Source organism: Pseudomonas jessenii, from assembly GCF_002236115.1.
GTDB classification, from domain to species: Bacteria; Pseudomonadota; Gammaproteobacteria; order Pseudomonadales; family Pseudomonadaceae; genus Aquipseudomonas; species Aquipseudomonas jessenii.
Genome location: NZ_NIWT01000008.1, coordinates 1 through 115,343, shown reverse-complemented (window position 1 = coordinate 115,343; position 115,343 = coordinate 1). Strand labels below are relative to the sequence as shown.

94 protein-coding genes and 1 tRNA gene (1 of these 95 running past the window's edge) are annotated in these 115,343 nt (G+C 60.4%); 49 read left to right on the top strand and 46 right to left on the bottom strand.

What is annotated here, in order from left to right; translation table 11 throughout:
- From PSJE_RS31965 to PSJE_RS25505, 8 genes are all read left to right on the top strand, one after another.
- A protein-coding gene (locus tag PSJE_RS31965) for a winged helix-turn-helix domain-containing protein (RefSeq protein WP_159439180.1) crosses the window boundary here: on the top strand, positions 1 to 814 show its 3' portion. The gene continues 1,904 nt to the left of window position 1, outside the view; only the last 814 of its 2,718 coding nucleotides appear in the window; its start codon lies beyond the left edge, outside the window; its stop codon occupies positions 812 to 814.
- Between the two features lie 156 nt (positions 815 to 970).
- The gene (locus tag PSJE_RS25535; protein WP_208601458.1) at positions 971 to 1,357 is read left to right on the top strand and encodes a RidA family protein; all 387 of its coding nucleotides are present in this window, start codon (positions 971 to 973) and stop codon (positions 1,355 to 1,357) included.
- A 13-nt stretch (positions 1,358 to 1,370) separates the two neighbouring features.
- On the top strand, positions 1,371 to 2,447 hold the full coding sequence (locus PSJE_RS25530) for a cupin domain-containing protein (protein ID WP_090454889.1): 1,077 nt from the start codon (positions 1,371 to 1,373) through the stop codon (positions 2,445 to 2,447).
- Positions 2,448 to 2,616: 169 nt separating this feature from the next.
- On the top strand, positions 2,617 to 4,443 hold the full coding sequence (locus PSJE_RS25525; protein WP_090454890.1) for a DUF1302 domain-containing protein: 1,827 nt from the start codon (positions 2,617 to 2,619) through the stop codon (positions 4,441 to 4,443).
- Positions 4,444 to 4,475: 32 nt separating this feature from the next.
- Positions 4,476 to 5,837, top strand: a complete 1,362-nt coding sequence (locus PSJE_RS25520) for a DUF1329 domain-containing protein (protein WP_090454891.1) — start codon at positions 4,476 to 4,478, stop codon at positions 5,835 to 5,837.
- 137 nt (positions 5,838 to 5,974) lie between these two features.
- Positions 5,975 to 7,051, top strand: coding sequence for a WD40/YVTN/BNR-like repeat-containing protein (locus PSJE_RS25515; RefSeq protein WP_090454892.1), 1,077 nt, complete (start codon positions 5,975 to 5,977; stop codon positions 7,049 to 7,051).
- A gap of 36 nt (positions 7,052 to 7,087) precedes the next feature.
- On the top strand, positions 7,088 to 9,652 hold the full coding sequence (locus PSJE_RS25510) for an efflux RND transporter permease subunit (protein ID WP_090454893.1): 2,565 nt from the start codon (positions 7,088 to 7,090) through the stop codon (positions 9,650 to 9,652).
- Complete coding sequence (locus PSJE_RS25505; protein WP_090454894.1) at positions 9,645 to 11,423, top strand: acyl-CoA dehydrogenase C-terminal domain-containing protein; 1,779 nt, start codon at positions 9,645 to 9,647, stop codon at positions 11,421 to 11,423. Before PSJE_RS25510 ends, PSJE_RS25505 begins: the two co-directional genes overlap by 8 nt.
- 144 nt (positions 11,424 to 11,567) lie before the next feature.
- Here the strand turns inward: PSJE_RS25505 and PSJE_RS25500 are convergent, their stop codons facing one another.
- A complete protein-coding gene (locus PSJE_RS25500) occupies positions 11,568 to 12,023 on the bottom strand; it encodes a VOC family protein (RefSeq protein WP_057715305.1) in 456 nt (151 codons plus the stop codon).
- A gap of 186 nt (positions 12,024 to 12,209) precedes the next feature.
- On the opposite strand from PSJE_RS25500, the gene arsN2 reads away from it, so the two are divergent.
- The 3 genes from arsN2 (at position 12,210) to PSJE_RS25485 (ending at position 13,948) form a co-directional block, all read left to right on the top strand.
- Entirely contained in the window at positions 12,210 to 12,659 is a 450-nt protein-coding gene (gene arsN2 / locus PSJE_RS25495; protein WP_090454895.1) for an arsenic resistance N-acetyltransferase ArsN2, read from the top strand.
- Between the two features lie 150 nt (positions 12,660 to 12,809).
- Complete coding sequence (locus PSJE_RS25490) at positions 12,810 to 13,583, top strand: ParA family protein (RefSeq protein ID WP_090454896.1); 774 nt, start codon at positions 12,810 to 12,812, stop codon at positions 13,581 to 13,583.
- 149 nt (positions 13,584 to 13,732) lie between these two features.
- On the top strand, positions 13,733 to 13,948 hold the full coding sequence (locus PSJE_RS25485) for a hypothetical protein (protein ID WP_057715303.1): 216 nt from the start codon (positions 13,733 to 13,735) through the stop codon (positions 13,946 to 13,948).
- A gap of 201 nt (positions 13,949 to 14,149) precedes the next feature.
- Here the strand turns inward: PSJE_RS25485 and puuE are convergent, their stop codons facing one another.
- Together puuE and PSJE_RS25475 are read right to left on the bottom strand one after the other, a co-directional pair.
- Positions 14,150 to 15,043 (bottom strand): allantoinase PuuE, encoded by an 894-nt coding sequence (puuE, locus tag PSJE_RS25480; RefSeq protein ID WP_057715302.1) that lies wholly within the window; start codon positions 15,041 to 15,043, stop codon positions 14,150 to 14,152.
- Complete coding sequence (locus PSJE_RS25475) at positions 15,043 to 15,915, bottom strand: GNAT family N-acetyltransferase (protein ID WP_090454897.1); 873 nt, start codon at positions 15,913 to 15,915, stop codon at positions 15,043 to 15,045. Before PSJE_RS25475 ends, puuE begins: the two co-directional genes overlap by 1 nt.
- Before the next feature lie 422 nt (positions 15,916 to 16,337).
- Here PSJE_RS25475 and PSJE_RS25470 point away from each other — a divergent pair, with 422 nt between their 5' ends.
- On the top strand, positions 16,338 to 18,200 hold the full coding sequence (locus tag PSJE_RS25470) for an ABC transporter ATP-binding protein (protein ID WP_090454898.1): 1,863 nt from the start codon (positions 16,338 to 16,340) through the stop codon (positions 18,198 to 18,200).
- A 119-nt stretch (positions 18,201 to 18,319) separates the two neighbouring features.
- Here PSJE_RS25470 and PSJE_RS25465 read toward each other — a convergent pair whose 3' ends face one another.
- The 4 genes from PSJE_RS25465 to PSJE_RS25450 all read right to left on the bottom strand — a co-directional run bounded on the left by PSJE_RS25465 (position 18,320) and on the right by PSJE_RS25450 (position 22,454).
- Entirely contained in the window at positions 18,320 to 18,751 is a 432-nt protein-coding gene (locus PSJE_RS25465) for a bleomycin resistance protein (RefSeq protein WP_090454899.1), read from the bottom strand.
- A 160-nt stretch (positions 18,752 to 18,911) separates the two neighbouring features.
- Positions 18,912 to 20,264, bottom strand: coding sequence for an SLC13 family permease (locus PSJE_RS25460; protein WP_057715298.1), 1,353 nt, complete (start codon positions 20,262 to 20,264; stop codon positions 18,912 to 18,914).
- Positions 20,265 to 20,433: 169 nt separating this feature from the next.
- On the bottom strand, positions 20,434 to 21,228 hold the full coding sequence (scpB, locus tag PSJE_RS25455; protein ID WP_090454900.1) for a methylmalonyl-CoA decarboxylase: 795 nt from the start codon (positions 21,226 to 21,228) through the stop codon (positions 20,434 to 20,436).
- Entirely contained in the window at positions 21,225 to 22,454 is a 1,230-nt protein-coding gene (locus tag PSJE_RS25450) for a CaiB/BaiF CoA transferase family protein (RefSeq protein ID WP_090454901.1), read from the bottom strand. Before PSJE_RS25450 ends, scpB begins: the two co-directional genes overlap by 4 nt.
- 180 nt (positions 22,455 to 22,634) lie before the next feature.
- Between PSJE_RS25450 and PSJE_RS25445 the strand changes: the two genes are divergently transcribed.
- Entirely contained in the window at positions 22,635 to 23,579 is a 945-nt protein-coding gene (locus tag PSJE_RS25445) for a LysR substrate-binding domain-containing protein (protein WP_090454902.1), read from the top strand.
- An 827-nt stretch (positions 23,580 to 24,406) separates the two neighbouring features.
- The gene (locus PSJE_RS25440) at positions 24,407 to 24,628 is read left to right on the top strand and encodes a hypothetical protein (protein ID WP_057715294.1); all 222 of its coding nucleotides are present in this window, start codon (positions 24,407 to 24,409) and stop codon (positions 24,626 to 24,628) included.
- Between the two features lie 220 nt (positions 24,629 to 24,848).
- Here PSJE_RS25440 and PSJE_RS25435 read toward each other — a convergent pair whose 3' ends face one another.
- A complete protein-coding gene (locus PSJE_RS25435; protein ID WP_090454903.1) occupies positions 24,849 to 25,760 on the bottom strand; it encodes a LysR family transcriptional regulator in 912 nt (303 codons plus the stop codon).
- Positions 25,761 to 25,869: 109 nt separating this feature from the next.
- On the opposite strand from PSJE_RS25435, the gene PSJE_RS25430 reads away from it, so the two are divergent.
- The 4 genes from PSJE_RS25430 (at position 25,870) to PSJE_RS25415 (ending at position 29,537) form a co-directional block, all read left to right on the top strand.
- Entirely contained in the window at positions 25,870 to 26,709 is an 840-nt protein-coding gene (locus PSJE_RS25430; protein WP_090454904.1) for a HalD/BesD family halogenase, read from the top strand.
- Between the two features lie 154 nt (positions 26,710 to 26,863).
- On the top strand, positions 26,864 to 27,832 hold the full coding sequence (locus PSJE_RS25425; RefSeq protein WP_090454905.1) for an ABC transporter substrate-binding protein: 969 nt from the start codon (positions 26,864 to 26,866) through the stop codon (positions 27,830 to 27,832).
- A gap of 109 nt (positions 27,833 to 27,941) precedes the next feature.
- Positions 27,942 to 29,060: an S-(hydroxymethyl)glutathione dehydrogenase/class III alcohol dehydrogenase gene (locus PSJE_RS25420; RefSeq protein ID WP_090454906.1), complete on the top strand. Its 1,119-nt coding sequence runs from the start codon at positions 27,942 to 27,944 to the stop codon at positions 29,058 to 29,060.
- A gap of 93 nt (positions 29,061 to 29,153) precedes the next feature.
- Entirely contained in the window at positions 29,154 to 29,537 is a 384-nt protein-coding gene (locus tag PSJE_RS25415) for a VOC family protein (protein ID WP_057715289.1), read from the top strand.
- Between the two features lie 189 nt (positions 29,538 to 29,726).
- Here the strand turns inward: PSJE_RS25415 and PSJE_RS25410 are convergent, their stop codons facing one another.
- Positions 29,727 to 30,563, bottom strand: coding sequence for an MliC family protein (locus PSJE_RS25410; RefSeq protein WP_167362860.1), 837 nt, complete (start codon positions 30,561 to 30,563; stop codon positions 29,727 to 29,729).
- A 407-nt stretch (positions 30,564 to 30,970) separates the two neighbouring features.
- Here PSJE_RS25410 and PSJE_RS25405 point away from each other — a divergent pair, with 407 nt between their 5' ends.
- Both PSJE_RS25405 and PSJE_RS25400 read left to right on the top strand, forming a co-directional pair.
- Complete coding sequence (locus PSJE_RS25405; protein ID WP_057715287.1) at positions 30,971 to 31,321, top strand: BON domain-containing protein; 351 nt, start codon at positions 30,971 to 30,973, stop codon at positions 31,319 to 31,321.
- A gap of 203 nt (positions 31,322 to 31,524) precedes the next feature.
- Positions 31,525 to 32,898 (top strand): transposase, encoded by a 1,374-nt coding sequence (locus PSJE_RS25400; RefSeq protein ID WP_090454877.1) that lies wholly within the window; start codon positions 31,525 to 31,527, stop codon positions 32,896 to 32,898.
- A 288-nt stretch (positions 32,899 to 33,186) separates the two neighbouring features.
- On the opposite strand, the gene PSJE_RS31770 is transcribed toward PSJE_RS25400, so the two are convergent.
- The 4 genes from PSJE_RS31770 to PSJE_RS25380 form a co-directional block, all read right to left on the bottom strand.
- A complete protein-coding gene (locus tag PSJE_RS31770; RefSeq protein ID WP_224795392.1) occupies positions 33,187 to 34,140 on the bottom strand; it encodes a hypothetical protein in 954 nt (317 codons plus the stop codon).
- A 286-nt stretch (positions 34,141 to 34,426) separates the two neighbouring features.
- Complete coding sequence (locus tag PSJE_RS25390) at positions 34,427 to 36,859, bottom strand: spermine/spermidine synthase domain-containing protein (RefSeq protein WP_090454907.1); 2,433 nt, start codon at positions 36,857 to 36,859, stop codon at positions 34,427 to 34,429.
- A gap of 2 nt (positions 36,860 to 36,861) precedes the next feature.
- Complete coding sequence (locus PSJE_RS25385) at positions 36,862 to 37,605, bottom strand: protein-L-isoaspartate(D-aspartate) O-methyltransferase (RefSeq protein ID WP_224795391.1); 744 nt, start codon at positions 37,603 to 37,605, stop codon at positions 36,862 to 36,864.
- Positions 37,606 to 37,841: 236 nt separating this feature from the next.
- Positions 37,842 to 38,459 (bottom strand): LysE family translocator, encoded by a 618-nt coding sequence (locus tag PSJE_RS25380; protein ID WP_090454908.1) that lies wholly within the window; start codon positions 38,457 to 38,459, stop codon positions 37,842 to 37,844.
- A gap of 274 nt (positions 38,460 to 38,733) precedes the next feature.
- Here PSJE_RS25380 and PSJE_RS25375 point away from each other — a divergent pair, with 274 nt between their 5' ends.
- Complete coding sequence (locus PSJE_RS25375) at positions 38,734 to 39,630, top strand: LysR substrate-binding domain-containing protein (RefSeq protein ID WP_057715284.1); 897 nt, start codon at positions 38,734 to 38,736, stop codon at positions 39,628 to 39,630.
- 292 nt (positions 39,631 to 39,922) lie between these two features.
- Here PSJE_RS25375 and PSJE_RS25370 read toward each other — a convergent pair whose 3' ends face one another.
- A complete protein-coding gene (locus tag PSJE_RS25370; protein WP_090454909.1) occupies positions 39,923 to 41,347 on the bottom strand; it encodes an amidase in 1,425 nt (474 codons plus the stop codon).
- Positions 41,348 to 41,349: 2 nt separating this feature from the next.
- The gene (gene betI / locus PSJE_RS25365; protein ID WP_057715282.1) at positions 41,350 to 41,940 is read right to left on the bottom strand and encodes a transcriptional regulator BetI; all 591 of its coding nucleotides are present in this window, start codon (positions 41,938 to 41,940) and stop codon (positions 41,350 to 41,352) included.
- A gap of 89 nt (positions 41,941 to 42,029) precedes the next feature.
- Between betI and choX the strand changes: the two genes are divergently transcribed.
- The 3 genes from choX (at position 42,030) to PSJE_RS25350 (ending at position 45,062) form a co-directional block, all read left to right on the top strand.
- Positions 42,030 to 42,971: a choline ABC transporter substrate-binding protein gene (gene choX / locus PSJE_RS25360; protein WP_090454910.1), complete on the top strand. Its 942-nt coding sequence runs from the start codon at positions 42,030 to 42,032 to the stop codon at positions 42,969 to 42,971.
- A 313-nt stretch (positions 42,972 to 43,284) separates the two neighbouring features.
- A complete protein-coding gene (locus PSJE_RS25355; RefSeq protein WP_090454911.1) occupies positions 43,285 to 44,418 on the top strand; it encodes an aminotransferase class V-fold PLP-dependent enzyme in 1,134 nt (377 codons plus the stop codon).
- Between the two features lie 89 nt (positions 44,419 to 44,507).
- A complete protein-coding gene (locus tag PSJE_RS25350; protein WP_090454912.1) occupies positions 44,508 to 45,062 on the top strand; it encodes a YdeI/OmpD-associated family protein in 555 nt (184 codons plus the stop codon).
- A gap of 112 nt (positions 45,063 to 45,174) precedes the next feature.
- On the opposite strand, the gene PSJE_RS25345 is transcribed toward PSJE_RS25350, so the two are convergent.
- A complete protein-coding gene (locus PSJE_RS25345; RefSeq protein ID WP_090454913.1) occupies positions 45,175 to 46,059 on the bottom strand; it encodes a serine hydrolase domain-containing protein in 885 nt (294 codons plus the stop codon).
- Between the two features lie 316 nt (positions 46,060 to 46,375).
- Here PSJE_RS25345 and PSJE_RS25340 point away from each other — a divergent pair, with 316 nt between their 5' ends.
- Positions 46,376 to 47,140: a tetratricopeptide repeat protein gene (locus tag PSJE_RS25340; RefSeq protein WP_090454914.1), complete on the top strand. Its 765-nt coding sequence runs from the start codon at positions 46,376 to 46,378 to the stop codon at positions 47,138 to 47,140.
- A 14-nt stretch (positions 47,141 to 47,154) separates the two neighbouring features.
- Here the strand turns inward: PSJE_RS25340 and PSJE_RS25335 are convergent, their stop codons facing one another.
- From PSJE_RS25335 to PSJE_RS25320, 4 genes are all read right to left on the bottom strand, one after another.
- On the bottom strand, positions 47,155 to 48,327 hold the full coding sequence (locus PSJE_RS25335; RefSeq protein ID WP_090454915.1) for a helix-turn-helix transcriptional regulator: 1,173 nt from the start codon (positions 48,325 to 48,327) through the stop codon (positions 47,155 to 47,157).
- A gap of 129 nt (positions 48,328 to 48,456) precedes the next feature.
- Positions 48,457 to 50,349 (bottom strand): sulfate adenylyltransferase subunit CysN, encoded by a 1,893-nt coding sequence (gene cysN / locus PSJE_RS25330; RefSeq protein WP_057715276.1) that lies wholly within the window; start codon positions 50,347 to 50,349, stop codon positions 48,457 to 48,459.
- On the bottom strand, positions 50,349 to 51,416 hold the full coding sequence (cysD, locus tag PSJE_RS25325) for a sulfate adenylyltransferase subunit CysD (protein ID WP_256353645.1): 1,068 nt from the start codon (positions 51,414 to 51,416) through the stop codon (positions 50,349 to 50,351). Before cysD ends, cysN begins: the two co-directional genes overlap by 1 nt.
- A complete protein-coding gene (locus PSJE_RS25320) occupies positions 51,358 to 51,828 on the bottom strand; it encodes an SRPBCC domain-containing protein (protein ID WP_057715274.1) in 471 nt (156 codons plus the stop codon). The genes cysD and PSJE_RS25320 overlap by 59 nt, the downstream gene beginning before the upstream one ends.
- Positions 51,829 to 52,037: 209 nt before the next feature.
- Between PSJE_RS25320 and PSJE_RS25315 the strand changes: the two genes are divergently transcribed.
- The 7 genes from PSJE_RS25315 (at position 52,038) to PSJE_RS25285 (ending at position 59,391) form a co-directional block, all read left to right on the top strand.
- The gene (locus PSJE_RS25315; protein ID WP_090454916.1) at positions 52,038 to 53,153 is read left to right on the top strand and encodes a DUF1214 domain-containing protein; all 1,116 of its coding nucleotides are present in this window, start codon (positions 52,038 to 52,040) and stop codon (positions 53,151 to 53,153) included.
- On the top strand, positions 53,150 to 54,319 hold the full coding sequence (locus PSJE_RS25310; RefSeq protein ID WP_090454917.1) for a sulfotransferase family protein: 1,170 nt from the start codon (positions 53,150 to 53,152) through the stop codon (positions 54,317 to 54,319). Before PSJE_RS25315 ends, PSJE_RS25310 begins: the two co-directional genes overlap by 4 nt.
- A 32-nt stretch (positions 54,320 to 54,351) precedes the next feature.
- Positions 54,352 to 55,140: an SDR family oxidoreductase gene (locus PSJE_RS25305; RefSeq protein ID WP_090454918.1), complete on the top strand. Its 789-nt coding sequence runs from the start codon at positions 54,352 to 54,354 to the stop codon at positions 55,138 to 55,140.
- Positions 55,141 to 55,152: 12 nt separating this feature from the next.
- Entirely contained in the window at positions 55,153 to 56,121 is a 969-nt protein-coding gene (locus PSJE_RS25300; protein ID WP_090454919.1) for a DHH family phosphoesterase, read from the top strand.
- 189 nt (positions 56,122 to 56,310) lie between these two features.
- A complete protein-coding gene (locus tag PSJE_RS25295) occupies positions 56,311 to 57,132 on the top strand; it encodes an ABC transporter substrate-binding protein (RefSeq protein ID WP_090454920.1) in 822 nt (273 codons plus the stop codon).
- Positions 57,129 to 57,974, top strand: coding sequence for an amino acid ABC transporter permease (locus PSJE_RS25290; RefSeq protein ID WP_090454921.1), 846 nt, complete (start codon positions 57,129 to 57,131; stop codon positions 57,972 to 57,974). Before PSJE_RS25295 ends, PSJE_RS25290 begins: the two co-directional genes overlap by 4 nt.
- Positions 57,975 to 58,008: 34 nt before the next feature.
- Complete coding sequence (locus PSJE_RS25285; protein WP_057715267.1) at positions 58,009 to 59,391, top strand: LLM class flavin-dependent oxidoreductase; 1,383 nt, start codon at positions 58,009 to 58,011, stop codon at positions 59,389 to 59,391.
- Positions 59,392 to 60,102: 711 nt separating this feature from the next.
- On the opposite strand, the gene PSJE_RS25265 is transcribed toward PSJE_RS25285, so the two are convergent.
- The 7 genes from PSJE_RS25265 to PSJE_RS25235 all read right to left on the bottom strand — a co-directional run bounded on the left by PSJE_RS25265 (position 60,103) and on the right by PSJE_RS25235 (position 68,411).
- On the bottom strand, positions 60,103 to 61,575 hold the full coding sequence (locus PSJE_RS25265; protein ID WP_090454923.1) for an aldehyde dehydrogenase family protein: 1,473 nt from the start codon (positions 61,573 to 61,575) through the stop codon (positions 60,103 to 60,105).
- Entirely contained in the window at positions 61,568 to 62,395 is an 828-nt protein-coding gene (locus tag PSJE_RS25260; RefSeq protein ID WP_015095519.1) for an ABC transporter permease, read from the bottom strand. The genes PSJE_RS25265 and PSJE_RS25260 overlap by 8 nt, the downstream gene beginning before the upstream one ends.
- 1 nt (position 62,396) lies before the next feature.
- Positions 62,397 to 63,314 carry an ABC transporter permease gene (locus tag PSJE_RS25255; RefSeq protein ID WP_090454924.1) on the bottom strand — a complete coding sequence of 306 codons (918 nt, stop codon included), beginning with the start codon at positions 63,312 to 63,314 and terminating at the stop codon, positions 62,397 to 62,399.
- 31 nt (positions 63,315 to 63,345) lie between these two features.
- On the bottom strand, positions 63,346 to 64,488 hold the full coding sequence (locus tag PSJE_RS25250; protein WP_057715263.1) for an ABC transporter substrate-binding protein: 1,143 nt from the start codon (positions 64,486 to 64,488) through the stop codon (positions 63,346 to 63,348).
- 39 nt (positions 64,489 to 64,527) lie between these two features.
- Entirely contained in the window at positions 64,528 to 65,643 is a 1,116-nt protein-coding gene (locus PSJE_RS25245; RefSeq protein WP_090454925.1) for an ABC transporter ATP-binding protein, read from the bottom strand.
- 551 nt (positions 65,644 to 66,194) lie between these two features.
- On the bottom strand, positions 66,195 to 67,019 hold the full coding sequence (locus PSJE_RS25240; protein WP_090454926.1) for a response regulator transcription factor: 825 nt from the start codon (positions 67,017 to 67,019) through the stop codon (positions 66,195 to 66,197).
- A gap of 171 nt (positions 67,020 to 67,190) precedes the next feature.
- On the bottom strand, positions 67,191 to 68,411 hold the full coding sequence (locus tag PSJE_RS25235) for an MFS transporter (protein ID WP_090454927.1): 1,221 nt from the start codon (positions 68,409 to 68,411) through the stop codon (positions 67,191 to 67,193).
- Positions 68,412 to 68,544: 133 nt separating this feature from the next.
- Here PSJE_RS25235 and PSJE_RS25230 point away from each other — a divergent pair, with 133 nt between their 5' ends.
- On the top strand, positions 68,545 to 69,318 hold the full coding sequence (locus tag PSJE_RS25230; protein WP_057715259.1) for an AraC family transcriptional regulator: 774 nt from the start codon (positions 68,545 to 68,547) through the stop codon (positions 69,316 to 69,318).
- Between the two features lie 53 nt (positions 69,319 to 69,371).
- Here PSJE_RS25230 and PSJE_RS25225 read toward each other — a convergent pair whose 3' ends face one another.
- Positions 69,372 to 70,718, bottom strand: a complete 1,347-nt coding sequence (locus PSJE_RS25225) for a 2-hydroxycarboxylate transporter family protein (protein WP_057715258.1) — start codon at positions 70,716 to 70,718, stop codon at positions 69,372 to 69,374.
- 128 nt (positions 70,719 to 70,846) lie between these two features.
- Here PSJE_RS25225 and PSJE_RS25220 point away from each other — a divergent pair, with 128 nt between their 5' ends.
- Positions 70,847 to 71,764, top strand: a complete 918-nt coding sequence (locus PSJE_RS25220; protein ID WP_057715257.1) for a LysR substrate-binding domain-containing protein — start codon at positions 70,847 to 70,849, stop codon at positions 71,762 to 71,764.
- 144 nt (positions 71,765 to 71,908) lie between these two features.
- On the opposite strand, the gene leuD is transcribed toward PSJE_RS25220, so the two are convergent.
- Together leuD and leuC are read right to left on the bottom strand one after the other, a co-directional pair.
- A complete protein-coding gene (gene leuD / locus PSJE_RS25215) occupies positions 71,909 to 72,517 on the bottom strand; it encodes a 3-isopropylmalate dehydratase small subunit (RefSeq protein ID WP_090454928.1) in 609 nt (202 codons plus the stop codon).
- 3 nt (positions 72,518 to 72,520) lie between these two features.
- A complete protein-coding gene (leuC, locus tag PSJE_RS25210) occupies positions 72,521 to 73,942 on the bottom strand; it encodes a 3-isopropylmalate dehydratase large subunit (RefSeq protein ID WP_090454929.1) in 1,422 nt (473 codons plus the stop codon).
- A gap of 250 nt (positions 73,943 to 74,192) precedes the next feature.
- On the opposite strand from leuC, the gene PSJE_RS25205 reads away from it, so the two are divergent.
- Positions 74,193 to 74,816: an NIPSNAP family protein gene (locus PSJE_RS25205; RefSeq protein WP_090454930.1), complete on the top strand. Its 624-nt coding sequence runs from the start codon at positions 74,193 to 74,195 to the stop codon at positions 74,814 to 74,816.
- A gap of 25 nt (positions 74,817 to 74,841) precedes the next feature.
- Here the strand turns inward: PSJE_RS25205 and PSJE_RS25200 are convergent, their stop codons facing one another.
- The 5 genes from PSJE_RS25200 to PSJE_RS25180 all read right to left on the bottom strand — a co-directional run bounded on the left by PSJE_RS25200 (position 74,842) and on the right by PSJE_RS25180 (position 81,439).
- A complete protein-coding gene (locus PSJE_RS25200) occupies positions 74,842 to 76,128 on the bottom strand; it encodes an FAD-dependent oxidoreductase (RefSeq protein WP_090454931.1) in 1,287 nt (428 codons plus the stop codon).
- A 3-nt stretch (positions 76,129 to 76,131) separates the two neighbouring features.
- Positions 76,132 to 77,709 (bottom strand): aldehyde dehydrogenase (NADP(+)), encoded by a 1,578-nt coding sequence (locus PSJE_RS25195; protein WP_090454932.1) that lies wholly within the window; start codon positions 77,707 to 77,709, stop codon positions 76,132 to 76,134.
- 106 nt (positions 77,710 to 77,815) lie between these two features.
- On the bottom strand, positions 77,816 to 78,763 hold the full coding sequence (locus PSJE_RS25190; protein ID WP_090454933.1) for a dihydrodipicolinate synthase family protein: 948 nt from the start codon (positions 78,761 to 78,763) through the stop codon (positions 77,816 to 77,818).
- Between the two features lie 57 nt (positions 78,764 to 78,820).
- Positions 78,821 to 79,747, bottom strand: a complete 927-nt coding sequence (locus PSJE_RS25185) for a 4-hydroxyproline epimerase (RefSeq protein ID WP_090454934.1) — start codon at positions 79,745 to 79,747, stop codon at positions 78,821 to 78,823.
- Between the two features lie 45 nt (positions 79,748 to 79,792).
- Entirely contained in the window at positions 79,793 to 81,439 is a 1,647-nt protein-coding gene (locus tag PSJE_RS25180; protein ID WP_057715246.1) for an APC family permease, read from the bottom strand.
- Positions 81,440 to 81,626: 187 nt separating this feature from the next.
- Here PSJE_RS25180 and PSJE_RS25175 point away from each other — a divergent pair, with 187 nt between their 5' ends.
- From PSJE_RS25175 to PSJE_RS25165, 3 genes are all read left to right on the top strand, one after another.
- A complete protein-coding gene (locus PSJE_RS25175) occupies positions 81,627 to 82,421 on the top strand; it encodes an AraC family transcriptional regulator (protein ID WP_090454935.1) in 795 nt (264 codons plus the stop codon).
- A 76-nt stretch (positions 82,422 to 82,497) separates the two neighbouring features.
- Positions 82,498 to 82,878, top strand: a complete 381-nt coding sequence (locus tag PSJE_RS25170; protein ID WP_008021538.1) for a RidA family protein — start codon at positions 82,498 to 82,500, stop codon at positions 82,876 to 82,878.
- A 228-nt stretch (positions 82,879 to 83,106) separates the two neighbouring features.
- Positions 83,107 to 85,095, top strand: a complete 1,989-nt coding sequence (locus tag PSJE_RS25165; RefSeq protein ID WP_090454936.1) for a peptidase U32 family protein — start codon at positions 83,107 to 83,109, stop codon at positions 85,093 to 85,095.
- Between the two features lie 104 nt (positions 85,096 to 85,199).
- Here PSJE_RS25165 and PSJE_RS25160 read toward each other — a convergent pair whose 3' ends face one another.
- The gene (locus PSJE_RS25160; RefSeq protein ID WP_057715243.1) at positions 85,200 to 85,628 is read right to left on the bottom strand and encodes a hypothetical protein; all 429 of its coding nucleotides are present in this window, start codon (positions 85,626 to 85,628) and stop codon (positions 85,200 to 85,202) included.
- 321 nt (positions 85,629 to 85,949) lie between these two features.
- Between PSJE_RS25160 and PSJE_RS25155 the strand changes: the two genes are divergently transcribed.
- Positions 85,950 to 86,024 (top strand) — tRNA-Gln (locus PSJE_RS25155).
- 106 nt (positions 86,025 to 86,130) lie between these two features.
- Here PSJE_RS25155 and PSJE_RS25150 read toward each other — a convergent pair.
- The gene (locus tag PSJE_RS25150; RefSeq protein WP_090454937.1) at positions 86,131 to 86,793 is read right to left on the bottom strand and encodes a glutathione S-transferase family protein; all 663 of its coding nucleotides are present in this window, start codon (positions 86,791 to 86,793) and stop codon (positions 86,131 to 86,133) included.
- A 158-nt stretch (positions 86,794 to 86,951) separates the two neighbouring features.
- Between PSJE_RS25150 and PSJE_RS25145 the strand changes: the two genes are divergently transcribed.
- A complete protein-coding gene (locus tag PSJE_RS25145; protein WP_057715241.1) occupies positions 86,952 to 87,884 on the top strand; it encodes a GlxA family transcriptional regulator in 933 nt (310 codons plus the stop codon).
- A gap of 101 nt (positions 87,885 to 87,985) precedes the next feature.
- Positions 87,986 to 88,960 (top strand): nitrilase-related carbon-nitrogen hydrolase, encoded by a 975-nt coding sequence (locus PSJE_RS25140; RefSeq protein WP_057715240.1) that lies wholly within the window; start codon positions 87,986 to 87,988, stop codon positions 88,958 to 88,960.
- A 69-nt stretch (positions 88,961 to 89,029) separates the two neighbouring features.
- On the opposite strand, the gene PSJE_RS25135 is transcribed toward PSJE_RS25140, so the two are convergent.
- Complete coding sequence (locus PSJE_RS25135) at positions 89,030 to 89,536, bottom strand: HvfX family Cu-binding RiPP maturation protein (protein WP_090454938.1); 507 nt, start codon at positions 89,534 to 89,536, stop codon at positions 89,030 to 89,032.
- Positions 89,537 to 89,925: 389 nt separating this feature from the next.
- On the opposite strand from PSJE_RS25135, the gene PSJE_RS25130 reads away from it, so the two are divergent.
- Complete coding sequence (locus PSJE_RS25130; RefSeq protein WP_090454939.1) at positions 89,926 to 91,428, top strand: aldehyde dehydrogenase family protein; 1,503 nt, start codon at positions 89,926 to 89,928, stop codon at positions 91,426 to 91,428.
- A gap of 125 nt (positions 91,429 to 91,553) precedes the next feature.
- On the opposite strand, the gene PSJE_RS25125 is transcribed toward PSJE_RS25130, so the two are convergent.
- From PSJE_RS25125 to PSJE_RS25115, 3 genes are all read right to left on the bottom strand, one after another.
- Positions 91,554 to 91,883: a hypothetical protein gene (locus PSJE_RS25125; RefSeq protein ID WP_032829393.1), complete on the bottom strand. Its 330-nt coding sequence runs from the start codon at positions 91,881 to 91,883 to the stop codon at positions 91,554 to 91,556.
- Positions 91,884 to 92,406: 523 nt separating this feature from the next.
- Positions 92,407 to 92,910, bottom strand: coding sequence for a GNAT family N-acetyltransferase (locus tag PSJE_RS25120; RefSeq protein ID WP_090454940.1), 504 nt, complete (start codon positions 92,908 to 92,910; stop codon positions 92,407 to 92,409).
- 72 nt (positions 92,911 to 92,982) lie between these two features.
- Positions 92,983 to 94,929: a DNA topoisomerase III gene (locus PSJE_RS25115; protein WP_057716625.1), complete on the bottom strand. Its 1,947-nt coding sequence runs from the start codon at positions 94,927 to 94,929 to the stop codon at positions 92,983 to 92,985.
- Between the two features lie 256 nt (positions 94,930 to 95,185).
- Between PSJE_RS25115 and PSJE_RS25110 the strand changes: the two genes are divergently transcribed.
- From PSJE_RS25110 to PSJE_RS25095, 4 genes are all read left to right on the top strand, one after another.
- Positions 95,186 to 95,554: a DUF427 domain-containing protein gene (locus PSJE_RS25110; protein WP_090454941.1), complete on the top strand. Its 369-nt coding sequence runs from the start codon at positions 95,186 to 95,188 to the stop codon at positions 95,552 to 95,554.
- A 178-nt stretch (positions 95,555 to 95,732) separates the two neighbouring features.
- A complete protein-coding gene (locus PSJE_RS25105; protein ID WP_057715235.1) occupies positions 95,733 to 96,254 on the top strand; it encodes a sigma-70 family RNA polymerase sigma factor in 522 nt (173 codons plus the stop codon).
- Complete coding sequence (locus tag PSJE_RS25100) at positions 96,251 to 97,201, top strand: FecR domain-containing protein (protein ID WP_090454942.1); 951 nt, start codon at positions 96,251 to 96,253, stop codon at positions 97,199 to 97,201. The genes PSJE_RS25105 and PSJE_RS25100 overlap by 4 nt, the downstream gene beginning before the upstream one ends.
- Positions 97,202 to 97,306: 105 nt before the next feature.
- Positions 97,307 to 99,787 (top strand): TonB-dependent siderophore receptor, encoded by a 2,481-nt coding sequence (locus PSJE_RS25095; protein ID WP_090454943.1) that lies wholly within the window; start codon positions 97,307 to 97,309, stop codon positions 99,785 to 99,787.
- A gap of 127 nt (positions 99,788 to 99,914) precedes the next feature.
- Here PSJE_RS25095 and PSJE_RS25090 read toward each other — a convergent pair whose 3' ends face one another.
- Positions 99,915 to 101,537: an MFS transporter gene (locus tag PSJE_RS25090; RefSeq protein ID WP_090454944.1), complete on the bottom strand. Its 1,623-nt coding sequence runs from the start codon at positions 101,535 to 101,537 to the stop codon at positions 99,915 to 99,917.
- Positions 101,538 to 101,752: 215 nt separating this feature from the next.
- The gene (locus tag PSJE_RS25085; protein WP_090454945.1) at positions 101,753 to 103,399 is read right to left on the bottom strand and encodes a GMC family oxidoreductase; all 1,647 of its coding nucleotides are present in this window, start codon (positions 103,397 to 103,399) and stop codon (positions 101,753 to 101,755) included.
- Positions 103,400 to 103,531: 132 nt separating this feature from the next.
- Between PSJE_RS25085 and PSJE_RS25080 the strand changes: the two genes are divergently transcribed.
- Positions 103,532 to 104,434, top strand: coding sequence for a LysR family transcriptional regulator (locus PSJE_RS25080; protein WP_090454946.1), 903 nt, complete (start codon positions 103,532 to 103,534; stop codon positions 104,432 to 104,434).
- A 132-nt stretch (positions 104,435 to 104,566) separates the two neighbouring features.
- On the opposite strand, the gene PSJE_RS25075 is transcribed toward PSJE_RS25080, so the two are convergent.
- The 3 genes from PSJE_RS25075 to PSJE_RS25065 form a co-directional block, all read right to left on the bottom strand.
- Positions 104,567 to 105,664: a DNA alkylation repair protein gene (locus PSJE_RS25075; protein ID WP_090454947.1), complete on the bottom strand. Its 1,098-nt coding sequence runs from the start codon at positions 105,662 to 105,664 to the stop codon at positions 104,567 to 104,569.
- A 161-nt stretch (positions 105,665 to 105,825) separates the two neighbouring features.
- Entirely contained in the window at positions 105,826 to 107,634 is a 1,809-nt protein-coding gene (locus PSJE_RS25070) for a monovalent cation:proton antiporter-2 (CPA2) family protein (RefSeq protein WP_090454948.1), read from the bottom strand.
- Positions 107,635 to 107,804: 170 nt separating this feature from the next.
- Positions 107,805 to 108,470, bottom strand: a complete 666-nt coding sequence (locus tag PSJE_RS25065) for a LuxR C-terminal-related transcriptional regulator (RefSeq protein ID WP_057715227.1) — start codon at positions 108,468 to 108,470, stop codon at positions 107,805 to 107,807.
- 203 nt (positions 108,471 to 108,673) lie between these two features.
- Here PSJE_RS25065 and PSJE_RS25060 point away from each other — a divergent pair, with 203 nt between their 5' ends.
- Together PSJE_RS25060 and PSJE_RS25055 are read left to right on the top strand one after the other, a co-directional pair.
- Positions 108,674 to 108,961, top strand: coding sequence for a PilZ domain-containing protein (locus PSJE_RS25060; protein WP_057715226.1), 288 nt, complete (start codon positions 108,674 to 108,676; stop codon positions 108,959 to 108,961).
- An 89-nt stretch (positions 108,962 to 109,050) separates the two neighbouring features.
- Positions 109,051 to 115,343, top strand: a 6,293-nt coding sequence (locus PSJE_RS25055) for a VCBS domain-containing protein (protein WP_141201489.1), incomplete at its 3' end; no start/stop codon positions are given.

Below are 115,343 nucleotides of genomic sequence, written 5' to 3'. Positions count from 1 at the left end.
CCAGATGGACGGCGAGCCGGAACGCGCTATCGAACTGCTCAACGAGCTGGAATCGCTTGGCGAGCAGCGCAATCTGCCACGAGTGGTTGCCAGCGCCTGGCTGGAGCGTGCACGCCAGGCTCTTCTGGCCGGCAACAGCACCGCCGCTCGTCGTCACCTGGAAATGGCCGATCAGGCCGGGTGTTGGGGTAAAGCGGAGTTTCTTAATACCTTCGCCAACGATGTGGAAACTCCGCAGATCGGTAAGCTGCGTTGCCGGATTGCAGAAGGCGATGGCAGTGCTGCAGGCGAACTGCAGCGCTTGCTCGACCAAGCGCTACAGGACAGTCGTCTGATACGCGCACTGACATTGCGCATTCTACTGGCGCAGGCGTTGTGGGTTGGGCAGCGCGAAACGCAGGCTGTGGCGCAGATGCAGCAGGCACTGGCCGATGCCGTCGGCGAGCGACTGGTGCAACCTTTCGTCGACGAACCCTGGGCCTTGGCTGCACCGTTAAATGCGGCGCTGGCCACTCCCGGTAACCTGCCTGCGCGCTTTCTTGACGAACTGCGCGGCGCCTGCAAACTGGATGCCGACGGGCAATCTCCGTCTTCAGCCGGGGAGTCAGCTGCCAGCCGCGGCATACTTAGCTGCCGTGAAGTGGAAGTGCTGGAAATGATCGCTGCCGGCATGAGCAACAAGGAAATTGCCCGCAAGCTGTTCCGCTCCGAGGCCACCGTGGCCACCCATCTGCGCAATATCTACTCCAAGCTTGAAGCCAATGGACGCATACAGGCGATCCTGACGGCGCGCCAGCGCGGTTTGCTCGACTGATTCGGCAGACTGCTCCGCTGATCGACTCATCCGAATAGATGAGTCTCCCTCCAGAAAATCGTCAATCAGAAGGATAGGGCTGCTCCTCCCCAGCCTCCATTCTTGCTCTATCGCGTCGCCAAGCAGATGCGCATTCAGCCTCAATGGGAGTCTCAAATGAAAATAATCAACCCCACTACCGTGATGCCGCCGCAGGGCGGTTACTCACAGGGCATCCAGGCTGCCAACCTGGTGTTTGTCGCCGGCCAGGTCGGCGTTGATGCGCAGGGCAAACTGACCGGCGATGCCGCAATGGCCGAGCAGACTCGCCAGACCATCGCCAACGTCGCTGCGGTGCTGGCCGAGTCCGGGGCCCGCCTGACCGATGTCGTCAGTGCCACGGTTTATGTGAAGAGCTTTGCCGAATACAAGGTATTCGATCAGGTCTGGCAGGAATGCTTTGGCGAGCATAAACCGGCACGCGCCACGGTCCAGGCCGAGCTGGTGCTGCCGCAACTGCTGGTGGAGATCCAGGCCATCGCCGTCATTGCGCAGTCCGCTTGATCAGGAGCACACCATGAGTAGTGAAGAACGACAGCTGGGGTGGGACAAAGGGCCGACCGGTCTGCTCGGCGACGAGGAGGGCGAGTCCTGGTGGATGCCGCAACCGATGGGTGGCTATGTCACTTTGAAGTATGTGCCGGCGACCTTCCCGAACAACATGATCGCCAACGGTTTCCAGGTCTTGCCTGCAGGAGGTGAGATTCCGCAGCAAGCCCATCGTGCCTGCGACAAGTTGTGGTACGTGATGGCCGGCAGTGGCGAGGCCACGGTCGATGGCAAGGTACAGCGCGTCAGCCAGGGCAGCCTGGTCGCCGGTGGGCGCAACGTGAGCATGGGGATGCGCAACGACGGCCAGGAAGATCTGAAGATCTTCTTCACAGTGTGGCCGCCGGGACTCGAAGAGGCCTATGCCGCCATCGGGCGCCCGCGCACTCCTGGGGACGCAGCTCCCGATCCCTTCGAGGCTCCGGCGAACTGGAAAGAACTGATGCGCCCCGCACGCTGGGCCGACGATGAGTCAGCGCGCGGTGCCGGGTTGAAGAAGGGCGGGGCCCTGGTCGTCGGACCGGACGAGAGTGACGACTTCTGGCAGCCGCCGCCGGGTGGCTATATCTATCTCAAGCTCAGTCCGAAGAACTATCCCTCCAACTACATGATTGTAGGCGGCCAGGTACTGCCCCCGGGCGGCTTCATACCCAGCCATGCGCACACTGCCAACGAGGAGGTGCTGCTGGTGGTCAAGGGCAGCGGTTATGTGGTGGTGGACGAACAGCGCCTTGCGGTCGGGCCGGGTTCGTTGGCTTACGTCGACCGCTGGGTGCGGCACAGCTTCGTCAACACGGGCGACGAGGACATGCTGATTTTGGTCACCTTCCACCCGCCAGGGCTCGAGAAGCTGCTCAGCTCGATGGGCCCGCGCCGGCAGAAGCACGAACAGGCTCCGGACCCGGCCCTGTTCCCGCCAATGGATCCGGCAGTCATGGCCCAGGTCCTGCGCGGCGCCACCCTGTGCATGCCGGATAAGGCAATGGAGCGCGAGCAAGTGCTGATACCACCGAAGCTCGACGGCAGCATCGACTACGGCGACTGAGTCACGCCACCACGACAGCCTGCTTTGGCGTCTTGCCAGCGCAGGCTGCCTCAGAAAGTAGACAGTCCGCGACTCGCCGGATTGCCCGACAGACCTGCGAAATGGCTGGGGCGAGGGCCGAAGGCATCGACGTGGGCGAATGAATCATAGAAAAAGGTGAGTCCGTTAGATGAACAACAATAAGAACTGCCGTGCAAACCTGCGTCGAGGGCTTCTGGCTTGCGCGACCCTGACCGGCTTGGGCATCGCGCCCGTGCAAGCCGTGGAAATCGGTACGGGCAATGAAGACTGGACCGTACGTTTCGACAACACCTTCAAGTTCAACTACGCCCAGCGCGTCGAAAGCCCCAACTCGAAACTGGCCAACTCGTGGAATAACAACGACGGTAATCGCAACTTCTCATCGGGCAGTGCAGTGTCCCAGCGCCTGGACGTGCTCTCCGAACTGGACGTGACCTACCAACAGAAAGCCGGTTTTCGCGTCAGTGCCAACAGTTGGTATGACCATGCCTACGACGATGTCGGCAGCGACAATGCGGCGACCAATCAGCTCAATAGTGGTCGGCCGGACTCCCGACACGTGAGCGGTTATGTCGATCGCTACTACAACGGCCCATCGGCCGAAATCCTCGATGCCTTCGTCTTTGGCAGCACGGAAATCGGCGAAGAGTCGCTGCTCAGCGCCAAGCTCGGCAAGCACACCCAGTACTGGGGTGAAAGCATCCTGGCCTTTGCCCACGGCAACAGTTTCGGCCAATCCGGCCTGGACCTTTCCAAGGCGCTGGCAGTGCCAGGCACCGAAGCCAAGGAGCTGTTCATCCCGCGTAACCAGCTGTCCACCAGTTTGACGGTCAGCCCGGAGCTGACCCTGGGGGCACAGTACTTTCTCGACTGGGACGCTTCGCGGGTGCCGGAGTCCGGCACGTATCTGGGCTTCAACGATGGCCTGCAGAATGGCGGGCACAACCTGTCGCTGATCGGTGGTCTCAACCCGCTCTTCGGCGTGCCCGGGCCGATTGGCGCCAACCAGTTCCTGCGCCTGAGCAATGGCCATACCTTCACCCCGGACAAGCACGGCGACTTCGGTCTGATGGCCAAGTGGAGCCCGGAGTGGCTGGACGGCACCCTGGGTTTCTACTACCGCAACACCTCTGACATCTTGCCCAACCTGGCCCTGCAACCGACCGCCATCGGCCCGGCGCAGCTGATCTCGGGTAATGCTGGCAGCTACAACCAGTTCTATGTCGATGACATCGATATCTATGGCATCAGCCTGTCGAAAAGCATCGCCGGGGTCAGCGTCGGTTTCGACCTGAACTACCGCGAAAACATGCCGCTGGCCAGCGTCCCCGCGACCGTCAATCCGGCTGCGGCCGCCCGCGGCGTGCCCGGTTTCATCGGCAGCTTCAACGGCGAAAACGGCGTGGCTCGCGGCAACACCGTGCACGCGGTGCTCAACGGCCTGACCACCTTTGCCGACACACCGGTCTGGGACAGCGCTTCGTTGCTGGTCGAACTCGGTTACAGCCGCTGGCTGGACGTGACCGACAACAAACAATTGTTTAAGGGCGAAGACTGGTACCACGGTACCGACAAGGTCTCCAAGGACAACTACATCGTCGGCGTCAACTTCAACCCGACCTGGTACCAGGTGTTCCCCGGCATCGATATGTACCTGCCGATGACTTACAACGTCGGCCTTAACGGCAACTCCGCCGTCCAGCTCGGCGGTAACGAGGACTCCGGCAGCTACTCGGTCGGCGTCGGCATGGACGTGCGCAACCAGTACCGTTTTGACCTGAAGTACGTGGACAACTTCGGTCCGTTCGATACCTGCGATTCACCTGGCAGTGCAGTCAATCCAGGCGCTGGCGCGGCACCGGGTGCCAACGGGCAGTACAACTGCGTGCCCGGACAAACCACCGCCTTTGGCGGTACACCGGCCCAGCTCAAGGATCGCGGCATGGTCACTTTCACTTTCAAAACGACTATTTGATCGAACCGTTGCCTTGCAACAGGAGACATCCCATGAAATTCGTCAAATCTTTACTGGCCACCACCCTGGCGCTGGCCGTCGCCGGCACCGCCCATGCGGCCGTATCCCCGGATCAGGCGGCCAGGCTCGGTATCACCTTGACCGGCGTCGGTGCCGAGAAGGCGGGTAACGCCGACGGCAGTATCCCGGCTTACACCGGCGGGCTGACCACACCACCCGCTTCGTTTCAGAAGGGCAGCTCCATGCGTCCCGACCCCTTCGAGGCGGAAAAGCCGAGGGTGGTGATCACCGGGAAAAATGCCGCGCAATTTGCAGACAAGCTGACCGTCTCGACCCAGGAATTGCTCAAGCGCTTCCCGTCGTTTCGAGTCGATGTCTATCCGACCCACCGTACCGTGGCCTTGCCGCAACGACTGCTGGACAACACTGCGAAAAATGCCGTCGGCACCAAATCCCTCGAGGGTGGAGTCGCTCTGGAGAATGCCTTGCCGGGCGTGCCGTTCCCGATCCCCAACGATGGCAATGAAGCCATGTGGAATCACCTGTTGCGCTACCAGGGGCATGCCATCAATACCAAGTTCGACTCGTGGAACGTCGACTCGTCCGGGCACGCGAGCCTGGCTACCTCCGGCAACGTCTACCTCGAATATCCGCTGTACGACCCGGCCCGTACCACGGCGGCCAATGAGAGCGATATCTTCTTCAAGACCAAGTTCTACTACCAGGGGCCGGCCCGTCGCGCCGGTGAAGCGATCCTGTTGCAGGATGCCGTCAACCCATTGAAGCAGCCCCGTCGCGCTTGGCAATATTTGCCCGGGCAACGCCGGGTGAAACTGGCGCCGGACATTGCTTATGACACACCGAATCCAGGCTCGGCCGGTGGCTCGACCTATGACGATTCCTGGGTGTTCGCCGGTGCCATGGACCGCTTCGACTTCAAACTGGTCGGCAAGAAGGAGATGGTCGTTCCATACAATACCTACAAGCTCAACTATCACGAGAAAGCGGCCGACATCACCACACCGAACCACATCAACCCTGACCTGGCGCGCTGGGAACTCCACCGGGTATGGGTCGTCGAGGCGACGTTGAAGCCTGGCAAGCGGCATATCTACAACAAACGCACCTTCTACCTCGACGAGGATAGCTGGATCGCTCTGGCCTCCGACGAGTATGACGCCCGTGGTCAGCTCTATCGCGGTGCCTTCGCGCACATGGCCTACAGCTATGACGTGCAAGCGCCGAACGCTGACAACCACATGTTCTATGACTTCGTTTCCGGCAGCTACACCATCCTTGGTCTGTACGGCCCGTACGGCGGTATCAAATACATCGAGCCGCTTTCCAAGGCCCAATGGGCACCGGAATCTCTGGCCGGTACCGGCATCCGCTGACACACCGATTCCCTCTGTGGGAGCGAGCCTGCTCGCGAATCGGTCTGACAGTCGACCTCTGCGTTGAATGTGTTGGCCTCATCGCGAGCAGGCTCGCTCCCACAAGGGCGCGGTGGTGTGCATTCGAGATAACAATAATGACGATGATCAAGTGGTTTTTGCTTGCGGCGTTGGCGGCTGCCTTGGCCGTGCCATTTATCCGCCCGGTGATCGCCGGCGGGTTTACCGATGTGCTCGACACCCCGGCACAGCCGAGTGAACTGGCTGCCCGGTCGATGTTCACCGGGCTGGCCCGGGCCGGGGAGCGCCTGATTGCGGTGGGCCAACGCGGGCACATTGTGTATTCCGATGATGCTGGCGGGCACTGGCAACAGGCTCAGGTCCCGGTCAGCTCTGATCTGGTCGCCGTGCATTTCCCCAGTCCGTCCCAGGGCTGGGCGGTGGGGCACGACGGTGTGGTGCTGCACAGCAGCGACGCCGGCGAAACCTGGATCCGCCAGTTCGACGGCCGCGAGGTCGGACCGACCTTGCTCGCCTATTACCAAAAACAGGCCGCCGCGCAGCCGGACAATGAGGTGCTCGCCACCCGGCTGATCGAAGCCCGGCGCATGGCCGACGAGGGCGCCGACAAGCCATTCCTCGATGTCTGGTTCGAGAACGATCATGTCGGCTACATCATTGGCGCCTTCAACCTGATTTTCCGAACCGACGACGGTGGTCTGACCTGGACGCCGTGGCTTGATCGCACGGACAACCCGAGTGCGCTGAACCTGTATGCGCTGCATTCGGTCGGCAATCAGCTGTTCATCGTCGGCGAACAGGGCCTGGTGCTCAAACTCGACCCGACGGTCGAACGTTTCCACGCCATCCCGACCCCTTACAACGGCACCTACTTCGGCATTACCGGCAAACCCGGTGCGGTGCTGGTGTTTGGCTTGCGTGGCAATGCGTATCGCAGCGTCGATGGGGGTGCCAGCTGGAGCAAGGTCGAGTTGGGGCTACCCGTGAGCATCACGGCCAGTACGGTGACCGTCGATGGGCGAATCATCCTGCTGAGCCAGGCTGGCCATGTACTGGTGAGCGTCGATGACGGCATCAGTTTCAAACTGCAGCCACAAAACGGCCTGGCGCCGGTGGCCGGCGCACTGGTATCCGCAACCGGATCGCTGGTGCTCGCGGGTGCTCGTGGCTTGCGTCAATTACCTCTCGAATAAGCCCACTGCCGTACAACAAAAGAGACAAAAAACGTTATGGCTAATTACGAACTCGATACGATGCCGGTGATCCGGGAACTCAAGGTCTTCGATGCACGCTCCGGCAACCTGCTCGAACGGTTGATCTTCAATAATCGGTTGCTGGTGGTGGTGACCTGCCTGGCCATGACCGTCCTGCTCGGTTACTTCGCGGTCACTCGACTGACACTCACCGCCAGCTTCGAGAAGATGCTCCCGCAGAGCCAGCCGTTCATCCAGAACTACCTGGACAACCGTCAGTCCCTGCGTGGGTTGGGCAATGCGGTGCGGGTGGTGGTGGAAAATAGCGAAGGCGATATTTACGATCCGCATTACCTCGAGGTGCTCAAGCAGGTCAACGACACGCTGTTCGTTACCCCGGGGGTGGATCGTGCCTGGATGAAGTCGCTCTGGACCCCGGCAGTACGCTGGACTGAAGTGACCGAGGAGGGCTTCCGCGGTGGGCCGGTGATGCCGGACGTCTATGACGGCTCGGCCAAGAGCGTCGAGCAGTTGCGTCAGAACATTGCCCGGTCCGGTATCGTCGGTAGCCTGGTCGGCAACAATTTCAAGTCGAGCATGATCTTCGTGCCGTTGCTGGAGAAAGACCCGGTCACCGGCAAGGCCATCGACTACCACCAGTTCTCGAAGACTCTGGAAGAGCAACTGCGAACCCGGTACGAATTCGCTGGCAGCGTTCGCGTGGCGGGCGAGGAGGGCAAAGGGCCGATCAAGATCCGTGTGATTGGTTTCGCCAAGCTGGTCGGCGACCTGCTGGATGGCCTGGTCCAGATGATGATGTATTTCGCCGCCGCCGCGCTGATCGCCACCGCCATCATTTTTTTCTTCACCCGCTGTGTGCGCAGCACAGCATTGGTCATTCTCTGTTCAGTGGTTGCCGTGGCCTGGCAGCTTGGGCTGGTAACACTGCTGGGTTATGCGCTTGATCCGTTCTCGATCCTGGTGCCATTCCTGGTGTTTGCCATCGGCGTGTCCCATGGCGCCCAGAAGATGAACGGCATCATGCAGGACGTCGGACGCGGCACCCACCAACTGGTGGCTGCGCGCTACACCTTTCGCCGCTTGTTCCTCGCTGGCCTCACCGCACTGTTGGCCGATGCCGTGGGCTTCGCCGTGCTGTTGCTGATCGACATTCCGGTGATCCAGGACCTGGCGGTCACCGCCAGCATTGGCGTAGCCGTACTGATCTTCACCAACCTGGTGCTGTTGCCGGTGCTGCTGTCCTATTGCGGAGTCAGTCGCAAGGCAGCCGCCCGTACCCTGCGCCAGGAAAACAAGGAACTGCATGGCAAGGGGCTGGGCAATCTCTGGCGTTTCCTCGATCGCTTTACCGAACGCCGTTGGGCAACCGGTGCAGTCGTGGTGGCGGGCCTGCTGGCGGTAGGCGGTTTCATGGTCAGCACCCAATTGAAGATCGGTGACCTCGACCCGGGCGCCCCCGAGCTGCGGGCGGACTCGCGTTACAACCGCGACAATGCCTACATCACCGCCAACTACTCACTGTCGAGCGACCAGTTCGCGGTGATGATTAAGACCGCTAAGGAAGGGTGCCTGAAGTACGAAACCCTGGTGGAAGCCGATCGTATGGGCTGGCTGTTGCAGCAGCAACCCGGCGTGCAAACCACCGTGTCGCTGGTTAACGCGGTGCGGCAAATCACGGCGGGCTCTTACGAGGGCAACCCGAAGATGCTGACCATCGCACGTAATCAGGATGTGCTCAATTACGGCGCGCAGCAGGCCTCGGTGAATAACCCCGAGCTGTTCAATAACGATTGTTCGATGATGCCGGTGGTGGCCTATCTTGCCGACCACAAGGCCGAGACCCTCGACAACGTGGTAAAGGTCGCCGATGCCTTTGCCCGTGAACACAGCACCGATGATCGTCAATTCATGCTGGCGGCCGGCAGCGCCGGAATTGAAGCTGCGACCAACATCGTCGTGCGCGAAGCCAACCGCACCATGCTGTTCTACGTGTATGGCGCGGTGATCATGCTCTGCTTCATCACCTTCCGCAGTTGGCGCGCGGTGGTGGTGGCGGTGGTACCGTTGATGCTGACCTCGATTCTCTGCGAGGCCCTGATGGTCTGGCTGGGTATGGGCGTGAAGGTTGCCACGTTGCCGGTGATTGCCTTGGGTGTGGGCATCGGCGTGGACTACGCGCTGTACCTCCTCAGCGTCCAGTTGGCTCAGCAACGTGCCGGTCTGTCTTTGACCGAGGCCTACAAGAACTCGGTCGCCTTTACCGGAAAAGTCGTGGCCCTGGTGGGTATCACGCTGGCGGCGGGCGTGATCACCTGGGCCTGGTCGCCGATCAAGTTCCAGGCCGACATGGGCATCCTGCTGACGTTCATGTTTGTCTGGAACATGGTCGGCGCATTGGTGCTGATACCGGCGCTGTCGCATTTCGTGCTTTGCAGTCCAGGACATGTCTTGCCCAGGTCCCGAACCACAGCAGTGGAAACTGTTCGAAGCGAGCCCATGACGCAATCCGCAGAGAATGTTCCTATCAATCAGGGCGTGGCCAATGCCCCAACCATTCGAGAGCAATTCCATCATGGCTGACTACAAAGCGCCCCTGCGCGATATGCGCTTCGTCCTCAATGAAGTTTTCGAGGTCGCCAAACTCTGGGCCGAACTGCCTGCACTGGCCGAGACTGTGGATGCAGAAACCGTCGAAGCCATCCTGGAAGAAGCCGGCAAATTCACCAGCAAAAGCATCGCACCGCTGAGCCGTGCCGCTGACGAAGAAGGTTGTCATTGGGCGGACGGTGCCGTCACCACGCCGGCAGGTTTCCCACAGGCCTATCAGACCTACGCTGAAGGCGGCTGGGTCGGTGTCGGTGGTGATCCGTCCTATGGCGGCATGGGCATGCCCAAAGCCGTTTCGGCCCAAGTCGAGGAAATGGTCAACTCCGCCAGCCTGTCGTTCGGCCTGTACCCGATGCTGACCGCCGGTGCTTGCCTGTCGATCAACGCCCACGCCAGCGAAGAACTGAAAGCCGCGTACCTGCCGAACATGTACGCCGGCGTCTGGGCCGGTTCCATGTGCCTGACCGAGCCGCACGCCGGTACCGACCTGGGGATCATCCGCACCAAGGCCGAGCCTCAGGCCGACGGTTCCTACAAGGTCAGCGGCACCAAGATCTTCATCACCGGTGGCGAACACGACCTGACCGAAAACATCATCCACCTGGTGCTGGCCAAGCTGCCGGATGCGCCGGCGGGGCCGAAAGGCATTTCGCTGTTCCTGGTGCCGAAGTTCATGGTCAATGCCGATGGCAGCCTGGGCGCGCGCAACCCGGCCAACTGCGGTTCGATCGAACACAAGATGGGCATCCAGGCGTCCGCCACCTGCGTGATGAACTTTGATGAAGCCGTGGGTTACCTGGTCGGCGAGCCGAACAAAGGCCTGGCGGCGATGTTCACCATGATGAACTACGAGCGTCTGGGCGTCGGTATCCAGGGCCTGGCCACGGGCGAGCGCTCGTACCAGAACGCCGTCGAATACGCCCGCGATCGTCTGCAAAGCCGTTCGCCGACCGGCGCGCAGAACAAGGACAAGGTGGCTGACCCGATCATCGTCCACCCGGACGTGCGTCGCATGCTGCTGACCATGAAAGCCTCGAACGAAGGTGGCCGTGCGTTCTCCACCTACGTGGCGATGCAACTGGACACCGCCAAGTTCAGCGAAGACGCCGCCACCCGCAAGCGTGCGGAAGACCTGGTGGCGTTGCTGACCCCGGTGGCCAAGGCGTTCCTGACCGATCTGGGGCTGGAAACCACTGTACACGGCCAGCAGATCTTCGGCGGCCACGGCTATATCCGTGAGTGGGGCCAGGAACAGCTGGTGCGTGACGTGCGCATCACCCAGATCTACGAAGGCACCAACGGCATCCAGGCGCTGGACCTGGTCGGGCGCAAGATCGTCGGTAGCGGCGGGGCGTTCTACAACCTGTTCGCCGATGAGATCCGCCACTTCACAGCGACCGCCAGCGCGGACCTCGCCGAGTTCACCAAGCCGCTGAACGACGCCGTGACCTCCCTCGATGAACTGACTGCGTGGTTGCTGGACCGGGCGAAGAGCAATCCGAACGAAATCGGCGCGGCGTCGGTCGAGTATCTGCAGGTGTTCGGCTACGTGGCCTACGCCTACATGTGGGCCCTGATGGCCAAGGCGGCTATTGGTAAAGAGGCGCAGGACGATTTCTACGCGAGCAAATTGGGCACGGCGCAGTTTTATTTTGCCCGCTTGTTGCCGCGCATTCACTCGTTGAGTGCGTCGGTGAAGGCCGGTAGCGAGTCACTGTATCTGATGGATGCCGCACAGTTCTGATTGGAGAATCAGCAATAGAAAACCCCGCGTTCGCGGGGTTTTTTGGTGAGGGTGAGTGATTTGCCTCACCCCGCTGAACGATTTAGTCAATCTGTTGCTTCGACCGTTGAATCCACAGCAAGCAGACGTTTATCGCCGCATCACTCAGGCAAATGCAGCTTCTACAAATGCCTCTAGCGCCTTGTCTTCCAGGATTTCGATAGAGAAGTGCCCGAAGCGCTTGGGCAACCAGATAATGCGTGTCCCGGACGGGGATTGCAGGTTCGCGCGGGCCAATGGCTTTCCGTTTTCGTCTTCTGGCTGAACACCGGCGACCATCAGTTCGTCATAGGCCTTCTCGATGTCCGGCGTCGAATAGCAGTGGCGATAAATCATCCCTTCACCCGAGGAGTCCAATAGCTCCCTCAGGTTCCCGGCCAACGGCTGTACTAACATGAAACGCTCTTGACCGATCAGCGCAATCGCGTAGCGCACGTGCAGACCACCTCGCTCCCAGACGAGCGTTTTGGAGATCCTGGCGTTCAGTATCTGTACGTAGTAAGCACAGGCTTCGTCGAGATTCTTGACCAATACATCGATGTGACTGAACTTCAGTTCCATTGCATGCCTCCTGCCGACCCTGCGTCCTATTGACCATGGATGAGAAATGGGTACCGATCTTGAGAGTGCTCAATCACAGACCGAGGTCAGCATGCCATTAACCGCTCTCTTGCGTTGCAGTGATCTTGTCGACACCGGTAATTACTACCGTGAAACTCAGTGAGTCAGAAGCAAGGGTGGGTGACAATGCAGGCAAGAAAAGTAGGGCCGAGTGATCTGGATCATTTGTGTAAGTCATTAAGCCAGGCAGGGCTGCCCTTCAGTGATGTCAGTGAACCAGATCGACAGTTTTACCGGTTCGAAGTGGATGGGGAGTGGGTGGCTTATGGGGGGCTCGAGGGTGCGGGTTCCGATCTGTTGCTTCGCTCAATAGTCGTTTGTGAGACGCATCGTGGAGAGGGGCTGGGTAAAGCGGTGTTGTCTGAACTGGAACGCTATGCGGTCTCTCAAGGCGCAGTCCGATTGCACCTGTTGACTCAAGGCGCTGCTGGTTTTTTCTCTGCCAATGGATACGAACTGCTTGGCAGGGACGAGGCGCCTGCGGCTATCACCCAGACAGTTCAATTCAAGCATTTGTGCCCTGCATCGGCGAAGTATCTGCGCAAGTTGCTTAACGGTCCCCCTTGTACTGATTAGTCATTGATGTGCATCAGCACTCCGAGTGATTGAAGCTGGCCTGATGGACGGGCTGTCGTAAAACTGTAATGTTGCGGTCATAGAATTGAAATGACTACTTAGATTTTCCTTCAGTTGGCCTTAGGCCACTTTCATGGATGAGCAAGCCCGATGCGTCGTGTCGTATTCAATCAGAAAGGTGGTGTTGGAAAATCCAGCATTGCCTGCAATCTTGCCGCTGTAAGTGCTGCCGAAGGTTACCGAACGCTGCTGGTTGACCTCGATCCCCAGGCAAACTCGACTCACTACCTCACGGGACTACTCAACGAGCGCATTCCCGCAGGCATAGCCGATTTCTTCAAACAGACACTGTCCAGCGGCTTCGAAGGCAGAAGGAATCGAGTGGCCATAACCGAGACCCTTTACGACAACCTTCACCTGGTGGCTGCCAGCCCTGAACTCTCAGACATTCAGGCAAAACTTGAGAGCAAGTTCAAGATCAACAAGCTACGCAAGTTATTGGTTGAGCTGTCCGGGGATTATGAACGCATCTATATCGACACACCTGCGTCGCTGAATTTCTACACATTCAGTGCACTGGTGGCTGCCGATCGAATACTGATTCCATTCGATTGCGACAGCTTTTCTCGTCAGGCGCTGTATCGCGTTCTCGCGCAGGTAGAAGATCTACGTTGTGATCACAACGAATCACTGGAAGTGGAAGGGGTGGTGGTTAACCAGTTCACTGAGCGCACTGGCATGCACCAAGGTCTCATTGATGAGCTGTTGGCAGAGGGGTTACCTCTGCTACCGGTTTACCTGAGCAGCTCCGTCAAGATGCGTGAATCTCACGAAGTTTCAGTCCCTCTCGTCCATTTGGCTCCTCGCCACAGGCTTTCGCTGGAGTTTGTTGGCTTGCTGGATGCCCTGGAGCGGGCCGCTTAGCTTCATCACTGATGGATTGAAGCGTAATCGCCCCCCGGCTAGCGTCGACTCAGCCGGAGTCGGCGATTCAGAACCCGTTCGTGCAGCTGAAACACTGGCGAAACATTCCAGCCTTATGATTCGCGTCACTGAAACCTGGGGGGTTGGAGATGAATCGGCCATCAAGAAGCATGCGCAAACTGCTCGACTCCGTCGCAACCAATAATGAGGTAGCGGCGCTTGATGTGATGCGCGCAGCAGAACAGCTCCAGGACGAGGTGCTTCGTCAGCGGTTGCTCAACATGATTCACCAGCTCAACCGCGATGCCAATGACTTGCGGATGGCGCGCGACGATATCCAGGGCGGCACCATAAAGCTCGCATGAGCAGTCATCTCTTCTGGATTCAGCCGGTGGATCCCGCCACCACCGCAGCGAAGTTGTTCATTGTGGATTAGCGGATTGAGGTGTTGAACCGCATAGCGCGCCCACCCGATTTGTTTGTAGCCAGCACGGTCGCGTACTGGGGGTCGAAACATATTGCCGCATCATTGAGCGTGGCTCAGGCCGTCCCGAGCCACTTATCACTCAGGCGGGGAATTGGGCAATCCAGTGCCTGGCAATCTCTTCACGCCTACAGATCCACACCGCGTCGTGGCCTTGCACGTAATCCAGAAAACGCGCCAGCGCCATCGCACGACCAGGATGGCCACTGATCCGCCCATGCAGGCCGACGCTCATCATCTTCGGGTGGTGCGCGCCCTCCTGCCACAGCAGGTCGAAAGCATCCTTGAGCAGCCGGAAGAAGTCTTCACCGCAGGCGAAACCATTCGCCAGCAGATAGCGGGCGTCGTTGTTGACCAGCGTGTAAGGGATCACCAGGTGGGCGGGCGAGCCCGGGAGCCAATAGGGCAGGTCATCGTTGTAAGCGTCCGAGCTATAGAGAAACCCACCTTCCTCACGCAACAGGCGGCGGGTGTTCTGGCTGACCCTTCCTGTGTACCAACCTGTGGGGCGTTTACCGCAGATCTGCTCGATCACGTCGAGGGTGAGGCGGATATGGCGCCGCTCCTGGTCTTCAGGCATGTCGCGATAGTCCAGCCAACGGTAGCCATGCCCGGCAATCTCATGTCCGGCAGCGCAGAGCGCATGGCCAATCGCCGGGGTGAGTTCCAGTGCCCGGCCGACGGCGAACGCGGTCAGCGGCAAGCCTCGGGCGCTGAACAGCTCCAGAATGCGCCACACACCTGCGCGCGATCCGTATTCGTACATGCCCTCTACGCTCAAGTCCGGTTCCCCCACACGCGGCGGACGGCCCGGTAGCTCGTGAAGCCAGGCCTCCGACTGTGCATCGCCATTGAGGATGCATGACTCCGCGCCCTCTTCGATGTTGAGTACGAACTGGACCGCGACGCGCGCCTCACCGGGCCAGCGCGGGTGGGGTGGGCAGCCGCCATAACCGATGAGGTCGCGAGCGGACATCAGCCCAGCTCGAAAGTCGTGACGCCGAACACACGTTCGTGCGCGATCGCCGGAGGAGGGCCGAGGTACATGCGTGCGCAGCCGAAAACTTCGATCATGCCCTGTTGGTGCACGAGCGCCATCGCGGCGGGGTTATTCTGCGGGGCATCGAGAAACAGCGGGCCACCTTGCGCAAATTCCGCCAGGCGCGCGTAGAGGGCATTGGCTGCCAGGGCGTCATCGGCGAACAAGGGGCCGATCTTGCAGCCTTCCCGGCAGCGCCTGACTACGCCATAGCCGCTTAGCCTGCCGTCGCGCCGGCAACCCACGGCGAGTGCATCGGCTTGGGCTATCCACCCGCTCAGGAAGGTTGCGCGCGCGGCGGGGAAGCAGGTGCGGTCGTAATCGACAACCTGATCGAGCGGGAAAGTGGCCAGCGGGACGATGTCCTGGTCGTCTATTTGCGAGGTCGCCGGGCGTTCGGTGATCTCGGCACGAAAACGCATGTTGCGATGGGAGAAGACGAAACCACCCTTGGCGTAGTAGTCCTGCATCGCGAAGACGCCGTCCATGCCGATGCTCGCGCCTGGGCGCAGGCGGGCGAGGAGTCGCTCGCGGCGTGCGTGCCAGAGGGTATTGCCCAGACCTTGACCGCGATATTCAGGCCGGACGATGAAAAAGCCCATGAAACCGAATTCGCCATCGTAGGAGGTGATGGCACCGCCGCCGATCAATTCGCCGCCCCGGGACGCCGCGATGAAGGCGGCAGGGTCCGTCGCCCAGAACAGCTCGGCATCGTGAAGACCGGGATTCCAACCCTCACGGGCAGCCCAATCGACGAGCTCGTCCAGCTCGGGACGGGCCATGTTGCGTATGGCCAGCTGATTCGACACCGCGAAGTTCTCCTCAGTCGCTAATCGAGCGTGTGGTCCATCCCCACTCTGAACCCTTTCGGTATAGCTTCAACCCGAGTTTTGATCCAGTTCGTCACGTCATCTGCAGAATATGTTCGGTCCCATTGAATTGTCCTGAGCGCGAGGCCCGGTTGTTTTCTGCTGCGGAAACCATGGTCGACTGTTTTCAACCGAGTCGGCCGAAAGCGGTCCTTGGATGAACGTCCGGTCTTGGCCGGTTCCCTTCGATACCGGCCGATCTATCCCTGCCGACCGGGTCTCTGGCAACGTTTGATAGCCCGCACCCGGCAACCCAATCCTGGGAGCGACCTGCCAACAGCGCCACACCTCAACTTCGCAAAACCCTCAAAGCAACCGTTCAATGGCAGAATCCCCTCAACTTGATCGTTTTGGAGAACACCATGCTTCGTGCGTTTGAACGAAGGCTCGACCCCTTTCCTCCTGACGAGGTACCACCGCCACCCGATGGCCTGGCTCGCTTTCTGTGGGCCTGTACGCGGGGCGCCCGCGGTTACATCCTTGCACTTGCGCTACTAAGTGCCGGTGTGTCGATTTACGAAGCCTGGCTGTTTTCCTTCCTCGGGCAGGTCGTGGACCTGCTCTCGACCTGGCAGGCAGGCGGTGAAGCGGCTGCGCAGGAAAGTCGCGTGTTGTGGGGCATGGGCATCGTAATGGTGACCAGTGTCGGGCTGGTGGCGTTGCGCACCATGGTGCAGCACCAGATATTGGCGATTAACTTGCCGTTGCGGCTGCGCTGGGACTTCCATCGCCTGATGCTGCGACAAAGCCTTTCTTTTTTTTCCGATGAGTTTTCCGGCCGAGTCACTACCAAGGTGATGCAGACTGCGCTAGCGGTGCGCGACGTGCTATTCACCCTTATCGAGATCGCACCCGGGATCGGGGTGTATTTCATTGCGATCATCGCACTGGCCGGTGGCTTCGCTTTGAAACTGATGCTGCCTTTCGTTGCCTGGGTCGTGTTGTTCGGCCTGGCCATGCTGTACTTCGTGCCCCGTCTGGGGAAAGTCGGGCAGGAACAGGCTAATGCGCGGTCGATGATGACCGGGCGTATCTCTGACGCCTACACGAACATCACTACGGTGAAGCTGTTCTCCCACTCCAATCGTGAAGCGCACTTCGCGCGCGCAGCAATGGAGGACTTCAAGCACACCGGCTTTCGCCAGATGCGCCTGGTAAGCCAGTTCGAAATCGTCAACCAGGCATTGGTGGTGGCGTTGATCATGGCAGCGGGTGGTTATGCCCTGTGGCTATGGCACCAGGGTGAGGTCGGCGCAGGTGCCGTGGCGGCAATCACCGCCATGGCGTTGCGTATCAATGGCATGTCGAACTGGATCATGTGGCAAATGACCTCGCTGTTCGAGAGCATCGGCACCGTGCAGGATGGCATGGCAACGCTGACCCAGGGCACCAAGGTGCAGGACGCGCCGGGTGCCGGCGTGCTGGTGACCTCCGGCGGCGCGGTAACCTTCGATAAGGTGAGCTTCAATTACAATGGTGAACGCCAGGTGCTCGATGGCCTGAGCCTGAGCATCCGCCCGGGCGAAAAAATCGGCTTGGTTGGCCGCTCTGGCGCCGGCAAGTCCACGCTTATCAACTTGCTGCTGCGTTTCTATGACGTCGACAGCGGGGAGATTCGCATCGACGGCCAAAACATCGCACAAGTGACGCAAGACAGCCTGCGCGGCTGCATCGGTATGGTCACGCAGGATACCTCCCTGCTGCACCGTTCCATTCGCGACAACATCGCCTACGGCCGTCCCGATGCGACCGACGCGCAAATCCGCAGCGCCGCGGCCAATGCCCAGGCCGATGAATTCATAAGTCAATTGAGCGACCGGCAAGGCCATACCGGTTACGACACCCTTGTGGGTGAGCGCGGCATCAAGCTGTCGGGCGGCCAGCGCCAACGTGTCGCGATTGCCCGGGTGATGCTCAAGAACGCCCCGATCCTGCTTCTTGACGAGGCCACCAGCGCGCTGGACTCGGAAGTCGAAGTGGCCATTCAGGAAAGCCTCGATGAAATGATGCAGGGCAAGACGGTGATCGCCATCGCCCATCGGCTGTCCACGATTGCAGCCATGGATCGGCTCATCGTCATGGATGACGGACGCATCATCGAACAGGGCACCCACACCGAATTGCTCGGGAAGAACGGCGTCTATGCGCGGCTTTGGCAGCATCAAAGCGGCGGGTTCCTGGGGGAGGATAAGGGCGTGGTAGAAGAGGCTATGGATCAGGCGTGAGTGTGAAGGGTGCGCAGCAGGGGGAGGGGCGCCGACTGGCCGATAGCTGCCTGACGCGATGGGCATCTACCGACCGGTTGAGTCCACAACACAAAGCTGACGGTCGGCTTGGCTCAGATTCAGATTGAGCAAGCCGGTCTCTCACCCAACCGCTCTACTAACCTTACGAGATAACCGTCGGGATCCTGGACGATGAATTCGCGCTGGCCTACTTCTACATTGTCCGCCCGATACCAGGTGTCTTTGCATTCTCGATAGAGAGGGAATCCAACCTGATCAAGTTTTTGGATGATGGGTGCTACAGCCTCAACATCAATCTGTAGGTTGATGCCTCTTCCAAACGGCTTAGTCAACGGCGCAGTCAGCCATTGACCCGCGTCCGAATCAACCTGTTCAAGCATTACTTGAGCACCATTCAAATCAAGGTATGCAAATCCATCTTCCGGGCGTTGATAAGCTACTTTGAACTCCAGGCAAGAAACCCAAAAAGCCAGGCTGCTATCCAGGTTGCTTACCATTAACTCCGGAACCAGTTTGTTACGTTCGAACATGAGATGACTTCCATTTCAAAAGGCTCATTTTTGCGGGCGGGCAGGTTCTGCACTTATGGCTTCGATTCTTCCCTTCCGAAAATCGTGCAGGAATTTACCCCTTGTGGCAGGTGACGGAAAAATTGAGTCCATCAGGTTGATCAGGGCCTGACCCGAAGGCTCAGAGCACCCCGGGCACCACCAGGGTCAACCAGGCAACACAGGGTCCCACCAGGGCAACCACCGCGCTATAGATCAGCAGACTGCGCAACACTTTTTCTCGCTCCAGCGGGGGGGTATTGGCAACCACCAGCGCACCATTGGTGGAGAACGGGCTGGTGTCGACGATGGTGGTGGAAATGGCGATAGCCGCGACCACGCCGACCGCACTGATGTGGCCCTGGCTCAAGAATGGCACGGCCAGGGGAATGATCACCCCTAGCAACGCCGTGGACGAAGCGAAGGACGAGATAATTGCGGCAGTGAAGCACAGCAGCAAAGCGACCAGCAGCGGTTCACCCAAGCCGGAGATGCCATGGGCGACATAGTCGATGGTACCGATGGTCTGCATCACTCCGATGTAAGTGATGATCCCGGTGATCAGCAGAACAGTCGACCAACTGACCTTGTCAATGGCCGCCTTCTGCGCCTTAGGTGCGAACATGGCCAGGACTACCGCGACCGTCATGGCCACCAACCCGATATTGAACTTGAACACTAATGCCGAGATCGCCAGGGCCAACAGCCCGACCAGCGTCGACAGCTTGGCCCCGTCCAGGCCGCTGAGGGTATGTAGCGGCGCACCGGCACCCGTCAGGTCAGTACGATGATAAGCAGGGGACGCCGGCGTACCACCGTGGCCAAGAATGGCCAGCGATGCACCGGCAGCATGCAATTCGGGACCGGACGGGACCACCACCAATGACAGGCGAGCGCTACGTAAACCACCGAAGACTACGAATACCACCATGGCAATCCCCAGGTTGAACAGCAGGCTGGCGATGAACAGAGTGAACGGTGCATAAGGCAGCCCGGAGGACGCAACGATCTGATTGGTTATGCCACCGAAAATACTCACAGGGGAAAAACTGCCGCCTTGAGCGCCGTGAATCACCATCAGTCCCATGAGCACGGGGTTGATGCGGTACTGCACGGCGAAGTTGAGAGCAATAGGCGCGAGGATCGCTGCCACCGCAGGGCTCAGCGCACCGAAACCGGTGAGCAGCGCCGCCACCACGAACATCACCCAGGGTATCCAGGCGACATGGCCACGCACCATCAACACTGCCCGTTCGATCAGCCAGTCGATGGTGCCGTTGTTCTGGGCGATGCCGAATAAATAGGTGACACCGACCAAAGTCAGGAACAGGTCACTGGGAAAGCCGGCGAAGATGGTCGCCGGTGTCATGTCCATTATCACCGAACCGACGATAAAGACCGCCGCGAACGCCAGCGCGCCCATATTGATGGGCAACACGCTGGCGATACCGAAAATGACCACTAGCACTAAAATCGACAGAATTTCATTATTCATTTCAATCTGACTCCCCGCATTCGGACGGTCCCGCAGGTACCGTCCTTGTTGTTATTGTCTCGGGATGTTTAGCAATCGACTCGCGTCGGGCCGAGCGTGACGAAACGAGGAAGCGTGGCTTGCCTGCGAAGTCGATCGTACAAACACAGAAGCTTTCAACGCTGTCGTGCTAATTGCCATTAAATGCTGCTGGCCGGCGCTCGGCAAAGGCTGCCAGTCCTTCGCCAAAGTCAGCGCTTTCGCAGGCTTGTCGGCGCAGTTCGGCAATCTGCTCCATCGCCTGCACCGGAATCGGTTGCAGGTCTTCGAGGATACGCAGCTGTTCCTTGACCGCCGCAACGGCTAGCGGCGCTTTGCAGGCGATGCCGTGTGCCAGTTCCAGCGCGGTCGCTTCCAGCACATCAGTGTCGACCAGTCGGTTGACCAGACCAAACCGTTCCGCCCGCACCGCATCGAGCTTTTGTGCAGTGAAAAACATTTCCTTCAACACGTGAATCGGCAAATTGTTGAAGAAGCGCAGCAATCCACTGGTGGTGTAGGGCAATCCAATGTTCACCGGAGTCATGGCAAAGCTTGCGCTGCGGTCCGCGACGACCATGTCGCAGCTCATTACCAGATCCACCGCGCCGCCCCACACCGAGCCGGACACCAGGGCAACCACCACGCCGGGATAGGCGCGGATGCGGCGCAATACCTGTTCGAGCGGTTTGCCATAGGCAATCGGGTCGCGGTCGTGTTGCAGTTCGCGGATATCGTGGCCGGCACTCCACACGGATTGGCCGACTTCGCTGCCGAGGATCACCACCGGGATGCGTTGTGACGCCAGTGCGATGAGACTTTCGTCGAGCGCCGTCAGCAGTTGCGCGCTGAGTGCATTGCGGTGTGTGGGGTTGCTGAAGACCAGCCGCGCGATGCGTTCATCGACCCGGTTGACGGTCACTGTTGTGGAAGAGGCTGAATTCATTGTGCGGCTCCTGTCGATTGCACGCCGGTCATGTCATCGGCGTTCTGGAACACTATTTTAGCGGCGAGCAGTGCGTTGATTGATGCAGCGTCGAAACCGGCTTCGCGCAATACTTCGACGGTGTGTTCGCCAAGCAGCGGCGGTGGGCGGCTGACAACGCTGTCATTGGCGCAGAACACCGGGGTCACTACCTGACGCAGTGCACCAAGGGTCGGGTGCGTGAGTGTCTCGGTCAGTTGGCTGTGCAGCACCTGCGGGTCGTCGAAGACCTCATCGAGAGTGTTGATCGGGCCGGCGGGTAATCCTGCATCGACGAACAGCGAGGTCCACTCGCGTTTGCTGCGGGTTTTCAAACGACTTTCCAGAATCTCTCTCAATTCTTCACGACGTTCGACCCTCGCTTCATTGGTGGCGAAGCGCGAATCATCCGGCAGCTCGGGCAAATCGAGCAGTATGCACAAACGCCCCCACATGGCCGAGGTGATCGGCGCCAGATTGAGCGGGCCATCCTTTGTCTGGAACACGCCGTAAGGTGCAATCACCGAATGGGCGTTACCGGTGCGGCGCGGCACATCCCCCAGGCTGAGGTAGCGTTGGCCGTGCACACTCAGCAACCCGACCAGACTGGCCAGCAGCGACGTGCTGACATGTTGGCCACGCCCGGTGCGCTCGCGCTCGAGCAGCGCGGCCAGCACCGCTGTCACCAGCCACATGCCCGAAGTCAAATCGCCGATGGCGGTGCCGGTGCGTGTCGGGTCGCCATCGACGAAACCGGTCAGGCTCATCAGTCCCGAGTAGCCTTGGGCGATCTGGTCGAAACCCGGCCAACTGCTCATCGGCCCGTCGGCGCCAAAGGCGTTAATGCTGCCCAATACCAGTCGCGGATTGCGGGCGCTGAGCACCTCATAACCGAGGCCCATGCTTTCCAGCGTGCCAGGTTTGAAGTTCTCGATGACGACATCGGCGTCATCGATCAACTGCTGGATAGTGGTCAACCCTTCGGGGGTGCGCAAGTCAATGCACATGCCGCGCTTGTTGCGGTTACACGATAAGTAGTAGGTGCTCACGCCACGGTCGAAGGGCCCCCAGGTGCGGCTCATATCACCAGTCGGGCCGGGCTCGATCTTGATCACATCGGCACCGAGGTCTGCCAGCACCATGGTGCAGAACGGCCCGGACAGTGCGCGACTCAGGTCGACGATTTTCACGCCTTGCAAAGCTTGCATAGGGTTCTCCATTGAAGGGTTGAATACCGGCCATTGCACTAAGGCCTTTGAAGCGCCATTCGCCTGTGACGACCGTTAGCGCTTCGTGTTGTGAGACGAGTCTAGGCGCCGTATCTCATAACCTTCAAATATGATATTTCTCTACAGTCATCGGAAAATCATATGGCTTGGGAGGTACACATGGACCTGCGCCAGTTGCGGTATTTCATCAAGGTGGTCGAGTGCGGGAACATCACCCGCGCCAGTGAAACGCTGCATATCGCGCAGCCAGCCATCAGCCAGCAGATGCGCAACCTGGAACAGGACATGGGCATGCAACTGCTCGAGCGCAGCGTGCATGGCGTTGTTCCCACGGCGGCTGGGCAAACGCTTTATCGGCATGCTATCGAACTGCTGCGCCAGGCCGACGGCACCCACGAACTGCTGCGCCAGGACGCCGAATTCCCGCAAGGCAAAGTCTCGGTCGGCATGCCGTCGAGTACGGCGCGCATGCTGGCAATTCCGCTCGCACGCACGATTCGCAGCCGTTATCCGGGTATCAAGTTGGAATTGATTGATTCTCCGAGCGCCGAACTCGGACGTCTGATCACGGTAGGGCGAGTGGCACTGGCGGTGAATGTCGATGTGGTCGAAACCCGGGGCATGGCTTTCCGGCGGCTGTTAACCGAAACGCTGTACTTGGTGGCGTGGCCGGAATTTTCATTATCGGATGAACCGGTGTCGATTGAGGCATTGGCGAAGATGCCGCTGGTGCTGCCCTGTGATCCGAACACTATTCGCAGTCGGGTCGAATTTGCACTGCAGGAGGCCGGCCTGAAATGCGAGGTTGAATTCGAAGCCAATTCCACCGACCTGTTGTTCTCAGCCGTCAAGGCGCAGCTCGGTGTCACGATCCTGCCGTGGGCCGCAGCCCATGTGGAGCTTGTGCAACACAGGCTCAAGCTGGCCAGGATCGATCATCGACTGTTCAAGCGGGATCTTTCGCTGTGCTGGCATGACACGGTTGTAGAGAGCAATGCCGTGCAGAAGGTCAAGTCGACCATTTTCGAGCTGTTCGAGGCGTTCAAGCGGCAGCCGGGGTGGGCAGATGAACCTGTCAAAGGAAGGAACCTCCAAGATTACTGACAGGCTATATTGGGTCGGAAGTAGTCGTTCGTGAGTGGCTGCTTTTTGCCGATTGCTGCCTGCCACGCAGGGCAGCAAATGACCATAGCGGACATGCTGAACGGCCATTACGGTGTCGGCAATCCTAGTCGATGTGCTTCTTCGCTCACATTCATCCTTGCGCCCTCCTGAAGGGGCCTCAAAATTCTATTAGCGCCCGGCTAGGGAACAACTCGAAGCCCAGGTTCAGGCAAAAGCTTAAGGTGCGGGTAAACCGGAATTTGAATGTCGGATTCTCTGAACGTTTCGCTCAGGACGGTGTAGTGGGCAAGCTCAGCGTCTTTGCTTCGAGCATTTACCCACCTGTCGCATCTTTTGCCACCTCGTCACTCAGAGAAGTTTGCACAGGAGCAAATTGAGCTTCGTTGTTGTCGATTGAACAGCGGGCAAGGTTTAGTGATAACAAAAGCACACCTTCGCCGCGCAATTTCATTCAGGTTGAGAGGTGAAAATCATGAACAGCATCATCTACATTGTCGGATTAGTAGTGGTGGTCGCGGTTGTCCTGTCGTTCCTGGGATTTGCATAACTTGTGCGTTAATCCCTCAACGTTATGTCCATTTTTTGTCGTGGACGTTCACCTCATTATGCTTTCCGTTGATGAATGGGCGTCCCGTCTTAGGTCCCATTTGCGCAACCGAAAGACCTGGCTATGGCACGCCGGTCTGTATGTTGTTCGTGGGTGTCATCATCAATCTTTCTGACTGGGAAATGCCACACGTCGTCCTTGGTGAACATTCCGCTGCTCGCATGGCTCTATCGCAACAAGGGCTTTGGGAGTCGTAATCATGTACGAAGACCGAAAAGCGCAAGCGCTTGAGACATGGCAATCAATGCTGGCTATGCCCGAAATTCGAGCGACTGCTCAAGAGCAATACGAAGAATTACTTCGGCTTGCCGAGGACTATTCAATCAAAGGTTTCATCAATCGTGACGAGCGAAAGGGCTTGGTTATGGAGGCCACGAAGCGATATGCCCATTCGGTGGAAGATGTCCATAAAGGAGCATGAAGGCTAAAAATTTTCGCCTCGTCGTAATAGCTTCTGGTCGAGCACGCCCGGTTCTCAATTGTCAACTTTTGGCCAATTGATGCCTATCACGAGGGGCAGAGTACATCCCAAGCCACCAAGCGATTAGCAGCCGATCATGAAGGGCTGCTTCTGGCCGATTGCTGCCCGTCGCGAAGGGCTGCCATCGACCAAAAAACCATTTTTACGCATCAACCAGCGATTAGCTGAGTTCAGGTTTTCCTGCGTTTTTTATCCAGGTATCAAGCTCCGTAACCATTTTACTGACCTCGCTATCTTCCCGTTCCGAGGGGCGAACGATTGCGTTCCAGGCGATATCCAGGCCGTCATTCAGGGCCGCCCACGCAAGCTCCCCACGCTCCAGGCTGGGGGTTACCAAATCCCGTTGCAATATGCTGATTCCGTATCCTGAGCGGACCAGTTCAACGATGGCTTCGATCAACTCCACCGTGATCATGCGGCGCGGCAAGATGCTGGCGGGGGCGAAGAAACGGTCATACTCCCAGCCACTGGCGCGATCGGTCGAATACGTCACCAGGTTGTAAGTCTTGAAGTCTTCCGCATAGATATTTTTCCTTCCCGCAAGGGGATGATCGGTTGCCATGATTGCAATCAAATCGTCCCGAAAAAGTGGCAACTTCGCGACACCGCTAGGCACCATGCCGTCATCGATAATGGACACATCCAGTCTGCCTTGCATCAGGCTCGCGTAAACGTCGTTACGGGGCACGGTCACCAGTGTGATTTCGATGTCCGGCCGAAGACTTGAGTAGTGCTTGATGAATTTTGGAATCCAGCGAAATGGGCCGTAGGAGGTGACACCCATACGGACAAACGCTGTGACGCCACCAGCCATGGACCGGGCCTCGGACTCAGCCTCATTGAGTATGGCGATGATGTCTTTGGCGGCCCGTTCCAGGCGCACGCCGGCAGGGCTGAGTCTGAGCTTTCCTCCTGATCTTTCCGTCAGGCTCACGCCTAGCCGCCGCTCCGCTTCGCGTATGCGGTGACTGACGGCTGAAGGTGTCAGCCATAAACGTTCGGCCACCGCGGTGATCGAATCGACTTCCGACAAGGTTTGCAACATCACCAAGTGATCCAGCGTCAGTCTCATGGGTATACGACCTGAAAATAATTCACAAAATTGCGTAAAATTATGAGCGTGACTTGTTTTTGGTGCCGATGCAATCTGAATCCAGCAGAGCCAACGGAGACCAACAACAATGACTACCCTGCCTTTCACACCTGCGCTAACCCTGGGCGATCTCGTCGATCTCGAGCGTTACCCAATCACCGATCGCACCAGCCCCGCTTATCTCGCACTGGTCACTCACAGTCAGTCGTTGCTGGCACAAGAGGGCGTTGCGATCTTTCCGGGTTTTGTTCGCAATCCATCGGTTGTCGCGATGGCGCAGCAGACACTTGCACTGCACTCGCGCATGTTTCATTTTCGGGAAAGCCACACGGTTTATTTCAAACCTCAGGACGAAAGCGTTGATCCGGAACACCCGCTACGACGCTTGATGAACACGGCAAAAGACACTGTTGCCTATGCCGATATTCCTGCCGACCATTTGATCCGGCAGATCTATGGATCGGACGAAGTCCTTGCTTTCATCAAAGATGTTTTGGCTCTGGACACGCTCTATCGTCATGCCGATCCATTGGCCGCCCTTAACTTGCAGGGCTTCACGGCAGGGCAGGAGTTGGGGTGGCACTTTGATCGTTCCGACTTCAGCGTCACGCTGTCGCTTCAGGCTGCAAGCGCCGGTGGGGATTTCGAGTATGTGCGGATGCTGCGCAATGAAAGCGACGATTGCTATGACGCGGTCAGGCAATTCCTCGATGACTCGCAAACACAGCAGGTAGAGGTTCTGCCTCAAGTGCCAGGCACCCTGACATTGTTCCGCGGCCGCTATTCATTGCACCGGGTCACGCCGGTGGAAGGGGACAGGCTGAGGCTCAACGCGGTGTTTGCGTACGTGGACCAGCCCGATGTCGAGTTCAGTGCCTATGCGCGCCAGTTGTTCTACGGGCGTACTTCTGTTGATCCATTAGCTTGAGCTTCGCCAATAACAATAAATGCAATTGATTCACGCCTTTGTTTCACGTGTTTGCGCACGCACTTGTCCATGCTAAATCTGATGGACTCGTTTGCTCCTGTGTCGCACACAACAGTTCGCTGCCCCCAATAATAATGATTCGGAGCGTCTGATCATGAAAAACAGGAAGAGTTTGTTGGCCTCTTTGCTCACCCTTGGCTTGCTTGTCGGTAGTGCTTCAAGCCAGGCCTCAGGGTGGTGTGAATCGGGCAAGTCGGTGAAATTTGCCGGATTGAACTGGGAGAGCGGGATGCTCCTCACCGACATCATGATGATCGTGCTCAAGGATGGTTATGGCTGTACAACGGATCAGTTGGTGGGTAACACCATCATTCTCGAGACCGCACTGGCCGGCAACGACATTCAGGTGTTTGGCGAAGAGTGGATGGAGCGCAGCGAAGTCTGGAAAAAGGCGGTGGCGGCCGGAAAGGTTGTCGGGGTTGGCGCTCCGATCATTGGTGCGACTCAGGGCTGGTATGTGCCGCGTTACGTCGTTGAAGGGGACGCCAAACGTAACCGGCCAGCGCAGGCGCCCGACCTCAGGACAGTCGCGGACCTGAGCAAGTACGCGAGTGTTTTTCGCGATTCGGAAGAACCGTCCAAAGGCCGTTTCTACAACTGTCCTGCGGGTTGGATCTGTGAGCAGGACAATACCGAGATGTTGAAAGAGTATGGTCTTGAAAACACGTTCACAAACTTTCGTCCAGGTACCGGTGCGGCATTGGATGCGGCTGTCCTGTCCAGTTACAAACGCGGTGAGCCGGTGCTGTTCTACTACTGGTCACCGACGCCGCTGATGGGGCAGATCGATGCGATAAGGCTGGAGGAAAAGACCGGCGCCAACAAAGACGTCATCACCATGGTGGGACTCTCCAAGGCATTTCATGAACAGGCTCCTGAACTGGTCGCAGTACTTGAGAAGGTCAACATTCCGATCGACTTGTTGAATCAGAACCTGGCGAGGATGACCCGGGAACGCATCGAATCGCCGAAGCTGGCCAGGATGTTCCTCAAGGAACACCCGGAAATCTGGCATGCCTGGGTCGACGAAGCCGCAGCAAAGAAGATCGAGGCATCGCTCTAATCTGTCTCAAGGGCAAGGACGCCCGTCCTCTGTAACACCCCTCTGAACACAATCTCTTGACTGTTTCTACACAGGAACGGCGCCTCTTTGCGTCCGGGAAATCACGAACATGATCAAATCACGAGCGGCCGTCGCCTTCGCGGCGAACCAGCCTCTGCAAATTGTCGAAGTCGATGTAGCGCCGCCGCAAGCCGGTGAGGTGCTGGTACGCATTGTTGCGACAGGTGTCTGCCATACCGATGCGTTTACGTTATCCGGCGCCGATCCCGAAGGGATCTTCCCCGTTATTCTTGGCCACGAAGGTGGCGGTATCGTCGAAGCGGTTGGCGAGGGGGTAACTTCACTGGCGGTGGGCGACCATGTGATCCCGCTCTACACCCCGGAATGTGGCGAGTGCAAATTCTGCACCTCCGGCAAGACCAATCTTTGTCAGAAAATCCGTGCCACTCAAGGCAAAGGTTTGATGCCAGATGGCACCAGCCGATTCTCTTACGAAGGGCAGCCTGTCTTTCACTACATGGGCACCTCGACGTTCTCCGAATACACCGTGCTTCCCGAAATTTCCCTGGCCAAAATCCCCAAGGATGCGCCACTGGAGAAGGTCTGCCTGCTCGGTTGCGGTGTGACCACCGGCATTGGCGCGGTGATCAATACGGCCAAGGTGGAGGAGGGAGCCAGCGTGGCAATCTTCGGTCTGGGTGGCATCGGGCTGGCAGCCATTATCGGTGCGACCATGGCCAAGGCCGGCCGGATCATCGCGATCGATATCAACCCGGCCAAGTTCGAGATTGCCAGGCAACTGGGCGCTACCGACTTCATCAACCCCAAGGATTATGACAGGCCGATCCAGGACGTGATCATCGAGATGACCGAGGGCGGTGTGGACTATTCCTTCGAATGCATTGGCAACGTCCATCTGATGCGCGCCGCCCTGGAGTGCTGCCACAAGGGCTGGGGTGAGTCGGTGATCATTGGCGTCGCTGGCGCCGGTCAGGAAATCAGTACCCGTCCTTTCCAACTGGTGACCGGGCGCATCTGGCGCGGCTCGGCATTTGGCGGTGTGAAAGGACGTAGCGAGCTACCCAGCTATGTCGAGAACGCGCAAAAGGGCGACATTCCGCTGGACAGTTTCATTACCCACACCATGGGGCTGGAGGAGATCAACAGAGCCTTCGACCTGATGCGCCAAGGCGAAAGCATCCGCACCGTTATCCATTTCGATCGCTGACTCAACAGGTTTGGCGAAACCCGTCAGGGCCAGTCAAAGGCGCGAAAACCTGCAACATCAACCCAGCATATCTACACCAAAGAGAGCACAAAGATGACCATTTTCACTCATGTGACCGTCGGTACCAACGACCTGCAAAAAGCGCGCAGCTTCTATGACAATGTCCTGGGTACCCTGGGCCAAAAACGCATCGCTGATCTGGACGACAAGGGGTCGATCTGGGGTGAGAGCGCTCCATCCTTCTTCGTGCTGAAACCGGCGAACGGCGCCCCGGCCAGTGTGGGTAACGGTGTCACCATCAGCTTCGAGGCGCCGAATCGTGCCGCCATTGACGCTTTCCACGCCGCGGCGCTGGCCAGTGGCGGCACCGACGAAGGTGCACCGGGTCCGCGAGGCTGGGCACCTGACGCCTATGCGGCTTACGCGCGGGATCTCGATGGGAACAAGCTGGCCGCGTACTGTTTCAAGCCAGCCTAAGCTTCAAGACGAGGCATCATTAGATGCTTCGTCATTAGCCCTTACTCGCAAGGATTAGTAATCCGTAAGGTTGCAATGGTGGCTTGAACAAGCCCGTTTAACCTTGGTGTTCGAACGACAGCTTCTGGCCGATTTCTGCCTGTCACGAGGGGCAGCAATATGCAATTACCCAGCTGATTGAATCGTTGCTCAAGGCTTTCTTTTGCAATGCGACTTGGGCGCACCGTATCCCCAAGTGATTATGGTCTCGGCCTGATGCTCCCAAAGCGTTTCATTGCGCCCAAGGTACTTTATGCCACTGCCACTTGGCTGCTGGTACATCAGCGATACGCTGTCGCCACGCTCGGCGATTAATGTCGGCGGATCGGTTTTGAAGAACATGACAGTCACCTCTCTAGCAGGGTTGCCGTCGCATTCGTAATAGACAGGCCCAGTGCCCGAGACCAGTCGGTAGCGTGCTTGCAACTCGGCGATGCGGCGCTGGTATTCCATGCGCAAGCATGCACTGACGTCATCACTCTTCCAGCAGTCGTCGCGTCCCTTGATCCATCCACGTTGTTCTGCTTTTAGCCGGGGAGGATGCTCGTTGCCGGCCTTAATACTCGCACTGGCATAAACTGCCGACAGATTGCGATCGAATGCGGATAACGCCTTGTCCTCACATATCATCGCTTCGATACCGCCAGGCTCCACTCTGGCGCAATCGTATGAAGGGCCAGGTGTCACATTGGCAGTCGACGATTTTTCCGTGCCGCCCCCAGTCGGCTGCATTGCATTGATATGCTGATCAATGTACTGGCACCACTGTTCGGAGCTTCGTTCAGGGACGTTTGCTCCATCGCGAACCCCTAACTTGAATTCGATCACCGATTTCCATTCGTCGGAGCCTATATCTGGCCCGTGCCCTTGCGCATCGGATGTGTGCAGTATCTTATCGATCGATTGATACCACGGGTAAGTGCATATGGATTGCGCCTGAGCAACGCCTGTGGCGCCAGCCAATAACAAAACCAAATATTTGCTCATGCGCGGTCCCTTTTGATTTATGCAGTCGCCAAGCACCGACTTAAGCCTGATTCATCCGCCAGCGATCGGTGAATCACGCCCGATTTATCTTAGACCCCAGGGGCAGTTCTTGGCCGGTATCTCCCCGCCGCGAAGGGCAGCTAAGGGTTGATCAGGGCTGATCGCAATAAGGACTGTTTGGAGTGCTCTGTAGGTGTTGCGCCTGGCACAGAGCGACCAAGGCGGACGTTCACGGGGACAGCGCTCTGACCGCAGGCAACGGCCGTACTATAATTAATTTCTGTCAATGTTTGCGTGACGAGCGCTCCAAAGCGAATCAGGTATCCATAGCGTTCACCTGACAGGCAGAGGGCGACACAGCAAATGGGATGGACGGTACGTCTGATTACGCGACAGAGGGTTCAGCCATGAAAATTCACTCCTTCCAGCATTACTCCCATGGTCTGGAAATGGCCGTTCACGATGCATGGATTACCGCCAAGGTGAAGTCGGCCCTGGCATTTTCCGATCCGACCCTTAGCCTGCATATCAATGTCAAAACCCATGCAGGCATAGTGGGGTTAAGCGGCCGCGTCAACACTCATAGACAGTGTGAGCAGGCCATTGTTCTGGCCCGTTCGGTTCATGGTGTCGCCGAAGTCGATGCCAGCGACTTGCAGACCCATGTGTTCACGCCAGGGAGTTTTCCAGAAGCGCCCAACGCCGAAGAGAGCACTGAGCGCCGGCCACAATCGTCAACAAAGATGGACGACAAATGATAATGGCAACATTGTAGGCGCCGCGCTCCCGGTCGGGAACCGAGGGCGGAGGGAAGCTGAATGCCAATGTGCCCCAGAGTGAATCGCCCATGGTTTCGTGGACATTTCCGACTGGCTGCTTTTGGCCGATTCTGTTGAAAAAGTAGCTCCCCTGTCTGGCCTGCGGCAAAATTGCTTCATTGGCCGGCGGGGGATCACACAGCATGATGGGACAGTTATCGAGTGGGCAGGAGCGACTGTTTTACTCGTTCAACCTTGACGATCACATCCCAGCCAATCACCTTCTGCGCAGCATTGATCGGTGTCTCGATCTGAGTGATTTGCGCCATCACCTCGCCGACTTCTACAGCCCGATTGGGCGCCCGTCGATTGATCCTGAATTGATGATCCGCATGTTGATCGTGGGCTATTGCTACGGCATACGCTCAGAGCGGCGGTTGTGCGAAGAGGCCCATTTGAACTTGGCGTATCGCTGGTTCTGCCGATTGAGCCTTGAAGATGAAGTCCCCAATCACTCGACCTTTTCCAAAAACCGACACGGCCGTTTTCGGGACAGCGATCTGTTTCGCTGGCTGTTCAATGAAGTGCTGCGTCGTTGCATGGACGCCGGTCTGGTCAAGGGCGAAGGCTTTGCCGTGGACGCCAGCATCATCAAAGCGGATGCGAGTCGGCAGCGCGGTGTACCGGGTGATGAACCGGTCAACTGGAGCGATCCGGCCCTGAGCACCCGCGCCGTGCGTGAGTATCTTGAGGCACTCGATGAAGAGGCTCTGGCCGAAACGCTACCGAAGCGTCTATCGCTGACTGATCCTCAAGCCCGCTGGACCGCAGCTCCAGGTGGCCCAGCGTTCTACGCTTACTCCACGAATTATCTGATCGATACCGAGCACGGCGTGATCATGGATGTGGAACCCACACCGGCTCATCGAACCGCAGAAGTCGAGAGCACCAAGACGATGATCGATCGCGTTGAGGCGCAGTTCGACATCAAGCCGGAACGCCTCATTGGCGATACCGCTTACGGTACCGCGCCGATGCTGGCCTGGATGGTGGAGGAAAAAGACATCGAGCCGCATGTGCCGGTGTGGGACAAAACCGAACGCAAGAACGACAGTTTTTCGAGCAACGATTTCCGCTGGAATGAAGAGACTGAGGAATACTGCTGCCCGGCTGGCAATGCATTACGTAGCGAATGGCGAGCCTTCAAGAACGAGCGTTCGCACATCACCAAAGCCAACACCATCATCTTCCGATCCAGACAGACTGACTGCGCGACGTGTCCGATGAAAGCCAAGTGCTGCCCGAACACGTCGTTTCGCAAGATCGCTCGCAGCGTTCATGAAGCCGCTCGTGACGTGGCTCGACGCATCGCGGCGACGCCGGAGTACGTGCGCTCTCGCCACGAACGTAAGAAGGTCGAAATGTTGTTCGCCCACCTCAAGCGCATCCTGAAATTGGATCGCTTGAGACTACGTGGCATGAGCGGCGCGACCGATGAGTTCACACTGGCGGCTGCGGTACAGAACCTGCGTCGACTGGCCAAATTTACATCTCAAGGTCCGCCTGCCCCGGGATAGGTGCGCCTGCACTAAGCCAAAAACCTCAAATTAACCCAATAACAAAGCAACAATGGTCAACGAAGGGCCGAGAAACCACTCAATGTGGTGAGTAGGTTCTCTGGTGGTGGCCGTGCCTGAGTTCAGGTGATCTGAAAATCCGACTTTTTCAACAGAATCGGCCGATTGCTGACTGTCGCGAAGGACTGAAAATGACCCTTAGCGGTCATCGCATTTTGCTGTAACCGTGTTTTCCAGTTCGATGAGAAAACAGTGACGGCAGCTCGAACCTGTTGTTGGGCCATACGTTCATTGCGGATACGGATACTTTGGATCTTGGCAGTAGTCGTAATCAGCGAGTGCCTTGAAATCTCCAACGGCCTCGAGCACGTGGCACATTTGTTTCGGGTTCAGATCGACTAAGCCAAACATCGTCGCGTTGCTTTTGACCTTTCTGGTCATGAGGGTCTTGACCGGGCCGACATGAGCAATAGCGCGAGTGCCGGCATAGGTAAACGTGTATGCCAGCTCGTATAGGCGATTGCGCTCGTCTATTGAAAGAGTGCGCTCTTGCGGTGTGGACGCTAGCCTTTGGCTCATCAGCATTTCAACCCTTCTCAGGTCGGAGTCGTCGCCCGCAGCGCCAACAATCTGTGAGGCGCTCGTTCCAAGCGAGTCTTCGTCCGACATTTGAGCTCGTGCTACCTCAAGGTACTTCAGGGCGTGCTTACCGTAGTTTGCGAGGACGCTTCTTGCGACCGGTCGGATATCTCGATAGGGCCACTCCCTTTCAGTATGTGGCTTTTGCGAAAACGCTACTTCTCCGACCCTATCTACGATGTAGGGCGAGGGGGCTGGAATGCTTGCCGCGAGTTCGAGTTGGTACCGTTCAATATGACCATTGAGCCCGCGACGTTGAGTAATGACTTTACCTGCTCTGGAATAGATGCTCTGCGGTGCGCATACCGGTATCGACAGCCCCTTGTCTGTCGCCCGATAGAAGCCATGAGCAAGGAACTTCTCAACCCCAATGTCTAGCCAGAGCCCCTCAGTACGCAGATTTTGTTCCAAAACGTCCGCAGCCAGCGAAAACGTCTCGCCCTCTTCTGACGTAGGCTCAGCACACGGCCGGATGCTCTTGTATAGCCATGCATGCTCCAACTCGGGTGTGTGTCCTTTTTTTCCATTGCCTTGTGAAGATAGCCATGCGCCGAGCGCTATCCCCACGCCAACTAGAAGGAATGCTTGAAGAAATCGCTTCACGTTTTTTCGGCCCACCTACTATTTATTAGGCGACATGCCATGTCGCGTTTCTTGTCGCAGTAAGCGCGAGATCTATCGAAGGGTAACGCGATAGGGGTGACAGCATGCCCGACTAGGTAAAGAGGGTAGCAGGGTGGTATCTATTTGCCACTAGTCTGTCCACCGACAGCTTTTGGCCGGTTTCTGCCGGTCACCACCGGCGAGACGTGTGGACTGGTCAAGCGGCGTTCCAACAGACCATTCGTCTCACCAGGGTCTGTTGACGTTTTGCTGCGAACCGCCGCGATCAGGGAAACATGACTGCCGCCACGAGGTACAGCAGCAACGCCAGCAGCAACACCACGGTGAAACCCAGGTGGATCGCCAGCAGGGTCGCCAGCACGGCCGCCACCACCGATACGCTGGCGTTGACGCCCCAGGCGATCGGCACCAGTGCTTCGGCGCGCGCGGAGACGCGCCCGAGTCCGAGCGGAAACGGCATGCCCATGGCGAACGCCAGCGGCGCTACCAGCGCGGCGCAGATGCCGAACCTGGCGAGGGTCCCCACCGGCGCCAGCAGCTGGAACAACGGGGGCAGGGCGATCAGGTAGAGCAGGGCGATCGCGCAGATCGCCAGGACTGGCCGCGCGAGCGGATGACGGGGCCCCACACCAGCTCCAATGCCCCCCCGCCGCCGGCCGGAGTAACGGCTGCCGAGGCCAGCGAAGATCAGGAACGCGCTGAGCGTGACCGCCACCGAATACAACGGGTGGCTGAGGAACAGGGTGAACTTCTGGATGAAGGCGATTTCCACGAACATGAAGGCAAAGCCGATGGCGGCGAAGTAGGACACGACCCGAAGTTCGAACCTGGCCAAAGCCGCATTCCGAGAGCGTCGCTGGCGCCGCCGCGCCCCCCATAACGGCGCCAGGATCAGCAGCACGGCGGCCACGCTGGACTGCAGCAGCGTGGCGATCAGCACCGGATAGCCCCACTCCAACATTGACAGGCCGCCCTGCGCCTTCAGCGCCAACAGTTCCGGCAGCGAGCGCCACTTGAAGAAGTGGAAGAAATACGGCCGATCATCCGTAGTCGGACGCACGTCGAACTTGTAGCGCGCCAGGAACTCCGCGCGCTCGCCGGACAGCAGGGCCTGCGCCGCTTCGAAGAACCAGGGCCGGTCGAGCAGGTTGTAGCGGTTCGCCTCGGCCACGGTCATCCCGGGGTAGTAGGCCAGGTCGAAGGAGCGCGCCCGGCAGAACTCCCGCAGCACAGCGATGCCGGCGTCGTCGAAATCCCTGTTGCTGACCAGCAGCGTCGCGGTCTTCCAGCCGCGGATCATGACAATGCGGCGCGCCGCGCTGGCCTGCCCGTCGCGCTCGATGGCCGCGGCCGCGGTGGCCAGCAGCCTGGGAACATCGCGCGGCGGCAGGGCGACCCAGCGGGTGATGGCCAGCAGGCCGCCGGGCGCGAGATGGCGCAGGTACTCGGCGAAGGCATCCACCGTGTACAGGTAGTTCTCGGACAGCGCATGCAGGCCGCCCGAGGCAGTGCCGAAGGAGTCCAGCAGGGCGATCTGGATCAGGTCGTAAGGCTCGCCGCGCGAAGCCACCAGGCCGCGCGCCTCGCCGATCAGCACACGGACGTTGGGCGCGCTGTACGGCTTGCCGGAGAAGTCGGCGAAGCGGCGCTGGACCAGATCGATCACCTGCGGGTTCAGTTCGATGGCATCCACCGCGCTGGCGTTGTGGTAGATCGCCTGCAGCACATCGGCGCCGGCGCCGCTGCCCAGCACCAGCACGCGGGGTTGGCGCAGCAAGTGATAGGGCAGAGCTGAGGTCAGGTAGTCCAGGTAGGCGAGCGGCTCGCGGCGCCCGTCATAGCGGTTCAGCACGGAAAGGCCGTCGCCGTCGGTAAAGATGGCCAGTTGTGCGGGCGGTTCCTGTGTCGCGTTGAGGCTTAGGCCAGGCGCGTAGCGCAGGGGAATGGTCGGGCTGTCGACGACCGTGAGCAGACCCAGCGGACTCCAGGTCTGGGCGATTGCGCGCGCATCCTTGATACGCAGCGTCTGGCTCAGTTCCTTGTACTCGGAGGGCGACAGGGCGATCCAGCGCCCGGGCACGCCGGCCGGCACCGCGACTGCCGCCGCCAGCAGCAACGGCGCGAGCCAGCGCCTATGCCCGGTGCAAGCCATTCCGGCCAGCGCCCCGGCGGCGATGCCGGTGCCGCCCAGCAGCCGCAGCGCATCGACGGGCGTCAGGGCGAACAGCGCGGCGACGACCGCCAGGCTGCCCACGCCGGCGCCGAGAATGTCGAAGGCGTAGATCCGGTGAATCTGTTCCTGAAAGCAGGTGAAGGTCAGGCAGATGCACACCGCCGCGCAGAAGAACGGCACGAACAGCAGCAGGTAGATCATCAGCAGGCGTGCCGACTGCCGCGCGTCCCAGAGGATCTCGAGGGGATTGAACGGAACCTGCTGGGCCAGGCTGAAGCAGGCGATAGCGCTCAGCCCGAACAACACCGCGCCGCCGATGAACACGCCGTGGAAGCGCGGCGCCAGCACAGGCCGTGCCAGCGCCACAGCGGTGCCGGCAGCGCCGTAGCCGAGCAGCGCGACGCTGATCATCATGTAGGCGAAATGGTGCCACTGGATGATCGAAAGCAGTCGCAGCAGCAGCACCTCATAGCCGAGTGCGGAGGCAGACAGCAGTGCCAAGGCGAGCAAGGGCGGCGAATGCATGCTCAACCGCCTCCGACCAGCGGCACGAAGCTCACAGGCAGCACCTGCCGGGTGGACACACTGCCATCGCCGGCCTTCTCGATCAGCAGCAGGTACTGGATCATGAACGGCGCGCCGACCGGGATTACCATCCGTCCGCCGGCCTTGAGCTGGGCGATCAGTGGCGGCGGCACATGGCTGGCGGCGGCGGTGACGAGGATGGCGTCGTAAGGCCCGTGCTCGGGCCAGCCGTGGTAGCCATCGCCCAGCCGGGCCTGCACCTTCGCATATCCCAGACGGCCCAAGCGCTCCCCGGCCTGCACTGCCAGCGGCTCGATGATCTCCATCGTATAGACCGCCTGCGCCAGCTCGGCGAGGATCGCCGCTTGGTAGCCCGAGCCAGTGCCGATCTCGAGTACCACGTCGCCGGGCCCGACCTGCGTCAGGTCGGTCATCAAGGCGACGATGTACGGCTGGGAGATGGTCTGGCCGTAGCCGATCGGCAGCGGACGATTTTCGTAGGCGTAGGGCACCTCGTCGGGCGGGACGAACTTATGGCGTGGCACCTTGGCCATCGCGGCCATCACCGGCGCGGCAAACTCGACTCTGCCGGTTTCGTCGCGGGTGACGGACGACATGTTGGCGATCTCCCGCACCATGGCATCGCGCAACGGCGCGAACGGGTCGTCGGCATGCAGACCGGCAGATGCCAACGCCAGAGCGATGGCAGGCGCCAGGATGCGCGTCAGGAGCATCACCGGCTTCACAATGACTCCTCCGCCTGAGGAATAGTCGAATCGTATGGCCGGCGGGCTGACTCGGCAAGCCGGGAGTGCCGGCGACCAAATCAGGCTGCGGCGACTGCCCGAGAAAACATCGCAACCCGTAACTGCACTGATAGCACCCAGCCAGTTCAAGCGGTGATACAAAAGTGAATGCGATTGTCAGCCGATTGCTGCCTATAAGGAGCCCTTCGCACTGACCTCATAACACTCCTCCGACACTAACCTCCAACCCCTGGAATGACCAGAAGCGCCGCCAAGCCGATCAGTGCCGTGCCAATGAGTCTGTCGATAACCTGCTGCTTTTCCAGCATTCGCCGGCGCAACGCTTCAGCGGAGAAAAACAGTGCCACGAAACTGAACCACGCCCAATGGGTGAACGACATAAACAGGCCGTACGCAAAGTTTGCGGTTAGCGAACTGCCTGTGTGCACCACTTGGCTATATGTCGCCACCACGAACAACATGGTTTTAGGGTTGAGCGCGTTAGTGAAAAAGCCAGTACGAAATGCTTCCCAGGATGAAGGGGCTGAGGCGTTGGCGCCACCAAATGTCAACGAAGAAGTACTGGTCAGGGACTTGATACCCAGATAAATGAGGTATCCGGCGCCCAGCAACTTCATTGCCATGAACAGCAAGGGTGATTGAGTGAAGATCACTGCAGCGCCGAACACTGTGTAGAAAACGTGAATCTGGACGCCACAGGCGATACCCAGTGCGGCCATCAAACCGCTGCGTCGCCCATATGCATAACTGTTGCGGGTGACCATGGCGAAGTCAGACCCGGGGCTGATAACTGCCAGGATGGAAATGGCAGCAACTAGAAGCAATTCGTTCATGAAGACTCTCCGGCGCAATGGATGCCCATGCCGCGAACGGCAGTAATTGCATTTGCGCTACGTTTTTGCACAGATTGAGGGTGGGTGGCAGCTTCACTTGCTCGCGGCACTTACATCACCCAGTGGTATTTGGCTTCGCATGGCATTCATGCAATGCCTCTAATCATTGATAGTTGTGCGTGCAGATGGGGCGAATGGAGGTCATGATGGAGAGTTGCCACCGATAAAAAAAACGATTTATAGTCGTCGAAACCTGTGAGTAATCATCGTCAATATGAATTTGCCTCCTTTGGCTGCGTTTCGTTTTTTCAACGTTGCGGCCCAGACTCAAAGCTTCGTGAGAGCCGCTCAGCAGCTGCACGTCACCCATGGCGCAGTCAGCCGCCAGGTTCGATTGTTGGAGGAGGCAATAGGGGTCGAACTTTTTGATCGGCGCAACCGTGCGATCTTTCTCAACCGTGCTGGCCGCCTTCTGTACGACGTTACCGGGCCCATGTTCGAACAATTGGAAAGTGCTGTTTACCGGTTGCAGGGAGAAGTCCGCGAGGACGTACTCGTACTATCGTGTGAACCTACCATCGCAATGAAATGGCTGATCCCGCGACTGCCTGACTTCCATGCCGCTCACCCGCACCTTCAAGTCCAACTGCTGGCGGCCGGTGGTCCTATAGACTTCGCGCGCTCAGGTGCGGATCTGGCCATCCGACGTGATGATTTTCACTTGGATCAATCAATCCACAGCGTGACGATTTGTGAGGAATGGATTGGACCTGTGTGCACCCCGTCCAATAGTCCCGATAAAAGGAAATCGCAAGGAGTGCGCTTGCTACGTAGCCAGACACGCCCGTTGGCCTGGGACAACTGGCTGCGCCTTTCGGAAATGGCTATGCCTAATGCTGGCTCGGTCGACTATGAGCATTTCTATCTTTGTATTCAGGCAGCAGCTGCGGGATTGGGGATCAGTGTGGTGTCCTTTCTCATGGTTCAGGATGAACTCAGGTCCGGACAACTGATCGCACCGTTTGGCTTTATCCAGGACGGGTCGGCCTATTGCCTACTGTCACCCAGGCCTTTTGAGGAAAGTGCCAAGTGCACCGCTTTCAGGGATTGGGTCACAAAGCAGATGGGCATATGCGCAAAGCAGATCAAGAGTGATTTGGGCCGAGCGTGAGTAGTGCGAGCGTCTTTTTTGCACGCGGCTATGTCACTGAGCCCTGAATCTTTTGCGCAAAACACGGATTGCGCACACAGGCGCGAACTTTTCTGCGGTGGAAACCGAAGCTGGATTTCTCAACAGAATCGACCCAAATCCGACACTCATAAAAATTTCCTTTTGCCCGTGAAGCAGCCAATCACGTCAGGCAACGATCCAATAACTGCCTGCAGGAAGTGTCTATAGAGTTTGGGTCAATTCAGCGAGCCAGCGACAACGCGCAGAAAATCTGTCGTAGTTCAGCGCGTGATCATGCCTTTGCAAACAGGGTGGTTGCTAACAAGCTCCGTTCAACTTCACTTGCAAGTCTAAGGATGGTTTCCTCGTCACCAAATTTGCCAACTATCTGCATCCCGATTGGAAGGCCGTTCTCCATGATCCCGACGGGGATACTGATGGCTGGCTGGCCGGTCAAGTTGAAAACTTCGGTGAAGGGAGAAAATGCGTAAGCGTTTTTATACCACTCGTCCAGATACCTTTCCCCTGTGGCGACAAAACCACCAATCAACGGTGGAGCAAGCGCTACCGTTGGCGTGATGAGGACGTCGATATCGGTGAAGCTATCGGCCATGTCGTGGCTTACTTTGTTCTGGGTAGCCCGTGCATGGTGTACATCCAGTGCCGTTCTCTGAGTCGAGCATTTGTAAAACTCATAGGTAATCCATTCAACATCTTGTGCCGAGATCGGATAACCGCGAGTTTGGGCTTTGTGTTCCATCAAGGCCTCAATTTCCATCTGCCAGAATAATGCAGCAGCTGCACCGGCTTTGGTCATGTCTGGCCAATTGAACGGGCGTAATTCATGGCCGTCTTTACTTAAAAAATCCACAGCATTCAATATGGCTTTGTGGATGGCCTCATCGATATTCGAGCCATCTGGACGGGCACAGGCAAAGGCGATTTTGAGTCGTGGCGACCTCGTCTTCAGGCATTCGAGCCAAGAAAGAGGGGCGGGGGGAGCAGCATAAGGCGCGCCTGGTTCATAGCCAGACAGGACATCCAGCAGCAATGCGCTATCGCGAACAGTCCTGGTCAGTACATGCTCGGAATCAAGGCCACCAACAAACTCACCGACATGAGGACCTACAGGGTTGCGTCCCCTGCTTGGCTTCAGCCCAACCACACCACAAACGGAAGCCGGAACCCTGATCGACCCGCCACAGTCGGTGCCGTGTGCAACTGGCACCATGCCTGCGCCCACGGCACAGGCGGATCCTCCACTTGATCCACCAGAAGCGTACTGCGGATTCCTGGGGTTTCGACAAGGGCCTTGCCATTCAGGCTCTGTCACAAAGTCTCCTGCAAACTCAGGTGTTTTGGTTTTCCCGAGAATGATTGCCCCGGCCTTGCGCAATCGACTCACAAACTCACTGTCGACCTGAGCGGGGGCGGCATCTTCGTACAATCGCGAACCGTGCCTGGTTGCAAAGCCTTTTACATCGATATTGGTGTCCTTTATCAGGATCGGTACACCTGCGAGTAGTCCTGCCTTGGGATCTAGCGCCGCTCGTTGCGCGCCTTCGGTATCGATTGCAACGACCGCGCCCAAGGCAGGGTCCTGGATTTCAATTTCTCTGGCTGCCAGGTTGACTAACTCCAGCGGAGTGACTTCACCGGACTTCAACCGTTGAACGAGGCCCACGGCATCAAGACTTTTAAACTCTTCAGGTGTCATTTCTACGCCTCCAGATCATAACCAAGTACGTTGTTGAGGAACTCGTAAGCCAAACGACGCGAATCATCGATCGTGTCCGGGTTGCAATCGACCGCAGCCCTCAACCATAAGCCGTCGATGAAGATCGCGATCATTTGCGCCTTGGAATGGGCTATTGCCTTGTCCATGCTTTTTGACAAGGCATGGAAAAGTAAGGAGTGGCTCCTGCGCGCAACGATGTTCTGTACCCGCTGCAGTTTGGGGGACTGCGGTACCTGGGCCCAGAAAGCGAGCCAGGCCGCAACATTGTCTCGCGTCAGGTTCAAGGCACTGACGTTCCCGTCCACAAACGCGAGAACACGCTCAGCGGGTGTTGCGGACTTCCGCAGGCGCGCAAAGATCTCGGCATTTATGCGTTTGTTCAGCTCTCTCAAGGTGGCTTCAAGCAAAGCATTCTTGTCCGAGAAATAGTGGTGGACGATGCCGTTGGCCAACCCCGCACGGGCGCTGACCTGAGCCATGCTGGTACCCGCCATGCCTTGCTCACCAATGAGGGTGAGCGTCGCCTCAACGAGCTGCTTCCTTCTGATTTCCTGCATTCCGACCTTTGGCATGGGGGGCTCTCTTTTTTCATTGGACACTCAATGAAAAAAAAGTTATCACTGGATTCTCCAAAAAACAAGAGAACGCAAGGGGATCCGGTATGAAAAGCAGTGCTATCGGTTGTGCCGTGCTGTTGATGACATTCCAGGGGATTGCCGGCGCCGCGGACCCTGTGGGGTGTCGCGCGCCTCAGTTCGCAGAGGTGGGATGGACCGACATCACGTTGACGACGTCTTTGACCACAGCAGTATTGGAAGGACTGGGCTACGCCCCAAAAGTCATAACGTTATCGACGGGAATTGCCTACAAGGCGATGGAAGGCAAGAGTATCGACGTGTTCCTCGGAACATGGGATCCCGCATTGATCGAGGCGGCTCAGCCTTACTACAACAACAAGTCGATTCAGACAGTGCGAGTGAACCTCACGGGCGCAAAATTTACCTTGGCGGTTCCGCGATACGTCTATGAGCAAGGTGTAAAAAGCTATGCTGACCTGGACACTTACAAGTCAAAGTTTGGCGGGAAAATCTATGGAGTAGAGCCAGGCGGAAACAAACCGATCCAGAACCTCATCGCGGATAACGCGTATAACCTGGGTAGCTGGAGCCTGGTTGAGTCCAGTGAGAAGGGCATGCTGACACAAGTCGGCAGGCAAATCAGAAAGAACGACTGGATTGTGTTTCTGGGCTGGGCTCCTCACCCAATGAACAAGAATATTGAACTGGAATATTTGTCAGGTGGCGACAAGTACTACGGAGAAAATTTCGGCGCATCGTCGGTGCGGACCGACGTGCGTACGGGATATCTGGAGGAATGCCCTAACGTGGGCCAACTCCTGAAAAATCTGGAGTTTTCCATCGATGCCGAAAACACCATGATGGACTACGTGATCAATGGTGGCCTTGACCCACGCTCTGCGGTAAAAAAATGGCTGAGTGCCCATCCCGAATGGCTTGATAGAACGTTGCTTGATGTTCAAACAGTGGAAGGTCAACCTGGGCTCGCGGCGGTAAAGTCTTATATGGATACTGCGTCCAAATAGTCGACACTTCTCAACAAATTGAATCTCCCCGGGCTCTATAGACCGGGAGCATCCTTATCGGCGCAGCGCCTAGGCCCCATGTGCTAGGCGCGAGCGGCGTATCGATCCGGCTACCGCCCAACCGCAATGTCCAAAAATGAATTCCCCTTGGGGTTTCAAACACTTTTGAACCTTTAAGCCCCCCTTCCCACAACTCAGCAGCGACCTGCCAGCCGCTCGACAGAAGTCGCAATTCAATCCCGAGCAATCTTGTCATTTGCCAAGGCTTAGGGCAGGGTCGATACCACTGAGATCCCTGCCAAAGGAGTCACCCATGTCAAAGCTCTATCCCAGTATCGATCCCGAGGGGCTGGTCGAGTACTCAGTGGTCTACACCGACCGCTCGCTCAACCACATGTCGCAGTCATTTCAAGGCGTGATGAAGAACATTTCCAAGACCCTGAAACAGGTCTACAACGCCCAGGCTGTTGCGGTGGTCCCGGGCAGCGGCACATTCGGCATGGAAGCGGTGGCACGACAGTTTGCCACCGGCCAGCAATGCCTGGTGATACGCAACGGCTGGTTCAGTTATCGCTGGAGCCAGATCCTTGAGATGGGCAACATCCCGGCGGCCACCACGGTGCTCAAAGCCCGACCGGTCGACACGGGTCGCCAGGCTGCCTACGCTCCACCCCCTCTGGACGAAGTGCTGGCAGCCATTGCGGCGCAGAAGCCGCAGATTGTCTTCGCCCCCCACGTTGAAACCTCATCAGGGATTATCCTGCCCGACGAGTACCTGCGGGCCGTTGGCGACGCGGTGCATGCGGTGGGTGGCCTGTTCGTGCTGGACTGCATCGCCTCAGGCACGATTTGGGTTGATATGCACAAATGCGCAGTCGACCTGCTGATCAGCGCACCGCAGAAAGGCTGGAGCGCCTCCCCGTGCTGCGCCCTGGTGATGCTCAGTGCTTTGGCCCTCGAGCGCATCGAACAGACGCATAGCAGCAGCTTCGCCTGCGACCTGAAAAAGTGGCTTCAGATCATGCAGGCCTACGAACAGGGCGGACATGCCTACCATGCGACCATGCCCAGCGATTCCCTCGCGCGATTCAACGAAGTGATGAAAGAGACGCAAGCCTACGGTTTCGACAAGGTCCGCGGCGAACAACAGGCTCTGGGCGATCGGGTGCGCGCAATGTTGACCGGCAAAGGCATCAAAAGCGTGGCCGCAGCCGGTTTTCAGGCTCCTGGCGTAGTGGTGAGCTACACCGATGATGCCGACATCAAGAGCGGTAAGAAATTTGCCAGCCTCGGCCTGCAGATCGCCGCCGGAGTGCCGTTGCAATGCGACGAGCCGGCCGATTTCCAGACCTTTCGCATCGGATTGTTCGGACTCGAAAAGCTGCACAATATCGAGCGCACGGTCAGCACCCTCGAGAAGGCACTGGACGAGGTGATGGATAACTAAGCGCTCATCTTGGCGTCATCAATGTCGCATTTGAACGCTACAGTGATGTTGCCAGAAAGTAGTCAGGCGTATTAGTTGGAGGAGTGGCAATGACAATAATCGATGTGAAATCCCGATTCGAAGCAAAGCTTCTTCGTCCGGCAAAGCCCGGTAATGATATGTCCTGGGCGTTCGCAGTACTGCCAAGAGACGCGAGTGAACCGCTTCCGAGGCGAGGAAGGACGACAGTTGAAGGCACAATCAATGGGCACCATTTCCAGGCAACCCTTGAGCCCGATGGTCAGCTGAGCCATTGGCTGAAGGTAAGTAGCGAGTTACTCGACGCCGCAGGTGTGGCCGTTGGGGATATCGTTACACTCGAGCTAACCCCCGTGAAAAAGGAACCCGAGCCTGACATCCCGGCAGACTTTGAGGAGGCACTGGCAGCCACTCCTGAGGCTCGTAAAGTTTGGAATAATACAACGACCATCGCACGAGTAGACTGGATCCACTGGATTACTTCAGCCAAGCAACTCAAGACGCGCGAAAAGCGAATTGGTGATGCCTGCGATATGCTTGCAACCGGCAAGAAGCAGGTTTGCTGTTTCGACCAGTCCGGCTATTACAGTAAGGCCTTCCGTGCGCCCGAGGCAGAAAACTCTTAAATGGAATGTTCCGTTGAATACGCCTGACGATTTTTGGTTGACTGACTTCCTCAGGGCGTGAAGCGGTCATCCGGCGAATCATGAGGTCGACGCCAAAAGGACTTAGCCGTCTTCAGCCACCGCGCATAACTTGCATCAGCTGTCTCACAGCGATGGCTTCGACGGCACCTTCACTGGCACCCGCTTCAAAAACAGCGCAACAAGCCGATGCGTCGCCGTCGCGGATACGGTAGACAGCAATGACACTGCCTGGCCCGCAGCCTGTGTGCCCGCATAGGGAATGTCCGCCGTCAATCGACCCTTGCATCACACCTAGGCCATAGCCCGGAATGATCCATGGGCGCCCGGGAATCGGGCCGCCCAATGTTCGTGCTGTCTGCATTTCCTGGAGCAAGCCCGTGGAGAGCAGTTCACCGCAGAGGAGTCGATCCAGAAATAGCGCTGCTTGGGAAATTGGGCCGATCAGCAAGCCATGATAGACCCACGCGGGGTCATAATTCGAGGTGCTTCCAAGATGGGTCTTTTGTAAGTCTGCTCGCGTTTTAGCAAAGCGAACGTTCGACAGGCCCAGAGGAGTAAGTGCACGTTGAGTCACCGCATCATCAAGCGTCAGATCAGTTAGCCGTTCAATAAGCCTGCCGATGAGCAAGTAGCCAACATTCGAGTAATGCCAATCGGTTCCGGGATTGCATCGAAGTCGAGCACCGTCAAGGCGTTGCATCATTTCATCTGCCGACCAGGCTGGCTCACTGTTCGTAACAGCGGCGTGGTACTCCGCAAGTTCACCGTAATCGGCCAGGCCTGCTTCATGCCGCAGTAGCTGGCGTAACGTGAAAGGCTGATCAGAAATTGGGTCGTCCAGTCCGATGAGCCCGTCACGTACCAACGACAGGGCTGTCGCAGCCAGGACTGTTTTCGTAAAACTCCACCAGGGGGCCATCAGTTCTAACCGGTCAGGCGTTTGTGGCTGACCATTTGATACGAGTGAACTGAGCATTGGCTTCCTTGGAATGTTGAGCGTATCGACAGCTCGACAAGATATCTCATTCACTCTTCTTCGCCAGAGTGAAAAGTCAGCCGTTTGTACTGTCCTGAACGACGGCTCTTGTCCGTTTTGCGCCCTGCGTGAAGAACAGCAACAGATCGTGCCTGGATGTTGGGGTGGTAAAAAATGGTACTGGTCGCAACGGTCGTTGCAGCAGGAACTTCAGGGTATTGGCCAGGTCAATAGCGGCCCTGTTTCGCAAATGCCGAGCAGCGTTGTGGCCTGTTTTACGGCAGTGCCGTTTGAATTCAGTCGAGTCCGCCCCCTGATGCCAACCAAGAGTTTTCTGCCGGGCCTCATCCTGGTGTTCTGCGCTGTCCCGTCGCTTTGTTCGGTTGCTGCCGAACGAAGCGCGCCGGCGCAGAGTAACAGCGCATCAACCACCTTGATCGAAACCGCCTCGCGCCAGTATGAAAATGGCCAACTGGACCAGGCCGCCGCCACGCTGGAGCGTGCCCTGCATATCCAGCCGAACAATCCCGCGACGTTGCATTACCTGGGTGTGTTGCGCCTTCAGCAGGGGCAGTACCAGCAGGCTGAAACCCTGGCGGCGCGCTCGAACATACGGGTTGGTCGCAACGTCGAGCTACGCAACCGCAACTTCCAATTGATCCAGGCGGCGCAGCAGGCCCAGTCTTCGGGTACCCCACCCAATGCAAAAGAGGACTTGGTCGCAGTACAGAAGGGGCTGGAGGAGGAGGCCCAAAGGCGTCGCGAAGCGGAAATGGCCGTTGCTGAACAATCCACTCCGGACACTGGGAACGACGCTGGCAACTTGGCTCGCGCAGAGGCATATCGGGGGCTGGATGCGCCGTCGGCTGGCAGAGCCGGGCCCGAAGGAAAATTACAAATGACTAATGTCGAGCCAGAGCGGGCGTACGCTGAGGTCGAGATTCCCCGCGGCCATATGCCGCGTCCGGGCAAATGCCGAATCTGGTTTCCTGATCGCCCGGCGGGGCATCAGCCCGCACCCGGCAAATGCAAGAAGCTGCGACATCGGGTTCCCCCGGGGGCCTACCTGGTGCGCGGTTGAGTTTATGAAGATAGCTACCCCAACGACGCCACGCTATTGAGCAAGGTCTTGACCAGTTGCGCCTGGCGCGTGGCGCCAGTCTTGGCGAATACACCGCGCAAGTGAGCGCGCACGGTGTTGCGCGAAACCCCGAGTGACTCGGCTGTCTCATCGAGGGTCTGGCCGTCCATGACCAGCATGGCCACTTCGGTTTCCGTGCGGGTCAGTTGGAACAGGCTACGCAGCAGGTCACGCGAGGCTTGTGGCGAGTCGGCGGGATCGCGGATGAACACCACCACTGCCGGGCGTCGGGCGCTGTTGTGGGTCTGGTAGTTCATGGCAATCGGGCGCAGCAGCAGGTTCAGCGGCATCTCACCGCTGGGCCGCGACAGGGTCAGGACTTGCAGGTCGTCGAGGCCGCGGGGGCGTTGTTTCAACACGGCCTGGATGGCCTGCTGCAGTGTGCGGTTCTCATGGTTGGCGAAGGCACAGAGCTTGTCGTGCTTGCACTCCAGACCGTCATGGCTGTCGAACAGGCGCTGGGCGGCACGGTTGCAGCGCATCATCCGGCCGTTCTCGTCGAGGATGGCCGTGCCCACCATCAGGCGGTCGATGGTTGCCGCGTAGAGCTGGCGTTCGGCATCCAGTTGATCCACCGCCGAGTGCAGGTCCACCGCCTGTTGCAGGTGCGGCAGCAACAGGCGGATCAGGTTGATCTGCGCCGGGGTGAACGCTTCGCTGGCGTGGTCGCGGCAGGCGAACAGCGCGCAGTGCATGCCGGCGGCGGTGCGCATGTTGGCCACCAGCACATCGCGCAGGTCCAGGGGGTGCAGGTAGTTGCGGTAGAAATCATGGGCCAGCCAGGCCTCCGTGCCCAGCACCTGGTCGGCACTGGCCACCTGGTCCGCGGGCCAGTCGAGGAACGGGCAGATCGAATAGAAGTGTTCGCTGTAAGAGGGCTCGCCGGGCAACAGCGCGCCATGCACCGAGGCATTGACGATCAGCCCGGGGCGTTCATGGTCGGGGTTGCGCAGCACCAGGGTGAAGAAGCTGGCGTCGAATCGCTGGCGCAGGGCTTCCAGCAAACTGGCCCAGGGCGTGGGCTCCAGCGTGCCGTGGTAGACCAACCCGAGCAGGTTGCTGAGCTCGGCAGAGGGGATGTCGATGCTGGCGTGCAGGTCCGGGCAGGTGGAAAAGGGCAGGGTCATGCGCGCCTCTTTGGCTGCGTGTTGTCATGGGCGAGTATCGACCGGGGTCATGGCGGCAAAATCGTCCGTTTGGCCTAGGCACTGACGGGCGCAGCGCATGCCCAAGGGGCAGGCTGCGCCCGGTAGCTCTTACAGCGCCAGCAGGGCTTCGACTATGCGTTCGGCGGCGGCCTCGGCAGACTCGTGCCGGGTGTCGATATGGATATCCGGCGCCACTGGCGGCTGGTAGGGCGAGTCGATGCCGGTGAAGTTCTTCAGCTCACCGCGCCGGGCTTTGAGGTACAGGCCCTTGGGGTCGCGCTGCTCGGCCAGGGCCAGCGGCGCATCGATGAAGATCTCGAGGAAGTTGCCGTCACCGGCCAGGCTGCGGGCCATGTCACGCTCGGCCCGGAACGGCGAGATGAACGAGACCAGGGTGATCAGTCCGGCATCGAGCATCAGCCTGGCCACCTCCGCGACCCGGCGGATGTTTTCCACCCGGTCGGCTTCGGTAAAGCCCAGGTCGCGGTTCAGGCCGTGGCGCACGTTGTCGCCGTCGAGCAGATAGGTGTGCCGGCCCAGGGCATGCAGCTTGCGCTCGACCAGGTTGGCGATGGTCGATTTACCCGCGCCGGACAAACCGGTAAACCACAGCACCCGTGGCGACTGGCCCTTGAGCGCGGCGTGAGCCTCGCGGTTGACGTCGATGGCCTGCCAGTGCACGTTCTGCGCACGACGCAAGGCGAAGTGCAGCATGCCGGCACCGACCGTGCGATTGCTCAGGCGGTCGATAACGATAAAGCCCCCGGTATCGCGGTTGTCGGCATAAGCATCGAAGGCGATGGGCCGGTCCAGGTGCAGGTTGCATACGCCAATGCCGTTCAGCTCCAGGGTCTTGGCCGCCAGGTGCTCGAGGCTATTCACATCGACCCGGTGCTTGAGGTTGGCGCAGCTCATGCCGACGGTGCGGCAACCGATCTTCATCAGGTACGGGCGCCCCGGCAGCAGGGGTTGTTCGTCCATCCAGACCAGGGTCGCTTCGAACTGGTCGGCCACCGCCGGCGGGGTGTCGGCCAGGGCGATCAGGTCGCCGCGGCTGATATCGATCTCGTCCTTGAGGGTCAGGGTCACGGCCTGGCCGCACAGGGCTTGCTGCTGCTCCCCGGCGCTGCCAAGGATGCCGGTGATCTCGCTCTGCTGGCCCGAGGGCAGCACGCGGATGCGCTCGCCGACGCGCACGCTGCCGGCCACGACGTTGCCGCAATAGCCACGAAAATCCAGGTTCGGCCGGTTCACCCACTGCACCGGCAGACGGAACGCCGCCTGGCTCTGCCGGTCCTGCTCCAGCGGTACGTCTTCAAGGTAGGCAAGCAGGCTCGGGCCCTGGTACCAGGGCGTGTTGGGGCTGGCCTGGAGCATGTTGTCGCCGCGCAGCGCCGACAGCGGGATGCACTGGATATCCTGCAGGCCGATCTGTGCGGCGAAGGCGCGATACTCGGCTTCGATGCGCTCGAACACCGCCTGGGAATAGTCCACCAGGTCGAGCTTGTTGATTGCCACCACCACCTTGCGGATGCCCAGCAGCGACACCAGGTAACTGTGCCGGCGGGTCTGGGTCAGCAAGCCCTGGCGGGCGTCGATGAGGATCACCGCCAGGTCGGCGGTGGACGCGCCGGTGACCATGTTGCGGGTGTACTGTTCGTGGCCGGGGGTGTCGGCGACGATGAACTTGCGCTTGTCGGTGGCAAAGAAGCGATAAGCCACATCGATGGTGATGCCTTGCTCGCGCTCGGCGCTCAGGCCGTCGACCAGCAGGGCGAAATCCAGTTCGTCACCCTGGGTGCCGAGCTTTTTCGAGTCGGCTTCGAGCTGGCCAAGCTGGTCCTCGAACAATACCTTGGATTCATACAGCAGTCGGCCGATCAGGGTGCTCTTGCCGTCGTCGACACTGCCACAGGTGATGAAGCGCAGCAGCTGCTTGTTCTGCTGTTGTTGCAGGTAGGGCGTCAAGTCGCCATTGCGTGCGTCGGTGATTGCGTTCATCAGAAATACCCCTCTTGTTTTTTCTTCTCCATGGAGCCCGCCGAGTCGCTGTCGATCAGGCGGCCCTGGCGTTCCGAGGTGCGGCTGACCAGCATTTCGCCGATGATCGCCGGCAGGTTGTCGGCGTCACTGTCGATGGCGCCGGTCAACGGGTAGCAGCCCAGGGTGCGGAAGCGCACCTTGCGCAGTTCCGGGGTTTCTCCCGGCAGCAGCGGCAGGCGCTCGTCGTCGACCATGATCAGCGTGCCGTCACGGCGTACCACCGGGCGCTCCTTGGCGAAGTACAAGGGCACGATGGGGATCTGTTCCAGGTAGATGTATTGCCAGATGTCCAGCTCGGTCCAGTTCGACAGCGGGAACACCCGCAGGCTTTCACCCTTGCGCTTGCGTGTGTTGTACAGGTGCCAGAGCTCCGGGCGCTGCTGCTTGGGGTCCCAGCGGTGCTGCTCGGAGCGCAGCGAAAACACCCGCTCCTTGGCCCGCGACTTTTCCTCGTCGCGCCGGGCGCCGCCGAACGCGGCATCGAAACCGTAGTGGTCCAGGGCCTGCTTCAGGCCCTGGGTCTTCCACACATCGGTGTGCAAGGCCGAGCCGTGGATGAAAGGGTCGATGGCCTTTTCCACGCCTTCGGGGTTGATGTGCACCAGCAGTTCCAGGCCCAGGCGTTCGGCGGTCTGGTCGCGAAAGGCGATCATTTCGCGAAACTTCCAGGTGGTGTCCACGTGCAGCAGGGGGAAGGGCGGCTTGCCCGGGGCGAAGGCTTTCATCGCCAAGTGCAGCATGACCGCGCTGTCCTTGCCGATGGAGTAGAGCATCACCGGGTTTTCACACTCGGCCACCACTTCACGGATGATCTGGATGCTTTCCGCTTCCAGCCATTGCAGATGAGTCAACATCGAATACCTCCTCGAGTTCTGCCGGGATTGGCGCCGGCTGAACACCACGGTAGGTAAAGCACCGCCGGCACTTCTTCGTCTGCTTGGACGAAGAGGCGCCGGCAGCTGCAGGTCACGCGACGGACGCGTACAGCGTCTCGACACGGATCTTGAGGGCGTGGGCAACGGCATCGAACCCTTGTTTGACCCAAGCGCCATGATCGGTCATGACCTGGTCGGCGGTGGCGCCGAGGAACTGGTCGGTGGTGTGGTAGCGGCAACTGGCCGCGCCGGTGGGCTCGATGTGCTGCTCGCGACGGGCAGCGTCGGGATTGTCGGCGTTGGCATACATCTCCCAGGCGAGTAACCGGTGGGGTTCGAAGTCAGCCAGGTACTCGATCACGTGCAGCAGTTCACCAGGTCGTCCCGGATCGGGCAGAAACAGATTGACCGGTTCGCCCAGTCGCAAGCTGGACTCGACCTTGACGGTGTAGGGGTTCCACTGCGGATAACGCACCAGGTCGATCAGTACAGACCAGACAAATTCGGCCGGTGCGGCGATGTCCACGGTCACTGAACGAACCAGATTTTTCTCTGCGGTCATGGGTAACTCCTCTGAGGATGACTGCGCGCCACGAACTGCGGCGGGAAGTAAGCCATGGGCTCAGGCGCGATCCTCGCCGCTCACGGCGCACGGCTCCTCGTCCGTGCGGACTAGCAGGCGATTTAGTCCGCTTGGACGAAGAATCGGCAAGGGGGTGCTCCCTAAGGTCACTGGCAGCGGCGGGCTTTCCGCCAACAGAGGAGACCGACATGGTTACAGACAGGATTGATCAGGAGGTGCTCAGCGGCGAAAGCTGGAACCTCTTCTGCGAGCAACTGCGGCGTAGCGGCGAGCAAATATTGCGCGCCGAGGCTCCGGCCGATGTGCAGACCCGCGCCGAAGGATTTCGCTATCTCACGCGTTTGCTGCGCATTGCACTGGAAATGCACCTGGAATTTGCCGATCCGGACTTCCCGGGCTTCATCACCCCCTCCCATGAAACCGCGAAAATTGGCGCCGACAACCCCGATAATCTGTATAGCTATGCGCGCCTCAACGGCGCGCACGAGTATCGGGTCAGCGGCCAGCGCGGCAGTGTTGCCTACCTCAGTTTCGGTTCCCAGAAGGGGGGCTACGAGACGGATGGCAAGATGATCCAGACCGGTTTTCTCGATGCAGGCATGTTGCAGTCGGATGCCGAAGGCAACTTCGAAATCATCCTCAGCCAGCATCCACCCGGCATCGGTAACTGGCTGCGGCTCGAACCGCAGAGCAATGCCTTGATTGTCCGCCAAACCTTTCTGGACCGTAGCAGCGAGCAGCCGGCGCAACTGCGCATTGAACGCCTCAATGCCCGCCAGACACCCGAACCGCTGAATGCACCGCGCTTGCAACAAAGCCTGCAGCGGGTGGGAAGTTTCGTCGAGAACACCGCGCGGTTGTTCGCCGACTGGGCTCAGGGTTATCAGAAGCACACCAATCAACTGCCCGCCGCCGACCAGGCACTGTGCCAGTCGGTGGGGGGCGACCCGAACATTTTCTATTACCACTCCTACTGGGCTCTGGCGGATGACGAGGCATTGCTGATCGAGGTCGATCAGGTGCCCGACTGCGATTTCTGGAATGTGCAGATCAACAACTACTGGATGGAGTCGCTCGACTACCGCTACCACCGTATCTGTCTGAACAAACAGTCGGCGCAACTGGAGGCGAATGGCCGCTTGCGCATGATCCTCTGCTGCGTTGACCCCGGTCTGGCGAACTGGCTGGAAACTGCCGGCCATCCCCATGGCACCCTCTGCCTGCGATGGGTGGGAGCAAAGCAGCCGGTACAGCCAACGACACGCGTGGTCAAACTCAATGATCTGAAGGAGCTTGTGCGATGAGTGCCAATGACTTCGCCCTGGATACCTTGCTGGCTGAAGCTTGCGTACGTGCGGGCGGCCTCGACGATTTCGGCCCCGGCGATTTTCGCCAGGGCCTGGTGGTGCTGGCTGACGCCCTGGAAAAAGAAGCGCGGCTATCCGTGTCGGGGCGCGGACTGTTGCGTGAGAAACTGTTGGCGCAACTGGTCAACCGTCTGATCATCGAGGATCACTGTCGGCGTTACCCACAAATCCTCGAGCTGGAAATCAACGACCCACTGGTGATCGTCGGCCTGCCACGCACCGGCACCACGCTGCTGCAACGCACCCTGGCGGTGGACCCGCAGTTCAGCAAGGCGCAGTGGTGGGAAACCCGCTACCCGGCGCCACTCGACGGGGAGACCCTGGAGCAGCCGTTGCAGCGCCTAGGTCGGGCGCGCGCCGAAGTGGCGGCGATGGTCGAGTTCCTTCCGCAACTGCTGGCCATTCACCCACTGGACGCCGAGCAGCCCGACGAAGAGTTCATGCTGATGGAGCACTCGTTCCTATGCGCCATGGACTCCTACGTCAACGTCCCCAGCTACACCGCCTGGCTCGACCGTCAGGACCAGACCCAGGTCTACCGTTACCTCAAGCGCTCCCTGCAGTTCCTGCAATGGCAGCAGGCACGTCGTGGCATCGCCCCCGGCCGGCGCTGGTTGCTCAAGAGCCCGCAGCACCTGCATACCCTGGAGCTGTTGTTCGAAGTGTTCCCCGGTGCGCAGGTGGTGCTCACCCATCGCGAACCGGCCAGGACCATTCCCTCGCTGGCCAGCTTCATCCATACCCTTTGGCAGCTGTACAGCGACCAGGCCGATGCCCAAGCCGTCGGCGAACAGTGGAACCAGCGCATGGCGCGGGCCTTGCGCCATGCCATGGCGGTGCGCGAGGGCATGCCGGCCGGGCGCTTTCTCGATGTGCAGTTCGAAGACACCCTGGCCGCGCCCCAGGCCGTGGTCGAGCGCATCTATCGCTTCGCCGGCCTTGAATGCACGGCAAAGGTTCAGGCAGAGATGGGCCAATGGTTGTCCGTCAATGGCCGGGAAAAACGCGCTGCCCATCACTACAGCCCTGACCAGTTCGGCCTCAGCGACGCGCTGCTGCAGCGTGACTACGCCGAGTACCGCGCCCGGCATCTGAGCGCCTGAGCCTGCCCCATAACAATAAGAGGATTCATCCCATGCTGCTTAAAGACAAAGTCGTGATGGTCTCGGGCGTCGGCCCCGGGCTGGGTATCAAACTGGCCCTGGAGGCCGCGCGTGAAGGGGCGCGGGCCGTGGCCATCGGCGCCCGCGACATGGGCCGCCTGCTTGAGGCACAACAGCGCATCAAGGCGGTCGCCGGGCATTGCGAAGTGCTGTGCGTGGCCACCGATATCACCGATGTGCAGGCGTGCAATCGTTTCGCCGAAGTCACCCTCGAGCAATTCGGCCGTATCGATGCGCTGATCAACAGCGCCTTTTCCCATGGCGGTTTCCAGGCGGTGGACGAGGCGGACAACGACCCGCTGCGCGAGGCCCTGGAGGTCAACCTGCTGGGCTCGCTGAACATGAGCCGCGCGGTGCTGGCGCCAATGCGCGCGCAGGGCGCGGGGGCGATCGTCATGATCAACACCCTGGGCGTGCGTAAACCGTATCAGGGTGGCGCGGCCTATGCCGCGTCGAAAAGCGCCCTGGCAGCCAGCGTGCGTTACCTGGCCAGCGAGCAGGCGGCCCACGGTTTGCGGGTCAACGCTCTGGCCTGTGGCTGGATGTGGGGCGAGCCGGTGCAGGCCCTGGTACGCCAGAGCGCTGCCGCCCGGGGTGTCAGCGAAGAACAGGTGCGCGCCGAGTTCAGTGCCGGCATCCCTGGCGGGCGCATGCGCAGCGACGAGGAGTGCGCCCGCGCTGCGTTGTTTCTGGCATCGGACTACGCCAGTGCGATCAATGGCGCGCAACTCGATGCCAACGGCGGCGAAGTCATGTACTGAGGAGCAGGGCAGATGAACACAATCGATCACTGCGCCTTCAACGGCGATGCCGACGGTCTGTGCGCCCTGCAGCAGTTGCGCCTGGCTGGCGAACTGGATCCGCAGGTGCGCCTGGTCAGCGGGGTCAAGCGCGACATCGAGTTGTTGCGCCGGGTCCAGGCCGGGCCCGGCGAGCGGGTCACCGTGCTGGACGTGGCCCACGAGCAGAACCGCGAGGCCACCCGGCGCCTGCTCGACGCCGGCGCCCGGGTACGTTACTTCGACCACCACTTTGCCGGCGAACTGCCGCGGCATCCGGCATTCGAGTCCTTCATCGACACGGCCGCCCAGGTGTGTACCAGCCTGCTGGTCAACACCTACCTGGACGGGCGTCATCACCGCTGGGCGGTGGCGGCTGCCTTTGGTGACGGCCTGGCCGGCCCGGCCCGGGTGCTGGCGGCGCAGCATGGCCTGGCCGACGATGAAGTGCAGGCCCTGGAGGAACTGGGCCTGCTGCTCAACTACAACGCCTATGGCGACAGCCTGTCGGACCTGCACTTCGAGCCGCTGGCGTTGGCCGCCGAGCTGCTGCCTTACCACGACCCGCTGGACTTCATCCGCCACAGCACAAGCTTCACCACCCTGCGCACCGGCCACGCCGCCGACATGGCTGCAGCCGCAGGCCTTGAACCCTGGCACGAGGGACGGGGCGCGCAGCTGTACCGCCTGCCCGCGCAACCCTGGGCGCGGCGGGTCAGTGGTGTGCTGGCCAACCAACTGGCGGCCGGTGCGCCGCGCAAGGCAATCGGCTTGCTCAGCGCCAGGGCGGACGGTGACTGGGCGTTCAGCCTGCGGGTACCGGAAGAGGCCGGGCTGGCGGCGGATGCCTTCTGCCGGCAGTTTCCCACGGGGGGCGGGCGCAAGCGTGCTGCCGGGATCAACCGTCTGGCCGACGCGCAGTTGAAGGAAGTCGCCGCACGCCTGCTCGATTGCTATCGCTGAGCAAAGGGCAACGCCCGGACCGGATCTGTCGGGGTGTTGCTTGCCACCAAGAGTCAGCGGTTCAAGCACCTGAACCGCTTGATCCAATATAGCTTGAACGCAGTCTTATATTCCATAAAGCTAGTACAAACTATTTTTATAGTGCGTTTTAATCTATTCAGTATTTTGAATCGATTGGAGCACTTGTCTGTGAAAACTAAGGCGCTTTTACCTTTTGGCTTGGCATTACTGGCTACCTGCTCGACGGCTTTGGCGGGCGCAACTCTGGATCGCGTAACCAGGAGCGGGGAGCTGACCGGCGTTCTGATGGAAAGCTATCCGCCATTCTCCTTTCTCAATGAACAGAACCAACTGGACGGGTTTGACGTCGATGTCGCCAAGGCCGTTGCGCAACGGCTAGGGGTGAAGCTGAAGTTGCAGACACCGTCTTGGGATGTCATAGCTGCCGGCCGCTGGAACGGACGATATGACATCTGCGTCTGCTCGATGACCCCGAGCAAGGCACGGGCCGAAGTGTTCGACTTTCCGGTGGAGTATTACCAGTCACCGGCCGTGATCGTGGTCAATGCCAAAGACAAGAACATCGTCACGGGCAAGGATCTGTCAGGTAAAAAAGTCGGCGTGATCAGTGCGTCGACCTATGAAGCCTATTTGAACAAGGATCTGGTGATTGAGGGCGCCGAGGACAAGCCGTTGAGCTATCCATTCGAAAGCGTCCAGATCGCGCCATACGACAACGAAACGGTAGCTTTCCAGGATCTGGCCTTGGGCACGGGCGTGCGCCTGGATGCCATGGTCACCAACCTCATCACTGCTCGCGAACGCATCGCCCAGGATCCTCGCTTTAAAATTGCCGGCGACACGCTGTATGCAGAGCCCAATGTGGTAGCGATCGAAAAGGGTGATCCGCAATGGAATGCCAAAGTCACTGAGGTTGTCACCCAGCTCAAGGCCGACGGCACATTAAGCAAGATTTCACAGAAGTGGATCGGTGCCGATATCAGCCAATGACAGCCCTCAATCCACACCCGGCCAAGACGGCTGTCGCCCCCGAAACCGAGACGCGTCGTTTCAGCCCGTTACCTGGTTTTCGCACTCGCCTGTATTTGACCTGGGCAGTGCTGTTTGGCCTGTGCGTCATGTTTTTCATGAGCTTCGATCTGAAGTTCTCGATCATTGTGCAGAAACTGCCCAACCTGGTCGGCTTGTATTTGGGGCCTGACGGTTTCTTGCAAGGCGCCGCGCTGACACTGTTCCTGTGCTTCTGTTCGATCTGGCTTTCGTTGCTCCTTGGCTTCGTGACGGCACTGGCGCGCCTGTCTCGCAGTGCAGTGGCTTTCGGCGTTGCCAGTTTCTATGCGTCTTTCTTTCGCGGTACTCCACTGTTGATCCAGATCCTGCTGATCTACCTGGGGCTGCCGCAGTTGGGTGTCGTGCCGGGCGCCATCAGCGCGGGAATCATTGCGCTGTCGCTCAATTACGGTGCCTACCTCAGCGAGATTTTTCGTGCCGGCATCATGGCTGTAGCACCCGGACAGCGCGAAGCGGCGATGGCTCTGGGGCTGGGGCCGGCGGCAACGTTCCTGCACATCGTCCTGCCGCAAGCCATGCGCACGATCATTCCCCCGACAACCAGTCAGTTCATTTCAATGCTCAAGGACTCATCGTTGATATCGGTGATGGGGGTCTGGGAAGTGATGTTCCTGGCGCAGTCGTACGGTCGCTCGTCTTATCGCTACATCGAAATGCTCACCACCGCAGCCGTTATCTATTGGCTGCTGTCCATTGGACTGGAGTTGATACAGCACCGTCTTGAACGCCACTACGGCAAAGGTTTCAAGCATCAGCGCTGACCCGTCCGTTTAATGACTTTTTACAGGTACTACGATGTCCGATCCAAAACCTCTGTTGTTTGCGTTATACGAGCAAGCCAGCGTTGGCTGTGGCGGCGCGCCGAGCCTCTGGACGCACCCGGCTGACGAGCGACTGACCATCAACTCGCTGGGCTACTGGTCGAACCTGGCACGCATCGCCGACCAGGCTCATCTCGACATGCTGTTTTTTGGTGATGTGCTGGGTTTCTACGATGTGTTTGGCGGTAATGCCGACGCGGCCATGAAGTGGGCGGTGGAAGCACCGGCCAACGACCCGTTGATGATCATCCCGGCATTGGCCGCCGTGACGGAAAACCTCGCCTTCGGCGTCACTGTCACCACCAGTTACGAGCATCCTTTCACCCACGCCCGGCGCTTCAGCACGCTGGACCACCTGACCAATGGCCGGGTCGGCTGGAACATCGTCACCTCCTACCTGACCAGCGCCGCTCGCAACTTCGGCCTGGAGCAGATGATCAAGCACGATGATCGCTATGAACGCGCAGACGAATTTCTCGATGTGGTCTACAAACTCTGGGAAGGCAGCTGGGCAAACGATGCCGTGGTTGCCGACAAGTCTCGCCAGGTCTATGCCAAGGGCGATCGCGTGCGACCGATCAATCATGTTGGCGAGCATTATCGGGTGGCCGGGCCGCATTTGACGTCCCCGTCACCGCAACGCACACCCTTGCTGATCCAGGCCGGTTGGTCAGGCCGCGGCCGCGAGTTTGCGGCCAAGCACGCCGAACTGATTTTCATCGCCAAGTCCAACCCGCTGGAGATTCGCCAGGGATTGGAAGATATATGGACGCAGGCCAGGGCACGGGGGCGTCATGCCGGGGATGTCAAATCACTGACGGTACTTCGCATCGTCACGGCCAGGACCGAGATCGAAGCCCAACGCAAATATGACGAACTGCAAAGCAACTATCACTTGCAGGCGCAACTGGTGAGTTATGCCGGTGATACCGGTATCGACATCAGCCGCTACGCGGACAGCGACGCGTTGTCCACTCACACCGAAGGCATGACTTCCTACGTGATGCGTCCTGATGGCAGTGGCAAGCCCTTGACCGCTGGCGATGTCAAACAGCGCTTTGCCAATGTCACCCGGGGCAGTGATCTGATTCTGGTGGGAACGCCGCAACAAGTGGCCGATCGGATCGAAGAGCACGCCCGTATTTCCGGCACCAGCGGCTACATGCTCAACCCGCTGATCAGCCCGGGCAGCCTTGAGGACTTCGTTGAACTGATCATTCCTGAACTGCAAAAACGCGGCTTGTATCGTACCCAGCCACAGAGCGGTACTTTCCGTTCGCGGTTACGGGACGATGGCGCCAGCCATTTACCGGACTCTGCCTACGGCGCCTCATTCCGCTTTGATAAAGGTTTTTAGGGCGCGACAGTCCTGAAAAAAAGCGGCTCTCCAGAGGCTAATGCCGGTCAGTTAAGCCCGGGACACTGTGGGAGCGAGCTTGCTCGCGAAGAGGCCGGCACATTCAACAGAGATACTGGCTGACCCACCGCTATCGCGAGCAAGCTCGCTCCCACAGTTTTGATCTTCAGTGAATGCTAATCCTGCGGTTGGCCACCATCCCTGTGGGAGCGAGCTTGCTCGCGAAGAGGCCGGCACATTCAACAGAGATACTGGCTGACCCACCGCTATCGCGAGCAAGCTCGCTCCCACAGTTTTGATCTTCAGTGAACGCTAATCTTGCGGTTGGTCACAATCCCTGTGGGAGCGGGCTTGCCCGCGAAGAGGCCGGCACATCCAACAGAGATACTGGCTGACCCACCGCTATCGCGAGCAAGCTCGCTCCCACAGTTTTGATCTTCAGTGAATGCCAATCCTGCGGTTGGCCACCATCCCTGTGGGAGCGGGCTTGCCCGCGAAGAGGCCGGCACATCCAACAGAGATACTGGCTGACCCACCGCTATCGCGAGCAAGCTCGCTCCCACAGTTTTGATCTTCAGTGAACGCTAATCCAACGACCGGCCACCATCCCTGTGGGAGCGGGCTTGCCCGCGAAGAGGCCGGCACATTCAACAGAGATGTTGGCTGACCCACCGCTATCGCGAGCAAGCTCGCTCCCACCGTGTGACCTGTTTACTTCAAGTACCACCCCCAAGGCTGGTCGCTGACGTACTCGGTCACCTGTTTGACCTCCAGGTAATTGTGTAACCCCCATTGGCCCAGTTCGCGGCCGATGCCGCTGTGTTTTATGCCGCCCCAGGGGGCTTCGACGAAGGTCGGTTGCGAGCAGTTGACCCAGACGATCCCTGCACGCAACTGGTTGGCGACCCGGGCGGTGCGCTGCAAGTCCGTGCTCATCACGGCGGCGGCCAGGCCGAAGCGACTGGCGTTGGCCATTTGCAGCGCTTGCTCTTCGGTCTTGAAGCGCTTGATGCACAGCACCGGGCCGAACACTTCTTCGCACCACAAAATGCTGCTGTGGCCAGGCTCGTCGAAAATCGCTGGCTCGACGAAGTAACCTTCGCGCAAGTGCGCCGGTCGCCGTCCGCCCGTGAGCAAACGGGCGCCACTGGCCAGGCCCTGGTCGATGAAGCCGAGCACCTTGTCGTACTGGCCCTGGCTGACCAGCGGACCGAGCAGCACGCCGGGCTGCATGCCTGGGCCAATGCTGATCTTGCGGGTTTCCTCCACCAGCCGTTCGATCAGGCGCGCAGCGATGGTTTCCTGCACCAGCAGACGAGACGTGGCGCTGCACACCTGGCCCTGGTTCCAGAAAATCCCGAACAAAATCCACTCCACGGCGGCTTCGACATCGGCGTCGTCGAACACGATGAACGCAGACTTGCCCCCCAGTTCCAGGCTGATGTTCTTGATGTCGCGGGCCGCCGCCGACATGATTTTCGCGCCGGTGGGCACGCTGCCGGTGAAGGCCAGTTTGTCCACCCCCGGATGCTCGGTGAGCGGGCTGCCGGCATCGGCGCCGAGGCCGGTGACCAGGTTCAACACCCCGGCGGGCAAGCCGATACGATCGGCGGCGGCAGCCAGTTCCAGGGCGGTCAGCGGCGTCAGTTCCGACGGCTTCAACACCACAGTGGCCCCGGCAGCCAAAGCCGGCGCAACCTTCCACGCGGCCATCAGCAGCGGGTAGTTCCAGGGAATGATCTGCCCGGCCACGCCAATCGGTTCGTGGCGGATGCGGCAGCGGAAACGCGCGTCCGGCAAGTCCAGCGGCTGATCTTGTTGCTTATCCAGTTCGCGGGCCAACCCGGCATAGTAACGAAAGCAACCAATAGCATCGCCAATGTCCCACTGCGCTTCGGGCAAGGGTTTGCCGTTGTCGCGCACTTCCAGTTCCGCCAGCGCCTGCTGGCCACTTTCCAGTTCATCGGCCAGCGCCTCCAGCCATTGCCCGCGCTCGGCGCCGCTGGTCTGGCCCCAGCCATTGTCGAAGGCACGCCGGGCCGCACGCACGGCATGATCGACGTCTTCTTCGGTGCCTGCCGCCACGCGGTGGAAGGCCTGTTCGGTAGCCGGATCAATCACGTCCAGATAGCCGCCCAGGTCCGGGCTGACCCATTCGCCGTTGATATAGAGCTGATCACGCATGGTGCGACTCCTGGACGCCGGTGCGGCGGTTTTGCAGATGGCGGGAAGTGAACAGCAGGGCCAGCGACACGCAGATGATTACCGTGGAGATTGCGTTGATCTCCGGCGTCACGCCACGGCGGATGGAGGAAAAGATGTAGATCGGCAACGTCGTTTCGGAACCGGCAACGAAGAACGCGATGATGAAATCGTCAAAGCTGAAGGTGAACGCCAACAGGAACCCGGCCATGATCGCAGGACTGATCTGCGGCAGGGTCACCCGCCAGAAGGTGTCCATCGGTGGCGCGTACAGGTCCGCCGAGGCTTCCAGCAAGGCCTTGTCCAGGGAATCGACGCGGCTGCGCACGATCACCATTACTAGGGCCATGGTGAACAACGAATGCGCGGCGATCACGGTGAAGAACCCCATGTTCAACTTCGGTACCGTTGGCAACCAGCTCGCCAGCAACGGATTGATCAGGTCGAACAGGCTGATGAAGGCGATCAGCGTCGAGATGCCGATGACGATGCCCGGCACGATGATCGCGCAGTAGGTCAGCGCGTCGAACAACAGGCGCACCTTGGCGCCGCAGCGCTGCAAGCCGAACACCGCCAGGGTGCCGAACAGCGTGGCTATCACCGCCGAACTGAAGGCGATCAGCGCGCTGTTGCCCAGGGCTTCCATGATGAACGGGTTGCCGAATGCGGTGCCGAACCATTGCACCGAGCAGCACTGGAACGCCAGGCCACTGCGCCCGGCGTTGAAGCTGAACAGCACGATCAAGGCAATCGGCGCGTAGAGAAACAGGTACAGCGAGGTTGAATAGCTGCGCAGCCACATGTCACAGGCCTCCGTCGGCAGGGCGGCCGCCGTAGCGCGCCACCAGTTTCAGATACACGCCGATGATCAGCAGCATCATCGCCACCAACGTCATGGCCAGCGCACTGCCGAACGGCCAGTTGCGCGATTGCAGGAACAGGTCGACCAGCGCGTTGCCGACAAAGAACACCTTGCCGCCGCCGAGAATGGCCGGGATCAGGAACTCGCCCATCAGCAGGATGAACACCAGCATCACCCCAGTGATGATCCCCGGCGCGGACAGCGGCAGGGTGATCCGGCGGAAACTTTCGAAGGCGCTGGCACCGAGGTCCGCCGAGGCTTCGAGCAGGCGCTTGTCGAGTTTTTCAAGGCTGACGTAGATCGGGAACACCATCAGCGGCAGGTAGCCGTAGACGATGCCGATCAGCACCGCCCACGGCGTGTTGATCAGCCGTACATCCTCAAGACCCAGGCTGGCCAGCAGCGCCGGGATGCCCTTGCCGCTGAGGATGAAAATCCACGCGTAGGTGCGGATCAGGAAACTGGTCCAGAACGGCACGATCACCAGGGTCAGCAACAGCGAGCGGTTCCTTGTGACCTTGACCGCAAGGAAGTACGCCAATGGATAAGCCGCCACCAGGCACGCCAGGGTGCCCAGCGGCGCCAACATCAGCGTGTTGCTGAACGCCGCGCCGCGAGAACCGAGGTTCAGGTAGTTGGCCAGTGTGAGGCCACCGGCGTAACCGCCCACGGCGCTGCGCTCGCCGAAACTGAAGACCAGGATGATCACCAGCGGCATCAACAACAGCAGCAGGAACCACAGAGTCGAAGGCAAGAGCATCAGCAGGGTAATGCGCCGGCCGAGGGTGCGCCGTTGGCGAACCTCGACCGACAGGGCATGGCCCGGCTGCACCGTTTGCGGGTGGGCGGCGGCATTCATGGGTGACTCCTCATTGGCCATGGTCAAGCGATCAGGCGGACTTGAATCGCGCCATCAGTTCGGCGCGCGCCGGGCTGGTCAGCGTCGCGGCGGCACCGAACTCCAGCGGGCTCAGGGCCTCGGCGGCCGGGTACATGATCGGATCGTCGAGCATCGCCACAGGCAGCAGCGCGTCGACACGCTTGTCGCCGCTCGGGTAGCCGTGGCTCAGTACTTCCAGCTTGTTGTGCTGCGGATCGAGCAGGTAGTTGATGAACGCGTAGGCGGCATCCTTGTGCTCCGAGCTTTTGGGAATCGCGAAGAAGTCGCTCCACAACTCGCCACCTTCCTTGCCCAGTTCGAACTGCATTTGCGCATTGTCGCGGTGCAGTTGCGAAGCATCGCCGGTCCAGGACATCGCCAGCCAGGCATCGCCGCTGCGCATCGACGGCTGGATGTCGGAGTTGATCGCGAACAGGTGTGGCTTGACCTCGATCAGCAGCTTTTCGGCATCGGCCAGTTCTTTCGGGTCCAGGGAGTTGAAGCTGTAGCCAAAGCTTTTCAGCGCGTTGCCGATGGCGGTCAACTGGTAGTCGTGGACCATTGTCCGGCCACTGGCCGGGCCTTGGGCGGCGGCCCAGAACTCCTTCCAGCTGGCTGGGCCGTTTTTCAGTTTGCCGGCGTCGTAGAGCATGCCGGTGGTGCCCCAGTTTTTCGGTACCGCGTAGACCTTGCCGTCCACCGTGCCCTGGGCCATGAACTTTTGCTGGAACGCCGAGGCGTCGAAGTTGGGGATGCGCGACAGGTCCAGCGGCTCGATCAGCCCCAGGCCGACGTAGGTGCTGATGGTGTAGTTGGTCGGCACCAGCACGTCCCAGCCACTGCCGCCGGCCTGTAATTTGGCGAGCATTTCCTCGTTGGAACCGAACACGCTCATCGACACCCGGGCGCCGGTGGTCTTGCCGAAGGCGTCGAGGTTTTCCTGGCTGTGGTAGTTCGGCCAGGTCGCCAGCGACAGGCGATCACCGAGCCTGGTTTGCTCGGCGGCTTCTGCGGTGGAGGTCAGCAGGCCGGGCATGTTGGTCGCGACCACGGCGGCGGCGATCCCAAGGCCCGTGCGGCCAAGGAACTCACGGCGGCTGATCGAGCCGTTCTGCCAGCTGCGCAGGGTTTTTATAAAAGTCTTCTGGTCCATAGCACGCTCCACATCCGGTTGATGAAACGAATCGATGATTTACAACGCCATGGCCAGGCCATTGGCGTGATCCCAGCCGACGCGCACTGCCGCGCCGTGTTCGAATGCATTGGCGCCGTGATCCTGCTGGCGCGGAACCCGTACGCAAACCACGCCAAAGGCCTGGGTGCGCACGCGGTACTCGGTGGAATTGCCCAGATAAATGCGATCTTCAACGCAGCCCGGCAGCTTCACTTCCCGGGTCATCTCGGCGTTGGCCCCGGCGATGCTGATCAGCTCAGGCCGCACCGCAATGCAACCGGCGGCGTTGGCGCTCAGGGCTTTGCCGGTGGGGGTGAGGGGGCTGGTCAGTTCCAGCCCTTGCTCGGTGCGCAGCACCACGGAGTTGCCATTGAGCTGGCGCACGGTGCCGTCGAACAGATTGGACTCGCCGATAAAGTCGGCCACATAGCGGCTGGCCGGGGCTTCATAGAGTTGTTCCGGAGTGGCGGTCTGGATGATCGAACCGTTGTGCATCACGCTGATGCTGTCGCTCATCGACAGGGCTTCTTCCTGGTCGTGGGTGACCAGCACGAAGGTGATGCCGACCTCGCGCTGCAAACGCAGCAGTTCCGATTGCATCTCCTTGCGCAGCTTGCGGTCCAGCGCAGCCAGTGGTTCGTCGAGCAGCAACACCGTCGGCTTGTTCACCAGCGCGCGGGCGAGGGCGACACGCTGTTGCTGGCCGCCTGAAAGCTCGCTCGGCTTGCGCTGACCGAAGCCGCTCAGGCGTACCATCTCCAGCGCCTCATCGGCCATGCGCAGTTGCTGTTTTTTGTCAGGGCGCGGGGTGCGATAGCGCAGGCCGTAGGCAATGTTCTGCGCCACGGTCAGGTGCGGGAACAGCGCGTAATGCTGGAACACCATGTTCACCGGTCGCTCGAAGGCCGGCACGCCGGCAACGCTCTTGCCGGCCAAGCGGACCTCGCCGCTGGTGGGCTGTTCGAAGCCGGCGATCATGCGCAGGGTGGTGGTCTTGCCGCAGCCCGAGCCGCCGAGGAAGGAATGAAACGAGCCACGGCGCACCGCGAAATTCAGACCGCCGACGGCCTGCACCTCGCCATAGCGTTTGACCACATTGCAGAATTCGATATCGCTTGGCGGGGTGTTGTTCACGAGACGGGCTCCCTTGCAGTGATGAATCAGTGCGTCGGGGGCCAAACTAGCAATCGGGGTTTTGCGGTGTATATATCCCTTGGGGGATAGAAGCTGATTGTCGTAGGAGCGAGCTCGCTCGCGATGAACTCAAGAGCACTGCGTTGAGCCAGTCATCACGCGTAATCGTTAACGACCATCGCGAGCGGGCTCGCTCCTACAGGGATTTGAGGTGAATACAAATTTTGTTTACACCGCCGACCATTGTGGGAGCGAGCTTGCTCGCGATGGCGGTGTGTCAGACACATGGATGTTGAATGTAAGGCCGCAATCGCGAGCGAGCTCGCTCCCACAAGGGATTATTGCCAACCGACAGGTATTAACCTGCAAACTGAGCCCAGGGGCGCTGGATCAGCTTGATCCGCCCTGACCACAATCTCCAGATCACCGATAGAACTGTGGGAGCGAGCTTGCTCGCGATGGCGGTGTGTCAGACACATGGATGTTGAATGTAAGGCCGCAATCGCGAGCAAGCTCGCTCCCACAGGGGGGGGGCTGCTAGCCGACAGGTATCAGGCTTGCAGCTTGAGGCCGGAGGCCTGCAACGGATCCTCCGTCAGCTCCCGAATAAACAACCCCAGCAACTCCGACTGGCTGCCAATGCCCAGCTTGGCGTAGATGTTCTTGCGGTGAATCTTTACCGTGCCGGGGCTGATGTTCAGTTGTTCGGCCACCGAGGCGCTGGAGTGGCCGCGCAGCAACAGTTGAACGATTTCCTGCTCGCGTCCAGTGAGGATGTGCGCACCGAAGTGGTCGAAGGCTTCGCGGATCTTGAAGTCCAGGTCCTGCGCCGGTCGCGGTTCCTGAGCCTGACGCAAGCGCCAGGCCTCATTGATGACCTGCTCGACCACCGCTTGCGCGCACTCGACCAGTTGCATTTCGTCCCGGCTGAATGCACAACTGGCGCTGGAGCGCATCAACGACAACACTGCCATGGCGCCACCACCGAGGTCGACGAAGAACGCCACTTCCTCGGCCAGTCCGGTTTGCTGGTAATAGGTCAGGAAGTACTCGCCGAGGTAGAAGTGGTCGGGGGCGAACTGGCGCAGACGCCACAGCCCCGGCGCCTGCCCGCGTGTACAAGCCAGGTAGAAGGGATCCAGCAGGTAAGGCCCGCACTGATAGTCGTCGACATACACCGCCCGCTTGTCCGCCGAGAACGTATCGAACAACGCCAGTGGCCGGTGATTGCCTTCGTAGACAAACAACACGAAATGATCGACCGGGCAGATTTGCCGAAGCCAATGGCTCAACCCCGACAACCGCCCATGCCCGGCAGGCAGGTCGAGCAGGTGGGCGACACCGGTGGTCCAGAGTTTCAGTTCCTTGGGGCGCATGGCGGCTACAGGCAGAAGAGGATGGCCTTTGGATGCACAAAGTACGCCATGGCGGTATTGCCCGTGTGAAGCGCGGCGGTTGGCGGTGCGTCGTGGCAAAGACGCACCGCAACAGGGCTTGGTGTTACCGAGTGCTACAGGGCAGGTATCAAAAATGATCGGCTGAATCCTTTAGCGAGCACTCCGGGTCGAAGGCAACAGGATCGTCAGAATCCCCAGCAACGGCAGGAACGAACACAAGGTGTACACGTACTCGATGCCATGGATATCCGCCAGGTGCCCCAGCAGCGCGGCACCGATCCCGCCGAAGCCGAACATCAGGCCGAAGAACACCCCGGCGATCATGCCGACGTTGCCGGGCACCAGTTCCTGGGCGAAGACCACGATGGCCGAGAACGCCGAGGCGAGGATGAAGCCGATGATCATGCTCAGCACACCCGTCCAGAACAGGTCGACGTAGGGCAGGGCGAGGGTGAAGGGCGCGGCGCCGAGGATGGAAAACCAGATCACCTGCTTGCGGCCGATCCGGTCGCCGACCGGGCCACCAAAGAACGTTCCCGCCGCGACGGCGCCAAGAAACAGGAACAGGTACAGCTGTGAACTGGCCACCGACAGGTCGAACTTCTCGATCAGGTAGAAGGTGAAGTAACTGGTGAAGCTGGCCATGTAAAAGTATTTGGAGAACACCAGCAGCGCCAGCACCACCAGGGCGAACGTCACCCGCCGTTTCGACAGGCCGTGGGTGGCCTTGCTGCCTTGCTTGAGCTTGAACAGGTTCAGGTGATTGCGATACCAGCGGCTCAGGCCGTACTGCACGAGGATGGCAAACACTGCGAACAGGCCGAACCAGGCGACGTTGCCCTGGCCATAGGGAATGATGATCGCGGCGGCCAACAGCGGACCGAAGGCGCTACCGGCGTTGCCACCGACCTGGAAGGTCGACTGCGCCAGGCCGTAGCGACCGCCCGAAGCCAGGCGCGCCACCCGCGAGGTCTCCGGGTGAAAGGTCGACGAACCTACGCCCACCAGCGCCGAGGCCACGAGAATGGCCGGGAAGCTGCCGACCATCGACAGCATCAGAATACCGATCAGGGTGCAGACCATGCCGGCCGGCAACAGCCACGGTTTGGGATGACGGTCGGTGTAGAAACCGATCCACGGTTGCAGCAGCGAGGCGGTGAGCTGGAAGGTCAGGGTGATCAGGCCGACCTGGGTGAAGCTCAGGCCATAAGTGGCCTTGAGCATCGGGTAGATCGACGGCAGCACGGCCTGGATCAGGTCGTTGATCAGGTGCGCCAGGGCACAGGCACCAATGACACGCATGACCAGCGGGCTGGCCTGGCTGGCCACCGAAGCGGTGTGTGAGGGTGAGCTCAGGGTAGTGGTCGACATGGGCGAGTTTCCGGATAAAAACGCGAACTGCGAACGCAAGGCGCAGCCAATTTCAGGGTTCGGCGTTATCCTAGGGGCCTCAACGGCGCCCGTCTCGCGCAACTCGGGCGTGGACCATCGCAAAAAGGGCGTCATGATCAAACCATTGCAGACATTTCTCGCGGAGATCGACCAGGGCGGCTGGAGCGTACGCAGCAGTGCGACCGACTACCCGGAAAACTGGTTCATCCCGCCGCACTCCCATGAAAAGCATCAACTGATCTATGCCATCGAAGGCGTGATGGTGGTGCACGCGGCCACCAGCCAATGGACGGTGCCGCCGAGCCGTGGCATCTGGATGCCGAGCGGTGAAGTGCATTCGATTCGCTGTGTGGGGGCGATCAAGATGCGCAGTGTTTTCGTGCACCCTGACGCGAGCCCGGATCTGCCTGCCGAAACCCGGGCGGTGAGTGTTTCCGCATTGCTGAGTGAGTTGATCAAGGTCTCGGTCGATTTCGATTTCGCCTGCAATCCGGACTCGCGGGAAGCCCGGGTGCTGCGGCTGATCCTGGATGAGCTGACGATCCTGCCGACCTTGCCATTGAACCTGCCGCAGCCCGCCGACCAACGTATCAACCTGATTTGTAGTGCGTTGCAGCGTGACCCTGGGGATGGCTCGACGTTGTCGGACTGGAGCGCCCGGTTGAGCCTCGACGCCAAAACCATCCAGCGCAGGTTTCGCAAGGAAACCGGCATGACTTTCGGCCAATGGCGCCAGCAAGCGCGACTGCTGTTGGCGCTGGAACGGATAGCCGTCGGGGAGAAGATCATCGACATCGCCGGGGAGCTGGGATACGACAGTCCAAGCGCATTCACGACCATGTTCAAGAAGCAGTTCGGCAAGACGCCGAGCGATTTTTTCAAGTGATGGAAAGGGTGTTCTCTTGCACAAGAGAACACCCTTGGGTCACCGGCACCGCGTCAAACAAAAAGCCGCAACAATATCGTCGCCAGAATCACCGTCGAAGCCCCGCCAATGCGCGTGGAGATTTGCGCGAATGGCATCAGCGACATGCGGTTGGAGGCCGAGAGGATCGCCACGTCTCCGGTGCCGCCCAAGCCGCTGTGACAGCAGGTCACGATGGCCGATTCGATGGGGTACATCTTCATCAGGTTGCCGATGAAGAAGCCGGCTACGGTCATCGACACCACCACCGAGACGCATACCAGCACGTAGCCGACCGAGAACACTTTCACCACACTGTCCAGCGGCACGTAGAGCATGCCCAGGCCGATCATCACCGGCCAGATGAACGCCGATGACACCAGTTTGTAAAAGCTGTTGGCGCCTTTCTCGAGTTTCTCCGGCAGCACCCGAAGGTACTTAAACAGCACCGCCGCGAGGATCATCATCACCGGGCCGGGAATGCCCACGACTTTTTCCAGCAGGCCGCCGAGGACGAAGAACGCGCAGATTACCAGCACCCCTGCACCCATGACGCGGAAGTCGACAATAGTGCCTGTGTCTTCCTTGACCAGGAATTGGTCATTCTCGTCCTTGGCGCGAATCAGCGAGCCTTCGCCATTGATGGTCGGGCGCTTGAGGGCCAGGCGCGCCAGGTAACCGGCACAGATGATCGCCACGATGTTGCCGACCACGGCGGCGGGCGCCAGTTGAGCCACGTAGATATCCGGCGTGCCGCCGAGGATTGCCGAGTAGGCCAGCGACAGGGGCAGTATCCCTTCGCCGATCCCGCCGCCAATGATCGGCACGATGATGAAAAAGAACGTGTGGTGGAAGCTGTAGCCGACCAACTTGCCAACGATCAACCCGCTGGCAACGGCGGCCAGGGTGCCGACGAGCAAGGGAATGAACATCCGCAGCATGCCCTGGACCAGAATGAAACGGCTCATGCCCAGAATGCTGCCGACCACCAGGCTGGCGATCACGAAGTAAAGGAAGTTGGCTTCTTTCATCAGCATTTTGGTGGCGTCGATCGTCGCCGGTCCGAAGAAGCCGTAGAACACCAGGATCGATGGCAGCATCAGGCACAGGATGGCACCGCCGCCGATTTCCTTGAGGATCGGCAGGCGCGAGCCCATTTGGCCGAAAAACACGCCCATGGTCATGATGACGGCGAGCCCGCCGATCATGTTCTTGGGCAGGAAGCCCAGATGGGCCGAGAGATAAACGATGACCGCGATGCCGAGAAAGATCGGCAGCGGGATGACGCCGATTTCGTAGGCGCACAGGCTGCGCAGGCGTTGCACAAATCCGCCGTCGGAGGCGGTTTCGATTTTCAGGGATTGTTCATAGGGCTTGTTCATGTCGCGCTTTCCTCATGTTGTTTTTATCGAGGATTCAGAAACCACGGTTGGCCGGGGATGGATTGCCACTCGGTAGATCGATGGTATCCTTCGCTAATAACGCAATAAACAGCGAAAGTATGAGGCGTATGAACACGAATCGTGATCAATTTCCCTTGCCTGAAGACCTCAAGGTGTTCCTCACCGTCGTTCGAAAAAACGGCTTCGCCAGCGCTGCCGAGGAGCTGGGGTATTCCCCGGCGTACATCAGCAAACGCATCTCCGTGCTGGAAACCACGCTCTCGACTCGGCTGCTGCACCGCACCACACGGCGCATCGCGCTGACTGACGACGGCGAGCGGGTGCGGGTGTGGGCGGAGAAGTTGCTGGGTGACTTCGATGACTTCGTCGGCGAAATATCACAGGCGCGGCAACAGCCGATGGGTTCGCTGCACATCTGCAGCAGCTTCGGTTTCGGGCGCAACCATGTGGCACCGGCGATCTGCGAGCTGTCGCAAACCTATCCCAGGCTTGAATTGCGCCTGGACGTGTTTGATCGCGTGGTCGACATCGTCGGCGAGGGCTTCGATCTGGAAATCCGCGTGGGTGATGACCTGCCGGGCCAGCACCTGGGACGCAAACTGGTGAGCAACCGGCGGGTGCTGTGTGCGACGCCCGAATACCTGGAGCGCAGGGGGGTGCCGCAATCGCTGGCGGACTTGAAAGACCACGATTGCCTGGTGCTCAAGGAACGCAACAACGCGTTCGGCGTGTGGAGCCTGACGAAGGACGGGCAGGAAGAATCGGTACGCGTCAGCGGGCCGTTATCGTCCAACAACGGTGAGATCGTGTTGCAGTGGGCCCTGAGTGGCGGCGGGATCCTGTTGCGCTCGATGTGGGATGTGAAGCCGATGCTGGAGCAGGGGCGACTGGTGCAGGTGCTGCACGATTACACCCAGAGCGCCAACGTCTGGGCGGTGTACCCGACGCGGTTGAGCCAGTCGGCCAAGCTGCGGGTTTGCGTCGAGTTTCTCGAGGAATACTTTCGTCATCTTTCGGTTGAATGAACCACCGGCATCTCTGTAGGAGCGAGCTCGCTCGCGATGGTCGTTAACGATAACGCGTGTTTACTGGTTAAACGCGGTGCCGTTGAGTCCATCGCGAGCGAGCTCGCTCCTACAGAGCATTAGATCCGCCGCCGGGGTTTTGCATCAGCCCAACCAGGGATTTTCCGCCAGATGCCGGGCCTCGAAGCTGCGAATCTGCTCTGCGCGTTGCAACGTGGTTCCAACGGCATCCAGCCCCAGCAGCAATGATTGCTTGCGCAGTTCATCGATCCCGAACGGGATCACGTTGCCGTCTGCCAGTTCGATGGTTTGTTCCGGCAGATTGACGCTGATTCGAGCCGTTGCCGGGTTGCTGGACAACGCGGCAATCTGATTGAGTTGAATCTCGGTCAGCTGGATCGCCAACACGCCATTGCGTTGGCAATTGTCGTAGAAAATACCGGCGAAGCTGGTGCCGATCAGGGCGCGTATGCCGACCTGTTTCAGCCCCCAGACCGCATGTTCGCGGCTCGAACCACAGCCGAAATTGGGACCCACCACCAGGAACGCAGCGTCGTTCCAGGCCGGCTGGTTGAGGATGAACCCGGGATCGGGTTCGCCGGACTCAAGGAACCTCAAGTCAAAGAACAGACCCTTGTCCAGCCCCTTGCGATCAATCCCTTTGAGGAACTGCTTGGGCATGATCACGTCGGTGTCGATGTTGGAGGCCAGGAGCGGGGCGGCGCTGCCGCTGACGAAATCGAAAGGTTGCATGGTTCAAGCCTCCAGCGCGAAGGTGCGCACGTCGGTCAGGTGCCCGGTAATCGCTGCGGCGGCGACCATGGCCGGGCTCATCAAATGGGTGCGCGCACCGGCGCCTTGGCGGCCTTCGAAGTTGCGGTTGGTGCTTGAGGCGCAGCGATCACCGGGGGCGAGCACGTCGTCATTCATCGCCAGGCACATCGAACAGCCCGACTGGCGCCATTCAAACCCGGCGTCGAGGAAGATCTGCGCCAGCCCTTCGTCTTCGGCCTGATCACGCACCAGGGTCGAACCGGGAACAATCATGGCCCGCACGTGGGCTGCCACCCGTTTGCCGCGCACGACGCGGGCGACATCGCGCAAGTCTTCGATGCGCGCGTTGGTGCATGAGCCGATGAAGGCGTGGCTGATCACCACGTCGCTGAGCGGCATGCCCGGTGTCAGGCCCATGTAGTTCAGGGCGCGTTGCATGCCCTGACGCAGGATCAAGTCAGGTTGCGCGGCCGGGTCCGGCACATGCCCGCCCACCGATGCGGCCTGATCGGGGCTGGTGCCCCAGGTGACCATGGGTTCGAGCGCCGCGACATCCAGGGTGACTTCGCGATCGAACACCGCACCTTCGTCGCTGTGCAGGCCGCGCCATTTTGCGACGGCCTGTTCCCACAGTTGGCCTTGGGGGGCACGGGGTTTGTGTTGCAGATACGCAAAGACCTTGTCATCCGGTGCCATGAACGCGCCTCGGGCGCCCGCTTCGACGGCCATGTTGCAGATGGTCATGCGCGCTTCGACGCTGAGGTCGCTGATCGCCGGGCCGGCGAACTCGATGGCATAGCCGGTGGCACCGGAAGCGCCGATTTTTTCGATCAGGGCCATGATGATGTCCTTGGACGTCACGCCCGTACCGAGTACACCGTTAACCGTCACGCGCATTGTCTTCAGGCGCTTGTAGACCAGGGTTTGCGAGGCCAGCAGGTGTTCGATTTCCGAAGTGCCAATGCCGAAACCGAAGGCACCGAGGGCACCGTAGGTAGTGGTGTGGCTGTCGCCGGCGGCAACGACCATGCCGGGCAGGATAAAGCCTTGTTCGGGGGCCACGACGTGCTCGATGCCCTGGCGCTTGTCCAGCACGTCGAACAGTTCGATACCGAAGTCGCGGCAGTTTTCTTCGAAGTAAGACACCTGACGAGCGCCGCCAGCGTCCGGCATGGCGGCAGTGCGTGTCGGTGCCGTGGGATTGACGTGGTCGACGACCGCCAGGGTCGCGCCCGGGCGCCAGGCTTTGCGACCGGCTTCGCGCATGCCACTGAAGGCTTGCGGGCTGGTGTATTCGTTGGCGACCTGGCGGTCGATGTACAAAAGCACGTGGCCCTGATCGTCGAGGGCGCATACGGTGTGGCTGTCGATGTGTTTTTGGTAGAGCGTTCTGGGGCTGTGCATGGAGTGGGCTCTTGTTGTCATGCGAGATCACGGAAATGTACCCACAGCATATTCGTCGCCATTCCTGCATCAAGCGCCATTAAGTGAAGGCATTGAACACGATCTGTGAATTACCGGGCGCTGCTCAACGTAAAGAAACTACCTAGAACACTGCGGCAAATGCCGTTACCAATGGGGTTCGTCTCAATATCCCGCTGGTGGCGGCTGCCCTAGGCTGTGTGCTTTTGGCAAACCGGTGGGCGAAGTTGTTATGCGTTTATTTGAACTGATCACTTTTACCGTGCGGGTGCGCACGGTTGCGCAAGCGTTGGCGCAGATCGAGGCGGCGCTGGACGACCCGAAAGTCGGCGGCACGTTGATAGGCTGCTGGGCTTCGGAGATCGGCCAGTTGAACCAGATTGCCGTGCTGCGTGGCTACGCCGACGAACACCTGAGGCAAGCCGAGCGCGAGCGTTTCCTGCTGGGGGGCGGGGCGTTTGGTATCAACGAGTTGATCACCGATCTGCGCATCGAAAACTACACGCTGTTTCCCTTCCTCGAACCCTTGGGCGCAGGCCAGCACGGTCCGTTCTATGAGTTACGCGTCTACGACCTGATCAGCAGCGGCTTGCAGCCCACCCTCGACGGCTGGAGCAAAGCCATCGAAGCGCGGACCGCCGAGCAGTATTCGCCAGTGTACGCGGCGTTTTACGCCACCGACGGTGCGCTGCCGCGCTATCTGCACATCTGGCCGTGGGCCAGCCTTGAACAGCGTTTGCAGGTGCGCACCCAGGCGGTCGCCGAAGGCGTCTGGCCGCCGGAAAACTCCGGCCCGCAACTGCGCGACATGCGCTCGACGATCTACCTGCCCGCGAAGTTCTCGCCCTTGCAATGACCTGGGCTCGGCGCGACCGGGGTCCTCAGAATCGATCCAGCCTGTATGGCGCAGTCGCCGGCAGGCTGTGGGGCTGGGTGCCAGTCAAGGGCGAGGCCATTTGCGCGATCATTTCCGCCGTGACCGCCGCCTGGGTCAACCCCAGATGCTGATGACCGAAGGCGAGCAGGACCCTGCCGTCGCACACCCGGTCGATGATCGGCAGGGAGTCGGGCAAGGACGGCCGGAAACCCATCCACGGCGTGGCGGCTTCAGCACTCAGGTCGCGTTTGAACAGGCCTTTGCTCAGGCGGTGCAACTGCCAGGCGCGTTCCATGGTCGGTGGGCAGTCGAGACCGGCGAACTCGACGGTGCCGGCCAGGCGCAGCCCGTCTGCCATCGGCGTCATGATGAACTTGCGCTCCAGTGAAGTGACGGCAAACGGCAAGCGTTCGTGCTCGTGGGGCAGCATCAGGTGATAGCCGCGCTCGGTGTCCAGCGGCACCTTCTTGCCGGTCAATGCAGCGGTGAGCTTGGCGGAATGGGCGCCACAGGCCACCAGCACGTGTCGACTGCTGACGCGTCCTTGATCGGTGATCAACGACACGCCGCTTTCATTCAATTGCCCACCCTCGACCCGCTGCTTGAGGAACTGCACGCCGCTGCTTTTGGCCGCGTGCACCAGTTCGCCGACCACCTGGAAGGGATCGAGAAAATGCCCGGTGCGCGGGAAGAACAATCCGCCCCGGAGCTGCTCGCTGAGTTGCGGCGCCGCATCGCGTACCGCCTTGGCCCGCCAGAAATCCACCGGCACTTGTTGCTGGCGCATGCGCGCCTGTAGCGCTTCGATGGCCTGTTGCGAGTCGGCGCGCTCGAACACCAGCAACGAGCCGTCTTCCTTGAGCAACCCGGGGCGGTCGATAGTCTCCAGCAACCGGTGCCAGGCCCCCAGGCTGCTTTCATTGAGCGCGCGGATGCCGGCCACGGTGCGCTGGAACGGCGCCGGTCGCAGGTTGAGCAACAGGCGTGCGAACCAGGGCAGGGCCCGGGGCATGTATTTCCAGTCCAGGCGCAGCGGGCCCATCGGGTCCATGAGCATGGCGGGCAGGCGTTTGAGGATCGATAGGTCGGCGATGGGGAACACCTGCTCGGTGGCCAGGTGCCCGGCATTGCCGAACGAGGCGCCACGACCGGGCTCCTGCTGATCGATGACCACCACCCGCCGGCCCTGGCGCGCCAGGCGCAGGGCGCAGGCGACGCCGATGATCCCGGCGCCGATCACGGCAACGTCCGACACTGCATTGGGGCTGTTGAAAAGGGAGTCGTTGGACATGGCCTAGGCTTCTCTCTGGCCGTCGAGCAGGCGACGCAACTGCAATGGGTTGCCGTGCTTGAGCGCGGCCGGCAACAAGGCGTCCGGGAAGTCCTGATAGCAGACCGGACGCAGGAAACGCAGGATGGCGGCGGTGCCGACCGAGGTGGTGCGCGCATCGGACGTCGCCGGGAACGGGCCGCCATGGACCATGGCATCGCACACCTCGACCCCGGTCGGCCAGCCATTCACCAACAGGCGTCCGGCCTTGCACTCCAGAGTCGGCAGCAAGGCCCTGGCGCTCTCCACGTCGGCATCGTCCAGGTGCAGGGTGGCGGTCAACTGGCCTTCCAGGTGTTCGATGACCTGGCGGATTTGCTCGTCGTTGGCGCATTGCACGATCAGCGACGCGGCGCCGAACATTTCTGCCTGCAACGCCGTGTCGGCGAGAAATTCACTGGCCTGGGTGACGAACAGGTGGGTCTGGCACTGGTTCGGGGTTTCGCCCTTCAAGCCGACGGCCACTGTTTTCGCGTGGGCATGCTCGGCCAGCGCGCCGACGCCGGCCTCGTAGGCCTTGAAAATACCGGGGGTGAGCATGGTCTGCGCCGGGCTGCGCTGTAGCAGTTGCGCGGCCGACTGGATGAAGCGCTCTAGGTCCGGGCCCTGGCGGGCAATCACCAGACCTGGGTTGGTGCAGAACTGGCCGGCGCCTTGGGTGAGGGACGCGACGAAGCCTTGCGCCAGGGCTTCGGCTCGCGATTGCAGGGCTGCCGGGAACAGCAAGACCGGGTTGATCGAGCTCATTTCCGCATACACCGGGATCGGCTCGGGACGCGCCTGGGCCGCGTTGCACAAGGCGATGCCACCGCTGCGCGAGCCGGTGAAACCCACGGCCTTGATGCGCGGATCGGTGACCAGGGCGATGCCCACTTCGCGGCCGGAGCCGAACAACAGCGAAAACACGCCTTCGTGCAGCCCGCACAGTTTGACCGCACGGGCCAGGGCTCGGCCCACCAACTCGCTGGTGCCGGGGTGCGCGCCATGGGCCTTGACGATCACCGGGCAACCGGCGGCCAGCGCCGACGCGGTGTCACCGCCGGCGACGGAGAAGGCCAGGGGAAAGTTGCTGGCGCCGAACACCGCCACCGGGCCGAGCGGCACCTGACGCTGACGCAGGTCCGGGCGGGGCAGGGGCTGACGCTCCGGCAGCGCGCTGTCGACCCGTACATCCAGCCACTCACCGGCACGCACGGTGCGGGCAAAGGTTCGCAACTGCTGGCAAGTGCGGCCCCGTTCACCCTGGATGCGCGGGCGTGGCAGGCCGGTCTCGGCCACGGCGCGGTCGATCAATTCATCGCCGAGGGCTTCGATTTCGCTGGCGATGGTTTCGAGGAATTCGGCGCGGGCCTCCAGGGACGTCGCGCGGTAGCTGTCCAGGGCATTCCACGCCAGGGCGCAGGCTTGTTCGACGTGTTCGCTGCTGCCACCGTGATAGGCCGGTTCAAGAGGTAGATCCGTGGTGGGATCGATGCCGCGGATCGCTTCGCGGTTGCCGGCGATGGCCTGCTGGCCGATCAACATGTTGCCTGTCAGAGTCATGGTCTTTCCTGAAACAAAGAGGGGGGGCGTTGCGAAAAAAACGCCGTACCGCCGTGGGCGAAAATAAAGGCGGCGCACCTTGGCACGCCGCTGTACAGGCTAAATATCAGGCGAAGTTCTGCTCGGCCGACCACTGCTCGTACCACTGGCGGAACAGCGCGTACTGGTTCTCGGCATAACGACGCTGGGCATCGCTGAGCGCATCGGTCTCGTTGAAGTGCAGGGTGTATTCCTTGTCGCCATTGAGCACCATCAGGTGCTTGTAGTAGAGCACCAGGTCGCAACCCTCATCGAAGGACGACAGCACCGCCAGTGCCGATTCCAGTTCCCGCGCCTGACGACGCGCCTTGGCATCGCCCTTGGCCGCTTGTTTGCTCAAGGCCACCAGGCGCAACACTTCGCGCGGCAGCGCGTTACCGATGCCGGTGATGGCGCCGGTGGCGTTGCAGTTGACGAAGCCATGGACCACCTGGGTGTCGACACCGACCATCAGGGTCACGTCATCGTCCTTGGAGGTGATGTGTTCGGCGGCGTAGCGCAGGTCGGCGGCACCGCCGAACTCCTTGAAGCCGATCAGGTTCGGGTACTCGCGGCGCAGTTCGAAGAACAGGTCGGCGCGGGTGGCGAAGCCGTAGTAAGGGCTGTTGTAGATCACCGCCGGCAGGCCTGGAGCAGCTTTGAGGATCGCGGCGAAGTGGGCTTTTTGCGCGGTGGCCGAAGCGCCGCGAGACAGCACGCGAGGGATGACCATCAAGCCATGAGCACCGACTTTGGCCGCGTGTGCCGCATGGGACACCGCTTCGCGGCTGTTGACGGCACCGGTGCCGACGATGGTCGGAATACCGGCGGCCACCAGGCGCGCCACGCCTTCCTGACGCTCGGCTTCGGTCAGCAGCGGCCAGTCGCCCATGGAACCGCAATACACCACTGCGCTCATGCCAATGTCGATCAGCTCGCGACCCTTGGCCACCAGCGCGTCGAAGTCCGGCTTGCGCTCGGCGGTGCATGGGGTCATCAGTGCAGGGATGCAGCCAGTGAAAATGTTGTCGCTCATTTTGTTGTCACTCCTTGAGGCGTTCATTCAGATTTGGTCAGGGAAAAGGCGTGGGGCTCAAATGCCCCACGCAAAGGGATCCTGTTCGTCGATCAGCAAGGTGCTGTCGGCGGTCATGTAGGCGCGGCCGGTGATGAAAGGGATGATGTGTGCGCCTTCCCATTCGTAGCTGCCGACAAATTGACTGGCGGTGATGCTGGCCTGGACCCAGCGTTCACCGGCGGCCAGTTTCCCGTCGGCCGCCAGGCACGCCAGTTTTGCGCTGGTACCGGTCCCGCAGGGCGAGCGGTCGTAGGCCTTGCCCGGGCACATGACGAAGTTGCGGCTGTCGGCGTAATCGTCGTCGGCAAACAGTTCGATGTGGTCGATCAGCGCGCCGTCTTCACCGTGGATGCCCTGGGCCTCGAGGGCCTTGAGCATTGCCCAGGTGTACTCGGTGAGGAACTCGACGTTGTCCATCTGCAAGGCCTGACCGTGATCGGACACCAGGAAAAACCAGTTGCCGCCCCAGGCGATGTCGCCGTACACGCGGCCATGCCCCGGCACTTCGACCGGCACTTGTTGGCGGTAGCGGTAGGCGGGCACATTGCGCAGGGTGACGTTGCCGTCCTCATGCAGCGTGGCGCTGACCGGGCCGACCGGCGTATCGATCTTGTGCTCGCCGGGCTGGATATGCCCCAGGTAATGCAGCGAGTTGACCAGGCCGATGGTGCCGTGACCGCACATGCCGAGGTAGCCGGCGTTGTTGAAGAAGATCACGCCGCAGGTGGCATCCGGCGACACCGGTTCGCAGTACAGCGCCCCCACCAGCACATCGTTGCCACGGGGCTCCAGCAGGCAGGCACGACGCCATTGGTCATGCTGCTCGCGCAGGGCATCGCGCTTCTCGGCCATGGTCCGGCCGGGCAACTGGGGCAGGCCCGACATCACCAGGCGAGTCGGCTCGCCGCCGGTGTGGGAATCAATGACATGTACTTTTTTCATAAACCTTTCCATTTGAGGAACACGCAGGCTTTGCTGGCCTGAATTTCAGCGAGAGGTCTGGGCGGATACACCAATCGGACGCTGGCCTGCGGTCGTGCCGGTGTGAACAGGATCGGCTTGGCTTTCACCGTCCTCGTCTTCCAGGCGAACCAGATGCGCCGGCACGCCGGTGGCCGCGCCCCAGTAGTAGATGCCCATCGCGCAGGCCGCCACGACCACTGTGTCGAAGGGATGGGTGAGTACGCCCATGCCGCCGAAGCTGCCGAGCCAGGACAGCACGATAGTCACGGCGTAGAAGCCGATCAGCCATGCCGAAGAGCGCACTTGTTGGGCCAGGCTCAGGTGTTGGGTTGGCACGAAACGTCCGCACAGCAGGTACACCACGAACATCAGGATCTGCAGGCCGAGTAGCCAGGACACGGTGCTCCACCCGGACCAGTAGACGATCAGCGCGGCGATGATGAATGACACCGGGCCCAGGACGCCCATGCGCTTGACCTTGAACGGCCGCGGCATGTCCGGCGCATTGCGGCGCAGGGCAGCCACCGACACCGGGGCCACGGCGTAGCTCAACACCAGCGCGGCGGAGACCACGTTGATCAGCGCTTCCCAGGAGGGGAAAGGCAGGGTCCAGAACACCGACAGGGCGAAGGTCAGCCAAAGCGCCGGACGCGGGATGCCGGACTTTTCGTCAATGCGGGTGAAGACCTTGAAGAAGGTGCCGGTCTGCGCCCAGCCGTAGATCACTCGCGGTGTTGCGTTCATGTAGATGTTGCCGCAACCGCTGGGAGAGATCACCGCGTCGGCCACCACCAGATAAGCCAGCCAGCCCACACCCAATGCCAGGGCGATGTCGCGGTAGGGCAGGGCCAGTTCCTTGGCCACGCCGGCCCAACCGTTGGCGAGCATTTCGGTGGGCACGCCGCCGAGGAACGCCACTTGCAACAACACATAGATGGCGGTGGACAGCAGTACGGAGAGGATCAGTGCAATCGGGATGGTGCGTTGGGGATTCTTCACTTCGCTGGCCACCGAGATGATCGGTGTCAGCCCCAGGTAGGCGAAGATAATGCCGCCGGCGGACACAGCCATCTCGACACCTGACAGCCCGAACGGCATGAAGCCCTGGGACTGGAAGTTCTCTGGTTTGAAGAAGGTGAACAGCACGCCGATCACCAGCAGCGGCACGATGAACTTGAACATGCTGATCAAGTTGTTGGCCTTGGCGAACGTTTTCACGCTGTAGTAGTTGAGCATGAAGAACAGGCACAGCAGGCCGAACTGGACCAGCCAGCCAATCGCCGTTGGATTGCTGGAACCGGCCTGGGTCAATGCGGGAAACCACGCAGCGGCATACTGGCGCGCGGCGACCACCTCGATGGCCACCAGGCTGGAAAACGCGATCAGCGTAATGAAGCCCATCAGGTAACCCAGCAACGGGCCGTGGGAGTAAACCGGGTAGCGAACCACACCGCCGGCACGGGGCAGCGCTGCGCCGAGTTCACAGTAGACGATGCCCAGCAGCAGCACCGCAAAACCGCCCAGCAGCCAGGAAAAGATCCCCGCCGGCCCCGCGATGGCGGACACGTGACTGGCTGCGAACAACCAGCCGGAACCGAAGATGGCCCCCAGTCCGATAAACGTAAGGTCTATCAACGAAAGTTGTTTTTTGAACTTGCCTTGGCCTGACATGGCATCGCCTTCTTGTGAGTTATTGGATAGGCAGGTGTGCACTTCAAGACGCCCCGGTCGGTTTTGCCGAGGAGGGCGGTGGCCATAGAGTGAACTTGGCGGCGTGCCCGCGATTGATGTTTTCCTTGGGTGTCGATGACGAAATCAGCACAATGGGAAATGTCTGATTTTTGCGAGGGACCGGTTGATGACTCAGGATGCGTTTGCGCTGTTGTGCCAGGGCGACGACTCGAATCGCCCCGAATCCATCGAGCAACTGCTGGCGGGCGTTGCGCTTCTGCTGCCCATGCTGGATGTCATTCCGAATGCGGCGATCTTCATCAAGGATGTGCAGGCGCGCTATGTCATGGCCAACCGCACGCTGGTGCAACGCTGTGGCTTGAAGCAGCTCCAGCCGCTATTGGGAAAAACCAGCGCCGAGGTGTTCCCGGAGCAACTGGGGCCTGGTTACACCGAGCAGGACCGGCGGGTGCTGGAGCAGGGGATGGTGCTGGAAGACCAGTTGGAGTTGCATCTGTACGGCAGCCGCGAGCCGGGCTGGTGCCTGACCCATAAGCGCCCCTTGTATAACCGCCGCAATGAAATCATCGGTCTGGCGGGCATCTCGGTCGACCTGCAATCGGCCAGTGACACGCACCCGGCGTACCAGCGCCTGGCGGCAGTGGACGAGCATATTCGCGCGCATTTCAACCGTCGCGTCACCCTGGGCGAGTTGACGCGCATCGCCGGGATTTCCGTGGCGCAACTGGAACGCTACTGCAAGCGCGTGTTTCACCTGACGCCACGGCAGATGATCCAGAAGGTTCGCCTGGAACACGCGCATCGACTGCTCCACACCGATATGCCGATCACCGAGGTCGCCCTGCAATGCGGCTATACCGACCACAGTGCGTTCACCCGGCAGTTCAAGGCATTGACCGGTTTCACCCCGCGCCAGTACCGGCAGGCCACCGGTCACCAGCAGCCGTCCGGTCTGGATTAGCGACGCGCCGCCAATGGCCCTGTAAACTGGCCGCGCAAAAGGCGCCTGCCTCACCACCTCAAGCAAGAGAGTCCTCATGGCAAACCACGACCTGACCTTCACCCCTGATCCCGATGCGGATTCGATTTCCTCCGACGTTGTCGGTTTCGGCGGTGTGCTGGTCTCCACCCAGATCCCCACCCGCGCCGACGGCAGCCTGGAACTGGGCGACATCACCCTGCAAAGCGAATGCACCCTGCAAGCACTGAAGGTCGCGCTGGAGCGAGCCGGCAGTTCCATGGACCGCGTAATGCACCTGACCATCTACCTCACCGACATGGCCGACCGCGCCGCGTTCAACGAAGTCTACAAGCGCTACTTCGCCAAACCATGGCCAGTGCGCGCTGCTGTCGGGGTTGCCTCGTTGGCGGTTGAAGGCATGCGCGTGGAAGTGACCGCGATGGCGGCCAAGGCCTGATCACGGCAACACACACAATACTGTAGGAGCGAGCTTGCTCGCGATGAACCTGAGAGCGACTCGGGGCATCAGGTTGCCAGCGTTATCGTTGACGGCCATCGCGAGCAAGCTCGCTCCTACAGGGATTGAGGCCTGCTCGAAGCACCACCTGGCAGCATACGGGTGCCGGTCAGGCGTTTCGCCGCTACAATGCACGCCTCGACCGTGACAAGCCTGACTAAAAAAACTATGTCTTTGCCCAAACATCACCTGGAATTGCTCAGCCCTGCCCGCGATGTCGCCATCGCCCGCGAGGCCATCCTGCATGGCGCCGATGCCATCTACATCGGTGGCCCGAGCTTCGGCGCCCGCCACAATGCCTGCAACGAAGTGAGTGATATCGCCCAATTGGTGGAGTTCGCCCGTCGCTACCACGCCCGGGTGTTCACCACCATCAATACCATCCTGCACGACAACGAACTGGAACCGGCCCGCAAGCTGATCCATCAGTTGTACGACGCCGGCGTCGATGCGCTGATCGTCCAGGACCTGGGGGTGATGGAGCTGGACATTCCGCCGATCGAGCTGCACGCCAGTACCCAGACTGACATCCGCACCCTGGAGCGGGCGAAGTTCCTCGATCAGGCCGGTTTCTCGCAACTGGTGCTGGCCCGCGAGCTGAATCTCCAGGAGATCCGCGCCATCGCCGACGAAACCGACGCAGCCATCGAGTTCTTTATCCATGGTGCGTTGTGCGTGGCGTTTTCCGGCCAGTGCAACATTTCCCACGCGCAAACCGGGCGCAGCGCCAACCGTGGCGACTGCTCCCAGGCCTGCCGTCTGCCGTACACTCTCAAGGACGAAAAGGGTGGGGTGATCGCCTACGAAAAGCACCTGCTGTCGATGAAGGACAACAACCAGAGCGCCAACATCCGCGCCCTGGTCGAGGCCGGCGTGCGCTCGTTCAAGATTGAAGGCCGCTACAAGGACATGGGCTATGTGAAAAACATCACCGCCTACTATCGTCAGCGCCTCGACGCCGTGCTTGAAGACCGCCCGGACCTGGCCCGTGCCTCCAGCGGCCGCACCGCGCACTTCTTCCTGCCCGACCCGGAAAAAACCTTCCACCGTGGCAGCACCGATTATTTCGTCACTGACCGCAAGATCGACATTGGCGCCTTTGATTCGCCGACCTTCACCGGTCTGCCGGTGGGTGTGGTCGAGAAAGTCGCCAAGCGTGACATGCAGGTCGTGACGCACGAGCCGCTGTCCAACGGCGACGGCCTCAACGTGCTGGTCAAGCGGGAAGTGGTGGGTTTCCGCGCCAACATCGCCGAACCCAAAGGCGAATTCGAGGAGGACGGCGAGAAGCGTTATCGCTATCGCGTCGAGCCCAACGAGATGCCGGAGGGGATGTACAAGCTGCGCCCCAACCATCCGCTGAATCGCAACCTTGATCACAACTGGCAACAGGCGCTGCAAAAGACCTCCGCCGAGCGTCGCATTGCCCTGAACTGGGTCGCTTGCCTGCGTGAAGAGCAGCTGGAACTGACCGCTACCAGCGAAGAGGGCATCAGCGCCAGCGTCACCCTGGCCGGCCCGTTCGGGGCCGCCAACAAACCGGAACAGGCGCTGGAGCAATTGCAGGATCTGCTCGGCCAACTGGGTACCACGCAGTACCACGCCATCGACATCAAGCTGGACGCGCCGCAGGCGTACTTCATCCCCAACTCGCAGCTCAAGGCCCTGCGCCGTGAAGTGATCGACGCCTTGACCGAAGCGCGGATCGCCGCCCACCCGCGTGGCAGCCGTAAGGCCGAGACCACGCCGCCGCCGGTGTACCCGGAGTCGCACCTGTCCTTCCTGGCCAACGTTTACAATCAGAAGGCCCGCGACTTCTATCACCGCCACGGCGTCAAGCTGATCGACGCGGCCTACGAGGCCCACGAGGAAACCGGCGAGGTGCCGGTGATGATCACCAAGCACTGCCTGCGTTTCTCCTTCAACCTGTGCCCGAAACAGGCCAAGGGCGTGACTGGCGTGCGCACCAAGGTTGCACCGATGCAGCTGATACACGGCGATGAGGTACTGACGTTGAAGTTCGACTGCAAGCCTTGTGAAATGCACATCATCGGCAAGATGAAGGGCCACATCCTCAACCTGCCGCAACCGGGCAGCGTGGTGGGGCACATCAGCCCCGAAGACCTGCTCAAGACCATCCCGCGCGCGCCGCACTGAGTGATCGGTGAGTGCGCCGCAACGGCGCGCTCACCTGTTCCAGCCTGAAACCTCTTTTGCTGAATTCCAGACGCTGACGATAAACCTGGAGCTGGCGGTCGACACTATTTACAGGTATCGGCGACGGCCTTTTCAGCTCGTTTGAATTCCTGTTTGACGTCGGTCGGGATGCGTTGCCTTTTCAGTTCCTGACCGAGGAAGGGTTGTTCGCCTCGGGACTGGACCTCAGCCTCCTCGGCCGTTATCTGCGCCTCGATGGCAGCGGCGTGCTTGTCGATGACGGCATCGACCTCGGCTTCATTCCTGGCGGTATCGAGTGCCAGGACCAACTGGCCGGCCTCGGCTTTTTCGGCTTCGGCATAGGCTTCGACCGTCAACCCGGAGGCCAAGGCTCGCGCTTGGGTTTCCAGGTCATTCAGGTGCTCCCGAGCGGCCTTGCAGACCGCTTCCTGTCGCTGGTTCTGGATGTGTTCCCAGGTGTTCAACCCATAAACCGCGGTCCCGAGTACCAGAAGGGTTGCAGCGGCCCCCATTAATTTGCCTTTCACTTTTGGCGCCCTCAAATGGCAAGGGAAGGGTGTTGCATAAACGATTCCCGATTCAATTCGAGTAAAGAAAAGCGTAGCAGAGCTGTTCGGGCTGAATGTGCGCCGATAAATCCCCGAGATCCGGCTCAACACTAAGCGCCTGTTTTAATGAACAATTTTTTTTGTTTGGGCTTCCCAGACGAGGAAAAAGTTGGTAAATTTGCGCCCACTCTTGCAGCGGCCCTCAGGGAACCAGCCGCGAGAGCAGGCAACAGGTCTTGTTGCCACTCAAGAAAGCGAGTGCCAGGCACTCATCGCAACAGATACAGGGGCGTCGCCAAGCGGTAAGGCAGCAGGTTTTGATCCTGCCATGCGTTGGTTCGAATCCAGCCGCCCCTGCCATTTTTTTATTCCTGCATAATCAGATAACACTCGACCGACGGTTATTATTCGTCGACTCGTCGATTCGTTGGTTTTTGCCTCCCGTTCCCCGGTCGCGCTGGCGTCACTACCGAAAGCGCTCCGGGATGGCCTCGGCAAACGGGTACCAGGAAAAATACGGCCTTGCCTCGTCGATGACCTGCTTGACCGAGGACCTTTGGGTCAACCTGTCGAAGTAAGCACTCAAGTGGCGATGATCGCCGGGAAAGGGTACGAGGGTGCTGGCGTAGAACAGTGCCGGGGCGGCGGCACAGTCGGCCATGCTGAACGCGGGGCTGGCGACCCAGGTTCTTGCCGTCAGCTGACGTTCAAGCATGCCGTACGCCGTCATTAGCGCGGCGCGTTCGCGGGTCAGGTCGCCATTTGCGGCATTGATTCTGTCAGCGACGATCTTCTGCATCGGCACCTGGATGTGCAGGTCGAAAAAACGATCCCACAGACGCACCTCCAGCGCGGTTTCCCAGTCGTCCGGAACCAGATGCACCTGACCGGGATGAAGCCGGTCCAGGTACTCAATGATCACACTCGACTCCGGCACATCCTTTTGCCGGGCGTGATCGCGCAGCACCGGAAACTTGCCGATCGGCCACAGCGCTTGGAGCTCGGCCCGGTCAGCCTCGTTGCCCAGGTCTATGGCCCTTTTTTCAAACTCGATTCCCAGTTCATAGAGAGCGATCAGCGCTTTGTGGCAGAACGACGAGAGCGGATGGAAATAAAGAGTCAGTGACATCCTGCAATTCCTCGGTGGGATAGAAACCACCTGATTATCCGTCGCTATCGGCCGATGCGCGAGGTGCTCCGCCCTGATGCCCGGCGCCTGCTGTTCGGGTTAGAGTACAAGTCTTCTGGCCTGAAAATCAGGCATGCCACGTTTAGGGGCATATCGCCATGCACCAGATCGGACTCATTGTTTACCCCGGCTTCCAGGTTCTGGGCCTGGCCATGTGTGCCGCCTTCGAGTTGGCCAATAGCGCCGGCGACGAGCCGTTGTACCGCATTGCATTGCTGTCCGAGCCGGGTGGCCTGGTGCAAACGTCCGCCGGTTTTGCAGTGCAGACCGAAGCGTTCGACCAGCGCGCGTTCGATACGCTGCTGGTCCTGGGCGACAATCTGATCCGCCCGACCACGCCGGGCATGTTGGAGTTTCTGCGCCGCGCCAGCCACGGCACCCGGCGTCTGGGTTCGATTTGCACGGGGGCGATTGCCTTGGCCCAGGCCGGTTTGCTTGATGGTCGGCGGGCGACCACCCACTGGGCGCATGTGTCGGCCTTTCGCAAGGCGTACCCGAACGTGAAGGTCGAGGAAGACCGGATCTTCATCAACGACGGCAACGTCTGGACGGCTGCCGGCATGAGCGCATGCGTCGATCTGGCGCTGGCCCTGGTGGAGAACGATCTGGGCATCGACGTTGCACGCAAGGTGGCGCGGCAATTGGTGGTGTATCACCGGCGTTCCGGCGGGCAGTCGCAGTTTTCGGTGATGCTGGAGCTGGCCCCCAAGACCGATCGCATACAGGCCGCGCTGAATTACGCCAGGCAGAATCTCAAGTCCGCGCTGTCGGTCGAGGAGCTGGCCAGTGCGGCCAATCTCAGCCCTCGGCAATTCAGCCGGGTGTTTCATGCCGAAACCGGCCAGTCTCCGGCCAAGGCCATCGAAAACCTGAGGGTGGAGTCGGCCCGGTTGATGATGGAAACCGGACGGCACTCTATCGATGCGGTAGCGACGGACACCGGCTTTGGTGACCGGGAGCGGATGCGCCGCGCTTTTATTCGTGCGTTCGGGCAGCCGCCGCAGGTGATTCAGCGTGCCAGTCGGGGCTGAATCGTGATGTCCTGAAAGGTGGTGTATACGACATTCAGGTCTTAATATTATTTACGTAATATTTATCTCGTTGAAACCTTTCCCTCAATGAGATCACCGCCATGACCCTCGTCAAAGCCGCCGCCGTACAAATCAGCCCTGTTCTTTACAGCCGAGAAGGCACCGTCGACAAAGTGGTGCAGAAGATTCTCGAACTCGGCGAGCAAGGTGTGCAATTTGCCGTATTCCCGGAAACCGTGGTGCCGTACTACCCGTACTTTTCCTACGTGCAGTCGCCATTCGAAATGGCCGCCGAACACCTCAAGCTGCTGGACCAGGCGGTCACCGTGCCTTCGCACGCCACCGATGCCATCGGCGCTGCGGCCAGGCAAGCGGGGATGGTCGTGTCCATCGGCGTCAACGAGCGCGATGGCGGCACGCTGTACAACACGCAGTTGCTGTTCGATGCCGACGGCTCGCTGATCCAGCGTCGCCGCAAGATTTCCCCGACCTACCACGAGCGCATGATCTGGGGCATGGGCGACGGCTCAGGCCTGCGGGCCGTCGACAGCGCGGTAGGGCGCATCGGGCAACTGGCCTGCTGGGAGCATTTCAACCCGCTGGCCCGTTATGCCTTGATGGCCGATGGCGAACAGATCCATGCGGCCATGTACCCGGGGTCGTTTGCAGGTCCGCTGTTCGCCTCGCAAATGGAAGTCAGCATTCGTCAGCATGCTCTGGAGGCCGCGTGCTTTGTGGTCAACTCCACGGCGTGGCTGTACCCCGAGCAACAGGCGCAGATCATGGCCGACACCGGTTGCGCCATCGGTCCGATCTCCGGCGGTTGCTACACCGCGATCATCAGCCCGGATGGCTCGGTGCTGGGTTCGTTGCATGAAGGTGAGGGCGAGGTGATCGCCGACCTCGACATGGGCCTGATCGACAAGCGCAAGCGCATGATGGATTCCCGTGGACACTACAGCCGCCCGGAACTGCTGAGCCTGCTGATTGACCGCACGCCGCAATCCCATGTGCATGAGCGCAGCGCGCATCCAAAGCTGGCGGAACAGACCGGGCTGGAAGAGGTGATGGGTTAGTTCCGGGGAAAAAAAACAGGGGACTTCATGGAAGTCCCCTTTTTGTTTGTCGGCGTTGCAGCTGTCGTTTCAGCGTCGCCAGAAGCAACGCGCCAGCAGCGCATCGATGCCGAGCTTACCGCCACCCGACAGCAACAGCGGCGTGAGGGCCACAAGATAGATCAAAGGCAGCTTGAAGTTGCCGTAACCCTTGTTGCTGATGGCATAGCCTTGGGCGAGTTCACTGAGACTGTGCCAGTCGGCGGGCCAATGGACAGCGGCGGTTGCGACGAGGGTCACCACCATCAGGCTCAGCGCCGAAAAACGTGTGCCCAGGCCCACCAGCAAGGTCAAGGCGAAGATCAGTTCGGCCCACATCGACAGTTCCCAGTTCAGCGTCGCTGGAAGGTGGTCGAACGGAAACGGGAAGCGCTCCTGGATATCGGCGAACCAATTCTGGCCGTTGAATTTTTCCAGGCCGGACTCGAAAAATTCCCAGGCGAGGAACACCCGCAGTGCCAGGGGGGCAACCCAGTCGCCGGCACGGTCGAGGTTCAGGTGCAGGCCTTTGACGGCCGAAGAAACGGAAGTGTTCATGGGCGTAGTTCTCTTTCAGGTCTGGGCGGCGGGGCAACGGCATACCCCCGAGAGTTGAGCGCTTTGATCGGCTTGGCCAATCGACAGGCGTATTTCATCAAAGGGGTGTATCTGCGGTGTGTCGTTGTGGCGGGGTTTTGAGTGCGGGGTGTGTCTGGGGTGGGGCTGTATACACTGAGATACGTAACCATGGGGTTTTTCATCCAATGCACAACCAGGGTGGGAGCGGGCTTGCTCGCGAATACGGTGTGTCAGGCGCCATCAATGTGGCTGACACACCGTATTCGCGAGCAAGCCCGCTCCCACAGGGGATCGCCGGTGCGAAGCGTGACGCTCCGGGGAAATTGCTATACATTTTCTGGCCGCCCCCTGCATGGTGAAACCGCTTCATGTCTCTTGCGCTCGAACGTCTAGTCGCTGGCACGCCAATCCCTTTCGCCGGTAATCGTGTCACTGTCGTCAGCCCCGAACTGGCGCAACGCTTCCAGCCCGGTGACCACCTGCTGGTGGAGCAGGTCAGCGGCGAGTTGCTGCTGATCCCCGTGGCGGACCAGCAAGCGGCCAACGTCGCGATCGAGCGCGCCCAGGCGGCATTCACCGCGCTGTCGGCAGTGTCCGATCAAGCCATCAGCGCCTTCTTCGACCTGTTTGCCCAACGCCTGGAAACCGCGCAGTGCTGGGCCTTGATCGAAGCTGCCAACCTGGCCGACATCGAGCGGGCCAAGGCGCGCGGTCGCTCGACCACCCGGTTGCTGGCCGATGAGCGTATGCGTCGCGACATGATCGCCGGCCTGCGCGCCTGGCGCGATGCACCGGCCAGTCGTGGCAAGGTGATCAGTTGCGTCAAACACGATGGCTGGAAAGTCGAGCAAGTGGTCTCGCCGCTGGGCATCGTCGCGTTCGTCTTCGAAGGCCGGCCGAATGTGTTTGCCGACGCGGCCGGTGTGTTGCGCACCGGCAACACCGCCGTGCTGCGCATTGGCAGTGATGCGTTGGGCACCGCCCAGGCGATCGTCACCCATGCACTGAACCCTGCGCTGAGCGACGCCGGTTTGCCGGCCGGTGCCGTGTCGCTGGTGGAAAGTGTCAACCACGCCGCCGGTTGGGCGATGTTCGCTGACCGGCGCCTGTCATTGGCAGTGGCCCGTGGTTCGGGTCGCGCCGTCAGCCAGTTGGGGAGCATCGCGCAGCAGGCTGGCACGGCGGTCAGCCTGCACGGCACCGGTGGCGCCTGGTTGATCGCCAACACCGATGCCGACGCCCCGCGCTTTGCCGCCGTGGTGCGCAACTCCCTGGACCGCAAGGTCTGCAACACCCTGAACGTCTGCCTGATTCACCGCGACCGCGCCGCTGAACTGGTGCCGCTGTTCCTCGACGCACTCAAGCAGGCCGGCACCGCACGGGGCCAGGGCTGCAAGCTGCATATCGTTGAAGGCAGCGAGTCGCACCTGCCGCAAGACTGGCTGACTGCAACGGTCCAGGTATACCGTGCCGAAGGCTATCAGAGCGAGGCGCAGGCCGAGCCGTTGCCGGAAGACCAATTGGGCCGTGAATGGGAGTGGGAAGAAACCCCGGAAGTCAGCTTGAAGATCGTCGACAACCTGGACGATGCCATTACCTTGTTTAATCGCTACAGCCCGCAATTCACCGTGTCATTGATCAGTGAAAGTGCCGAGGCTCAGGAGCGCTTCTACAACGCGGTCAACGCGCCTTTTGTCGGCAACGGCATCACCCGTTGGGTCGACGGCCAGTACGCGTTGAACAAGCCGGAACTGGGGCTTTCGAACTGGGAGAGCGGGCGCCTGTTTGCTCGCAGTGCGATTCTCTCGGGTGATGGCGTGTTCACCATTCGTAGTCGCATGACCCAGGTCGATCTGGGCGTCAAACGCTGAGATGGCGGAACTTGTGACCGCTGCAAGCCCGCTCCCACAGTTGATTTTTATTCCAGCATAAAAAAGCCTGCTCCTTATCGGGAGCAGGCCTTGTTTATCAATAAGTCAGTAATGACTCATCTTAATCAGTAGAACCGGTCAATCACCCGAACTTCGTTCTGGTTCTGCATCGAGGCCCAGGCCTGTTTCAGGGTTTGCAGAACATTACCGATGAAGTCCTTGTCGGCCGCGGCCTTCTTGCCGACATAGCCCTGGCCGCGACGGTACATCTTCAGTCGGGCGAGCAGGTTCTGGTTGTTCTGGTCGAACTCTGCTTCATGGGCGTGCGGCGACAGGCAGTCGATATGAACCTGGCCACACTTGCTGATCCAGAGAATATGGTTGTCGTGGCTGTCTTTCTTTGCAGCGAAGATACGAGCCAGTTCATCGATAGTTGGTTGATTGTTCAGATTCATCATAAAGCCCCTTGACCAATTGGTGATCTTTCAAAGTTGATTCGCTAATACAGGTAGCCCATCGGTTAGTTGATCCCTGGCACCGAAACCAGGACGTCAGCGTTCGACCGCCTTATCGGGCGGGGTCCTGCGTCTGTTGCATGTAGTCGTGTTGAATAACTGCTACGCAATAGCGTCACAACGAAGAGAAGCGGCGAAAACCTTAAGGCCACTGCCGACATTTTCAGGGTCGGCCACAAGCTTCATGAGGATTGCTCGCCAAGACTTCTCGCCCTTGTACTGGACGTTCAGGCCAGGTCAGCTTCTTCAATCTGCCTTGTGGGCAGCGTGTATCCGGGAAAAACAGCTCGGCGGTCAGACGAGCTTGCTCAAACGTGTTGCCTGTACTCCCGATCGGGGAGACGTCTGCATCATGCAAGGGCAAATCGGAGGCGTCAACGGTTTTGTAGTGAATATTTTTAGTCACTACATATTGTCGGACAAAGCTGTTGGGAATTAGCGGGTGGAGTCGAAGGTGTGTCGGTCAGGACGACAAAGGCGGACACTCAAAGCGGTAAAAAGTGCAGGGATAGCGGTCAACCACCTGCTGATGCAAGGTGAGCCCGGCAACGTTGAGCCCCGGCATCACGGCGGCCCAGAACAGGCGCGCCGGCTGATTCGCCTCGATATGGAAAATCTGCCATTGACCGGGGAATTGACTCAAGAGGGTGGAAACGACAAATCGCGCGACACCCTGGCCACGGAAGCGTCGACTGACAAACAGGTAGCCGATGTTGTAGTCGGCGCCGGGTAGATGGACCTGGTTATCCACGGTCACGAAGCCGGCCAGTTCACCGTCGACCTTGATCAGGAAGGGGCGGGTGGCCGGGTTTCGCCAGTAGTCGGGCATGGGCAGGATGTTGAAGAAACCGTATTCGCCGAGTTTCAGCGGTAACCATTCGCTGAAGTCGTAGGTATAGAACTGCATCAGGTTCTCGATGGTTTCCAGTTCATCGCGTTGGGCGGCGTGCAGTTCTATTGAAGGCATACGGGTTGGCTCCAGTTACGCCGGGGCAGGTACACCCTTGATTATGGTTGGCCACAAGGTTCACTGTCGGGTTCAGGTTTTGCTTGCCGGCTTTGCCCCGCGCCTGGTGCCACTCGATGGTTTGCGCGGGGCGCTCTTGCGCTTTTTCTTCCATGGAGTTGCGGCGCGCCCGCCGGGCGGTGGACCGCTGATGGTCAGGCTCAGGCCGGCACAGCGACTGACCTGCTTGCTCATCCACGCCGCCTGTTTGGTGACGAACTCTTCCAGGCTCATTTCCCCGCTTTGCACCATGTCCAGCGCCTGCTCCCAGATCGCCGTGGTGCCCGGATCGGCGATGGCCCGGGGTACGGCGTCGATCAGGCTGAACGCGGCCGGCGTGGCGGCCAGGGCCTTGCCGTTCTTGACCAGATAACCACGGTCGAGCAGGCCCTGAATGATCGACGCACGCGTCGCTTCGGTGCCGATGCCGGTGGTGTCCTTGAGCTTTTGCTTGAGCAGCGGGTCTTGCACCAGTTTGGCGACATTCTTCATGGCCTTGATCAGGTCGCCTTCCGTAAACGGCTTTGGCGGTTGCGTCCAGAGGTCCTTGAATTGCACGCCGGCCACTGCGCAGTCGATGCCTTCGGCCAGGTTGGGCAGAGTCTGCGGTGCCGGGGCTTCGCGCCCCTTGGCCGGAGCCAGTGCTTCGGGCAGGGCGCGTTTCCAGCCCGGCTCGATGATCTGCTTGCCGACAGCGCGCAAGGCCTCGCCGGCGCAGTCGAAATCGGCCTGGGTGCGGTCGTATTCGTGATTGGGCAGGAACTGCGCCAGGTATCGGGCGCGGATCAGGGTGTAGACCGCACGCTGTTTGCCCGCCAGACGTTCGAGGTTCTTCGCCGCAGCCGTGGGGATGATGCCGTGGTGCGCGCTGACCTTGGCATCGTTCCAGGCCCGTGAGCGCCGCTGCGGATCAAGGTGATCGTGCAAGGCGTTCAACGCCGGATCGGCCTGGCGCAACGCCGCCAGAATGGCCGTTGCCTCGCTGTGCTGACTCAGGGGCAAGTAGCCGCAATCACTGCGCGGATAGGTAATGACTTTGTGGGTCTCGTACAGCGCCTGGGCAATGTCGAGGGTTTCCTGGGCGCCGAGGCCGAGTTTCTTTGAGCAGACCTCCTGCAGGGTACCCAGGTCGAACGGCAGCGGGGCCACTTCGCGCATCCGTTCGGTGCGCAGTTTGATCACCCGCGCACTGGCCGCGCCGCTCATGGCGGCCGCAGCTTGTTGCGCCAATGCCTGATTCAGACAGCGGTCCTGGTCGTCGCAAAGCTCGGATGCCGCACGCCATTGCGCCGTGAACGCGGTGCCGTTGTGCAGCAGTTGCACGTCGATGGCCCAATAGGGGACGGGCACAAAGTCGGCGATGCTGCGATCGCGATCCACCACCAGGCGCAAGGTCGGCGTTTGCACCCGGCCGACCGGCAACACGCCTTGATAGCCAGACTGGCGCCCCAGCAGGGTGAACAGCCGACTCATGTTCATGCCGATCAGCCAGTCGGCCCGGGAACGCCCCAGGGCCGAGTGATAGAGGCTGAAGGTCTCGTTCCCCGGTTTGAGGGCCGCGAGGGCCTTGCGGATGGACGCATCGTCCAGCGCCGACAACCAGAGCCGGCGGATCGGCCCGCGATAGCGGCAATGCTCCACCAGTTCCCGGGCGATCATCTCGCCCTCGCGGTCGGCGTCCGTGGCAATGATCAGTTCGGACGCTTCACCGAGCAGGCGCTTGACCGCCTTGTACTGGCTGGCGGTGCGCGGCTTGACGGTCATTTTCCATTTTTCGGGAATGATCGGCAGGTCGGCCAGCACCCAGCGCTTGTAGCGCGCGTCGTAGGCATCCGGCGGTGCGGTTTCCAGCAAGTGGCCGATGCACCAGGTCACCGTGACGTCCGTTCCCAGCCAACAGCCATCGCCCCGGCGCCGGGCGCCGAGGACTGCTGCAATGTCTTTGGCCTGGGAAGGTTTTTCACAGAGGTACAGCCGCATAACCACCATCGTCGATCAATGTGCCGGAGATGCACAGAATGGCGCTTGATGAACGATGGAGCAATCTTTATCTGTATGGATGTACAGGTTTGTGTGTCGCTCCCGTTCGGCTGCGAAGCAGTCGCGAGGGTAAAACTTGGGTTATACCTGATAAATCGTGGTTTCAGGTTTTGGGGGCTGCTGCGCAGCCCATCGCGGGCAAGCCACGCTGCCACATCGATTTGCAGGTCCATTACCGTCATGAGGAACGTTTTCCATGAAAAGCTCCGGTCCTAGCCCTGTCATCACCATCGCCGAGCAGCCTGGCTGTCTGTTGGTAAAATTTCACGGCATTCAAGTGGCCGCCTCGGCGCGGGCCCTGGTATTGCTGGAGGCCAACTACCCGCCGGTGTACTACGTGCCGCGAGAGGACATCGACGAGAAGTATTTCGCCCGCACCGACCACACCAGCTATTGCCCCTACAAGGGCGATGCCAGCTATTTCAGCCTGCAGGTGCCGGGGCATGAAAGCGCCAACGCGGTGTGGAGTTACGAAAACCCCAAGATATCTGTCGAACAGATTCGAGAGTACGTGGCGTTCTACCCGGATCAAGTGAAGTTCGAGCTGCTTGATGCCGAGGTTTGATTGTCGTTTTCAAGCGATAAGACAGTCACGATTCAACGGTTATCCCCCAGATCGGCAAATTCCGGAATGTCCTTCTGCTCACTTGGACATTCTGGATTGCCCCCCCATGGCTATTGCCAATCAGCTGTTACAAATATGACAATGCGAGTCATTATCACTCGCGAATTATTCCACTCTCATGTCCGCCAACGATTTATCCCTGCGCAGCGCCGTCAACGACCTGTATTGCGACCATCACGGTTGGCTCCATGGCTGGCTGCGCAAGCGTCTGGGGAACGCGTTCGATGCCGCGGACCTGGCGCAGGACACCTTTGTCCGGGTGATCAAGGCACGCAGCGCACTGGAGATCCGCGAGCCGCGGCCTTATCTGTCGATGATCGCCAAGGGGCTGTTGATTGATCTGTTTCGCCGCCGCTCGCTGGAGCAATCCTATCTTGAAGCGTTGGCCGCCACTCCCGAACGGCAACAGCCATCGCTGGAGGAACAGGCGATTTTGCTGCAAGCACTGATGGAGATTGATCGGTTGCTGCAAGGACTGGGGCCGAAGATCAAGCAGAGTTTCATCCTCTCGCAGTTCGATGGCCTGACCTACCCACAGATCGCCGAGCGCCTGGGCGTCAGCGTGCGTACGGTAAACAACCACATGGCCAAGGCCATGGAGCATTGCTGTCTGATGCAAATCCAGTTGCAGCTCGCATGAGCCTGTCGCCCGCCGAACTGAAAGCGATCAGCAGCGCCGCGCAGTGGTACGCGCGGCTTCACTCCGGTGTTGCAACGGATGCCGATCAGGTGGCCTGGCGCGCCTGGCTGGCGGCTGATCCTGGGCATCACCAGGCTTGGCAGCGCATGACCGACGTCGGTGAGCAGATGGCTCGGGTTCCGGGTGCACTGGCTGCGCCGGCCTTGCGCGGAGCCGATCGGTCCCGTCGCCAGGTGCTGCGCAGCGTGCTGGTGCTGGCGTCGGCGGGCTCCCTCGGGTGGTTGGGCTGGCGCAGTGAGGTAACCCGGGACCTGTTCGTCGACTACCGCACAGGTGTCGGCGAGCGCCGGGAATTTCGCCTGGCCGATGGCAGCTCGCTGCTGCTCAACACCCAGACGTCGGTCAATCTGCGTTTCGATGGCCGGCAGCGGGTGCTGGAGTTGCTGGCGGGGGAAATTCTCGTTTCGACCGCCATCGACCCGGCGCAGCGGCCGTTCAAGGTTGTCACTCGAGATGGCGAGGTCCGGGCGTTGGGCACGCGGTTTATCGTCCGCTCCCAGGGACGCGGCAGCGAAGTGGCGGTGCTGGAAAAGGCCGTAGAGGTGAGCGTGTCACCATCGAAGGCACGGCTGGAGGCTGGTCAACGCATGGCCTTCGGTCCTGCCGGGTTGGGTGCAATGCAATCGAGCGATGCCTCGGTCGGGGCGTGGCGTCAGGGCAGCATTATCGCGATCAACCGCCCCTTGGCCGAGTTGCTGGCCGATCTTTCGCGCTATCGCAGGGGGGTTCTGCGCTGCGATTCGAGCATCGCCGACCTGAAGGTTTCCGGTTCTTTTCCGATTGACGACACAGACTTGGCGCTGGCAGCGCTGGAGAGTGGTTTGTCGTTGCGTGTCACCCGCTACAGCCGCTATTGGGTCAATGTTTCCGGTGGTGCTACGGGTTAATCCGCGACGCCGATAAAAATAATTTCTGCTCCATTGCACTATTCATGCGCATTGTTCGGCTCATCCCCCAATGAGTTTTTATTGATCGTTTGGGGGAGGGTAAGCATGTTTCGGGTGTACCAGTCTGGTCGTCTGGCGACCGCGGTGAAGTTCGGATTATTGGCGGCTACGACAACCGGTTTATGGTCTGCTGCAACGTACGCCGCGCCGGTGCCGGCGCAACAACAGAGTTCGGTTCAATCCTTCGATATCGCCGGCGGCAGCCTGACTGAAGTGCTCAGTCGTTTTGCCAGCGCGGCAGGCGCGGCCATTTCGTTCGATGCGCGGCAGACCGACGGTTTCAGTTCCCCCGGGCTGAAAGGCTCTTTCGGTGTCAGTGAAGGCTTTGCACGGATACTCGGTGGCAGCGGCCTGCAAGCCGAGCCCCAGGGCAACGGTACTTACATCCTGCGGGCAGCACCTGTGTCCGGTTCGGCGCTGGAACTGGGCGCCACCAACATCAATGGACAGGAACTGGGCGCGACGACCGAGAACAGCGGGTCGTACACCACCGGAGCGATCACTATCGGCAAAGGCGAACACTCCCTGCGGGAAACACCGCAATCGGTGACGGTGATGACCCGCAAGATGCTCGATGACCAGAACCTCAACACCATCGATCAAGTGATGGAGAAGACCCCGGGCATCACCGTCTACGATTCGACCATGGGCGGCAAATACTTTTACTCGCGCGGTTTCCGCATGTCCGGCCAGTACCAGTACGACGGCGTGCCACTGGACATGGGCAACCTCTACGTTCAGGCCGACAGTTTCAGCGGGGACATGGCGTATTACGACCGGGTAGAAATCCTGCGCGGTGCCGCCGGCATGATGAAAGGCGCGGGCGGCACGGCGGGCGGGGTGAACTTCGTGCGCAAACGCGGGCAAGCGACGCCTCACACCGAGATCACCTTGTCGGGCGGCAGTTACGACAACTATCGCGCACAGGTCGACACCGGCGGCCCACTGAACGATTCGGGCACCCTGCGCGGCCGCGCCGTGATTGCGGAGCAGAGCCGGCATTACTTTATCGACGATGCCAGTCGCAAGGACCAGGTGTATTACGGCGCGCTCGATGTCGACTTGAGCCCGGACACCACGCTCGGGGTGGGCCTGGCCTATGAAGATGTCGACGCCAACCCGTGCTGGGGCGGGTTGCCGCGCTACAAGGATGGCAGCGACCTCAAGCTCAGTCGTTCAACCTGCCTCGATCCGTCGTGGAACACCTGGCGCAGTAAACGCACCACGGTCTTCAGCGATCTCAAACACCAGATCAACGAAGACTGGGCATTGAAAGTCGCCAGCGTTTACACAAAAAACACCCAGGACATCAAATACGCGTTCGCCTCCGGGGCGGTAACGCCTGGCGTGGATACCACCGGTGTGCTGGGCAGCATGTACGACTACGATCAAGTCGACTACGGCCTCGACGCCTACGTGGATGGCAAGTTCGATGGGTTCGGCCTGCAACACGAACTGGTGGTGGGTTTCAATGCCAGTCGTTCGAACAAGGACGACTTCTACTCGGTGGCGTTTCTGCCGCAACGGCAAAATGTGTTCAATCCCGACAAACATATTCCGGAGCCGGACGACAGTTTCTTCATCGACAACTCGTCTCGTGGCGGTCCGGTCGATAGCGTGACCAAACAGAAGGGGGCTTACTCGACCTTGCGCCTGAAACTGGCGGAACCGTTGACCTTCGTCATTGGCAGCCGCGTCAGCTGGTACAGCTCCGATACCGATTCGGTGTTCATCAGTTCGGGTACGTCCGAACACGCCAGCACCAAGGAAACGGGGCAGGTCACACCTTTTGCCGGGCTGTTGCTTGACCTCAATGAAAACCTCACGGCCTATACCAGCTATGCGGAAATCTTCACGCCCCAGGGTAACTTGCGGGCCGAAGACGGCTCGACCCTCAAGCCTCTGGTGGGCCAGAGCTATGAACTGGGGATCAAGGGGGCATGGTTCGACGGTCGCTTGAACAGCTCTTTCAATCTGTTTCGCACGATCCAGAAAGACCAGGCGCAAACCGACTACAACTCGTCTTGCCCATCCTCTGACGGCTATTGCTACGTCAATGCCGGCAAGGTCCGGGCCCAGGGCTTCGAGGCGGAAATCAGCGGTGAAGTCATTGAGCGATTGCAATTGCTGGCGGGTTACACCTACACCCAGACCAAGACCCTGGATGACATCGACACGAGTCTGAACGGCGCTGCGTTCAACAGCTATGTGCCTCGGCATGTATTGCGCATGTGGGGCGACTACACCCTGAGCGGGTCTCTTGAAAGGTTCAGCATTGGTGCCGGCGTCAACGCGCAGAGCGATAACTTTCGGGTTTCACCCAACAGTGCAAAAAAGATCAGCCAGTCGGGTTATGCCGTCTGGAACGGCCGCATAGGCTATCGCATCGACGACACCTGGTCTGTTGCGCTCAACGGCAACAACCTGTTCGACAAGCGTTACTACGCCACCATTGGTACCGAGACCTTTGGCAATTACTACGGTGATCCACGCAACTTCATGGTATCGGTCAAGGCCCGTTTCTGACGCTGCAAAACCCCTGCAGGAGCGAGCCTGCCCGCGATGGTCGTTAACGAAAACGCGTGTTTAGTGGTTAAACGCGGCGCTTTCGAGTCCATCGCGAGCAGGCTCGCTCCTACAATGACAGGTCAGGTCAGTTTTTATCGAGATCGACGTTGCGCGTCTCACGCAGGCAAATCATTCCCACCGCCAGGCTCACCCCGGTGATCACCACCGGATACCACAGCCCGTAGAAGATGTCCCCGGTGTACACCACCAACGCGAACGACACGGTCGGCAGGAAGCCGCCGAACCAGCCGTTGCCGATGTGGTAGGGCAGGGACATCGAGGTGTAGCGGATGCGGGTCGGGAACAGTTCGACCATCAACGCCGCCAGCGGGCCGTAGCACATCGCGGAGATGATGATCAGCGCGACGATCAGCGCCACGATCATCGGCTTGTTGATCTGCTGCATGTCCGCCTGTTGCGGGTAACCGGCGAGGGTCACGGCACCGCGCAGGGCGGCTTCGTCGAACCCGTCGATCTTCACGTCACCGACGCTCACCTGCACGTCACTGCCGGCCGGTGCGACAGCACTCTGGTACGGCAGGCCCTGCTTGACCAGGAAGGTCTTGACCTTGTCGCACGGGCTGTCGAATTTCGCCTTGCCCACCGGGTCGAACTGGAAGGTGCAGGTGGCCGGGTCGGCCATCACGGTGATCGGTGCCTGGCGGCTGGCCTGGTCGATGGCCGGGTTGGCGTAGTGGGCCAGGGTCTTGAAGATCGGGAAGTACAGGGCGGTGGCCAGCAGCAGGCCGATCATCAGCACCGGTTTACGCCCGACCTTGTCCGACAGCCAGCCAAAGAAAATGAAGAAGGGGGCGCCGATGGTCACGCTGACGATCAGCAAACCGTTGGCCACGGCCGGGTCCATTTTCAGGAACTGGGTGAGGAAGAACAGCACGTAGAATTGCGCGGCGTAGAAGGTCACCGCTTGCCCGGCATTGATGCTGAACAGGGCGATCAACACCACCTTGAGGTTTTCCCACTTGCCGAAGGAGTCGCGAATCGGCTGTTTGCACAACTTGCCTTCTTCTTTCATTTTCACGAAGGCCGGCGATTCATGCAGGCTCAGGCGAATCCAGGTCGAGATGCCCAGTAGCACGATGGAAAACAGGAACGGAATGCGCCAGCCCCAGACTTCGAACTGATCGCCGGTGAAGTAACGGCAGCCCAGCACCACCAGCAGCGACAGCAGCAGGCCCAGGGTCGCGGTGGATTGAATCCAGCTGGTGTGGAAGCCGCGCTTGCCGATGGGCGCGTGCTCGGCGACGTAGGTCGCGGCTCCGCCGTATTCACCACCCAGGGCCAGGCCCTGGAGCATGCGCAGCACCACCAGGATGATCGGCGCGGCGATGCCGATGCTGGCGTAGGTCGGCAGCAGCCCGACGCAGAACGTCGCCAGGCCCATGAGGACGATGGTGGCGAGGAAGGTGTACTTGCGCCCGATCATGTCCCCCAACCGACCGAACACCAGCGCGCCGAACGGCCGCACGATGAAGCCGGCGGCGAAGGCCATCAACGCAAAGATAAACGCCGTGGTGTCATTGACCCCGGCGAAAAACTGCTTGCTGATCACCGCCGCGAGGGCGCCATAGAGGAAAAAGTCATACCACTCGAAGACCGTCCCGAGGGACGAGGCAAAGATGACTTTCTGGGTTTCCTGACTGGTGCCCGCGCTGCGCACGGCTTCCAGGGTTTGAACGTTCTCTGACATACCGGTATCCCTCACAGTGATTGTTTTTGTTGTTCCACTGCCGGCACCGGCCTTGTGGGCGGGTGCCGCTACTGCGATGTATCGGGTGTATCCGCTACTTGTAGGAGCGCGCCTGCTCGCGATGGTCGTCAACGATAACGCTGCAAACCTGACACCCACGTGCGCTCTCAGGTTCTTCGCGAGCGAGCTCGCTCCTACGGGGGGCGCGTAAGGATTCAGGGGTGTGCGATCAGTTCCATTGTCGGTGTGATGCTCCTTGTGGCGGGGTTGAGGATCAATTGTGCAGCCTTCTCGGCAATCATCAGCGTCGGCGAGCAGGTGTTGCCGGAGGTGATGCGCGGCATGATCGAGGCATCGGCAATGCGCAGGCCGGGGATGCCATGGACCTTGAGTTGCGCATCGACCACGGCGTCGGCGTCATTGCCCATGCGGCAGGTGCCCACCGGATGGAAAATCGTGGTGCCGATCCGCGCGGCGGCTTCGTGTAGCTGTTCTTCGCTTTGCAGGCTGTCGCCGGGCAGGTACTCCACCGGATTGAAGGCACGCAGGGCCGGGGCGGCGACGATGCGCCGGGTCAGGCGAATGGCATCGGCGGCGACCCGCAGGTCTTGCGGGTGGCTTAGGTAATTGGGTTGGATCAGCGGGGCTTCTTGCGGATCGGCCGAGCGGATTTCCACCCGGCCACGGCTTTGCGGACGTAGATCGCAGACCGACGCGGTGAACGCCGGGAAGGCATGCAGCGGTTCGCCAAAACGCTCCAGCGACAGCGGCTGCACGTGGTATTCGAGGTTGGCTGAAGTCTGCTCCGGCCCCGAGCGGGCAAAGGCGCCCAACTGGCTCGGCGCCATGGACAGCGGGCCGCTGCGGTCATACAGGTAGCGCAGGCCCATGCCCATCTTGCCCCACAGGCTGCCGGCGATCTGGTTCAGGGTACGGGCATTTTCCAGCTTGTAGATCAGCCGCAGTTGCAGGTGATCTTGCAGGTTGCCACCGACGCCGGGTAACTCATGGGCGACGCCAATGCCCAGCCGCTCAAGCAGTGGACGCGGGCCGATGCCGGAGCGTTGCAGGATGCTGGGCGAACCGATCGAGCCGGCACACAGGACGATCTCCTTGCGCGCCTTGAAGGTTTTTGCCTGGCCTTGCCAGCGGGCGCTGACCGCCGAGGCGCGGCCATTGTCCAGCAACACGCGGTCGACTTCGACACCGGTCAGCACGGTGAGATTGGGACGTTGGCCAATGGGTTTGAGAAAGGCCTTGGACGCGTTCCAGCGGATGCCGGCCTTCTGATTGACCTGGAAATAACCGCAACCTTCGTTATCGCCCTGGTTGAAGTCATCGATGCTGGCGATGCCGCTTTGCTCGGCGGCACTGCGGAACGCATCGAGAATCGGCCATGACAGGCGCTGGCGTTCGACCCGCCATTCGCCCGTGGCGCCGTGAAACTCGGCGGCGCCGGCAAAGTGATTTTCACTCTGCTTGAACAGTGGCAATACGTCTCGCCAGCTCCAGCCAGGATTGCCGTCGGCGGCCCAGCCGTCGTAATCGCCGGCCTGGCCGCGCATGTAGATCATGCCGTTGATCGAGGAGCAGCCCCCCAGCACCTTGCCGCGCGGGTAGCTCAGGGCGCGACCTTGCAGGCCCGGTTGCGCTTCGGTCTTGAAGCACCAGTCGGTGCGCGGGTTGCCGATGCAGAACAGGTAACCCACGGGGATGTGAATCCACGCATAGTTGTCGCGGCCGCCGGCCTCGAGCAGCAACACGCGATGTTGCGCATCGGCCGACAGTCGATTGGCCAGCAGACACCCAGCCGGCCCGGCCCCGACCACGATGTAATCGAATTCATCTAGGGAAGCCTGCATCCCTGACCTCGTGTTGTTGTTCTTGTTGTCTGTCATCCTAGTTGTTAGCTTTCGTCAAAAGAATGTTAGTTTTTGCGCAGCTGCTGTGCGTTTTTAAACAGCATCCCGAACGGCAACGAACAAGGACGATTCATGTTCGACTGGAATGACCTGCGGTTTTTTCTCGAATTGCAGCGCAGCGGGCGTTTGCTCACGGCTGCCCGTCGCTTGAACACCACCCATGCCACCGTGGCGCGGCACATCGAGGCCATCGAAAAAAGCCTCGGTACGGCGCTGTTCGTCCAGCACGCCCAGGGTTACGAGATGACCCCGGCCGGCGAGGCGTTGCTTAAACACGCCGAGGCGATGGAGAACGTGGCGCTGCTGGCACAGGAGGAAATCACCCAATCCACCGCGCCGCTGGGCAAGATCCGCGTCGGCGTGACGGAAGGGCTGGGCATCATGTTTCTGGCCAGTCGCATGAACGGTTTGTTCGAGCGCTATCCGGGGTTGGAGGTGGAACTGGTGGCGGTGCCGCGTTTTGTCAGCATCCTCAACCGCGAGGCGGAAATCAGCATCCACCTTGAGCGCCCGGCCGCCGACATGCTGGTCACCCGCAAACTCACCGACTATCGCCTGGCGTTGTATGCCAGCCAGGACTATCTCGATCGTTCGCCGCCGTTGCGCAGTCGGGAGGACCTGGGGCGTCATGCGTGGATTGGCTATGTCGATGATTTGCTGTTCAGCCAGGAACTGATGTTCCTCAACAGCTTCTGCCGCAACCCTCGGGTGGTGTTTCACAGCACCAGCGTGATCGCCCAGCAACAGGCGGCGCGCTCAGGCCTGGGGATCGCCGTGCTGCCGTGCTACATGGCCAGCGCTGATCCCGGTCTGGTGCCGCTGCTGCCGGACGAAAGCATCCAGCGCAGCTACTGGATCAGCACCCGCCGGGAGCTGCACAAATCGGTGCGGCTGCGGGTGTTGTGGGATTATGTGGTGCAGATGTGTGAGCGGGAGCAAGGGTTGTTGCTCGGGCCAGCCTCCTACGGTGCCTGAACGGACGCCATCGCGAGCAAGCTCGCTCCCACAGGGTGCTGTGTTGTCACACATTTTGCGAACGTTGCTAAACCAATGTGGGAGCGAGCTTGCTCGCGATGGCGGCAGCACATCCAATATCCATCTTGGGGCTCAAGCAAGAATCTCGAACGCCGTGCTGGCCAGCCGTTCACCATTGACCATGATGTGCACCGCATGGCACCCCGCATAATGCCGGCGGGTGGTGAGTTCCTTGATCTGCTGACCACGGCTGACGGCTTCGACGGCGTTGCCCGGCAGCGTCAGCGCCTTGAGCTTGAACACCTTCGCCGAGGTGCTGCCGTTGGCCTTGACGTAATCGATGGCGTAGTCGATCACCAGGCGCTGGCTGCTTTGAACGGTGGATTTGACGGCAAACGACAGGGTGATTTTTTCTCCGAGGCCAATCACCGGCGGTTCGACTTTTACATCAACGATCTCGACTTCAGGCTTGCCGCCCGCGCCGATGATCGCCAGTGCCCGCCGGTTGCCCTGTTTGATCAGGCTGCGCAGGGCGTGTTTGGCGATCCATGCGGTGTGCCGGTTGTCCAGCGACCAGCCTTCGATCAGGTCCAGCACCCAGTCGGGATGATCCTTGGTGATGTCGTTGAGGTGGTTGGCCACGGATTTGCGTACGTACAGGCTCGTGTCGGCCTTGAGGTTGTCGAGGATGTTCGCGGCCAGTGTCGGATCGGCCTGAATGGGCTCCAGCCGGAATGACCAGGGCAGGCGTGGCCGGCATCCTTCACTGGCCAGGCGCCGCACATGTTCGTTGTCATCCAGCGACCAGGCATGCATCAGCTTGAGCGAGCGCTCGAGGTCACTGTGCAGAAAGTGACGGATTGCGAACTCCGAAGAGCCAAAAGCAGTGAAGTACTTCAGTGCGTCCATCGACTGATCGAACGCATGGGCGCCGTAGTTGGCGACATAGTGCGGCAGGCACATGCTGACGAAGCCGCTGTTCAGGCGCGGGGCGAGGGCGCGTAGCACCTGCAGCGACGCTTCATAGTCCAGCGGCAACACCGCGTGCAGGCATTCGCTGACCCGGGCCATACGCTGCATGACACTGAGGTCTGCCAGGCCGGTTTGGGCAAGCTTCAGAAAGCGCTTGGCTTCGAATGCCGGATAGACCGCGGTCATCTCGGAGGCGATGTGACTGAGGCGCTCGGTGTTGAAGATTTCCTTGAGGGCGGGGGCAGGTTGGTCAGTCATGGTGGATTCCTTTGAAATGATTGTTTATCCAATGCACCGCGTTATCGTTCTTCGCGAGCAAGCCCGCTCCCACAAGGGGGCTCTGTCAGGCTCAATATTTTTGAACACCCAAGATCCAATGTGGGAGCGGGCTTGCTCGCGAAGGGGACCTTAAATCCACCTCATTTTGTGCCCACCTGCTCCTGCAGCTGATCCGACTCAAACAACTTCGCCAGTTCGATTCGCGCTTCCTGCGCCGTCTGCATCACTTTCACCGCGTCGTCATACACCGCATGCTGGGCTTCGAGCACCACTTCGTCGTGCTGCTTGAAGCGCTTGATCCGCGCATCCGCCTGAGCCTGGGTCAATCCCAGCCCGATCAGGGTTTGCCGGCTCATTTCCAGGCTCGAGTAAAAGGTTTCGCGCACGGCATGTGCGCCGACGTCCATCAGCCGGTGCACATGCTGACGGTTACGGGCGCGGGCGATGATTTTCATATGCGGATAGAGCTTGCGCACCAGCTCGGCGGTCTTGATGTTGGTGTCCGGGTCGTCGGTGGCGATCACGAAGTACTCGGCTTCCCCGACCTTGGCCGCGTTGAGGATTTCCGGGCGCATCGGGTCGCCGTAGAACACCGGCACGCCACCAAAACTGCGGGACAGCTCGATGGTTTCCACCGAGGTGTCGAGGGCCACGAACTTGATGTTCTGCGCGCGCAGAATCCGCGCAACGATCTGGCCCATGCGACCCATGCCGGCGATCACCACCCGCGGCGCGTCGGCGTCGATTTCGCGGAACTTCTCCGGCACTTCCACCGGTTGCACTTTCGGGCTGACCAACCGTGCGCAGAGCAGCAGCAACAACGGGGTCACGGCCATGGACAGGGTGATGGTCAGCACCAGCAAGTCATACAGTTCTGCCGCGAACAGCCCGTGATCTCGCCCGATCTTGAATACCACAAAGGCAAATTCACCACCGGCCGCCAGCACGATACCCAGGCGGATCGCGCTGACGTTCTTCAAGCCTCCGGCCAATCGACCGACGATAAACAGCAGCGGCAGTTTGATCGCGATCAGCAACAGGGTCAGGCCCAGCACCGCCACCGGCATGCTCAGCAGCAGACTCAGGTTCGCCCCCATGCCGACACTGATGAAAAACAGCCCGAGTAACAGGCCCTTGAACGGTTCGATCTGGGCTTCCAGTTCATGGCGATACTCGGAGTCCGCCAGCAACAGGCCGGCGAGGAAGGCGCCCAGGGCCATGGAAATCCCGACCAGTTCCATCAGCCATGCTGTGCCAATCACCACCAGCAACGCCGTGGCGGTGGAGACCTCTGGCAACGCGGTTTTGGTCACCACGCGAAACACCGGTCGCAGCAGATAGCGCCCACCGATCACCACGACGGCGATGCTGGCCAGCACTTGCAGGCCGTGGTTCAGGTTTTCGCTGACGGTGGTGCTGTGATCGCCACCGGCCAGCAACGGCACCATGGCGATCAAGGGGATCGCGGCGATGTCCTGAAACAACAGGATCGCGAACGCCAGCCGCCCGTGGGGGCTGGTCAGTTCCTTGCGTTCAGCCAGGCTTTGCAGGCCGAACGCCGTGGACGACAGCGCCAGACCCAGGCCCAGGACGATCGCGGTGTTCAATGGCTGGCCAAACAGCCACAGCGCCACCACGCCGATCATCGAACCCGTCAGCAGCACTTGGGCCAAGCCCACGCCGAACACTGATTTGCGCATCACCCACAAGCGTCGCGGTGACAGTTCCAGGCCGATGATGAACAGCAGCAACACCACGCCGAGTTCGGAAATGTTCGCGACGCTTTGCGGGTTGTCGATCAGGCCCAGCACCGACGGGCCGATGATCACCCCGGCAAACAGATAACCCAGAACCGCCCCCAGTTGCAGGCGCTTGGCTAATGGAACGATGAGTACGGCCGCCATCAGAAACACGACAGCGGCTTGTAGCAGGTTGCCTTCATGGGGCATGGGCGAAACTCCAGGACTCGGGACAGCGGGGGGCGTCAAGGATAAAGGCTGGGTTCCGTGAAGATCCACTGCGGCAGTGGTCTGTCACGCAGATTGATGGCGAATCTTGCGGGCCTCGCAGGAGATGGGTGGGGTAGATCGGGTTTTCGATCAATCTGGAAGGAATCGGCTCAGTCGCCTGTGGAAAGCCCATGCTTGTGTGCGTAGGCGTACAGATCTACGCGATTCGTCAGGCCCAGCTTGCTGTAGATCGATGTCAAATGGTTGCGCAGCGTGTGTTCGCTGATGTGCAGTTTCTCGGCCACCAACTTGCCAGGGGCAGAGGGGTCGCGGGCCAGCGATGCAATGGTTTGCTGCTCGCGGCGCGTTAGCTTGGCGATTTTTTGTTGCTCCGGGTCTATATCGCGCTCGACTTTCTTGCGCGCCAGTTCAAGGAAGATACGGCTGGTCGCATTGCGGTCAATCCAGAGCTCGCCGTCATGCACTTTTTCTATGGCTTTGAGCAATGTCGATGCGGATGCCGACTCCCGCTTATCCACCACGCCACGTGCGCCCGCCAGCACCGCACTGTCATGCAGCGTCACGTCGCTCGACCCTGTCACGACCAGAATCTTGGCTTTGGTCTGTCTGTGCAATTCGGCCAGTGACTCGATACAATCCTCGCTGTCCAGGTCCAGCACCACCACATCCGGCGCGTATTGGTGCAGCGAAAGCAGGTATTGCGCCACCGACGCCACCGAACCCGCCAGCGCCAACCTTGGTTGAGCGCTTTCCACCAGACGCTCAAGGCCCCAGGCCACGAGCGGTAGAGCGACTAACAGGACTTGAATTGGCATTCGGGTCGCTGCCTCTTTAGGCGGGTTGTGTTAGCTGATCATGATAGCAATCGTTGCAGCCTGTAGCTTTTTTCTATAGCGCTTCAGTCCCCCCTCCCATGACATTTGTCCCATAAAACACTGTTTTCATGGGTGATTGACTCCCAGAAAAAAAGGGATAGCGCACTCATGTAATAAACAGCGGCCGTTTTTAGACTGCAGTCATGAGAGACGCACACCGAATTGAGCCCCGTGAACAAGTCACCCTGTCGCTGCAACTGATCGGCGGGGGCCAGGGTGTCATCCGTGACATCAGCGCCTCCGGTTTGTATTTCGAAACCGATAGCGAGCAGCAGGTGGGTAGCTTGATTGACTTCGAGATCGAACTCGACACGCCCGGCGGCCCCATGAAGTTCAAGGCGCAAGGACAAATCGTGCGCATTGAACCGCTGGGCGGCAGGGCCGGGGTGGGCGTGAAGCTACTGGCCAGCCGGCTGGTACCGGTGGAGTGAAGTGTTCGTGGGTTGAGGAAGAATCGGCTTGCGGCTGTTGGTGGCCCACAGCGGTTTTTTGCTCAGGGTGACATTCTTGGGAGAAAGACATGGCTAGCACTACAACTACAAGCGGCGGAACCGTTACCTCGTTTTCCAACACGCCGCAGGCGAAGGATGATGTCCTTAACACCACTGAAAATCTGCTGGGGGTCATGTATTGGGACGTCATGTCCAATGACCTTGGCGGCAACGCGAAGACACTCTGGTCACTCGACAACGCGGACAGTTTTTCTACTGCCACCAAGGCTTATGCTCCGGCCGACCTCCTGACCCAGGATACGGCGAGGGCTGAGGCGACGAGTTCTGACACCAGTAAGAATGGTGCAAAGATCTGGATCACCTCGGACGGGAAGGTCGGCTACGACGCCGCTACTTTCTCCACTGCTTTCAAGGCACAACTCCAGGCACTTGCTGTTGGCGAGCTCCTGACGGACAGCTTTACCTATGCGATGCGCCTCGGCAACGGAACGCTCAGTTGGGCCACCGCGACGGTGCAGTTTTCGGGCATGAATGATGGTGTGACGATCAGCCTCGGCGAGCAGGCCGGCACGGTAACCGAAGACGCCGACACCACTGCGAGCACGACCGACTCGCTGACGGCCAGCGGCACGATTGTCTTTAACGACGTCGACCTCAATGACACGCACATGGCGACGTTCGCGCCGGCGGGGGGCAACGCTACTCATCTTGGTACGTTCATGCTCTCGCCGGTAAGCGAAGCTGCGAACGCGGCCAACGGTTCGGTGCAATGGACGTACAACCTGGACAATGCGGCGGCGCAGTACCTGGCCCAGGGACAGACAGTAACCGAAACTTACCTGGTCACCATCAGCGATGGTCAGGGTTCGTCGGTAACGCAGAATGTGACCATCACTATCACCGGCACCAACGACGCGCCGACGGTGACGGCGGCAGAAATCGAAAGCGGGGCGGTGACCGAAGACGGCACCACGGTGGCCAGCGGCAGCTTCGCCTTCGGCGACGTAGACCTGGCCGATGACGCACATGTGACCAGCGTGAGCGCACCGTCCGGTGCGCTGGGTACGCTGGTGGTCAATGTGAGCGACGAGAGCACAGGCGACGCGGCGGGTAGCGTGGGCTGGACCTATACGCTGAACAACAACGCGGCGCAGTACCTGGCCGAGGGCCAGACCAAGACCGAAGTGTTCACGGTGACGCTGACCGACGACTTCGGGGCGACGGTGACCAAGGACGTGACGATCACCCTGACCGGCACCAACGACCAGCCGACGCTGACCATCGACGACACGACCGGGGCGATGAACGAAGGCAACGGTGCGGCCACGCTGAGCGACAGCGGAGCGCTGAGCTTCGCCGATCTGGACAGCAACGACGTCGTGACGGTCAGCCAGACTGCCAACAACGACCTCGTCTGGAGCGGCGGCGCCCTTGGCGCGGCGCAGGCCGCCGCGCTGATCGCCGGTTTCTCGGTGGATCAGGCCGGCTGGAACTACAGCAGCAACCAGAACCTGGACTTCCTGAGCACCGGCGAAACCATCAGCTTCTCCTACACCGTGGTGGCCAGCGACGACAGCGGTACGGACAACGCCGCTTCGGCAGCGCAGACGGTGACGATCACCCTGACCGGCACCAACGACGCACCGGTGCTCAGCTTCGCGACCGGCCATGATGCCGGCGCGGTGCAGGAAGACACCACGCTCAGCGTCAGCGGCCAGTTCAGTTCGGCCGACATCGACCACGATGCCACGGCGACCTGGAGCATCAATGGCTCGTCAACCGGCACATACGGCTCGATCGCCGTCGACAACAGCGGCCAGTGGACCTACACCCTGGCCAATGGCACCAATGGTGTCGCCAGTGCGGTGCAGTCGCTGAAGGCTGGCGAGAGTCATGATGACGTGTTTACGGTGCAGGTCAGCGACGGCCTGGGCGGCGTCGACACCCAGCTGGTGACCATCACCGTCACCGGCAACAACGATGCACCGGTGCTCAGCTTCGCGACCGGCCATGATGCCGGCGCGGTGCAGGAAGACACCACGCTCAGCGTCAGCGGCCAGTTCAGCTCGACCGACATCGATCACGATGCCACGGCGACCTGGAGCATCAATGGCTCGCCAGCCGGCACTTACGGCTCGATCGCGGTGAACAACAGCGGCCAGTGGACCTACACCCTGGCCAATGGCATCAATGGTGTCGCCAGTGCGGTGCAGTCGCTGAAGGCGGGCGAGAGTCACAACGAAGTGTTCAGCGTGCAGGTCAGCGACGGCCTGGGCGGCATGGACACCCAGCTGGTGACCGTCACCGTCACCGGCAGCAATGACGCGCCAGTGCTCAGTTTCGCGACCGGCCATGATGCGGGCGCAGTGCAGGAAGACACCACGCTCAGCGTCAGCGGCCAGTTCAGCTCGACCGACATCGATCACGATGCCACGAGCAGCTGGACCATCAATGGCTCGCCAGCCGGCACTTACGGTTCGATCGCCGTGGACAACAATGGCCAGTGGACCTACACCTTGGCCAATGGCACCGATGGTGTCGCCAGTGCGGTGCAGTCGCTGAAGGCTGGCGAGAGTCATGATGACGTGTTTACGGTGCAGGTCAGCGACGGCCTGGGCGGCGTCGACACCCAGCTGGTGACCATCACCGTCACCGGCAACAACGATGCACCGGTGCTCAGCTTCGCGACCGGCCATGATGCCGGCGCGGTGCAGGAAGACAGCACGCTCAGCGTCAGCGGCCAGTTCAGCTCGGCCGACATCGATCACGACGCCACGGCGACCTGGAGCATCAATGGCTCGTCAGCCGGCACTTACGGCTCGATCGCCGTGGACAACAGCGGCCAGTGGACCTACACGCTGGCCAATGGCGCCAATGGTGTCGCCAGTGCAGTGCAGTCGCTGAAAGCGGGCGAGAGTCACAACGAAGTGTTCAGCGTGCAGGTCAGCGACGGCCTGGGCGGCGTCGACACCCAGTTGGTGACCGTCACCGTCACCGGCAGCAATGACGCGCCAGTGCTCAGTTTCGCGACCGGCCATGATGCGGGCGCAGTGCAGGAAGACACCACGCTCAGCGTCAGTGGCCAGTTCAGTTCGGCCGACATCGATCACGATGCCACGGTGACCTGGAGCATCAATGGCTCGCCAACTGGAACCTATGGCTCGATTGCGGTGGACAACTCCGGCCAATGGACCTACACCCTGGCCAATGGCACCGATGGTGTCGCCAGTGCGGTGCAGTCGCTGAAGGCGGGCGAGAGTCACAACGAAGTGTTCAGCGTGCAAGTCAGCGATAGCCTCGGCGGCGTCGACACCCAGTTGGTGACCGTCACCGTCACCGGCAGCAACGACGCGCCAGTGCTCAGCTTCGCGACCGGCCATGATGCCGGCGCGGTGCAGGAAGACACCACGCTCAGCGTCAGTGGCCAGTTCAGTTCGGCCGACATCGACCACGATGCCACCGCCACTTGGAGTATTGCCGGGTCAAACACCGGCACCTTTGGCTCGATCGCCGTGAACAACAGCGGCCAATGGACCTACACCCTGGCCAATGGCACCGATGGTGTCGCCAGTGCGGTGCAGTCGCTGAAGGTGGGCGAGAGTCACAACGAAGTGTTCAGCGTGCAAGTCAGCGACGGCCTGGGCGGCGTCGACACCCAACTGGTGACCGTCACCGTCACCGGCAACAACGATGCGCCAGTGCTCAGTTTCGCGACCGGCCATGATGCGGGCGCGGTACAGGAAGACAGCATCCTCAGCGTCAGCGGCCAGTTCAGTTCGGCCGACATCGACCACGATGCCACGGCGACCTGGAGCATCAATGGCTCGCCAGCCGGCACTTACGGCTCGATTGCCGTGGACAACTCCGGCCAGTGGACCTACACCCTGGCCAACGGCACCGATGGTGTCGCCAGTGCGGTGCAGTCACTGAAGGTGGGCGAGAGTCACAACGAAGTGTTCAGCGTGCAGGTCAGCGATGGCCTCGGTGGCGTCGACACCCAGCTGGTGACCGTCACCATTACCGGCAGCAACGACGCGCCGGTGCTCAGTTTTGCGACCGGCCATGATGCCGGTGCGGTGCAGGAGGACAGCACGCTCAGCGTGAGTGGCCAGTTCAGCTCGGCCGACATCGATCACGATGCCACCGCCACTTGGAGTATTGCCGGGTCAAATACCGGCGCCTACGGCTCGATCGCCGTGAACAACAGCGGCCAGTGGACCTACACCCTGGCCAATGGCGCCAATGGTGTCGCCAGTGCAGTGCAGTCGCTGAAGGCGGGCGAGAGTCATGATGACGTGTTTACGGTGCAAGTCAGCGATGGCCTCGGCGGCGTCGACACCCAGCTGGTGACCATCACCGTCACCGGCAGCAATGACGCGCCAGTGCTCAGCTTCGCGACCGGCCATGATGCGGGCGCGGTGCAGGAAGACAGCACGCTCAGCGTCAGCGGCCAGTTCAGCTCGGTCGACATCGACCACGATGCCACCGCCACCTGGAGTATTGCCGGGTCAAATACCGGCACCTATGGCTCGATCGCCGTGGACAACAGCGGCCAGTGGACCTACACCCTGGCCAACGGCACCAATGGTGTCGCCAGTGCGGTGCAGTCGCTGAAGGCGGGCGAGAGTCACAACGAAGTGTTCAGCGTGCAGGTTAGCGACGGCCTGGGCGGCGTGGACACCCAGCTGGTGACCGTCACCATTACCGGCAGCAACGATGCGCCGGTGCTCAGCTTCGCGACCGGCCATGATGCCGGCGCGGTGCAGGAAGACAGCATCCTCAGCGTCAGCGGCCAGTTCAGCTCGACCGACATCGATCACGATGCCACGGCGACCTGGACCATCAATGGCTCGCCAGCCGGCACTTACGGCTCGATCGCCGTGAACAACAGCGGCCAGTGGACGTACACGCTGGCCAATGGCACCGATGGTGTCGCCAGTGCGGTGCAGTCGCTGAAGGCGGGCGAGAGTCATGATGACGTGTTTACGGTGCAGGTCAGCGACGGCCTGGGCGGCGTGGACACCCAGCTGGTGACCGTCACCGTCACCGGCAGCAATGACGCGCCAGTGCTCAGTTTCGCGACAGGCCATGATGCGGGCGCAGTGCAGGAAGACACCACGCTCAGCGTCAGCGGCCAGTTCAGCTCGACCGACATCGATCACGATGCCACGAGCAGCTGGACCATCAATGGCTCGCCAACTGGAACCTATGGCTCGATCGCCGTGGACAGCACCGGTCAGTGGACGTACACCCTGGCCAATGGCACCAATGGTGTCGCCAGTGCGGTGCAGTCACTGAAGGCGGGCGAGAGTCATGATGACGTGTTTACGGTGCAAGTCAGCGATGGCCTCGGTGGCGTCGACACCCAGCTGGTGACCATCACCGTCACCGGCAGCAACGACGCGCCGGTGCTCAGTTTTGCGACCGGCCATGATGCCGGTGCGGTGCAGGAAGACACCACGTTCAGCGTGAATGGCCAGTTCAGTTCGGCCGACATCGATCACGATGCCACCGCCACCTGGAGTATTGCCGGGTCAAATACCGGCACCTACGGCTCGATCGCCGTCGACAACAGCGGCCAGTGGACCTACACCCTGGCCAATGGCACCAATGGTGTCGCCAGTGCGGTGCAGTCACTGAAGGCGGGCGAGAGTCACAACGAAGTGTTCAGCGTGCAGGTCAGCGATGGCCTCGGTGGCGTCGACACCCAGCTGGTGACCGTCACCGTCACCGGCAGCAATGACGCGCCAGTGCTCAGTTTTGCGACCGGCCATGATGCCGGTGCGGTGCAGGAAGACACCACGCTCAGCGTCAGCGGCCAGTTCAGTTCGACCGACATCGACCACGATGCCACGGCGACCTGGAGCATCGATGGCTCGCCAGCCGGCGCCTACGGCTCGATCGCCGTGGACAACAATGGCCAGTGGACCTACACCCTGGCCAATGGCACCGATGGTGTCGCCAGTGCGGTGCAGTCGCTGAAGGCGGGCGAGAGTCACAACGAAGTGTTCAGCGTGCAAGTCAGCGATAGCCTCGGCGGCGTCGACACCCAGTTGGTGACCGTCACCGTCACCGGCAGCAACGACGCGCCAGTGCTCAGCTTCGCGACCGGCCATGATGCCGGCGCGGTGCAGGAAGACACCACGCTCAGCGTCAGTGGCCAGTTCAGTTCGGCCGACATCGACCACGATGCCACCGCCACTTGGAGTATTGCCGGGTCAAACACCGGCACCTTTGGCTCGATCGCCGTGAACAACAGCGGCCAATGGACCTACACCCTGGCCAATGGCACCGATGGTGTCGCCAGTGCGGTGCAGTCGCTGAAGGTGGGCGAGAGTCACAACGAAGTGTTCAGCGTGCA

Excerpts from the sequence above, each read along its gene's own strand:
- PSJE_RS25535 (WP_208601458.1), top strand. The coding sequence starts at position 971 with ATGAAAATAATCAACCCCACTACCGTGATGCCGCCGCAGGGCGGTTAC.
- PSJE_RS25530 (WP_090454889.1), top strand. The coding sequence starts at position 1,371 with ATGAGTAGTGAAGAACGACAGCTGGGGTGGGACAAAGGGCCGACCGGT.
- PSJE_RS25525 (WP_090454890.1), top strand. The coding sequence starts at position 2,617 with ATGAACAACAATAAGAACTGCCGTGCAAACCTGCGTCGAGGGCTTCTG.
- PSJE_RS25520 (WP_090454891.1), top strand. The coding sequence starts at position 4,476 with ATGAAATTCGTCAAATCTTTACTGGCCACCACCCTGGCGCTGGCCGTC.
- PSJE_RS25515 (WP_090454892.1), top strand. The coding sequence starts at position 5,975 with ATGACGATGATCAAGTGGTTTTTGCTTGCGGCGTTGGCGGCTGCCTTG.
- PSJE_RS25510 (WP_090454893.1), top strand. The coding sequence starts at position 7,088 with ATGGCTAATTACGAACTCGATACGATGCCGGTGATCCGGGAACTCAAG.
- PSJE_RS25505 (WP_090454894.1), top strand. The coding sequence starts at position 9,645 with ATGGCTGACTACAAAGCGCCCCTGCGCGATATGCGCTTCGTCCTCAAT.
- PSJE_RS25500 (WP_057715305.1), bottom strand. The coding sequence starts at position 12,023 with ATGGAACTGAAGTTCAGTCACATCGATGTATTGGTCAAGAATCTCGAC.
- arsN2 (WP_090454895.1), top strand. The coding sequence starts at position 12,210 with ATGCAGGCAAGAAAAGTAGGGCCGAGTGATCTGGATCATTTGTGTAAG.
- PSJE_RS25490 (WP_090454896.1), top strand. The coding sequence starts at position 12,810 with ATGCGTCGTGTCGTATTCAATCAGAAAGGTGGTGTTGGAAAATCCAGC.
- PSJE_RS25485 (WP_057715303.1), top strand. The coding sequence starts at position 13,733 with ATGAATCGGCCATCAAGAAGCATGCGCAAACTGCTCGACTCCGTCGCA.
- puuE (WP_057715302.1), bottom strand. The coding sequence starts at position 15,043 with ATGTCCGCTCGCGACCTCATCGGTTATGGCGGCTGCCCACCCCACCCG.
- PSJE_RS25470 (WP_090454898.1), top strand. The coding sequence starts at position 16,338 with ATGCTTCGTGCGTTTGAACGAAGGCTCGACCCCTTTCCTCCTGACGAG.
- PSJE_RS25465 (WP_090454899.1), bottom strand. The coding sequence starts at position 18,751 with ATGTTCGAACGTAACAAACTGGTTCCGGAGTTAATGGTAAGCAACCTG.
- PSJE_RS25460 (WP_057715298.1), bottom strand. The coding sequence starts at position 20,264 with ATGAATAATGAAATTCTGTCGATTTTAGTGCTAGTGGTCATTTTCGGT.
- scpB (WP_090454900.1), bottom strand. The coding sequence starts at position 21,228 with ATGAATTCAGCCTCTTCCACAACAGTGACCGTCAACCGGGTCGATGAA.
- PSJE_RS25450 (WP_090454901.1), bottom strand. The coding sequence starts at position 22,454 with ATGCAAGCTTTGCAAGGCGTGAAAATCGTCGACCTGAGTCGCGCACTG.
- PSJE_RS25445 (WP_090454902.1), top strand. The coding sequence starts at position 22,635 with ATGGACCTGCGCCAGTTGCGGTATTTCATCAAGGTGGTCGAGTGCGGG.
- PSJE_RS25440 (WP_057715294.1), top strand. The coding sequence starts at position 24,407 with ATGTACGAAGACCGAAAAGCGCAAGCGCTTGAGACATGGCAATCAATG.
- PSJE_RS25435 (WP_090454903.1), bottom strand. The coding sequence starts at position 25,760 with ATGAGACTGACGCTGGATCACTTGGTGATGTTGCAAACCTTGTCGGAA.
- PSJE_RS25430 (WP_090454904.1), top strand. The coding sequence starts at position 25,870 with ATGACTACCCTGCCTTTCACACCTGCGCTAACCCTGGGCGATCTCGTC.
- PSJE_RS25425 (WP_090454905.1), top strand. The coding sequence starts at position 26,864 with ATGAAAAACAGGAAGAGTTTGTTGGCCTCTTTGCTCACCCTTGGCTTG.
- PSJE_RS25420 (WP_090454906.1), top strand. The coding sequence starts at position 27,942 with ATGATCAAATCACGAGCGGCCGTCGCCTTCGCGGCGAACCAGCCTCTG.
- PSJE_RS25415 (WP_057715289.1), top strand. The coding sequence starts at position 29,154 with ATGACCATTTTCACTCATGTGACCGTCGGTACCAACGACCTGCAAAAA.
- PSJE_RS25410 (WP_167362860.1), bottom strand. The coding sequence starts at position 30,563 with ATGAGCAAATATTTGGTTTTGTTATTGGCTGGCGCCACAGGCGTTGCT.
- PSJE_RS25405 (WP_057715287.1), top strand. The coding sequence starts at position 30,971 with ATGAAAATTCACTCCTTCCAGCATTACTCCCATGGTCTGGAAATGGCC.
- PSJE_RS25400 (WP_090454877.1), top strand. The coding sequence starts at position 31,525 with ATGATGGGACAGTTATCGAGTGGGCAGGAGCGACTGTTTTACTCGTTC.
- PSJE_RS25390 (WP_090454907.1), bottom strand. The coding sequence starts at position 36,859 with ATGCATTCGCCGCCCTTGCTCGCCTTGGCACTGCTGTCTGCCTCCGCA.
- PSJE_RS25380 (WP_090454908.1), bottom strand. The coding sequence starts at position 38,459 with ATGAACGAATTGCTTCTAGTTGCTGCCATTTCCATCCTGGCAGTTATC.
- PSJE_RS25375 (WP_057715284.1), top strand. The coding sequence starts at position 38,734 with ATGAATTTGCCTCCTTTGGCTGCGTTTCGTTTTTTCAACGTTGCGGCC.
- PSJE_RS25370 (WP_090454909.1), bottom strand. The coding sequence starts at position 41,347 with ATGACACCTGAAGAGTTTAAAAGTCTTGATGCCGTGGGCCTCGTTCAA.
- betI (WP_057715282.1), bottom strand. The coding sequence starts at position 41,940 with ATGCCAAAGGTCGGAATGCAGGAAATCAGAAGGAAGCAGCTCGTTGAG.
- choX (WP_090454910.1), top strand. The coding sequence starts at position 42,030 with ATGAAAAGCAGTGCTATCGGTTGTGCCGTGCTGTTGATGACATTCCAG.
- PSJE_RS25355 (WP_090454911.1), top strand. The coding sequence starts at position 43,285 with ATGTCAAAGCTCTATCCCAGTATCGATCCCGAGGGGCTGGTCGAGTAC.
- PSJE_RS25350 (WP_090454912.1), top strand. The coding sequence starts at position 44,508 with ATGACAATAATCGATGTGAAATCCCGATTCGAAGCAAAGCTTCTTCGT.
- PSJE_RS25345 (WP_090454913.1), bottom strand. The coding sequence starts at position 46,059 with ATGCTCAGTTCACTCGTATCAAATGGTCAGCCACAAACGCCTGACCGG.
- PSJE_RS25340 (WP_090454914.1), top strand. The coding sequence starts at position 46,376 with ATGCCAACCAAGAGTTTTCTGCCGGGCCTCATCCTGGTGTTCTGCGCT.
- PSJE_RS25335 (WP_090454915.1), bottom strand. The coding sequence starts at position 48,327 with ATGACCCTGCCCTTTTCCACCTGCCCGGACCTGCACGCCAGCATCGAC.
- cysN (WP_057715276.1), bottom strand. The coding sequence starts at position 50,349 with ATGAACGCAATCACCGACGCACGCAATGGCGACTTGACGCCCTACCTG.
- cysD (WP_256353645.1), bottom strand. The coding sequence starts at position 51,416 with ATGCCGTTGCCCACGCCCTCAAGATCCGTGTCGAGACGCTGTACGCGT.
- PSJE_RS25320 (WP_057715274.1), bottom strand. The coding sequence starts at position 51,828 with ATGACCGCAGAGAAAAATCTGGTTCGTTCAGTGACCGTGGACATCGCC.
- PSJE_RS25315 (WP_090454916.1), top strand. The coding sequence starts at position 52,038 with ATGGTTACAGACAGGATTGATCAGGAGGTGCTCAGCGGCGAAAGCTGG.
- PSJE_RS25310 (WP_090454917.1), top strand. The coding sequence starts at position 53,150 with ATGAGTGCCAATGACTTCGCCCTGGATACCTTGCTGGCTGAAGCTTGC.
- PSJE_RS25305 (WP_090454918.1), top strand. The coding sequence starts at position 54,352 with ATGCTGCTTAAAGACAAAGTCGTGATGGTCTCGGGCGTCGGCCCCGGG.
- PSJE_RS25300 (WP_090454919.1), top strand. The coding sequence starts at position 55,153 with ATGAACACAATCGATCACTGCGCCTTCAACGGCGATGCCGACGGTCTG.
- PSJE_RS25290 (WP_090454921.1), top strand. The coding sequence starts at position 57,129 with ATGACAGCCCTCAATCCACACCCGGCCAAGACGGCTGTCGCCCCCGAA.
- PSJE_RS25285 (WP_057715267.1), top strand. The coding sequence starts at position 58,009 with ATGTCCGATCCAAAACCTCTGTTGTTTGCGTTATACGAGCAAGCCAGC.
- PSJE_RS25265 (WP_090454923.1), bottom strand. The coding sequence starts at position 61,575 with ATGCGTGATCAGCTCTATATCAACGGCGAATGGGTCAGCCCGGACCTG.
- PSJE_RS25260 (WP_015095519.1), bottom strand. The coding sequence starts at position 62,395 with ATGTGGCTGCGCAGCTATTCAACCTCGCTGTACCTGTTTCTCTACGCG.
- PSJE_RS25255 (WP_090454924.1), bottom strand. The coding sequence starts at position 63,314 with ATGAATGCCGCCGCCCACCCGCAAACGGTGCAGCCGGGCCATGCCCTG.
- PSJE_RS25250 (WP_057715263.1), bottom strand. The coding sequence starts at position 64,488 with ATGGACCAGAAGACTTTTATAAAAACCCTGCGCAGCTGGCAGAACGGC.
- PSJE_RS25240 (WP_090454926.1), bottom strand. The coding sequence starts at position 67,019 with ATGCGCCCCAAGGAACTGAAACTCTGGACCACCGGTGTCGCCCACCTG.
- PSJE_RS25235 (WP_090454927.1), bottom strand. The coding sequence starts at position 68,411 with ATGTCGACCACTACCCTGAGCTCACCCTCACACACCGCTTCGGTGGCC.
- PSJE_RS25230 (WP_057715259.1), top strand. The coding sequence starts at position 68,545 with ATGATCAAACCATTGCAGACATTTCTCGCGGAGATCGACCAGGGCGGC.
- PSJE_RS25225 (WP_057715258.1), bottom strand. The coding sequence starts at position 70,718 with ATGAACAAGCCCTATGAACAATCCCTGAAAATCGAAACCGCCTCCGAC.
- PSJE_RS25220 (WP_057715257.1), top strand. The coding sequence starts at position 70,847 with ATGAACACGAATCGTGATCAATTTCCCTTGCCTGAAGACCTCAAGGTG.
- leuD (WP_090454928.1), bottom strand. The coding sequence starts at position 72,517 with ATGCAACCTTTCGATTTCGTCAGCGGCAGCGCCGCCCCGCTCCTGGCC.
- leuC (WP_090454929.1), bottom strand. The coding sequence starts at position 73,942 with ATGCACAGCCCCAGAACGCTCTACCAAAAACACATCGACAGCCACACC.
- PSJE_RS25205 (WP_090454930.1), top strand. The coding sequence starts at position 74,193 with ATGCGTTTATTTGAACTGATCACTTTTACCGTGCGGGTGCGCACGGTT.
- PSJE_RS25200 (WP_090454931.1), bottom strand. The coding sequence starts at position 76,128 with ATGTCCAACGACTCCCTTTTCAACAGCCCCAATGCAGTGTCGGACGTT.
- PSJE_RS25195 (WP_090454932.1), bottom strand. The coding sequence starts at position 77,709 with ATGACTCTGACAGGCAACATGTTGATCGGCCAGCAGGCCATCGCCGGC.
- PSJE_RS25190 (WP_090454933.1), bottom strand. The coding sequence starts at position 78,763 with ATGAGCGACAACATTTTCACTGGCTGCATCCCTGCACTGATGACCCCA.
- PSJE_RS25185 (WP_090454934.1), bottom strand. The coding sequence starts at position 79,747 with ATGAAAAAAGTACATGTCATTGATTCCCACACCGGCGGCGAGCCGACT.
- PSJE_RS25180 (WP_057715246.1), bottom strand. The coding sequence starts at position 81,439 with ATGTCAGGCCAAGGCAAGTTCAAAAAACAACTTTCGTTGATAGACCTT.
- PSJE_RS25175 (WP_090454935.1), top strand. The coding sequence starts at position 81,627 with ATGACTCAGGATGCGTTTGCGCTGTTGTGCCAGGGCGACGACTCGAAT.
- PSJE_RS25170 (WP_008021538.1), top strand. The coding sequence starts at position 82,498 with ATGGCAAACCACGACCTGACCTTCACCCCTGATCCCGATGCGGATTCG.
- PSJE_RS25165 (WP_090454936.1), top strand. The coding sequence starts at position 83,107 with ATGTCTTTGCCCAAACATCACCTGGAATTGCTCAGCCCTGCCCGCGAT.
- PSJE_RS25160 (WP_057715243.1), bottom strand. The coding sequence starts at position 85,628 with ATGGGGGCCGCTGCAACCCTTCTGGTACTCGGGACCGCGGTTTATGGG.
- PSJE_RS25150 (WP_090454937.1), bottom strand. The coding sequence starts at position 86,793 with ATGTCACTGACTCTTTATTTCCATCCGCTCTCGTCGTTCTGCCACAAA.
- PSJE_RS25145 (WP_057715241.1), top strand. The coding sequence starts at position 86,952 with ATGCACCAGATCGGACTCATTGTTTACCCCGGCTTCCAGGTTCTGGGC.
- PSJE_RS25140 (WP_057715240.1), top strand. The coding sequence starts at position 87,986 with ATGACCCTCGTCAAAGCCGCCGCCGTACAAATCAGCCCTGTTCTTTAC.
- PSJE_RS25135 (WP_090454938.1), bottom strand. The coding sequence starts at position 89,536 with ATGAACACTTCCGTTTCTTCGGCCGTCAAAGGCCTGCACCTGAACCTC.
- PSJE_RS25130 (WP_090454939.1), top strand. The coding sequence starts at position 89,926 with ATGTCTCTTGCGCTCGAACGTCTAGTCGCTGGCACGCCAATCCCTTTC.
- PSJE_RS25125 (WP_032829393.1), bottom strand. The coding sequence starts at position 91,883 with ATGAATCTGAACAATCAACCAACTATCGATGAACTGGCTCGTATCTTC.
- PSJE_RS25120 (WP_090454940.1), bottom strand. The coding sequence starts at position 92,910 with ATGCCTTCAATAGAACTGCACGCCGCCCAACGCGATGAACTGGAAACC.
- PSJE_RS25115 (WP_057716625.1), bottom strand. The coding sequence starts at position 94,929 with ATGCGGCTGTACCTCTGTGAAAAACCTTCCCAGGCCAAAGACATTGCA.
- PSJE_RS25110 (WP_090454941.1), top strand. The coding sequence starts at position 95,186 with ATGAAAAGCTCCGGTCCTAGCCCTGTCATCACCATCGCCGAGCAGCCT.
- PSJE_RS25105 (WP_057715235.1), top strand. The coding sequence starts at position 95,733 with ATGTCCGCCAACGATTTATCCCTGCGCAGCGCCGTCAACGACCTGTAT.
- PSJE_RS25100 (WP_090454942.1), top strand. The coding sequence starts at position 96,251 with ATGAGCCTGTCGCCCGCCGAACTGAAAGCGATCAGCAGCGCCGCGCAG.
- PSJE_RS25095 (WP_090454943.1), top strand. The coding sequence starts at position 97,307 with ATGTTTCGGGTGTACCAGTCTGGTCGTCTGGCGACCGCGGTGAAGTTC.
- PSJE_RS25090 (WP_090454944.1), bottom strand. The coding sequence starts at position 101,537 with ATGTCAGAGAACGTTCAAACCCTGGAAGCCGTGCGCAGCGCGGGCACC.
- PSJE_RS25085 (WP_090454945.1), bottom strand. The coding sequence starts at position 103,399 with ATGCAGGCTTCCCTAGATGAATTCGATTACATCGTGGTCGGGGCCGGG.
- PSJE_RS25080 (WP_090454946.1), top strand. The coding sequence starts at position 103,532 with ATGTTCGACTGGAATGACCTGCGGTTTTTTCTCGAATTGCAGCGCAGC.
- PSJE_RS25075 (WP_090454947.1), bottom strand. The coding sequence starts at position 105,664 with ATGACTGACCAACCTGCCCCCGCCCTCAAGGAAATCTTCAACACCGAG.
- PSJE_RS25070 (WP_090454948.1), bottom strand. The coding sequence starts at position 107,634 with ATGCCCCATGAAGGCAACCTGCTACAAGCCGCTGTCGTGTTTCTGATG.
- PSJE_RS25065 (WP_057715227.1), bottom strand. The coding sequence starts at position 108,470 with ATGCCAATTCAAGTCCTGTTAGTCGCTCTACCGCTCGTGGCCTGGGGC.
- PSJE_RS25060 (WP_057715226.1), top strand. The coding sequence starts at position 108,674 with ATGAGAGACGCACACCGAATTGAGCCCCGTGAACAAGTCACCCTGTCG.